The sequence below is a fragment of the Paenibacillus sp. FSL R7-0273 genome (assembly GCF_000758625.1).
Classification (GTDB): Bacteria; Bacillota; Bacilli; order Paenibacillales; family Paenibacillaceae; genus Paenibacillus_AQ.
This window is the reverse complement of record NZ_CP009283.1, coordinates 310,515-425,857: the sequence shown is the minus strand read 5'-3', so window position 1 is coordinate 425,857 and position 115,343 is coordinate 310,515. Positions and strand designations below refer to the sequence as shown.

102 protein-coding genes and 3 riboswitches (2 of these 105 cut by a window edge) are annotated in these 115,343 nt (G+C 53.6%); of the genes, 35 read left to right on the top strand and 67 right to left on the bottom strand.

The genetic code is table 11. The features are described 5' to 3' along the window. The 3 genes from cysW to R70723_RS01855 form a co-directional block, all read right to left on the bottom strand. Window positions 1–645 carry the 5' portion of a sulfate ABC transporter permease subunit CysW gene (cysW, locus tag R70723_RS01865; protein ID WP_039869311.1) on the bottom strand. Its footprint begins 222 nt before the window's first position, so the window shows 645 of its 867 coding nt (coding positions 1–645); it begins with the start codon at window positions 643–645; the stop codon falls past the left edge of the window. 18 nt (window positions 646–663) lie between these two features. Further along, window positions 664–1,503, bottom strand: a complete 840-nt coding sequence (gene cysT, locus R70723_RS01860; RefSeq protein WP_039869310.1) for a sulfate ABC transporter permease subunit CysT — start codon at window positions 1,501–1,503, stop codon at window positions 664–666. Window positions 1,504–1,638: 135 nt separating this feature from the next. Continuing rightward, the gene (locus tag R70723_RS01855) at window positions 1,639–2,760 is read right to left on the bottom strand and encodes a sulfate ABC transporter substrate-binding protein (RefSeq protein WP_039869308.1); all 1,122 of its coding nucleotides are present in this window, start codon (window positions 2,758–2,760) and stop codon (window positions 1,639–1,641) included. 379 nt (window positions 2,761–3,139) lie between these two features. On the opposite strand from R70723_RS01855, the gene R70723_RS01850 reads away from it, so the two are divergent. Continuing rightward, window positions 3,140–5,443 carry an alpha/beta hydrolase gene (locus tag R70723_RS01850; protein WP_052421153.1) on the top strand — a complete coding sequence of 768 codons (2,304 nt, stop codon included), beginning with the start codon at window positions 3,140–3,142 and terminating at the stop codon, window positions 5,441–5,443. Between the two features lie 70 nt (window positions 5,444–5,513). Here the strand turns inward: R70723_RS01850 and R70723_RS01845 are convergent, their stop codons facing one another. Next, window positions 5,514–6,569 (bottom strand): lactonase family protein, encoded by a 1,056-nt coding sequence (locus R70723_RS01845; RefSeq protein WP_039869306.1) that lies wholly within the window; start codon window positions 6,567–6,569, stop codon window positions 5,514–5,516. Between the two features lie 278 nt (window positions 6,570–6,847). Here R70723_RS01845 and R70723_RS01840 point away from each other — a divergent pair, with 278 nt between their 5' ends. The 3 genes from R70723_RS01840 to R70723_RS01830 all read left to right on the top strand — a co-directional run bounded on the left by R70723_RS01840 (window position 6,848) and on the right by R70723_RS01830 (window position 9,092). Then, on the top strand, window positions 6,848–7,108 hold the full coding sequence (locus tag R70723_RS01840; protein ID WP_039869305.1) for a GlsB/YeaQ/YmgE family stress response membrane protein: 261 nt from the start codon (window positions 6,848–6,850) through the stop codon (window positions 7,106–7,108). A gap of 206 nt (window positions 7,109–7,314) precedes the next feature. After that, the gene (locus R70723_RS01835; RefSeq protein WP_039869304.1) at window positions 7,315–7,821 is read left to right on the top strand and encodes a CcdC family protein; all 507 of its coding nucleotides are present in this window, start codon (window positions 7,315–7,317) and stop codon (window positions 7,819–7,821) included. A 308-nt stretch (window positions 7,822–8,129) separates the two neighbouring features. Then, window positions 8,130–9,092, top strand: a complete 963-nt coding sequence (locus tag R70723_RS01830; RefSeq protein WP_039869302.1) for an L-lactate dehydrogenase — start codon at window positions 8,130–8,132, stop codon at window positions 9,090–9,092. Between the two features lie 84 nt (window positions 9,093–9,176). Here R70723_RS01830 and R70723_RS01825 read toward each other — a convergent pair whose 3' ends face one another. Beyond that, a complete protein-coding gene (locus R70723_RS01825; RefSeq protein ID WP_231574811.1) occupies window positions 9,177–11,195 on the bottom strand; it encodes a methyl-accepting chemotaxis protein in 2,019 nt (672 codons plus the stop codon). Between the two features lie 310 nt (window positions 11,196–11,505). On the opposite strand from R70723_RS01825, the gene R70723_RS01820 reads away from it, so the two are divergent. Further along, on the top strand, window positions 11,506–12,525 hold the full coding sequence (locus tag R70723_RS01820; protein ID WP_076418376.1) for a cation diffusion facilitator family transporter: 1,020 nt from the start codon (window positions 11,506–11,508) through the stop codon (window positions 12,523–12,525). A gap of 70 nt (window positions 12,526–12,595) precedes the next feature. Here R70723_RS01820 and R70723_RS01815 read toward each other — a convergent pair whose 3' ends face one another. The 8 genes from R70723_RS01815 to R70723_RS01780 all read right to left on the bottom strand — a co-directional run bounded on the left by R70723_RS01815 (window position 12,596) and on the right by R70723_RS01780 (window position 19,446). Further along, window positions 12,596–12,961 (bottom strand): ArsR/SmtB family transcription factor, encoded by a 366-nt coding sequence (locus R70723_RS01815; protein ID WP_039869300.1) that lies wholly within the window; start codon window positions 12,959–12,961, stop codon window positions 12,596–12,598. Between the two features lie 172 nt (window positions 12,962–13,133). Beyond that, the gene (locus tag R70723_RS01810) at window positions 13,134–13,874 is read right to left on the bottom strand and encodes an ABC transporter permease (protein ID WP_039869299.1); all 741 of its coding nucleotides are present in this window, start codon (window positions 13,872–13,874) and stop codon (window positions 13,134–13,136) included. A 2-nt stretch (window positions 13,875–13,876) separates the two neighbouring features. Beyond that, window positions 13,877–14,593, bottom strand: a complete 717-nt coding sequence (locus R70723_RS01805; protein ID WP_039869297.1) for an ABC transporter permease — start codon at window positions 14,591–14,593, stop codon at window positions 13,877–13,879. Beyond that, window positions 14,590–15,501: an ABC transporter ATP-binding protein gene (locus tag R70723_RS01800; RefSeq protein ID WP_039869295.1), complete on the bottom strand. Its 912-nt coding sequence runs from the start codon at window positions 15,499–15,501 to the stop codon at window positions 14,590–14,592. The genes R70723_RS01805 and R70723_RS01800 overlap by 4 nt, the downstream gene beginning before the upstream one ends. Window positions 15,502–15,562: 61 nt before the next feature. Beyond that, the gene (locus R70723_RS01795; RefSeq protein ID WP_039869293.1) at window positions 15,563–17,008 is read right to left on the bottom strand and encodes a sensor histidine kinase; all 1,446 of its coding nucleotides are present in this window, start codon (window positions 17,006–17,008) and stop codon (window positions 15,563–15,565) included. Beyond that, on the bottom strand, window positions 17,005–17,679 hold the full coding sequence (locus R70723_RS01790) for a response regulator transcription factor (RefSeq protein WP_039869291.1): 675 nt from the start codon (window positions 17,677–17,679) through the stop codon (window positions 17,005–17,007). The genes R70723_RS01795 and R70723_RS01790 overlap by 4 nt, the downstream gene beginning before the upstream one ends. 103 nt (window positions 17,680–17,782) lie before the next feature. Next, window positions 17,783–18,820 (bottom strand): EAL domain-containing protein, encoded by a 1,038-nt coding sequence (locus tag R70723_RS01785; protein ID WP_039869289.1) that lies wholly within the window; start codon window positions 18,818–18,820, stop codon window positions 17,783–17,785. A 188-nt stretch (window positions 18,821–19,008) separates the two neighbouring features. Then, window positions 19,009–19,446 carry a pyridoxamine 5'-phosphate oxidase family protein gene (locus R70723_RS01780; protein ID WP_039869287.1) on the bottom strand — a complete coding sequence of 146 codons (438 nt, stop codon included), beginning with the start codon at window positions 19,444–19,446 and terminating at the stop codon, window positions 19,009–19,011. 237 nt (window positions 19,447–19,683) lie between these two features. Here R70723_RS01780 and R70723_RS01775 point away from each other — a divergent pair, with 237 nt between their 5' ends. From R70723_RS01775 to R70723_RS01745, 7 genes are all read left to right on the top strand, one after another. Next, window positions 19,684–21,141, top strand: a complete 1,458-nt coding sequence (locus R70723_RS01775; RefSeq protein ID WP_047171000.1) for a hypothetical protein — start codon at window positions 19,684–19,686, stop codon at window positions 21,139–21,141. Between the two features lie 71 nt (window positions 21,142–21,212). After that, window positions 21,213–21,323: riboswitch (TPP riboswitch) on the top strand. Between the two features lie 127 nt (window positions 21,324–21,450). After that, a complete protein-coding gene (locus tag R70723_RS01770) occupies window positions 21,451–22,515 on the top strand; it encodes an ABC transporter substrate-binding protein (RefSeq protein WP_039869286.1) in 1,065 nt (354 codons plus the stop codon). 57 nt (window positions 22,516–22,572) lie between these two features. Then, complete coding sequence (locus R70723_RS01765) at window positions 22,573–22,863, top strand: thiamine-binding protein (RefSeq protein ID WP_039869285.1); 291 nt, start codon at window positions 22,573–22,575, stop codon at window positions 22,861–22,863. Further along, a complete protein-coding gene (locus R70723_RS01760; protein ID WP_039869284.1) occupies window positions 22,860–23,621 on the top strand; it encodes an ABC transporter permease in 762 nt (253 codons plus the stop codon). Before R70723_RS01765 ends, R70723_RS01760 begins: the two co-directional genes overlap by 4 nt. A gap of 350 nt (window positions 23,622–23,971) precedes the next feature. Then, a complete protein-coding gene (locus R70723_RS01755) occupies window positions 23,972–24,982 on the top strand; it encodes an ABC transporter ATP-binding protein (protein ID WP_305954255.1) in 1,011 nt (336 codons plus the stop codon). A gap of 205 nt (window positions 24,983–25,187) precedes the next feature. Continuing rightward, window positions 25,188–26,069 carry a helix-turn-helix transcriptional regulator gene (locus tag R70723_RS01750; protein ID WP_039869283.1) on the top strand — a complete coding sequence of 294 codons (882 nt, stop codon included), beginning with the start codon at window positions 25,188–25,190 and terminating at the stop codon, window positions 26,067–26,069. 5 nt (window positions 26,070–26,074) lie between these two features. Then, window positions 26,075–26,641: a DUF5823 family protein gene (locus R70723_RS01745; RefSeq protein ID WP_039869281.1), complete on the top strand. Its 567-nt coding sequence runs from the start codon at window positions 26,075–26,077 to the stop codon at window positions 26,639–26,641. A gap of 57 nt (window positions 26,642–26,698) precedes the next feature. On the opposite strand, the gene nfsA is transcribed toward R70723_RS01745, so the two are convergent. The 4 genes from nfsA to R70723_RS01725 form a co-directional block, all read right to left on the bottom strand. Then, a complete protein-coding gene (nfsA, locus tag R70723_RS01740) occupies window positions 26,699–27,478 on the bottom strand; it encodes an oxygen-insensitive NADPH nitroreductase (protein ID WP_047170999.1) in 780 nt (259 codons plus the stop codon). A gap of 28 nt (window positions 27,479–27,506) precedes the next feature. Then, window positions 27,507–29,960, bottom strand: a complete 2,454-nt coding sequence (locus R70723_RS01735; RefSeq protein WP_039869280.1) for a heavy metal translocating P-type ATPase — start codon at window positions 29,958–29,960, stop codon at window positions 27,507–27,509. Between the two features lie 117 nt (window positions 29,961–30,077). After that, window positions 30,078–30,278: a copper chaperone CopZ gene (gene copZ, locus R70723_RS01730; protein ID WP_039869278.1), complete on the bottom strand. Its 201-nt coding sequence runs from the start codon at window positions 30,276–30,278 to the stop codon at window positions 30,078–30,080. A 48-nt stretch (window positions 30,279–30,326) separates the two neighbouring features. Further along, window positions 30,327–30,668, bottom strand: a complete 342-nt coding sequence (locus R70723_RS01725; RefSeq protein ID WP_039869277.1) for a metal-sensitive transcriptional regulator — start codon at window positions 30,666–30,668, stop codon at window positions 30,327–30,329. 173 nt (window positions 30,669–30,841) lie between these two features. Here R70723_RS01725 and R70723_RS01720 point away from each other — a divergent pair, with 173 nt between their 5' ends. From R70723_RS01720 to R70723_RS01695, 6 genes are all read left to right on the top strand, one after another. Beyond that, window positions 30,842–31,429, top strand: coding sequence for a DUF5317 domain-containing protein (locus R70723_RS01720; RefSeq protein WP_047170998.1), 588 nt, complete (start codon window positions 30,842–30,844; stop codon window positions 31,427–31,429). A 267-nt stretch (window positions 31,430–31,696) separates the two neighbouring features. Further along, window positions 31,697–33,535, top strand: a complete 1,839-nt coding sequence (locus R70723_RS01715) for a bifunctional diguanylate cyclase/phosphohydrolase (RefSeq protein ID WP_047170997.1) — start codon at window positions 31,697–31,699, stop codon at window positions 33,533–33,535. Window positions 33,536–33,722: 187 nt separating this feature from the next. Beyond that, the gene (locus R70723_RS01710) at window positions 33,723–35,243 is read left to right on the top strand and encodes an MDR family MFS transporter (RefSeq protein ID WP_039869276.1); all 1,521 of its coding nucleotides are present in this window, start codon (window positions 33,723–33,725) and stop codon (window positions 35,241–35,243) included. 6 nt (window positions 35,244–35,249) lie between these two features. Then, a complete protein-coding gene (locus tag R70723_RS01705) occupies window positions 35,250–35,810 on the top strand; it encodes a PadR family transcriptional regulator (RefSeq protein ID WP_039869275.1) in 561 nt (186 codons plus the stop codon). Between the two features lie 100 nt (window positions 35,811–35,910). Next, complete coding sequence (locus R70723_RS01700; protein WP_039869274.1) at window positions 35,911–36,147, top strand: hypothetical protein; 237 nt, start codon at window positions 35,911–35,913, stop codon at window positions 36,145–36,147. Between the two features lie 52 nt (window positions 36,148–36,199). Beyond that, window positions 36,200–37,177, top strand: coding sequence for an aldo/keto reductase (locus tag R70723_RS01695; protein ID WP_039869272.1), 978 nt, complete (start codon window positions 36,200–36,202; stop codon window positions 37,175–37,177). A 92-nt stretch (window positions 37,178–37,269) separates the two neighbouring features. On the opposite strand, the gene R70723_RS01690 is transcribed toward R70723_RS01695, so the two are convergent. From R70723_RS01690 to R70723_RS33685, 4 genes are all read right to left on the bottom strand, one after another. Then, entirely contained in the window at window positions 37,270–38,097 is an 828-nt protein-coding gene (locus R70723_RS01690) for a TasA family protein (RefSeq protein WP_039869270.1), read from the bottom strand. 90 nt (window positions 38,098–38,187) lie between these two features. Further along, window positions 38,188–38,697, bottom strand: coding sequence for a TasA family protein (locus tag R70723_RS31800; protein WP_052421152.1), 510 nt, complete (start codon window positions 38,695–38,697; stop codon window positions 38,188–38,190). Window positions 38,698–38,791: 94 nt separating this feature from the next. Further along, window positions 38,792–39,391, bottom strand: a complete 600-nt coding sequence (locus tag R70723_RS01680) for a signal peptidase I (protein WP_052421151.1) — start codon at window positions 39,389–39,391, stop codon at window positions 38,792–38,794. 13 nt (window positions 39,392–39,404) lie between these two features. Next, window positions 39,405–40,445 carry a cell envelope integrity TolA family protein gene (locus R70723_RS33685; protein WP_052421150.1) on the bottom strand — a complete coding sequence of 347 codons (1,041 nt, stop codon included), beginning with the start codon at window positions 40,443–40,445 and terminating at the stop codon, window positions 39,405–39,407. 416 nt (window positions 40,446–40,861) lie between these two features. Here R70723_RS33685 and R70723_RS01670 point away from each other — a divergent pair, with 416 nt between their 5' ends. Continuing rightward, complete coding sequence (locus tag R70723_RS01670) at window positions 40,862–41,203, top strand: helix-turn-helix domain-containing protein (protein WP_039878121.1); 342 nt, start codon at window positions 40,862–40,864, stop codon at window positions 41,201–41,203. 96 nt (window positions 41,204–41,299) lie between these two features. Here the strand turns inward: R70723_RS01670 and R70723_RS32685 are convergent, their stop codons facing one another. Next, the gene (locus tag R70723_RS32685) at window positions 41,300–41,452 is read right to left on the bottom strand and encodes an anti-repressor SinI family protein (protein WP_081947430.1); all 153 of its coding nucleotides are present in this window, start codon (window positions 41,450–41,452) and stop codon (window positions 41,300–41,302) included. Between the two features lie 27 nt (window positions 41,453–41,479). Continuing rightward, window positions 41,480–41,565: riboswitch (cyclic di-GMP riboswitch) on the bottom strand. Window positions 41,566–42,036: 471 nt separating this feature from the next. Between R70723_RS32685 and R70723_RS01665 the strand changes: the two genes are divergently transcribed. Continuing rightward, a complete protein-coding gene (locus tag R70723_RS01665; protein WP_039869269.1) occupies window positions 42,037–44,904 on the top strand; it encodes a 2-oxoglutarate dehydrogenase E1 component in 2,868 nt (955 codons plus the stop codon). Between the two features lie 55 nt (window positions 44,905–44,959). Next, complete coding sequence (gene odhB, locus R70723_RS01660; protein ID WP_039869267.1) at window positions 44,960–46,303, top strand: 2-oxoglutarate dehydrogenase complex dihydrolipoyllysine-residue succinyltransferase; 1,344 nt, start codon at window positions 44,960–44,962, stop codon at window positions 46,301–46,303. Between the two features lie 1,010 nt (window positions 46,304–47,313). Here odhB and R70723_RS01655 read toward each other — a convergent pair. The 5 genes from R70723_RS01655 to R70723_RS01635 all read right to left on the bottom strand — a co-directional run bounded on the left by R70723_RS01655 (window position 47,314) and on the right by R70723_RS01635 (window position 52,943). Beyond that, a complete protein-coding gene (locus tag R70723_RS01655; protein WP_039869266.1) occupies window positions 47,314–48,303 on the bottom strand; it encodes a hypothetical protein in 990 nt (329 codons plus the stop codon). Continuing rightward, complete coding sequence (locus tag R70723_RS01650) at window positions 48,264–48,875, bottom strand: RNA polymerase sigma factor (RefSeq protein ID WP_047170995.1); 612 nt, start codon at window positions 48,873–48,875, stop codon at window positions 48,264–48,266. Before R70723_RS01650 ends, R70723_RS01655 begins: the two co-directional genes overlap by 40 nt. 299 nt (window positions 48,876–49,174) lie before the next feature. Beyond that, on the bottom strand, window positions 49,175–50,434 hold the full coding sequence (locus R70723_RS01645) for an L-lactate MFS transporter (RefSeq protein ID WP_144027060.1): 1,260 nt from the start codon (window positions 50,432–50,434) through the stop codon (window positions 49,175–49,177). A gap of 122 nt (window positions 50,435–50,556) precedes the next feature. Next, window positions 50,557–51,285: a LytR/AlgR family response regulator transcription factor gene (locus R70723_RS01640; RefSeq protein ID WP_039869262.1), complete on the bottom strand. Its 729-nt coding sequence runs from the start codon at window positions 51,283–51,285 to the stop codon at window positions 50,557–50,559. Continuing rightward, window positions 51,282–52,943, bottom strand: coding sequence for a sensor histidine kinase (locus R70723_RS01635; RefSeq protein ID WP_269322686.1), 1,662 nt, complete (start codon window positions 52,941–52,943; stop codon window positions 51,282–51,284). The genes R70723_RS01640 and R70723_RS01635 overlap by 4 nt, the downstream gene beginning before the upstream one ends. A gap of 181 nt (window positions 52,944–53,124) precedes the next feature. On the opposite strand from R70723_RS01635, the gene R70723_RS01630 reads away from it, so the two are divergent. Further along, on the top strand, window positions 53,125–53,703 hold the full coding sequence (locus tag R70723_RS01630; RefSeq protein WP_039869260.1) for a nucleotidyltransferase family protein: 579 nt from the start codon (window positions 53,125–53,127) through the stop codon (window positions 53,701–53,703). A 135-nt stretch (window positions 53,704–53,838) separates the two neighbouring features. On the opposite strand, the gene R70723_RS01625 is transcribed toward R70723_RS01630, so the two are convergent. Together R70723_RS01625 and R70723_RS01620 are read right to left on the bottom strand one after the other, a co-directional pair. Continuing rightward, window positions 53,839–55,356 carry a methyl-accepting chemotaxis protein gene (locus R70723_RS01625; RefSeq protein ID WP_039869259.1) on the bottom strand — a complete coding sequence of 506 codons (1,518 nt, stop codon included), beginning with the start codon at window positions 55,354–55,356 and terminating at the stop codon, window positions 53,839–53,841. Window positions 55,357–55,512: 156 nt separating this feature from the next. After that, window positions 55,513–56,958: an NAD(P)/FAD-dependent oxidoreductase gene (locus tag R70723_RS01620; protein WP_039869258.1), complete on the bottom strand. Its 1,446-nt coding sequence runs from the start codon at window positions 56,956–56,958 to the stop codon at window positions 55,513–55,515. Between the two features lie 91 nt (window positions 56,959–57,049). After that, window positions 57,050–57,149: riboswitch (purine riboswitch) on the bottom strand. Window positions 57,150–57,363: 214 nt separating this feature from the next. Here R70723_RS01620 and R70723_RS31790 point away from each other — a divergent pair. Further along, the gene (locus tag R70723_RS31790) at window positions 57,364–58,458 is read left to right on the top strand and encodes a GGDEF domain-containing protein (RefSeq protein ID WP_081957136.1); all 1,095 of its coding nucleotides are present in this window, start codon (window positions 57,364–57,366) and stop codon (window positions 58,456–58,458) included. 81 nt (window positions 58,459–58,539) lie between these two features. Here R70723_RS31790 and R70723_RS31785 read toward each other — a convergent pair whose 3' ends face one another. Continuing rightward, window positions 58,540–61,653 (bottom strand): EAL domain-containing protein, encoded by a 3,114-nt coding sequence (locus tag R70723_RS31785; protein WP_052421148.1) that lies wholly within the window; start codon window positions 61,651–61,653, stop codon window positions 58,540–58,542. A 285-nt stretch (window positions 61,654–61,938) separates the two neighbouring features. On the opposite strand from R70723_RS31785, the gene R70723_RS33680 reads away from it, so the two are divergent. Both R70723_RS33680 and R70723_RS01605 read left to right on the top strand, forming a co-directional pair. Next, window positions 61,939–62,082 carry a hypothetical protein gene (locus R70723_RS33680; protein ID WP_167336675.1) on the top strand — a complete coding sequence of 48 codons (144 nt, stop codon included), beginning with the start codon at window positions 61,939–61,941 and terminating at the stop codon, window positions 62,080–62,082. 119 nt (window positions 62,083–62,201) lie between these two features. Continuing rightward, window positions 62,202–64,547, top strand: a complete 2,346-nt coding sequence (locus R70723_RS01605; RefSeq protein WP_039869256.1) for a TPM domain-containing protein — start codon at window positions 62,202–62,204, stop codon at window positions 64,545–64,547. 135 nt (window positions 64,548–64,682) lie between these two features. Here R70723_RS01605 and R70723_RS01600 read toward each other — a convergent pair whose 3' ends face one another. The 19 genes from R70723_RS01600 to R70723_RS01510 form a co-directional block, all read right to left on the bottom strand. Then, window positions 64,683–65,480: a formate/nitrite transporter family protein gene (locus R70723_RS01600; protein WP_039878114.1), complete on the bottom strand. Its 798-nt coding sequence runs from the start codon at window positions 65,478–65,480 to the stop codon at window positions 64,683–64,685. Window positions 65,481–65,815: 335 nt separating this feature from the next. After that, entirely contained in the window at window positions 65,816–66,916 is a 1,101-nt protein-coding gene (locus tag R70723_RS01595; RefSeq protein WP_039869254.1) for a toxic anion resistance protein, read from the bottom strand. 11 nt (window positions 66,917–66,927) lie between these two features. Continuing rightward, on the bottom strand, window positions 66,928–67,653 hold the full coding sequence (locus R70723_RS01590; RefSeq protein WP_039869253.1) for a hypothetical protein: 726 nt from the start codon (window positions 67,651–67,653) through the stop codon (window positions 66,928–66,930). 33 nt (window positions 67,654–67,686) lie between these two features. After that, a complete protein-coding gene (locus R70723_RS01585; RefSeq protein WP_039869252.1) occupies window positions 67,687–68,742 on the bottom strand; it encodes an ATP-grasp domain-containing protein in 1,056 nt (351 codons plus the stop codon). Further along, window positions 68,739–69,572: an HAD family hydrolase gene (locus tag R70723_RS01580; RefSeq protein WP_039869251.1), complete on the bottom strand. Its 834-nt coding sequence runs from the start codon at window positions 69,570–69,572 to the stop codon at window positions 68,739–68,741. The genes R70723_RS01585 and R70723_RS01580 overlap by 4 nt, the downstream gene beginning before the upstream one ends. Further along, window positions 69,569–70,729, bottom strand: a complete 1,161-nt coding sequence (locus tag R70723_RS01575) for a cysteine protease StiP family protein (protein WP_047170994.1) — start codon at window positions 70,727–70,729, stop codon at window positions 69,569–69,571. Before R70723_RS01575 ends, R70723_RS01580 begins: the two co-directional genes overlap by 4 nt. After that, on the bottom strand, window positions 70,713–72,011 hold the full coding sequence (locus tag R70723_RS01570; protein ID WP_039878110.1) for a phosphoribosyltransferase family protein: 1,299 nt from the start codon (window positions 72,009–72,011) through the stop codon (window positions 70,713–70,715). The genes R70723_RS01575 and R70723_RS01570 overlap by 17 nt, the downstream gene beginning before the upstream one ends. A gap of 76 nt (window positions 72,012–72,087) precedes the next feature. Continuing rightward, on the bottom strand, window positions 72,088–73,284 hold the full coding sequence (locus R70723_RS01565) for an HpcH/HpaI aldolase/citrate lyase family protein (protein ID WP_047170993.1): 1,197 nt from the start codon (window positions 73,282–73,284) through the stop codon (window positions 72,088–72,090). Window positions 73,285–73,500: 216 nt separating this feature from the next. After that, window positions 73,501–74,244 carry a TerC family protein gene (locus R70723_RS01560; protein ID WP_039869249.1) on the bottom strand — a complete coding sequence of 248 codons (744 nt, stop codon included), beginning with the start codon at window positions 74,242–74,244 and terminating at the stop codon, window positions 73,501–73,503. A gap of 29 nt (window positions 74,245–74,273) precedes the next feature. Continuing rightward, on the bottom strand, window positions 74,274–75,521 hold the full coding sequence (locus R70723_RS01555; protein WP_039869247.1) for a TerD family protein: 1,248 nt from the start codon (window positions 75,519–75,521) through the stop codon (window positions 74,274–74,276). Window positions 75,522–75,644: 123 nt separating this feature from the next. Further along, entirely contained in the window at window positions 75,645–76,226 is a 582-nt protein-coding gene (locus R70723_RS01550) for a TerD family protein (RefSeq protein WP_039869245.1), read from the bottom strand. A 22-nt stretch (window positions 76,227–76,248) separates the two neighbouring features. After that, complete coding sequence (locus R70723_RS01545) at window positions 76,249–76,824, bottom strand: TerD family protein (RefSeq protein WP_039869242.1); 576 nt, start codon at window positions 76,822–76,824, stop codon at window positions 76,249–76,251. A gap of 44 nt (window positions 76,825–76,868) precedes the next feature. After that, on the bottom strand, window positions 76,869–77,465 hold the full coding sequence (locus R70723_RS01540; protein WP_039869239.1) for a TerD family protein: 597 nt from the start codon (window positions 77,463–77,465) through the stop codon (window positions 76,869–76,871). Window positions 77,466–77,587: 122 nt separating this feature from the next. Then, window positions 77,588–78,034: a tellurite resistance TerB family protein gene (locus R70723_RS01535; protein WP_039869236.1), complete on the bottom strand. Its 447-nt coding sequence runs from the start codon at window positions 78,032–78,034 to the stop codon at window positions 77,588–77,590. Window positions 78,035–78,189: 155 nt separating this feature from the next. After that, window positions 78,190–78,912, bottom strand: coding sequence for an amino acid ABC transporter ATP-binding protein (locus R70723_RS01530; protein WP_039878104.1), 723 nt, complete (start codon window positions 78,910–78,912; stop codon window positions 78,190–78,192). 16 nt (window positions 78,913–78,928) lie between these two features. Then, window positions 78,929–79,576 carry an amino acid ABC transporter permease gene (locus R70723_RS01525; protein ID WP_039869233.1) on the bottom strand — a complete coding sequence of 216 codons (648 nt, stop codon included), beginning with the start codon at window positions 79,574–79,576 and terminating at the stop codon, window positions 78,929–78,931. 110 nt (window positions 79,577–79,686) lie between these two features. Then, complete coding sequence (locus R70723_RS01520) at window positions 79,687–80,502, bottom strand: basic amino acid ABC transporter substrate-binding protein (protein ID WP_039869230.1); 816 nt, start codon at window positions 80,500–80,502, stop codon at window positions 79,687–79,689. Between the two features lie 230 nt (window positions 80,503–80,732). Then, window positions 80,733–81,608 carry an N-carbamoylputrescine amidase gene (gene aguB, locus R70723_RS01515; protein ID WP_039869227.1) on the bottom strand — a complete coding sequence of 292 codons (876 nt, stop codon included), beginning with the start codon at window positions 81,606–81,608 and terminating at the stop codon, window positions 80,733–80,735. 26 nt (window positions 81,609–81,634) lie between these two features. Beyond that, complete coding sequence (locus tag R70723_RS01510; RefSeq protein ID WP_039869224.1) at window positions 81,635–82,663, bottom strand: agmatine deiminase family protein; 1,029 nt, start codon at window positions 82,661–82,663, stop codon at window positions 81,635–81,637. Window positions 82,664–82,879: 216 nt separating this feature from the next. On the opposite strand from R70723_RS01510, the gene R70723_RS01505 reads away from it, so the two are divergent. Next, complete coding sequence (locus R70723_RS01505; protein ID WP_039869222.1) at window positions 82,880–84,268, top strand: helix-turn-helix domain-containing protein; 1,389 nt, start codon at window positions 82,880–82,882, stop codon at window positions 84,266–84,268. A gap of 241 nt (window positions 84,269–84,509) precedes the next feature. Here R70723_RS01505 and yfcE read toward each other — a convergent pair whose 3' ends face one another. The 7 genes from yfcE to R70723_RS01470 all read right to left on the bottom strand — a co-directional run bounded on the left by yfcE (window position 84,510) and on the right by R70723_RS01470 (window position 94,626). Next, window positions 84,510–85,052, bottom strand: a complete 543-nt coding sequence (yfcE, locus tag R70723_RS01500; protein ID WP_039869219.1) for a phosphodiesterase — start codon at window positions 85,050–85,052, stop codon at window positions 84,510–84,512. Window positions 85,053–85,165: 113 nt separating this feature from the next. After that, window positions 85,166–86,653, bottom strand: coding sequence for a glutamate synthase subunit beta (locus R70723_RS01495; RefSeq protein WP_039869217.1), 1,488 nt, complete (start codon window positions 86,651–86,653; stop codon window positions 85,166–85,168). A gap of 251 nt (window positions 86,654–86,904) precedes the next feature. Then, on the bottom strand, window positions 86,905–87,879 hold the full coding sequence (locus R70723_RS01490; protein WP_039869215.1) for a permease prefix domain 1-containing protein: 975 nt from the start codon (window positions 87,877–87,879) through the stop codon (window positions 86,905–86,907). A gap of 4 nt (window positions 87,880–87,883) precedes the next feature. Then, window positions 87,884–88,210, bottom strand: a complete 327-nt coding sequence (locus R70723_RS01485; protein ID WP_039869212.1) for a PadR family transcriptional regulator — start codon at window positions 88,208–88,210, stop codon at window positions 87,884–87,886. Window positions 88,211–88,399: 189 nt separating this feature from the next. Beyond that, window positions 88,400–90,352, bottom strand: coding sequence for a type I pullulanase (gene pulA, locus R70723_RS01480; RefSeq protein ID WP_039869210.1), 1,953 nt, complete (start codon window positions 90,350–90,352; stop codon window positions 88,400–88,402). Between the two features lie 126 nt (window positions 90,353–90,478). Further along, window positions 90,479–91,099, bottom strand: a complete 621-nt coding sequence (locus tag R70723_RS31780; RefSeq protein ID WP_052421147.1) for a C39 family peptidase — start codon at window positions 91,097–91,099, stop codon at window positions 90,479–90,481. Continuing rightward, window positions 91,096–94,626, bottom strand: coding sequence for a PAS domain S-box protein (locus R70723_RS01470; RefSeq protein ID WP_039869207.1), 3,531 nt, complete (start codon window positions 94,624–94,626; stop codon window positions 91,096–91,098). The genes R70723_RS31780 and R70723_RS01470 overlap by 4 nt, the downstream gene beginning before the upstream one ends. Before the next feature lie 289 nt (window positions 94,627–94,915). On the opposite strand from R70723_RS01470, the gene R70723_RS01465 reads away from it, so the two are divergent. The 3 genes from R70723_RS01465 to R70723_RS01455 all read left to right on the top strand — a co-directional run bounded on the left by R70723_RS01465 (window position 94,916) and on the right by R70723_RS01455 (window position 97,458). Next, window positions 94,916–95,734 (top strand): hypothetical protein, encoded by an 819-nt coding sequence (locus R70723_RS01465; RefSeq protein ID WP_039869205.1) that lies wholly within the window; start codon window positions 94,916–94,918, stop codon window positions 95,732–95,734. Between the two features lie 86 nt (window positions 95,735–95,820). Further along, window positions 95,821–96,921, top strand: a complete 1,101-nt coding sequence (locus R70723_RS01460; protein ID WP_039869202.1) for a glycosyltransferase family 4 protein — start codon at window positions 95,821–95,823, stop codon at window positions 96,919–96,921. A gap of 210 nt (window positions 96,922–97,131) precedes the next feature. Continuing rightward, window positions 97,132–97,458, top strand: coding sequence for a P-II family nitrogen regulator (locus R70723_RS01455; protein ID WP_039869199.1), 327 nt, complete (start codon window positions 97,132–97,134; stop codon window positions 97,456–97,458). Window positions 97,459–97,567: 109 nt separating this feature from the next. Here R70723_RS01455 and R70723_RS01450 read toward each other — a convergent pair whose 3' ends face one another. Continuing rightward, entirely contained in the window at window positions 97,568–98,809 is a 1,242-nt protein-coding gene (locus R70723_RS01450; protein ID WP_039869196.1) for a DUF445 domain-containing protein, read from the bottom strand. 198 nt (window positions 98,810–99,007) lie between these two features. Between R70723_RS01450 and R70723_RS01445 the strand changes: the two genes are divergently transcribed. From R70723_RS01445 to R70723_RS01435, 3 genes are all read left to right on the top strand, one after another. Next, window positions 99,008–99,871, top strand: a complete 864-nt coding sequence (locus R70723_RS01445; RefSeq protein WP_039869195.1) for a Cof-type HAD-IIB family hydrolase — start codon at window positions 99,008–99,010, stop codon at window positions 99,869–99,871. Between the two features lie 9 nt (window positions 99,872–99,880). Beyond that, a complete protein-coding gene (locus tag R70723_RS01440) occupies window positions 99,881–100,339 on the top strand; it encodes an Imm30 family immunity protein (RefSeq protein ID WP_081957133.1) in 459 nt (152 codons plus the stop codon). Window positions 100,340–100,419: 80 nt separating this feature from the next. Continuing rightward, window positions 100,420–102,759, top strand: a complete 2,340-nt coding sequence (locus R70723_RS01435) for a UvrD-helicase domain-containing protein (RefSeq protein WP_039869191.1) — start codon at window positions 100,420–100,422, stop codon at window positions 102,757–102,759. Window positions 102,760–102,928: 169 nt separating this feature from the next. Here R70723_RS01435 and R70723_RS01430 read toward each other — a convergent pair whose 3' ends face one another. The 6 genes from R70723_RS01430 to R70723_RS01405 form a co-directional block, all read right to left on the bottom strand. Next, window positions 102,929–103,165 (bottom strand): DUF6953 family protein, encoded by a 237-nt coding sequence (locus R70723_RS01430; RefSeq protein ID WP_039869189.1) that lies wholly within the window; start codon window positions 103,163–103,165, stop codon window positions 102,929–102,931. Window positions 103,166–103,254: 89 nt separating this feature from the next. Next, window positions 103,255–104,031 carry an ABC transporter permease gene (locus R70723_RS01425; RefSeq protein WP_039878100.1) on the bottom strand — a complete coding sequence of 259 codons (777 nt, stop codon included), beginning with the start codon at window positions 104,029–104,031 and terminating at the stop codon, window positions 103,255–103,257. 18 nt (window positions 104,032–104,049) lie between these two features. Continuing rightward, the gene (locus tag R70723_RS01420; protein ID WP_039869186.1) at window positions 104,050–104,826 is read right to left on the bottom strand and encodes an ABC transporter ATP-binding protein; all 777 of its coding nucleotides are present in this window, start codon (window positions 104,824–104,826) and stop codon (window positions 104,050–104,052) included. Between the two features lie 60 nt (window positions 104,827–104,886). Further along, window positions 104,887–105,921 carry an ABC transporter substrate-binding protein gene (locus tag R70723_RS01415; RefSeq protein ID WP_039869184.1) on the bottom strand — a complete coding sequence of 345 codons (1,035 nt, stop codon included), beginning with the start codon at window positions 105,919–105,921 and terminating at the stop codon, window positions 104,887–104,889. A 30-nt stretch (window positions 105,922–105,951) separates the two neighbouring features. Then, complete coding sequence (locus R70723_RS01410; protein WP_039869182.1) at window positions 105,952–107,406, bottom strand: aryl-sulfate sulfotransferase; 1,455 nt, start codon at window positions 107,404–107,406, stop codon at window positions 105,952–105,954. Between the two features lie 618 nt (window positions 107,407–108,024). Beyond that, entirely contained in the window at window positions 108,025–108,570 is a 546-nt protein-coding gene (locus R70723_RS01405; protein WP_039869178.1) for a MarR family winged helix-turn-helix transcriptional regulator, read from the bottom strand. Window positions 108,571–108,965: 395 nt separating this feature from the next. On the opposite strand from R70723_RS01405, the gene R70723_RS01400 reads away from it, so the two are divergent. Beyond that, window positions 108,966–109,406 (top strand): DUF6376 family protein, encoded by a 441-nt coding sequence (locus R70723_RS01400; RefSeq protein ID WP_039869176.1) that lies wholly within the window; start codon window positions 108,966–108,968, stop codon window positions 109,404–109,406. A 52-nt stretch (window positions 109,407–109,458) separates the two neighbouring features. On the opposite strand, the gene R70723_RS01395 is transcribed toward R70723_RS01400, so the two are convergent. The 3 genes from R70723_RS01395 to R70723_RS01385 all read right to left on the bottom strand — a co-directional run bounded on the left by R70723_RS01395 (window position 109,459) and on the right by R70723_RS01385 (window position 112,836). Then, window positions 109,459–110,586: a TolB family protein gene (locus R70723_RS01395; RefSeq protein ID WP_039869175.1), complete on the bottom strand. Its 1,128-nt coding sequence runs from the start codon at window positions 110,584–110,586 to the stop codon at window positions 109,459–109,461. A 91-nt stretch (window positions 110,587–110,677) separates the two neighbouring features. After that, window positions 110,678–112,144, bottom strand: coding sequence for a sensor histidine kinase (locus R70723_RS01390; RefSeq protein WP_039869173.1), 1,467 nt, complete (start codon window positions 112,142–112,144; stop codon window positions 110,678–110,680). Beyond that, window positions 112,141–112,836: a response regulator transcription factor gene (locus tag R70723_RS01385; RefSeq protein WP_039869171.1), complete on the bottom strand. Its 696-nt coding sequence runs from the start codon at window positions 112,834–112,836 to the stop codon at window positions 112,141–112,143. Before R70723_RS01385 ends, R70723_RS01390 begins: the two co-directional genes overlap by 4 nt. 266 nt (window positions 112,837–113,102) lie before the next feature. Here R70723_RS01385 and R70723_RS01380 point away from each other — a divergent pair, with 266 nt between their 5' ends. Then, entirely contained in the window at window positions 113,103–113,495 is a 393-nt protein-coding gene (locus tag R70723_RS01380; protein WP_039869170.1) for a hypothetical protein, read from the top strand. Between the two features lie 81 nt (window positions 113,496–113,576). On the opposite strand, the gene R70723_RS01375 is transcribed toward R70723_RS01380, so the two are convergent. Further along, window positions 113,577–114,614 (bottom strand): AI-2E family transporter, encoded by a 1,038-nt coding sequence (locus R70723_RS01375; RefSeq protein ID WP_039869169.1) that lies wholly within the window; start codon window positions 114,612–114,614, stop codon window positions 113,577–113,579. A 192-nt stretch (window positions 114,615–114,806) separates the two neighbouring features. On the opposite strand from R70723_RS01375, the gene R70723_RS01370 reads away from it, so the two are divergent. Next, window positions 114,807–115,343 carry the 5' portion of an SDR family oxidoreductase gene (locus R70723_RS01370; protein WP_039869167.1) on the top strand. The gene runs 303 nt beyond the window's last position, so the window shows 537 of its 840 coding nt (coding positions 1–537); it begins with the start codon at window positions 114,807–114,809; the stop codon falls past the right edge of the window.

The window sequence follows — 115,343 nt, the reverse complement described above, 5'->3', positions numbered from 1 at the left end:
GTAGAGCAGACCCCATTTAATATTGGGCAGGGTAACCCGGAAAAAGATCTGCCAGCCCTTTGCACCCAGTGTAATCGCCGCTTCCTCCTCCTGCGTGCCCTGATCCTCCATCAGCGGAATCAGCTCACGCGCCACAAACGGGAAGGTTACAAAAAGGGTGGCCAGCACAATGCCGGGCAGGGCAAAAACGATCTTGATGTCATTGTCGCTCAGCCAGGAGCCGAACCAGCCGCTGGAGCCGAACACAAGGACAAATATCAGCCCGCCGATGACCGGTGATACGGCAAACGGCAGGTCGATCAGCGTAATCAGAAAGCCCTTGCCGCGGAAACGGAATTTGGTCACGGCCCAGGCGGCCACTACGCCAAAAATAGTATTCAGCGGGACGGTAATTGCCGCTACAAGCAATGTCAGCCTCAGTGCAGAAGCCGCATCCGGGTCGGAGAGCGCAGCCCAGTAGACGTCCCAGCCCCGCTTCAGCGCCTCTGTCAGCACGACAATCAGCGGGAGGGCAATCAGCCAGAGCATTACCAGCCCGGCAGCTGCTATCAGCACCCATTTGACTACAGACGATTCATTCGTTGCTGCGGATGAGGCAGTGCCGGTTTTCTGCTTCGGGGTATGCATGGGCACAGTTCCTGCCATGTTTATTCCTCCTTGTATCTAACGTGAAGTTTTGCGGGCCCAGCGCTGAAGCAGGTTAATAACCAGCAGCATCAGGAAAGAAATAAGCAGCAGAAGCAGCGCCACTGCAGTCGCCCCCGCATAGTCGAACTGCTCCAGCTTGGACATGATCAGCAGCGGAGCAATCTCTGTGCGCATCGGCATATTGCCGGAGATAAAGACGACAGAGCCAAATTCGCCGATCCCCCGGGCAAATGCCAGCGCAAAGCCGGTAAGCAGTGCCGGGAACACCTCGGGCAGAATGACACGCAGAAAAGTCCGGCCGCGCCCAGCGCCCAGCGTAGCTGCAGCCTCCTCCATATCCCGGTCCAGATCCTCAAGCACCGGCTGCACGGTCCGCACGACAAAGGGAATCCCGATGAACATCAGCGCCAGCGTGATTCCAAGCGGTGTGAAGGCGATTTTGAAGCCGTAGGGTTCAAATAAAGAGCCGATCCAGCCATTCTGGGAATAGAGTGCGGTCAAGGAAACACCGGCAACTGCAGTCGGCAGCGCAAACGGGAGGTCGATAAGGGCATCGAAAATTCTTTTGCCCGGAAACTCGTAACGCACCAGCACCCAGGCCATCAGCAGGCCAAAAAAAGCATTCGCCAATGCCGCAGCCGCAGCAGTACCTATGCTGACACGGTAGGAGGCCAGTACCCGAGGATCAGTAGCAATATCCCAGAACTTCGCCCAGCTGAGCCCTGTTGAATTAAAGAGCAGCGCCGATAGCGGCAGCAGCACCACCAGACTCAGATACAGCACGCTGTACCCCATCGTAATGCCGAAGCCCGGAAGCACCTTGCGCCGTCCCGCAGCCGTAGAAATGACATTCATCCTAGTACCCATCCTTTCCTGCCTTCGGCCTGTCCGCCGATCAGCATCCCTGGCGGAGCAGGCTCCCCCGGGCCCGAACATTCACGAATGCCCCAGCTCCATGGCTGAGGCATCCGGCTACCCTGTAATTATTTATCAGCTTCCAGGCACATAAATCTTGTCGAAGATTCCGCCGTCGTTAAAGTGCTTCTCCTGCGTTTCCTTCCAGGTGCCGAACTTCTCAGCCAGGGTGAACAGCTTAATTTCAGGGAACTGGTCCTTGAACTGCTCCTTCACACTTTCCAGGGTCGGACGGTAGTAGTTCTCAGCGGCAATTTTCTGCCCTTCTTCAGTGTAGAGGTAGTTCAGATATGCCTCTGCAACCTCACGCGTCCCCCTCTTATCAACTGTTTTATCCACGATTGCCACCGGCGGTTCAGCCAGAATGCTTACGGACGGGTTCACAATTTCGAACTTATCCGGCCCCAGCTCCTTGATGGACAGATAGGCTTCATTCTCCCAGGCCAGCAGCACATCGCCGATGCCGCGTTCCACAAATGTAGTTGTACTTCCGCGCGCCCCGGTATCCAGCACCGGCACATGCTTGAACAGCTCCTGCACAAATGCCTGCGCCTTGGCTTCGTCGTTATTGTTATGGTCAAGCGCGTAGCCCCAGGCAGCCAGATAGTTCCAGCGGGCACCGCCGGAGGTCTTCGGATTCGGAGTGATAACCTCTACGCCCTCTTTTAACAGATCCGGCCAGTCCTTGATGCCCTTCGGGTTGCCTTTGCGCACCAGGAATACGATGGTTGAGGTGTAAGGCGAGCTGTTGTGATCAAACTTGCTGCCCCAGCCTTCATTGATCAGCCCTTTATCCGCCAGCGCATCAATGTCGTAACCGAGGGCAAGCGTAACCACATCCGCCTCAAGGCCCTCAAGCACCGCCCGGCTCTGTGCCCCTGATCCGCCGTGGGACTGTTTAACCGTTACCTTCTGGCCGGTCTCCTGCTCCCAGTAAGCGGCAAAGGCCTTGTTATAGGTCTCATAGAGCTCGCGGGTAGGGTCATAGGAAACATTCAGCAGCTCTACCGGATCCTTAGCCGGCGCTTTGGTAGCCTCGGCTGTAGCAGCCGCGTTCGTTCCCGCATTAGACGCCTCGGGCGTGCCTGCCGAATTTGCACTGCTGCTGGAATTGCCGCTGTTACCGCAGGCTGTGAGCCCTGCTGTCAGCAGTAATGTAAATCCGGCGAGAAGCCCCTTCTTAATTCCTTTCTTCATTTCCAACCACTCCCCCATATTATTTAATATTAGAAATGCCTCTGAAATTCATGATAGTAGAAAAAAAAGACGCAGGAAGGCCCACATATGGCAGGTCAAACCGGTCCTGTAGACACGTGTCTGCTTGCTTCAAGCGGGCGCTCCTCCGTCTGTACGGTAAGAACATTTATTTAATTATTCCTACCCGTTTAGTAGGTTTAGACACATAATACTGAAAACTCCGCATCCTGTCAAATCTTTTTTTCAAAATGGCTTCAAGCTGTCCTTCTGCTCTTTCTGGGGGAAGCAAATGGCGGACGTTCCTGCAAGACCCGCTTGTTATTAAAGCTGTAAAAGCTGTAAAGTAATATTATTGCTACATCTTATGGGGGATAAAAACATGGGAATGGATTTGGAGTATGCTCCAGAGGTCCAGCAGCCTCAGCGGCCGCGGCTGATCAGACGCATACTCAGGGAGACTGGCAGACGTATCAGGCTAACCTATGAATATGACACGGCCATATGGAGGACCGCACTGGCCGGTCCCTGGATCATATGCACGCTCGCCTTTATTATTGCCGTACTCGGCATTCCGACCGGCATGGGCAAGCCTGCCGATATTATACTCGCGGCCGGAGCCGGAACCCTGGTGCTCGCACTTGCCGGCAATCTGCTGGCCCTGGTGCTGGCGCTGACCGGCCTGCGCTTTCCGAAGCTGTTTGCCGGTACTTTTCTAAGCTCCTTCGGAGCTGTACTGCTCATCCTGTACTTCGGAGGTCTGGCCCTGGAAGCGGCCGCAGTCATTGCTGCCATTGCTGCTCTGATTGGAGCAGCGGCGGGTTTATCGGCAGGCCTGCTGCGCAGCAGGCGGACTGTCCCGGGTATTGTGCTGGCCGCGGCCATTCTGCTGGCTCCGCTTCCGCTGTACGGTGCCGGAGTCAGCGGGCCTGCAGAGGACAGCATCACGGCTGCGGCCGGAGATGTGGCTCCGATTGACGCAGCAGACCCTGCAGCACCGGGCAGCTACAGCTACAGGCACTTTACTTACGGCAGCGGGGAAGACCTGCACAGGGCCGGCTATGGCGCAGAGGTGTCATTACTATCAGGTTCGGCAGACGCCTCGGCCTTCATCAAGAGCTGGCCCAAGCTCCGTACGATCTTCTGGGGATTTGATTACACTGCGCTTCCGCTCAATGCCCAGGTATGGATGCCTGAAGGCGAAGGCCCGTTTCCGCTGGTGCTGATGGTTCACGGCAACCACATGATGGAGGATTATTCAGAGGAAGGCTACGCCTACCTGGGCGGGCTGCTGGCCAGCCGGGGCTTCACGGCGGTATCGCTGGATGAGAATTTTCTGAACTATTCAGCCTGGTCCGGCATCCCGGACAATGACTTCAAGGTGCGGACCTGGATGATTCTGAAGCATCTGGAGCAGATCGGGGATTATGCGGAGCAGCCGGGCAATCCGTTCTACCAGAAGATTGATTACACCAAAACCGCGCTGCTGGGCCATAGCCGCGGCGGCCAGGCGGCTGCCATGGCTGCCGATGCAGCGCGCTGGTTCAAGGATGATCCTGTCCTCTCAGCTGCCGGGAAATTCAAGATAACCTCAGTAATTGCCCTGGCCCCGACCGATAAGGCTATCGATGACCAGCAGGCCCGGCTGAAGGATGTCAATTATTTGACGCTGCAGGGCGCGCGGGACGGGGATGTTCACGACTTCTACGGTGACCGCCAGTATATACGCTCCAGTTATACCAGCGGCTCCAAAGCCTTCAAAAGCTCGCTCTATATCGCCGATGCCAACCACAGCCAGTTCAATACCGACTGGGGCTTGTATGACCAGACACTGCCGGCCGGCCTGTTTTTGAGCAGGGCAGAGATTATGGACGGGGATGAGCAGCGGCAGATTGCCAAGGTATATGTATCAGCATTTCTTGAGACTACACTGCACGGACAGGATCATTATCTGGACCTGTTCCGTGATTACCGCAGCGGCCTCAAGTGGCTGCCGGACACGGCCTATTTCAGCCGCTTCCAGAGCGGAGAATATATTCCGGTAGCGAACTACGACGAGGACCGCAACAAAAATACACTGGCTGGCGGAACAGCTTCAGTAACCGGTTTAAGCTGGACAGAGGAAACTGCCAAGGACCGGGAATCCAAGAGCAAAGCAACCTATGGTGTTGTGCTTACGCATGATGCCGGAGAGAATGAGGCCGGCGCTTACAGCATCACCCTTAAAGACAGCATAATCCGGGAGCTGGCCGGATCGGGGGCAGCCGGATTAACCTTCTCCATGGCAAACCGCAATGCCGACACGCCTGCAGAAGAAAGCACAGAGCCGGTCAGCACGGAAGCTGCTCCTGCGCCAGATGTCGAGGTAGAGCTGACCGACAGCAATGATGTCAGCGCCCGGCTGCCGCTGGATGAAATGATGGATATCCTGCCGCTTCCGCAGACAGAATTCACCATCAGCCCCTGGCTGGAGGGAAGGATCAGTGACAGTAAATATGGTGATCTGTCGGAGGCTGTATTCCAGACCTATGAGCTGCCTTTTGAGAGCTTTCTGGAGGAGGAGCCCGCCCTTAATCCGGATGAATTAACTGAAATTACGTTTTATCTGCAGGAGGAGGGCGACCGGATCATGCTGGATGATATCGGTTTTTATACCGCTGAAGACAGCCCCGGCGGATTACATTAGTCTGCTCTTATTCTGTACAAATAATGCTCAAGGGCCTCACATGCAGCCGGCTGCATGTGAGGCCCTTCTTTTATTGCGGTATTGGAGCTATGCAGACCGGCGAGGCTGCTTCCAGCTCATTACCGGTAGGAATCAGCCTGCCGTTCTCCTTATCAATCCGGAAAGAGACAATATTGCCGCTGTCCTGGTTAGCCGCAAGCAGCATACCGCCGATAATGGCGAAATTGCGCGGTGTACGCCCGCCTGATTTGACCCAGTCTCCAGGCTCCACCAATCCTGTCTCTGCATTAATATAGAACACTCCGATGCTGTCATGACCGCGGTTGGAAGCATACAGGAAGCGCCCGCAAGGCGATACATGAATATCTGCGGCCGTATCATCACTGCCAGCCGGATAATCCTCAGGCAAGGCGCTGATGCTCTGCAGAAGCTTCAGCTCCCCCTGCTGCTCATTATTGGCAAATACCGTGATCGTGCTGTTCAGCTCATTGATCAGATAAATCCACTGGCCGGACGGATGGACAGCCAGGTGGCGCGGTCCAGAGCCCGGGGGCAAATCCACCTCACGGTGAGTAACCAGCTTGCCCTCCTCAAGGCGGTAGATCAGCACCTGGTCAATCCCGAGATCACATACCAGTACGCGCTCCCCGGTGCTGTCAGGAATAATGGAGTGTGTATGCGGTGCATCCTGTCGGTCCTGGCGGATTCCTGAGCCCTCGTGCTTAACCTGGCTGGACATTTCCCCGAGTGAGCCGTCCGCGTGAACCGGGAACACATTCACATTACCGCCTGTATAGTTGGCTACAAAGATGTAGTCATCCTGCGGGGAGACCGAGACATAGCAGGGAGCCCCGCCATCGGTGCCCCTGCCGCCCAGCGGCTGCAGCGCCCCGGTTCCGGCCTCAACAGCAAAGGCATGAACCTCGCCCTCATCCTGCTCGCTTGCCGCATAAAGCACAGTTCCTGAGCTGTTCAGCGCCAGAAAGGACGGATTCTCAATGCCCTTATGTCCTCCCAGCACCCGCATCTCTCCGGTATCCTCATTAACGGCTCCCAGCAGAATTGCCTCTTTTTCTTTTTTATTATAAGTACCAATATAAAACAAGGCTTCATTAGGCTGTTTCATGTCAGCGTCTCCTTTACGGTAAGCAGCAGCTTGTATTTGCATTTATATACTTATTATATACCCTCCGGGGCGGTGTTTGCCCCTGCTTCTATTCTTGTTATATCCGCATAACATGGTTATATACCCGCCGCACAACCAGTGTTAAACAACCATTTTCCGGGGACACTAAGGTGTGGAAGAACCGCGGTGATACAAAATTATCCACATGGTTTAAACGCATTGCTTGAGGTTAATAGTAGACATCGAAGTTAACACAAACTTAAAGGAGCTGAAGCAAAATGAGTTTACTATGGATGCTTATTGTAGGCGGTGTAATCGGTTGGTTGGCAGGACTGATTATGGGTAGAGACATTCCGGGAGGCATTATCGGTAACATTATTGCCGGTATCCTTGGTTCATGGCTTGGCGGCATGCTGCTGGGAAGCTGGGGACCTAGAATCAGTGACTACTATGTATTCCCGTCCCTTATCGGTGCAATTCTCCTGATCTTCATTGTCAGCCTGATCCTTCGTTCGGTCGGCGGACGCAGCCGTTCTTAAGCTGAATAGATAAGCACGGCCCGGTATATGCTAAGACATATGCTTGGACAAAGAGCCCGCCCGGGGTAACCCTGGCGGGCTCTTTGTGTTTTTTGACATTCAGGCAGCTCCAGGAAAACAGTGTCAGCCCGCTCATTCTGTTTATAAAGATTTTTCTGCTATAATGATGGAATAAGTGACACAAATCACAGAGAGGAACGTGTAATATGGGCAATATTAACCCTTCGCTTCTGCATATAGGCTCCACGGTGGGAGCAGTGTTTATGGCGCTGATGGTTATTTTTATCCGCCTGAAGGCAAGTGCACGGCCGGTGACGATCCGCAAAATATGGATTCCGCCGCTGGGCATGTCAACAGGCTTTGCCATGTTCATAGTGCCTGAAGTCCGCTTTCCCTGGTGGTGGGCTGTGCTGGCATTTCTGGTCGGCTGGTTCATATTTGCTTACCCGCTGATCCGCAGCACCAAATTCGAAGAGCGGGACGGCCTGATCTATGCCCAGCGTTCCAAGAGCTTTGCCTTCATTCTGCTCGGCCTGCTGCTTGTGCGCACCTTGCTCCATGAGTTCATTAACCGTTATATATCCGTTCCGCAATCCGGCGGCCTCTTTTTCATCCTGGCGTTCGGAATGATTCTGCACTGGCGGGTGTTCATGTATAAGCACTATACCCGGATATCTCCGCCGCAGGAGCATATTCCTCAGCCGCGGGGATAGTGTATCCCGCCCTGCCGGCTGCTGAAACTGATGTATTAGAAGCATTCCTTGCCCCCGCCGGGTTATGGGATGCTTTTTTTCATGCCGGGCAGCAATCGCTGTGAGAATCCAGTAAAATTGCAGCAGGTTTGTCAACTTATATCCCTTTTGTGCAGAACCCGCATACAATATCAATATATAAAAGCCCGGATTCCCCAATCTGATGTCAGGTAAGTTGCGATAAGATCAGGTAAAATAAACATATACTTAACCTTCGGCTTTCACAGGGAGGGACCGGGTATTACTTTTAGAGAGTGAGGATAAGGCAATTGAAAACAAAATCGAGAAAAGTGGCAATCGTCGGCTCCGGCAATGTCGGCTCCAGCTGTGCCTATTCCATGGTCAACCAGGCGATATGCGATGAGATCATGATGGTTGACCGTACGTATGACCGCGCCCTGGCACAAGCACTTGATCTTTCGCACTGCATGGAATTTACAGGAACCCGGACTAAGGTCTATGCCGGGACTGCCAGCGATTGCGGCAGCATGGATGTGGTTATCCTCACGGCAGGCGCGAATCCCCAGCCCGGACAGACAAGGCTGGATGTGCTTGACGCAGCCGCTGTCATCACCAGAGAGATTACCACCGAGATCATGGCCAGCGGCTTTGACGGTATTTTTGTTATAGCAGCGAATCCGGTTGATATCGTCACATATATGGTATGGAAAATTTCCGGGCTGCCGCGCCATCGTATTATCGGAACCGGCACCTCGATAGACTCCTCCCGCCTGAAGACGCTGCTCTCCGAGGTATTCTCCATTGACCCGCGCAGCGTCAACGGCTATGCGCTCGGCGAGCACGGCGAATCACAGTTCGTCGCCTGGTCACATGTCACGATCGGCGGCAAGCCGCTGCTGCAGATTATGGAGCAGCACCGCGAGCGGTTCAGCGGACTTGATCTTGATGATCTTGCCCGCAAGACCAAGGATGCCGGCTGGGAGATATTCACCCGCAAGGGCTCGACCCATTTCGGGATCGGCAGCGCGCTGGCTTACATCACCCGCTCCATCCTGAATGATGAACACAAGATCATCGCCGTCTCAGCCATCCTCGATGGTGAATACAGCCAGACCGGGGTATGTGCCGGCGTGCCGGCCATCGTTAGCGGGGGCGGCATCCAGGAGCTGCTGGAGCTGAATCTAAGTGCGCAGGAAGCCGCCCGTTTCAATGCCTCCTGCGACATCATCCGCGCAGGAATCGGAAGCCTGCAGCTGGAGGAGACTGTGTAGACTCCTCCGGGTAACAGCAAGAACCCCCTCGGTGCATAGCGCAGCAGCTGCTATGCGGAGGGGGTTCTCTTTTCTATTATCAGCTTAACGGTATCTGCCGACTTCTTCCTTCAGCTCAGCCATCATGGCTGTGAGGGCTTCCGCCTCAGACACCACCTTGCCCATCAGCTCTTTCTGCTCTACCGAGGCTTCAGCAACGAGCTCGGCATTCTCCGCAGAGGCTTTGGCAATGGTCAGCATGTCGGTAACCGATGCCGTAATCTCCTCGGTGCCTGCTGACATTTCTTCGTTAATAGCCGATACATCCTGAATCTGCAGGGCAACCTCGCGCATGGAGGAACGGATATGCTCGAAGGAAGCTCCGACATGGTCCATCTTGTCCATTCCGTCGCCGATTTCGGCAATGCTCTTCTCCATGGATGCTGCGGCGTTTGCCGTTGAGGTCTGAATCTGCCGGATCAGCTCGACAATATGCACGATGGACGTATTCGTACGCTCAGCCAGCTTCTTCACTTCGTTCGCCACAACACCGAAGCCGCGGCCGTGCTCACCCGCTCTGGCAGCCTCGATGGAGGCATTCAGCGACAGCAGTCCGGTCTGGTTGGATATTTCAGAAATGACATCGACAATCTGTCCGATCTGCCCGGACTGCTCAGTCAGGGTTGCAATCAGCTCAGAGGTCTGGCCGGCAGCGGCACTGATTACCTTCATCTGCTCAAGCGTCGACTGAATACCCAGATAACCGTTTTCCACTTCCTTGTTCACAGTCTCCGCCTGATCGGATACATTAACGGAGGACTCAGCAATCCGCTGCAGACCGATTGCCATTTCTTCCGTAGCCCGTGCAGACTGCTCCGAGCCCTTGAACTGCTCCTCCATACCGTGAGCCACTTCCTTGATGACTTCGGCAATCTCCGCCGAGGTATTAGAGGAATCGTTGGCATATCTGAGCAGGCCTTTCGACGAGATTGCCACTTCAGCCACTGCAGCGTCAATCATGCCGACAATGCCGGAAAGAGATTCAATCATTTCATTGATGCCTTTACTCATCTGGCCGATTTCATCGTTTGAGGTGACTTCTACCCTTTCAGTTAAGTGGCCTTCCGCTACCTTTTTCACTACCCGGGAGACGGCTGTCACAGGTTTTACCATCAGCTTGGTCAGGTAGAGCGCCAGTAATACAACAGCCAGGATCACAATAACCAGGAAGATAACAGCAATCGTCTGTGCTGAATTTACCTTTGCGTAGATTTCACTTTCAGGCACGTTAATCATCAGCTTCCAGGTGGTACCCGGAACATTCTGGTAATAAGTGATGATCGTTTTGCCTTCTTCGCCTTTATAGGTTTCGGAGCCGCTCTCACCCGCCAGCATTCTTTCGAGCGCTGCCTTCATGTCTGTTCCGCCGGCGTATTCCGCAATATTTTTTCCGATACGCTGTGAATCATAGTGGGCATAATACGTACCGTCACCAGATACAACATATCCGTAGCCGCTGTCAGCCACCTTGATATCCTTGCTCATCTCAATCATCATCTCGGGTGTAACCGAGAATGCTATAGCACCGGCGAACTGCTTGTCTGCACCGGCAACAGGAACCACTATTGAAATAACATACTTGGCTAAGGGCTCCAGGTAGGTCATATCTGCCACAGCCGGCTGCATAGTCTCTTTTGCCTTCAGAAAATAGTCCGCTGTCCCCATCTCTGCAGTCAGACCGAGCATATTCGTCAGCAGTCCGTCTTTATTAATCACGCTGTAGCCCTCGGACTGTCTGTCACTGTCCTCGAGTACCTTAATGGCCGGGAAGATGGTATCCGGGTTTGAAGTGTTGAATTCGGGATGCTGGGCAGCCAGCTCCTGCACCGCCGAGGTTTTGGACATCAGCCATTCATTAAGACGGGAGGTGTTCATTTCCAGGATCGTCTTTGCGTTTGCTTCGCTGTCCTCTTTGGTCACTCCTCCGAAATAGGTTGTAAAAAAGAGGGTAGAACCGAGCAACGGTATAATCGATATGGCCAAAATAATCAGAGACCATTTACGCTGCATTGAGGCCGTTTTCCGCGTTTTCAATTTCATTTTCATTTTTGTCCAAAGCTTCACTTCATTTTCCACCTTAAGTCCTCCCAGCAGTATTAGTTAACAGCTTCCATTTGCTGTAAAACCCTACTGTTATATCGGCAAGAACAGACAATTTCCATTATATTTAGCGCAAAAAATAAGACCTAAGTCCCACAATTTGGAATGTAAAAAGAATTTTTTTCATGTTTATTCATTTATTTAATGTGCAGATAAAATCAGTTTATAAAAAGAATGGAACTTATAAAAGTGATTTCTTGCATTTCTGCTGTAACAGGAATATTATTAACATATGAGCAGTTATTCATATGTTTTTTCAGAAAGGGGTCTCTTTATGAGTCAGCAACGCCACAGTCACGACGGGTCTGATCAAGGCCATGTACATGAAAAAGGCAGCACCCGTCATACTCAGGGGCACAGCCATACGGGTCACGATCATGCAGGCCATACACACGCTCACGGGCACTCTCACTCGCACTCGCATGCCCCGGCAGACCGTAAGGGCCTGCTGATCGCTCTAATTATTACAGGCGGCATCATGCTGCTTGAATTTTTCGGCGGCCTGGTTACCAACAGCCTTGCGCTGCTGTCTGACTCGGGACATATGCTCAGTGATACCGCCTCGCTGGCCCTAAGCCTGGTTGCGATGATTTTTGCCGTCAGACCGGCCTCTTCCAGGAATACCTACGGCTTCTACAGATTCGAAATTATGGCTGCCCTGTTCAACGGGGTTACGCTGTTCATCATTGCCGGATTTATTATGTGGGAGGCCTTCAAGCGAATCGGCTCCCCTCCGGAGGTGGCCAGCGGGACTATGATGGTAATTGCCGCAGTCGGTCTGCTTGCCAACCTGTTAAGTGCATGGTCACTGATGCGTAAGGGCAGCGGGCATGATAATATCAATATCCGCAGCGCCTACCTACATATTATAAGCGACGCCCTCGGCTCTGTCGGTGCTCTGCTGGCCGGGCTGATCATGTCCCTGTTCTCCTGGTACCTCGCTGACCCGATCATCAGTGTAGTTGTAGCCCTGCTGATTCTGCGGAGTGCCTGGGGCGTGGTGAAGCAGGCTTTTCATATCCTGATGGAGGGAGCCCCGGATTCTGTGGATACAGCGGCAGTCCATAGCGCACTCCTCGGGCTTGACGGGGTCATCGATGTCCATGATCTCCATATCTGGAGCATCACCTCCGGGCTGGATGCGCTCAGCGGCCATGTGCTGATAGAGGAGCACTGCAGCCACCAGGATATTCTGCAGCAGGCTGTCCGGCTGATCGAGCAGCAATTCGGCATCCGGCATATTACTCTGCAGGTGGAGAATTCCGCAATGCAGCACAGGGATTTGCCGGTATAGCCCTTATGTTAATACAAACAACCGTCCCGGGGCCAAGTGACCCAAGGACGGTTGTTTGTGTTCAGCCGATCTATTCGTGCCGGATATGCTCATGCGTCTGCAGAAAAATCTGCTCGACATGCGCGTCGTTCAGCGAATAATATACTGTTTTGCCTTCTTTGCGGCGCTTCACAATCCGCAGGTTGCGCAAATAACGGAGCTGATGGGATACCGCCGATTGCCCCATATCCAGAATGGAGGACAAATCGTGCACGCACAGCTCCCGCTGTGATAAGGCATAGATCAGCCGTACCCGGGTCGGATCACCAAGCGCCTTGAACATCTCGGCCATTTTGTCCGTGGTTCCCCGGTCCGGCAGAGTAAGAGCCTCTGTCTCCAGCCCCAGCTCTGAACCATTGCATGTATTGTCGCATTCTTCAAGTGCTGCCGGCTCCATGCTTCCGCCCTCCCTAGTTAGCTTCCTCCGGTATCACCGGTCCTTAATCAGATTCTCTACGATTAATTATAGAAAAAATGACAGACAATGTCCATTAGCAGGCTTTGGGCGGGCGCTTAACAGGGCGGAGACAGGCATGTCTTACAATGGTCCTGCAGCATATAAAGGCAGATTACACCGCCTTGCGCCGGAAAGCCAGAAGGCCGGCTCCCAGGAACACAATCAGGCTGACGGATACTACCAGCATCAGCGTCTGCGCAGGGAGAGCGAACGCCCCGAAATCCTCGCCCCCGAAGGGGGACATGGCCAGCAGCGGCTGGGCCCAGGGATAGTATGGGCCGTATGTGGCTGAATTGACAATCAGCATGTTAGGCAGTGTCAGGCTTACATTAAGCGCCAGCGGCGCGCCGAAGCTGCTCCAGCCCTGGGATACGCCAAGCTGCAGCGCCGCAAGAGGCAGACAGGCAAACCAGCCGCCGAGCAGGCTGGAGAGCAGCAGCGGCCAGGGCACAGCCCCTTCCGCTTCGCGGTACAGGCCGATGCCCAGCAGGGCAATAAGAAAGGCCAGCTGGACGCAAGCCAGCAGCGTCATAATGATTATAAACTTAGCAAGGTACATGGATGTCCGTGTTACAGGAAGAGACAGCATCAGCTTCCAGCCGCCGTCACTGTGCTCGGCCCGGCAGATGAGCGCCGCAAAGAGCCCTGTGAGTACAGGAAGAAATAATAAGGCATGCATCAGTGACATAACGCTCAGCAGCACCTGCCAGGATGTTGCCCCACCGTCCTGCCGGATATCGGCCAGCGCCCCTACCGGCAGCGCTATCAAGGGGCTGATAATCACCAGCAGCCAGATAAAGGACCCCGACAGCTTCAGCCTTTCTGCTGAGAGGATTCTCATAAAGCTCCGCATCTTCAGTCCACATCCTTTCTGGCAAAATGAACGGCTCCCGGCAGGATCATCAGCAGGCCAAGCACCAGGCCCGATGCGATGAACAGCCATGGCGACTCAGCCTCCCAGGCAAGGGAAGGCCAGTTAAGCGGCATCCATTCTGACAGATACATGGAAAAGAGACTGAGCAGTGACAGTGTAATCCCGACAGCCACCGGAAAGGTCTGATTGCGGCTGGATAAAGAGAGCCATAGCTGCAGTGCAATGATCGGGAGTGCCCCGGCATAGGAGGCGAAGCCCAGCCTCAGGATGTCTGCATAAGGAATCGTCTGGGAGCCGAAGCCGAGCAGCAGACCCAGAGCCAGTGTTCCTGCAGACAGCAGCAGGCAGGAGCAGACCAGCAGCAGCAGGCATAACAGCAGCTTAGCCATATATACGGCGGTCCGCGAGACCGGAAGTGCCAGCAGCTGCTTCCATGAGCTCATCTGATGCTCAACATTCGCTATCAGGGAGCAGACCAGCGTCCCGCCCAGATACAGGGCAATCGGAACGAAGCCAGCTACGTTGCCAAGCAGCCCGGCCCACAAATCCGCCTGATACTGCTCCTTCAGATAGTCATAACGGAGCCCAAAGTTCAGCCCCTGCATCGCCGTAAGCCCCAGCGGGCCCAGAAAAACAAGAAACCATAGACCTTTGCCGCGAATTTTCAGCCAGTCTGCCGACAAAGCCCGCCACATCATGATACGCCTCCCTCAACAACCTGCAGGAAAAACTGCTCCAGTGACTGCCTGTGCTCCTCCACCCGGTATACGGCATGCCCGTTCTCCACCAGCTCTTTAATCAGCAGCGCTACCCTGGCGTCGCTCATCCGGGGCAGAACAACCCGGCTCTCCTCCAGCGTGCCTCCGCAGCCCCGCCGCTTTGCCAGCTCCAGCGCAGCCTCCGGCTCAGAGACGGCCAGCCGCAGATCTCCGGCCGCCTGCTCCTGAAGATGGGCAATCGTGTCCTGGTAGACCATGCTACCCTGGCGGATAATGCCGACGGTGTCAGCCATCTGCTCAATTTCACTGAGCAGATGACTGGAGACAAGCACTGTAATCCCGTACTCGGCAGGAAGGCGCTTGATCAGCGATCTGATCTCCTGTATGCCGGAAGGATCGAGCCCGTTTGTCGGCTCGTCCAGAATCAGCAGCTCCGGACTGCCCAGCAGCGCGGCGGCAATGCCCAGCCGCTGCTTCATGCCGAGCGAGAAGCCCTTGACCGGCCGCTTTTCTTCACCGGTCAGGGAGACAACGTCCAATACCTCGGCTATCCGTGCCTTGGGCACATCCAGGATCCGGCGGATCGCCTCCAGATTGTCTGCAGCACTCAGATGCCCATAGTAAGACGGGGACTCAACCAGCGAGCCTACCTGGCGCAGAATTTGCAGCTTATGCTTCCGCAGCTCCTTGCCGAACACTTCAATCCTGCCGGAGGTCGGCTGGATAAGCCCCAGCAGCATACGGATCGTTGTTGTTTTGCCGGCGCCGTTCGGTCCGAGGAAGCCGTAGATTTCTCCCCGGCCGATGTTCAGATCCAAATGCTCCACGGCGGCCCGGCCGCGGTATACTTTTCTCAAGCCGTTCGTTTTGATTACTGTTGATTTCATTAGTCGTTCACCTCGGTACTCAGCATAACGCCCCGAGGTTAAAGCAGCGGCAGCAGCAAGTTTAAATTTTGTTTAAATTTTGCTCCTGCGGCAGATAGAGTATTACGGAGGTTCCCTGCGGGGAGCTGTCTGTCTTCCAGGCAAGCTCCATCTGCTGCAGCAGCAAACTGACGATGGACAGGCCGAGTCCTGCACCTGCCGATTCTGATGTGCCGCCCATCCCCTTGCCCTTATCCGAAATAATAACAACGGGGCTGCCGTCCCGGATGTCTGTATGAACTCCGACGTAATGCCCGCTGCGCGCATGGCGCACAATATTCTGGAAGAGATTATCGAGAATCCGCCGGAACCAGACCTCATCAATAACCCGGTACAGCGGCTCACTCTCCAGCTCAATGTCAACTTCAAAGCCTTCCTTCTCCCATAGGGGATACCAGGCGGCGGCACTTTCCCGCACAATCCGCAGCACATCCTTACGTTCAGCCTTAAAAGTCAGCCGGCCGCTGGTAAGCAGGTTATACGACAGCAGGTTATCAATCAGTCCGCTGAGGCTCTCCATCCGCTCATCCATCAGCGCAACGGATTCCTGCCCGCGCTGCGACAGAGCCTCCTTGCCCAGGACATGGAGATGGCTGCGGATCACGGTCAGCGGGGTGCGCAGATCATGCGACAGGTTGGCCACCAGCTGCTTGCGCAACCCTTCTTCCTCGGCCTCACGGCGGCGGCTGACTGAAAGCTCCGCTACCATGTAATTGAAGGCCTCCTCCAGCCGGCCGATTTCATCCGCTTTGCCGGGTTCGATCGGCTCGGGGATTCCGGCTCCTCCTGTAAAGCTCATCGCTGTCTGCAGACGCAGCAGGCGTTTGCGGATTCCGGTGAAGAACAGCCAGGAGCTGGCGATGAACAGGGCAAAAAAGATCAGCAAAAACAGGATATACCATGAGCCCAGGCTCTGGAACCGGTAAGCTTCCGTAATCTTAGCCGGAATCTGCATCACCATGAAGCCTTCACCGGCATCCGCACGGTCACCTACAAAGGCGACAATGGCCAGCGGCCGCTGCAGCGCAGCCTCCTTCATAAAGGCTATCGCTTCAGGTGCACTCCACTGCGCAGGTATCCTGTCTGTACCCAGCTGCTCCTTAAGCTGCGGATCCTTCGGCGAATGAATCATCCGGGTCTGCCCCTGCCTGTCCACCCAGAATACTGCAGCCAGCGGATAGCTGCCGCTCAGCTCCTTGAGCCGGCGGTCGACCGCTTCCACAGTCTGCCCGGCCAGCTCCAGCGCCTCCTGATGCCATTGCCTCTCCAGCGCATTGATATTGGAGTACTGCTCATATTCCTCCGGCGGCTTGTCGGCTGTCGCCATATTGAACAGATTATAGCCCGCAAAGGTAAGCGGAATCCCGACAGGGATGAACAGCAGTGCAGCCATAATAATCAGCAGATAACGGGACTGCAGGGATTGCAGCGATTGCTTCCGCCCTTTCAGGCTCTTCCGCCTGCTCATGCCCTTACCCGGTAGCCGATGCCGCGGATCGTCTCAATAATCTCCGGTGCAGCCGGGTCAAGCTCCAGCTTCTCGCGCAAATAGCGGATATGCACCATCAGTGTCTTGTCCCCTTCAATATAGGCCTCGCCCCAGACAGCCTCATAGATCTGCTCCTTGGTCAGGATCTGCCCGAGATGGCGCAGCATAAAGGTAAAGATCTGAAACTGCTTGCCGGTGAGCAGAATTTCACGGCCCGTGGCAGCCTCGTGAATGACATTGTTCCCCTCATACACGATAAGATGCTTCAGAACAAGCGCTGCCGGCTCGGCAGCACCGGTGCGCCGCAAAAGCACCTCAATTCTGGCAGCCAGCTCATCGGGATGAAACGGCTTTGTCAAATAATCATCCGCGAACTCCAGCCCCTGCAGCTTGTCGTCTATAGAGGTGCGGGCGGATAACATCAGCACCGGCAAGTTGGGATAGGCCCGCTTCAGCCGCTGACCGACGGTGAAGCCGTCAAGCCCGGGCAGCATGACATCCAGAACAGCCAGCTGGCAGCCTGCTGCCGCCTCTACGGCGCCTTCGCCGCTCTCCAGCCAGCGGACCGCATACTTTCTTTCCCGTAAATCTGCTGATACCGCATTACCGATATCCCGGTCATCTTCCACATACAGCAGTGTAATGCTCATAGTACCTCCGTTTCTTTTATCCGGAATTGTCCGATTTCGCAAATAATCCCCGGGCAGGCGGATAAATCTGCGCCAGCTCCGGGGAATATGTACATCCTGCTTATTATGCGCTGAACCCGAAATGTGCCGGCGGCTTGTCCTGCGGTTTGCCGAAGAGATAGCCCTGGGCCAGCTCAATGCCGATATCCCGGCAATACTGGAATTCTTCGCGCCGTTCAATGCCTTCGGCCAGCACACTGGCCCCGAAGGATCCGGCACGGCTGACGATATCGTGAATCGTCTTTTGCTTGCGTGCATCCTGATCACAGTAGCTGATCAGATTACGGTCAATCTTTACATAATCCGGCTGGAGGCTGGACATGACCTCAACGGTCGAGTATCCGGCGCCGACATCATCCAGCGCGACCCGCATTCCCTGTCTCCGGTATTCGGCGAAAATCGCCTGCAGATGCCCCATGTTACTGATCTTCTCTGTCTCCACCACCTCGAACACAAAATCCTCCGGGTCCTGATCCAGCCGGGCAATCGTCTCAAAGGTGTGGGTCAGACAAAAATTAGGATTATAAATGGAAGACGGCAAAAAATTAACGAAACGCTTGATGCCTCTCGGCAGCAGTCTCGCACTGGTCTCAATCGCTGAAATCCGTGCAGCACGGTCCAGGAAGGAATGAAAGCCGGTCTGACGGGCAATTTCAAACAGCTCGTAGGGCTGAAAGGCGCTCCCTTCAGGAAGCGGACGCAGCAGCAGCTCAAAGCCGACAATCTCTTCAGAAAAATCTACAATAGGCTGCAGGTGGCTGGTAAAATCATGATTGGAAATGATGGAGATAAGATTGTCATTGGCAAATCTTATTTCTAACTGCTCCAGGGAAACCCAGCGCTCTGCCGTCAGGCTGCCTGACTTGCCGCTTATACAAAGCTTCAGCGATGTATCCGTCTGCTTCTGCAGGATATCCAGCAGCTTCAGCAGCTCAAAAAGCGCCTCTCTCGAAGCATAGGGAATCGTTCCCGTATTCTTCACCCCTGTGAACTCTACTCCTGAAGATCTTAAAGCGGAGGCAAGCACAAAGGTACACGGCATAAACCGGATTTGTCCCTCATCCTCCACCGGCTCTATCGCAGAGCAGTCCCTACAGTTCATAGACATCCTCCCTCGCATCAAATGTCGAACCTTTAGTGTAGCCATTATATCATGATTTGCCAATTTTCAACTATGCGCCGGCGTAAAATGACAGCCTTATCCTATCCCTGCAAAAAGCCACCTGCAGAGCCGGGTGGCTGCAGGTGGCTGGTGGTCGTAGCTGCTAAATCCGCCTGTGCCGGAAGCTGTTATCTCCCTGCCGAAACGGATGGCTGCCATACGCCATGCTCTTTATTTTTGCCCATATACTCAATCCGTGTCGGCTTCAGCTCAAGCACCACATAATCCGGATCCTCCGGTCCCTTGAACCATTCCTCCAGTGACTTGCTCCAGACCTTTGTGCGCAGGCTGTCGTCTTTGCTGACATCTACCGTGGCTTCAATCTCAAGCACATCCTTGCCGCCGCCCTGCTCATATCCAAGCAGCAGAAAAGCATTCGGGTTGTCCTTCAGCTCCTCCACCTTGTGTGTTTTGCGATTGGTAGCCAGATAAATATTCAGTCCGTCATGAAATACCGCCATATAACGCACCTTAGGTTTGTTGCCGGCTTCGATCGTGCCGAAGGACCCGAACTTGTTGTCATCCAGCGCCTTGATGATAGTCTGCTCCAGCTCATTGTTATTCATTGACGAAATAGCTCCTTTCAGAAATCACGCAGATATATATTTATATATCCGCATTCACAGTTTGGATTTATCATACAATTAATTGTGCTTACTATAGTGTACCCCCTTCAATCACATTGAATCCGGGACAAAACGATGAACGGACACCGCTGTGCCGGCTCCGCTTAGCGTGGCTGTCTGCAGGTTAGGGTAATACTACACATACTGATATTCTGAAAAATAAGGTGGTACCTGCTTATGACTAAGGTTTTCGCTGAATCTCCCGAACCGGCGCTACATACTGCACTGCTGCAGTTTATTTTTCCCTTCTCCATTAAAAACGGTGAGGATGACAAGCTGATCCGGCAGCTTAAGCAGGACGGCTTCACACGCTTTTTTCTGGATAACAAGGAGCTTGAGGATGCTTATTACGGAGAGGGATACTGCGTGTCACATGAAAAAATGGAGCGCAGCTACCTCCCCTTTGCAGCCCATGTGCTGTTTCCCCGGGAAAAGGATAAGGACTCCTTCCGGCGCTTCTCCAAGGCCAATGACCTTTCCTGCAGTCTGGAAATGCCCGGCCGCTCCATCGCCTTCAAGGTGCTGTCGACCGATATGTTCCTCTGCCCGTTTCAGCTGGGCTTTGTGACCATAAGGGTCCGCATTGAGGAGGATACGCTGCCGTTCAGTGTAGCTCTGGAATTCGCAGACCGGTTCCGTACACTGGAGGATGCCAACCTGCAGGATAAGGGAACCTCCGTTCAGTACGGCGATAAATCCTATGATCAGGTCGAGGATTTTGTGTTCGATTACCTCGTGCCCAGCCTGAAGCCGTTTCTGGACCAGTCAGAGCTGGACGGCGCTTACTTTGAAACCCTGCCCTTCTTTGTCGATGAGCGGATGATGGTTCAGGGATTCTACGGTTTGGAGCACGGGGATGAGGAAGAAATCGGAATAGATTTGAAGTTCCGTGCCGCCCAGCTGGACGGGCTGGACGGAAACGGCCAGCCTTATATGAGTGCCAGCAATCCGGACTATATAGCCGATTATTGCAGGGAGCACTCCTATAGCCGCTGGGGCCCTGATACCTTTTACATGACCAATGAGCAGACCTTTTGCTGTCTGAGCAAGGCTAAGCCGGAGATCGCTGTCCAGCTGGCTAACCAGATGTACGGGGAGTATTACTACGGGCTGCTGCTGAGCCTTTTTCACAAAATCGTGCTGCTGAAGCTGTCCAACCTGCATTCCCGCCTGCGCATTGACCGCGACTATGATGAGATTGAGAATCTGATCTTTCTGATCAATAAATTTTCGGCCAAATTCTATTTTATCGAGCTGATTTCGCAGTCGCAGGGCCGGGAGATTTTTTTCCAGCTGCGGAAGGTTTACGGCAATGACGCCTTGTTCGGTGAAGTGAAGATGACCCTTGACGACCTGTTCCAGTATCAGGATAAATTCCAGGCTAAACGCCGGGATACGCTGCTGATGATTCTTACTATATTTACGGTGGTCAGCGGGATTTACGGGATGAACCAGGTCATTGAGGACCTGAAGGCTCCGATTGACTGGAGCAAGCTGCTGGAATACTCACCTTTTGAGTATCTCGCGCTGTTCGTCACGTTTACAGGGATTTCAGTCAGCATTTTCATGACACTGAAGGAGCTGAGAACCAGCATCCGCAGCCGCCGCAGGAAGCGGTATTACTCCAAGGAGTAGGGAGATTGCTACTGGACAACCCCAGGCCGTGCGTCTATAATACAGCGTAGAATAAGCAATACCCGATAACTTCATAGAACCAGGGGTGCTGGAATTGGCCGGCTGAGATTGTATCCCATAAGATACTGACCCTTATACCTGATCTGGATAATGCCAGCGTAGGAATCTTTAATTGCTTCCCGGCCCCTGAGGCCGGAGCCTGCAGCCTTGCGCAACTGACTGGCGTCCCGATGAATCGGGGCGCTTTTTTGCATATCAGATTTAGAAAAGAGAAGACTAGGGATTGCTGGAAGGAGTGAATAAAGGGAAATGGGAGTCAAAAAAAGCTTGATGCTCAGCCTGACCTGCATGCTGGCCCTGGCCATTGCCGGATGCGGCAGCAACGGGGCAAACGGAGGTAACGGGGGGAACACTGCCGGAGGTAACGCTTCTCCGGAAGCTTCTGCAGGAACAGCTGCGGATGCGCCGGCTGAGCTTACCAAGATTAAGGTCGCACTGGATTGGACGCCGAACACGAATCATACCGGCCTGTATGCGGCCAAAGAGCTGGGGTATTACGAAGAGGAAGGCCTTGATGTAGAGATTGTCCAGCCGGGCGCCGCCGGAGCCGATACGATGGTGATTTCGGGCGAGGCCGCCTTCGGGATCAGCGCCCAGGAGGCACTGACGCTGGCCCGCCTGCAGAATGTGCCGCTTGTATCCGTTGCCGCCATCATTCAGCATAATACTTCCGGGTTCGCTGCACCGAAGGACCGTAATATAACATCCCCTAAGGATTTTGAAGGCAAAATCTACGGCGGCTGGGGCTCGCCGGCTGAGGAAGCAGCCATGAAGGCCATCATGGACCCGGAAGGCGGGGACGTGAAGAAGGTCAAGCAGGTGAACATCGGTGAAGCTGATTATTTCACGGCTGTGAAGCGCGATATTGATTTCGCCTGGATCTTCTATGCCTGGACCGGAATTGAGGCCGAGCTGCGCGGTGAGCCGCTGGATATGCTCTACCTCAAGGATTACGCGCCGCAGCTGGATTACTACACGCCGATCCTGACTACCAGCGAGAAGGAAATCGCCGGGCGGCCGGAGCTGGTGAAGGCCTTCCTCAAAGCGACGTCGAAGGGATACCAGTACGCGATTGACCAGCCGGAAGCGGCAGCTGATATTCTGATCAAAGCCGTGCCGGATCTTGATCCTGAGCTTGTCCTGGCCAGCCAGAAATGGCTCAGCCCCAAGTACAAGGATGACGCCGCCCGCTGGGGTGAGCAGAAGGCCGAAATCTGGCAGAATTACGCCGACTGGATGTATGACCTGAAGCTGCTGGACCAGCAGCTTGATGTAGAGGCAACGTTTACTAATGAGTTTTTGCCGGCGGAATAAAGATTATATTGAGAGCCGGCTGATATCCAATACATTATATTGAGAGGATTGATTATTGTGGCAAACACACTGCTTAGCATTCAGGTTATCCCTAAAACACCGAACGGTGAGGACTCCATTCCTTATGTAGATACAGCAATCGAAGTCATTCAGAAATCGGGCGTAAAGCATCAGGTGAACCCGCTTGAAACGACAATGGAAGGTGATATTACCGAGCTGCTCGAGGTGGTCCGCCAGATGCACGAAGCGCTCGTAGCTGCCGGCAGCCCAAGCATCATCTCCCAGATCAAAATCGCCCATAACCCGAATGGCATCAGCATGGACAAGCTGACGGAGAAATACCGGTGAGATCAGCCTTCAGGCAAATATGGCCGCCCTTAGTGGCGGTCATATTGTTTCTGGGGATCTGGCAGGCGGCGGTATCATTATTTACAATCGATCCGTTTTTTCTGCCGGGTCCGGGCGCGGTCGCCCGTGCTTCCGCGGATAATGCCGCCAGCCTCTGGTCGCACACCGCTGCGACGCTGCGCCTGACCCTGATCGGCTTTCCGATCGGCGCAGGCGTCGGGCTGATCGTAGCGCTGCTGCTGCATCTGGTGCCCTGGCTGAAACGGGCCATCTATCCGCTGCTGATCCTCAGCCAGAATGTGCCCTCCATTGCGCTCGCGCCGCTGCTGGTGATCTGGTTCGGCTTTGGCCTGATGCCGAAAATTATGCTGATCATCCTCGTCTGCTTCTTCCCCGTCGCCGTCGCTGCCATGGGCGGCCTTGCGCAGAGTGACCGGACGATGATGAACTATATGAAGATGGCGGGCGCAGGCAAGTGGAAGATCTTTACCAAGCTGGAGCTGCCAGGCTCCCTGCCCGCCCTGTTCTCCGGCCTCAAAATCTCTGCCACCTATGCCGTAATGGGCGTAATCGTCGCGGAATGGATTGGCGCTGACAAGGGACTGGGCTACTACATGCTGCTCCAGAAGTCCGCCTACCGTACAGCTAATCTCTTTGTCGCCATTGCCATCATCGTATTACTGAGTCTGGTGCTGTTCGCAATCATCGCTATAGTCGAGCGGTGGCTGGTGCGCTGGAAGCCGCGGGAATCGGAATGAGGAAGCATTCGGCCGGAGAATGCGGGTATCCGCGGGCAGCTTCGGCCGGGTATCCGCGGGCGGCTTCGGCCGGACGGAATTAGTTTGATTTTTGACAGCTATTTTGCTCCGGCCGGGGCTTAATATGAAATTAAGTTGATTTTCGACAGTTAATAGTTACCTACTGGCTTGAAACTAGCATTTCAGATGAAATTAAGTTACCTTTTTCCACCTATATGCCGAAGTTAAGCGAATTATGCGAATTTAGTTGACCTTTTTCCCACTAAAATGATCCGGGCTCTGATTTCGCATAAATATTAGGCTCAATCCGCCGCAACATACGGACTCCAACGAGAAAGGAGGTACTCTACATGTCTCACCAGTCAAAAGACGAAGAATCTATCGGGGTTACGCCCCCCCGGGGTATCCGGGGCTTGGGGGCTGCCGATGCTGCAGGCGATGCTGCACTGGAAACCGCTGCGGGCTCTGCACACTCTACTTCAGCACCGGTAGCTGCTTCCAGCAACGCTAGTTCTCCTGCTTCGGCAGCTGCTGCTGGCTCTCCAGTTCCGGCAGCTGCTGCGCCGCGCGCGGCCGGACAGGGCCTGCCGCCGGCGCTCGAAGTCAGCGGCGTCTCCAAGACGTTCAGACGCGGCCACAAGGAGACCCGCGTACTGAACGAGGTCTCCCTGACGGTCGAGCCGCAGGAGTTCGTCTCCATCCTTGGCCCGTCCGGCTGCGGCAAAAGCACCCTGTTCCACATCATCGGCGGCCTTGAGACGCCGGATACCGGAACAGTCAGCATGAACGGCCATGCCGTGACCGGGCAGCGCGGCGAGATCAGCTACATGCCGCAGCAGCCCGCGCTCTTCCCCTGGCGCAGCACCCTGGACAACGTCCTGCTCGCCGGGGAGCTGAAGGGCGAGCCGCAGGCCGCCGCACGGGAGAACGCCCGCCGCTGGCTGGCCAAGGTCGGGCTGGGCGGCTTCGAGCGGGCTTACCCGCACATGCTGTCCGGCGGTATGCAGCAGCGGGCCGCCTTCCTGCGCGCCCTGCTGGCGCCGCAGGAGCTGATGCTGCTCGACGAGCCGTTCAGCGCGCTGGATGCGCTGACGCGCAGCGACATGCAGCGCTGGCTGCTGGAGCTGTGGGAGGAGAACCGCCGCTCCGTGCTGTTCATCACCCACAACATCGAGGAGGCCCTGCTGCTGTCCAGCCGGATCTATGTCTTCTCCGGCCGTCCCGGCTCCATCCTCCACACGGTGGAGGTTCCCTTTCCCCGGCCGCGCCGTGATGAAATCACGGACACACCGGAGTTCCTGCACCTCAAACGCCAGCTGTCACAGTGGATGCGCGAGGAGCAGGCTAAAGGCAGGACATAGCAGAAGGACGGCAATCCGGCTGCACTGCCGCAACAACTCACGCTTTGTATACCACAAGCCCCGCTACCTGCTCCAGCAGGACAGCGGGGCTTTTTTGGGGCTTATAAGCCGAGCATACCGTCCTCACTCTAAAAGAAAGAAAGCAATAAATATCAAAAAAGCGCGGCCGGATTCTGATAATCTTTTACACAGAGGAGGTGAGGCATTGAGCTACACTGCTGTGATCCAAAGGACAATCGAATATATCGAGACCAATCTGCACGAAGAACTGTCGCTGGAACGCATCGCGCAATTTATCGGCTTTTCCAAATACCATTATCACCGGATATTTCAGAAGGAAGTAGGCGTGACCTTATCCGAATATATCCGCTACCGGAGAATTGCCAACGCCGCCAATATTCTGCTGTACACCGACGAAAAAATCATCGACATCGCTGTCCATTACCGGTTCGAAACCCAGGAATCGTTCACACGTGCCTTTAAAAAGCATTATCACCTGCCGCCCGGACAATACCGGACAATCATCGGCAGCCTAACCCGGCAAAAGGAGGAAACAAAAATGAAGCAGGAAGAAGCAATCAAGGGGTGGTTTCTCAGCGGAACTCATCCGTTCAATTATGCAATGGAACTGGACCGCAAGACGTTTCATAAGGGAAAGGCCTCCGGGCTTCTGAAATCGGTAACCGTTGAAGGGTTGGATGAATTCGCCACTATGATGCAGCAGTTCAAGGCAGACAAGCATCTTGGCAAGCGGATCAAGCTGTCCGGGTTTCTGAAAACAGCCGGGGTCAGCGGCTTCAGCGGCTTTTGGATGAGAATAGACAATAATCTTGGAGACATTGTGCAGTTTGACAATATGAGCAACCGGCCGGTAACCGGGGACAGCGAATGGAACCACTATGCCATCGTTCTGGACGTGCCGGACAACAGCGCCGTTGTATCCTTCGGGGTCATTCTTTCCGGACGCGGCCGCGTATGGGTGGATGAGCTGAGGTTCGAGGAAGTAGATGACAGCATCGCGGTGACAAACCTGGATTACTCGCAGGATCTGTTAGATGAGCCGGTTAATCTGTCCTTTGAGGAGTAGTATTCATGCTTACAGAGATACTCAGGGTGATCGTTAACTTCCTGATCGAGCTTTTTTCCGGAGAGCTGCCAGCGCTTTATTACACATGGATTGTGCTGCTGACTGCGGGATATGCGTTACAAATGACACTTATCTATCCTTTTTCAAAACAAGATAAAAGTTATATCGGCTATTTGGCTGAGGGTGCGGCAGGTCTTGCTGTGATTCTCCCCGCGGGTATTCTGATTTCCGAATTCTTTGCCAGCATCATTGAGGATGGCTTTATCCAGTCTTCCGGTACGGGGCACTACTTTATCTCACTTATTATCACAACCGCTTTTGTAGTTGTAGACGGCTTCAGACATCCTCTGCAAAAGATAAATCATAAAGACCGGCGCTTTCTGCTGATGCTGGCGGCAGCCCTGGCCGCGAATACCCTGAGTTTCAGCATTCTGCTGCCGTTAACCGGACCGTTCCTTGCCGTTTCCCGCTCCTTCATAGTAACGCTGATTGTTTCCATGTCCATTATTATGATGGTCCTGTATCACTTTGATCAACAAGAGCCCTCCGTTCTTTCTGAAAAAGTAAGCTAAGAAAAAGCATGGCCCCCGGCACCGCCGGTACACCATGCTTATTTAAGACAGCGGCACTTACCGCTTCATGAAGCCCTTCTCCTGCAGAAAATCCTTCAGATGCAGCCGGGCGGGCTCTGCAAGACGTTTGGCCATCATGGCAGACCAAGGCGCGCTGCTCTGCCCTCCGGTCCGTTTATGCATGTAGTCACTGCTCACCTTGTCATAGATTTCAACCTGGGCGGCAGTTTTCTCCTTGTCATAGCCGTTGTAATGCAGCACCGCAGACAGCGGCAGCCGCGGACGCAGGCCGGATTCACCGGCCGGGGTACCGAGGCACATGCCGAACACCGGATAGACCAGCTCCGGCAGGCCGAGCAGCTCGGATACAGCGGCGCTGTTGTTGCGGATTCCGCCGATGTAGACGACCCCGAGCCCCATGGACTCTGCGGCAACCGCCGCATTCTGCGCAGCCAGGGCAACGTCAACGGTGGCGACGATCAGGTTCTCTGTTGTGTCCTCATAGGTCTCTGCATCGCCCAGATGCGGGCGCACTGTCTCCTTCAGCCGGTAGAGATCAGCGCACCATACCAGAAATACCGGGCACTGCTCAATATAAGCCTGATTGCCGGAGTAGGCTGAGAGCTGAGCCTTAATCCCGGCATCGGTTACGGCAATAACGCTGTAAGCCTGCACATTGCTGGAGGTCGAGGCCATCTGCGCCGCACCGATAATGGCGGCAAGCTGCTCATCCGTTACCGGGGTGTCCAGGTACTGGCGTACCGAGGCATGCTTCATTAACAGCGACAAAGTCTCGTTATCCGGAGTGCCTGCCGCATACTGTTGTTCATCACTCATTATTATCGCTCCTTATTCCTGCCGCCGGCTACAGCTTCACCCGCTGCAGCCGCAGCGCATTGAGTACAACCGACACGGAGCTGAAGGCCATCGCTGCTCCTGCGAGCCACGGCGCCAAAAAGCCCAGTGCGGCTACCGGTATCCCAATTGTATTGTAAGCGAGCGCCCAGAACAAATTCTGCTTGATATTGCGCATGGTTCTGCGGCTCATCAGGATGGCATCGGGGATGCTCATCAGATCACCGCGCATAAGCGTAATATCCGCTGCTTCCATGGCAATGTCCGTACCGGTGCCGATTGCCATTCCGGTATCGGCCGTAGCCAGCGCCGGCGCGTCATTGATTCCGTCGCCGACCATGGCCACCTTCACCCCGCCGCTCTGCAGCCTGCGGATTTCATCCGCCTTACCTTCGGGCAGCACCTCTGCCAGCACGGTGCGGATTCCGGCCTGCCGGGCAATAGCCTCGGCAGTCAGCTTGTTGTCACCTGTAATCATGACCACCTCAATGCCCATCTCATGAAGTCTGGCTACCGCTGCCTTTGAGGTCTCCTTGATGGTATCGGCAACAGCCACAATACCGGCAACGTCTCCGTTCACCGACACCAGCATCGCCGTCTTGCCTTCCTGCTCCAGCTTCTTCATCAGCGGAGCCCACGGGCCGGGATCTGCGCCGCTCTCCTCCATCATCCGGCGGGTGCCCACCAGCACCGCAGCGCCGTCAACTACCGCCGAGATACCCCGGCCGGGTACAGCCTGGAACTGCTCTGCCGCCGGGAGCGTAAGCCCGCGCACAGCAGCGCCGGCTACAATAGCCTCGGCAAGCGGATGCTCCGAGAGCTTCTCGGCTGCAGCAGTAACTGCCAGCAGCCGGTTCTCCGCTATCTCCCTGCCGTGTGCCGGAATGCCGGTAGTGGTCAGGATATCCGTCAAAACCGGCTTACCGCTGGTAACCGTCCCCGTCTTATCCAGCACAACAATCCGGATGTCCCGGGCCGCTTCCAGATGCTCTCCGCCCTTGAACAGAATCCCGAATTCGGCAGCCCGGCCCGAGCCGGCCATAATCGAGGTCGGCGTTGCCAGGCCAAGCGCGCAGGGGCAGGCGATGACGAGCACGGCGATGGCTTTTTCCAGCGCGTCGGCAAACTGTCCGGGTGCCCCCCAGAGGTACCAGATGAAGAAGGTTACTACAGCAATACCGACCACGATTGGCACAAAAATACCGGAAATCACATCGGCAATCCGCTGAATCGGCGCCTTCGAGCCCTGCGCCTCCTCGACTACCCGGATAATCTGCGCCAGGGCGGTATCTCTGCCTACCTTGCGGGCTTCAATCTTCAGCATCCCGTTTTTGTTGACCGTAGCTCCGATTACGGTATCTCCCGGTTTCTTCTCCACAGGGATGCTCTCACCAGTCAGCATCGACTCATCCACGGAGGACAAGCCTTCAAGCACCTGGCCGTCAACCGGAATCTTCGTGCCCGGCTTCACCAGCACGATATCTCCGGGGATAACCTCTTCTACAGATATGCTGATTTCATTGCCGCTGCGGATCACCAGCGCAGTCTTGGCCTGCAAGCCCATCAGGCTGCGGATCGCGTCCGAGGAACGGCCCTTAGCCAGCGCCTCAAACCACTTGCCAACCAGAATCAGCGTAATCAGCACAGCGCTCGTTTCATAATACATGTCAACCGCATGGTCCATTCCGCTCATGCCCAGAGATTCTATAGTCAGATACAGACTGTAAAAATACGCCGCCGAGGTACCCAGCACAACCAGTACATCCATATTCGCGCTGCCGTTCTTTAGTGCCTTATAGGCACTAACATAAAACTGCCAGCCGATAATGAACTGCACCGGTGTAGCCAATACCAGCTGGAACCAGGGGTTCATCAGCAGGCCAGGCGCCGGAATCCAGGAGGTAAAGGAGAAGTGGCCCACCATCGCCCACAGCAGCGGAAAGGACAGGACCGCTGAAATAATCCACTTATTCCGCTTGCGTACAATCTCCTCGCCGCGCTGGTCCGCTGTCTCCTTGCGGTCCTGCTTCAAGGCTGCCTTATAACCGATGGCGCTGACCTTCCCCATAATATCAGCCGTGCTGACACTGCCCGGTGTAAATTCTACATGCGCGGTCTCCAGCGCCAGATTCACATTTACCGACGCAATGCCCGGCATGCGGCCGAGCACCTTCTCGATCCGCGCCGAGCAGGCGGCGCAGGTCATGCCTGTAATATCGAAATCCGCCGATTCCTTAAGTGTATCGTAACCGAGCGAACGGATCTTCTCTTCAATCTGCGGCAGCCCGGCAACCGCCGGATCATATCCCACCGTCGCCTGCTCCAGCGCGAGGTTTACATTAGCCCGCGATACCCCTTCCATCCGCGACAGCCCCTTCTCAATCCGGGCTGCACAGGCGGAGCAGGTCATGCCTGTAACCTGCAGCGTAGCCTGCTGCAGGCCCGCTTCTGCACTCTTTTCCATCTGCCAAGCACCTCCTCATACCCCCCAAGGGTATAAATCTGTGAAAAATAAAAGGCATGGATGCCACCGGACCCTCTAACAGGTCCCGGCTCCAGGCCTTTATTGCCGGAATCCGGCTTATACCACGTCGTAGCCCTGATCCTCGATCGCTTCTTTAATCGCATTCAGGCTTACTTTACCCTCATCATACTCTACTGCTACCTTCTTAGCCTGCAGGTCAACCTTGGCAGCAGCCCCCAGGCCGCTTACCGCTTTCTCTACAGCACTGACACAGTGTCCGCAGGACATTCCCTCAACCGTTAAAGTTACGTTAGACATGGTAAACCCTCCTATAAAATGTTGTTGTGGCGATTAACCTGTAATGCCCTATTTCATGAGCTTGTTGACCGTAATCAGCAGCTCGTCGATAACCTCATGCTCTCCAGCCTCAATCCGCTCCACGATGCAGCTGCGCATATGCCCTTCGAGCAGCAGCTTGCCGACTCCGCCGAGCGCAGCCTGAACGGCTGCCAGCTGGTTAAGCACATCATCGCAATACGTATCGCGCTCAATCATGCCTTTAATTCCGCGGATCTGTCCCTCTATCCGGTTAAGCCGGGTAGCCAGTCCGTTCTTAAATTCCTCGGAATGATGGCTCTTGCGCTCACCCGGAGCATGACAGCTGCTGTCGCAGGCTGCAGAAGACTGCTTCTCTTCCTTCGGTGCCATCTACATACCTCCCTGTATCCTGGCTGCAAACCAAGCTTAACATACCCCCCATGGGTATGTCGAGAAAAATATCCATGCAGTAAAAAAGGATTTTGTTCAAATGACAGCGAATACCCATGAAGAAACCAATATTTACATATTTTTTATTCTGAATTAGAGGCAGGTAAGCTTTAATGGTTTACGATGGCATTATTATCGGTTTCATTGCCGGCTTGTTCCGTGGCGGACTTAAGCACGGCCTTGTCCAGTTCAGCAACATCCGGCTTAAGTCAGGCTGGATCTTTCCGCTGCTGCTGGTATTCCAATTTTTGATGTTTTATATGCAGGAGCGGTCGTCCACTGTAGCCGCAGCCAGCGGATATATCTATATCGCTGTGTATGTGGTAGGGCTGATTTTTTTATGGTTGAACCGGCACAACAAAGGATTCTGGCTGATTTTGATAGGCGTATTCCTGAACTTTCTGGTTATGCTTGTCAACGGAGGGAGAATGCCGGTATCCTACGAGGCAGCGTCCGTACTGGACCCTATCTACCTGGAGATGCTGAAGAGCGGCGATGCCGTCTCCAAGCACTACCTGCTGGATGCCTCAACCCGGCTGGCTTTTCTGGGTGACATCATCCCCCTGTCCAGCCCTTATCCGCGTACGCAGGCCATCAGCATTGGTGATGTAGTCATGAATTTCGGAATTTTCCTGTTCATACTTAACATTATGACACCTGCCGCCACAACCAGGACTACACAGCCTGATATGCAGGGATAAGCCGCTAACTGATTCTATGAAGGGAGGATTTATCTGTGAAAAAGAAACTGGAAGGCATCAAATATTCCCGTCTGGCAATCAATGCTATTATCGTAGCTTCTGTTGTTATTGCTCTGACTTCGGGCTACAAAATCGGCGGTCTATAAGATGCTTCAGAACGAAACAGGCGGACATTCCGCCTGTTTCTTTACATTACGGCTATTCAATTATTCCTAAAACCATTATTATGTACAAAGGAATATTTTGATAATGTAAAGAGGGGTCCTCATGTCTAAACTTAAATCTTTTGTTGCAACGCTGGATTCAGGCCACATGTATGCACTGTCCGTATGCCTGGTCGGCATGGGACTCTTTTCATATAGTAACCGCTTTGAGTTCCTCCACTACTCCACCTCCGCCTGGGTCTGGGTTTATGCAATGACCAGCGCCTGCCTTATCCTTAACTTCTTCATGATCCAGCTTCCGCCGGAAGGCAATGAGCAGTCGATGGATTCCTCGGTGTATCTTGCCTGTATATTTATATTCGGACCCGGCTTTACACTGACCGTCCTGCTGCTGAACTGTATATTTTTTGCTGTCATAGACCGCGGTACACGCTGGTGGAAGCACCTGACGAACTTTTTTATCTACTCCATTATGATCACCGTATCAGGCGCTCTGTTCCAGTACCTCGGAGGAAGCTCCGGGCCGCTCATCAACACCCAATTATTCAACTATCTCCTTGTGCTGACGGTTTATTTCGCTACCAATACCCTGCTTGTCGTCTTGTACTATTATATTTTGTACAGAGCTACCCTTTTTGAGACCATCAAAGGTATGATTAAGGACTCCGTATTCGTTTATCTGTGTACTTTAGTGCTTTCCCTCGTCTTGACTGTGCTGGTCTATCATAACCAGATCCTTGGACTGCTGCTCTTTATGGGCCTGGCGGTACTGCTCTGCCAATCCTTCAAGAAGCTGTTTGCCATGTACCGCAGTATTGAGGAAAGAGCCAACACCGATCAGCGGACGGGGCTGTTCAACCACAGCTACTTTGAAGAGGTTCTGGAACAGGAAATTCAGAAGTCACGGTCCGCCGGTACGCCGCTTTCGCTTGCCATGATCGACCTTGACGACTTCAAAAAATATAACGATCATTTCGGTCATCTTCAGGGGGACAAGCTGATCTCCTTTGTCGGGGAGCTGCTGAAGACCGAATCCCGGAAATCCGGTACGATTGCCGCCCGGTACGGCGGTGAGGAATTCACGCTGCTGATGCCAGGCTACGACAGCCTTCAGGCACAGGCCTACATTGACCAGCTGCGCAAAAAGCTCAACAACAGCCGCTTTGACGGCGTCGAGATTTTTCCGCTTGGCTGCCTCGCCTTCTCAGCAGGCGTTGCAGCCAGCAGCAGCGATATCCATGACAAATCCCAGCTTGTAGACCAGGCCGATCAGGCACTCTATTACTCCAAACGCCAGGGCAAAAATACCGTGCATACCTACGGGGCCCATTCCCCGCTGGAGCAGGAGCTGGACTTCAGCCAGGATGTGCGGGATATCGAGCAGCAGCTCAACCTGTTCATGTATAAGGATATGGAGACCTTCCGCCACTCCAAGCGCGTGTTCCGATATGCGATGGATATCAGTGAAATTCTGGACATGGATGCCATCTCCAAAAGGAACTTCACCCTGGGCGCGCTGATCCACGACATCGGCAAGCTGGAGATTCCCTGGAGCATCCTGAACAAAACAGACAAGCTCGCGCCCGAGGAATGGGAAATGGTAAAATGGCATGTTACCTGGGGCAAAAAAATGGCGCTGACGAACGACAAGTTCAAGGAGCTGGCCCCTTACATTGAGCTGCACCACGAACGTTACGACGGCAAAGGTTATCCCTACGGGTTCAAAGGTGAGGAAATCCCCCGCCTGTGCCGGATGCTGACGATTATCGACTCCTTTGACGCCATGACCACCGAACGGCCGTACCAGCCGACCAAATCCTTTGAGGAAGCGGTTATCGAGCTGCGTGCCTGCGCCGGAAGCCAGTTTGACCCTGAGCTGACAGAGCTTTTTATTAGCTATATTGAATCCAGAGAGCCCCGGCATGGACATGCGGTGATATAATCACCGCCGTCCCCGGACGGCTCCTTTTTTTTGCTGCCTGCCCTCTGCTGCGCTCCTTCGTATACAACCCTGCTATTACGTTTATACTTTCAACTGGATAGCGCAAAATTAACTATTGCCACCCTATTCAAATTTGAATATAATAGGTTCTGTTTCTAGAATGAACGTGAAAAGGAGTCTGCGAAGCATGCATACAAAAGAAAGCAATATGAAGCTCGTGGTTGTCGGCCTGCTGCTTGGTATTCTGATGTCCGCAATGGATAATACCATTGTAGCTTCAGCTATGGGCACCATCGTATCCGAGCTTGGCGGGCTCGACAAAATTGTGTGGGTTACCTCCGCATATATGGTTATGGTCATGGCCGGAACGCCGATCTTCGGCAAGCTGTCCGACATGTACGGCCGCAAACGGTTCTTTATCTTCGGCCTTATCGTCTTTTTGGCAGGCTCTGCCCTGTGCGGAACAGCGGCCAGCATCACACAGCTCAGCATCTACCGGGCTATTCAGGGGATTGGCGGCGGTGCGCTGATGCCGATAGCCTTCACCATCGTGTTTGATATTTATCCGCCTGAGAAAAGAGGCAAGCTGACCGGCCTCTTCGGTGCCGTCTTCGGCATCTCCAGCGTTATCGGGCCGCTTCTGGGCGCGTACATTACCGATTATCTGAGCTGGCAGTGGGTCTTCTACATTAACCTGCCGATCGGCATTATCGCCTTTGTACTGATTGCGATGTACTATAAGGAATCCGTTTCTCATGCCAAGCAGCGGATTGACTGGGGCGGCGCCTTTACACTGGTCGGCTCTATCATCTGCCTGATGTTTGCACTCGAGCTTGGCGGCAACCAGTACACCTGGGATTCAGCTACCATTCTCGGCCTGTTTGCCGGCTTCGCCGTGCTGCTGGTTATCTTCATCTTTATTGAACGTTCAGCGGCTGAGCCCGTGATTTCGTTCGCGATGTTCGGCAAGCGCCTGTTCGCGACCAGCAGCCTGATCGGGCTGTTCTACGGTTCTACTTTTATCGTAGCTACTGTCTACATTCCAATCTTCGTGCAGGGGGTTAACGGCGGCTCCGCAACCAACTCGGGTCTGATTCTGATGCCGATGATGATCGGCACCGTGCTCGGGAGCCAGACCGGCGGGCTGCTCACTACCCGGACCAGCTTCCGCAACATTATGCTGCTGTCAGCAGTCTGCTTTCTGGCTGGCGTGTTCTGCCTGAGCACATTGTCACCGGAAACCTCGCGTCTGATGCTGAATGGCTTCATGCTGCTGACCGGGTTCGGTGTCGGCTTCTCCTTCTCCGTGCTCAGCATGTCTTCGATCCATCATTTTGACATCCGCCAGCGCGGCTCTGCGACTTCCACCAGCACCTTCATGCGCTCGCTCGGCATGACGCTCGGGATCACAATCTTCGGGATTATCCAGCGCAACAGCTTCACGGACGGCCTGAGCAGCGCTTTTGGCAACAGTGAACAGGCCGCTGCCTTCGGCAATCCGCAGGCGGCATTGACCCCAGAGGCCCGGGCCAATATTCCTGCTGATGTCCTGGGCAAGATTACCGGGGCCCTGTCCGATTCTATCTCCCACACCTTTATGTGGGCGCTGATTCCTGCGGCACTTGGAGTAGTCTTTGTTATCCTGATGCCTAAGGACCGGCTTACACTCAAGCCGAAGACAGCCCAGCCTTCCGGCGGCCGGGGGTAACCCGCGATGTCGATGAAGATGGTGATTCTCGGTGTGCTGCAGGAGAAAGACATGCACCCTTATGAGATCACACTTATTATGAAGGAGCGCATGTACGACCAGATGATGAAGCTGCAGATGGGCTCCCTCTACTACGCTGTCGACAAGCTTGCGCAGGAGGAGTATATCGAAGCCGTGGAGACGATCCGCAGCAATGACCGGCCGGACAAAACCATTTACCGGATCACCAGCAAAGGCAAAGCCCTGTTCGAGCAGCTGATCCTGCAGCAGATCAAGAAGACAGAGCTGGTCTTTCATCCTCTCTACATGGCTCTGGCGCTTTCGCGTTATATTGACCAGGACAAGGTGGAAAAGGTTCTGGAGGAGCGCATCCGGGAGATCGAGCATCAGGTCAATTATGCCTATCAGGTGTACGAGGAGCATATCTCAGTTGTTCCCCGTTCGGCGCTGCATCTGATGTACGGCCGTTATGAGCATAGCCTTACCGAACTAAAATGGCTGAAACGGCTTTATGCAGATGTTGCGGAACGTAAACTGAACGATTTTGGAACACCGTTGTCACTATAGATACTGTTTGGATAAAGGGGCCCTGAGGGGCCTCTTTGTTGTTTAACAACACCGGAATGCGTGTATTAACGTGCAAACTATTCTTTACGAGAGCGAGGGAATGAAAATGGATAAGGATAAAGAGCAATTAAAGGAGCACAGGCTGCAAGGGGAAAGCCGCGACCATCCTGAGCAGTACCCGACAGACCAGCCCAGCCTGTTCGATCTGCACGAAAGTGAGCAGCATGTAGACCCGATTCCGGTGGAGGATCTGACGCTCGAGAAGCAGGAGGAAAAAGATAAAGAAGGCACCAAGCACCGCTCCTCCAGTGACAAAAAGTACCATACCGGCTTCTAAAAGTGTACAATATCCCTGAGCTGTTATTCCAAATGTGACGGAGGGATAGGTTTTGCTGAAAACGCTGCCACTTAACACACGGGGAATCCCCGCCAGCCGTATCGCCCTGGGCTGTATGGGCCTCGGAGGAGGCTGGGATCATGAGCCGCTGACTGCGGATAATATCCGCCAGGGACACGAGGCGGTCGAGGCTGCACTGGCTATCGGCATCAATTTTTTTGACCATGCCGATATTTATACCCGCGGCAAGGCGGAGAAGGTGTTCGGACAGATCTTCAAGGATCGGCCCGGGCTTCGCGGGGAGCTGATTATCCAGTCCAAATGCGGCATCAGGCTGATTGAGCCTGGGGATACAAGCAACACTTTTGATATCTCCGGGGAGCATATTCTGAGGAGTGTTGACGGCACCTTATCCCGCCTCGGCACAGATTACCTTGATATTCTGCTGCTGCACCGGCCCGACCCGCTGATGGACCCGGAGGAAATAGCCGAAGCCCTGCATCAGCTTAAAAGGTCGGGCAAGGTCCGCCACTTCGGCGTCTCCAATATGAGTGCCGCGCAGATCAGGCTGCTGCAGCATTATTGCGACGAGCCCTTCATTGTCAACCAGCTCCACATGAGCCTGGCCAAAATCAGTTGGCTCGATGCCATGGTCAGCGTGAACCGCGAGCCCTGGAAGGACATTACCTTCCCCGAGGGAACGGTTGAATACTGCCGCATGGAGAATATCCAGCTGCAGGCCTGGGGACCGCTGGCCCAGGGCAGCTTCAGCGGGCGTTCCCTCGAAGGCCAGCCGGAGAGCGTAGTGAATACGGCCGCTATGGTCAGCTCACTCGCTGAACAGAAGAACACTACTCCCGAGGCCATTGTTCTCTCCTGGCTGATGACCCATCCGGCGGCCATCCAGCCGGTCATCGGCACAGTGAATCCTAAGCGGATCGCCGCCTGCGCCGGAGCCGATAAGGTGGAGCTGACCCGCAAGGAATGGTACGAGCTGTATATCAGCTCCCGGGGGGAGAAGCTGCCATAGGCAGCCTTCTTCTATCATGCTGTTCATAATCAAAAGAGCGTCACCTCCGGTTGATCAGGCCGGAGGGACGCTCTTTTTCAGCTTCATAAATGTTAGTTGTTTTTCACCTGCTCAAAGGTGTTCTTGAAGGTGAAGTTTACGACCTTGCCTTGGATGACGTCATTGTCGATGGCTGCACCTCCGACACTGACAGTAGCATCATCAAGGAAAGTAACATTATATACGAGATGCATTGTTTTCTTGGCGGGGAGCACCAGATTTGGCAGAATAGCATCTTTCCCCGCTCCGCTGTTGTACAGATCCTTAAGTGAGCCTACATAAGCATCCTTAATGCTTACATTTACCGGACTGCCGCCACTAAGCACCTGATATGTTGTATTCAATAGCAATTCCCTTGCATCAGCGAATACACTTTGTGCTGTACGGGCAGAGTTCGGCAAATATTTGATAAAGGTTTTGAACGTCTGGTCGACTGCTTCATTGACCTTATTGACATCTTCAGTATTAAGCGTCACTCCGTCCGGCGTAGCCAAGGCGGCTACTGCAACCATCGCCTGCTCACCGAATGCAAGCGCATCTGCCTTTTGTCCCTCTGTTCCTTCAGGAAGCGCAATCAGATCGGTCAGCTTTGCATCCAGCGTTCCGGTATTCTTAATCATCATTGCACGGGTGTGGGAATCCTTCGGTGCCCATAGCCCAGTCCCCATACGGCCTGCATCCGTATCGTTGGTATAGAACATCGGTCCTTCAACCGGTACATCATAACGGTGGGTACTCAGGGTCAGTGTACCGGAGGTAACGGTATTGCCCGTATTCTGGGCAGAGCTGGTGAACAGCGCATAGGTACCGCCGCCAATCGCGGCACATAGCAGAACTACTGAAGAAAGTGCGGTAATGAGTAACTTTTTCTTCTTCATCATAATAATAAGCTCTCCTTAGGAAAAAGGGGGGAAATACCCCCTTTTGTCATTTTGTTTGATTAAAATAAACTATTGCTAAGCTGCCGATTATTAGTTGTTCTTAGTCTGCTCCGCATCCACCTTAATGCTGGCTGTTCCGGATTTGCCCTGATACTCATTGCCGGCATCTTTCGGGAATTCCACTTTGACGTAGATGGTCTCCGAACCGCCTACGGCCAGCACACGGTCCGTTATTGTAAGCGGTATCGTTCCGGCGGCATCAGAATATGCCTTAATGGTTACCGGATGGGTCCCCCCGCCTAAGTCGCCTCCTACAGCCAAGGCAAGATCATACCGCAGCTCCAGCGTGCCTTCATTGCTCACTACAACAGGCTGGATGCTGGAATCGCCGGGAGCCCAGTTGGTCAGATTAAAATATTTTGCGTATGGGGTATCTGTGTCCTCTTTATCCAGACCTACCTTAAGCGTGCCTGCGGCAAAGGTATTGCCTGTGTTTTGTACCGAGCTTGTAAAGATCGCGAAGGACCCTCCGGCAATTAAAGTAGCCCCCAGTGCAGTAGTCGCCATTGCCATTGCCATTGTCTTTTTAAGATTAGCCATTGTAATTTGTCTCCTCCTGGTCTCCATGCATGGAGAATATAATGGAATATTTATTGAATCTTCCCTGACCGCCTCAGCGCTTTAAAAGGAAGCATCAACCGTTCGTCACCGGCGGCAAATCACCGGCTGCTGTCTGCGGCTCTTCAGATTCTTCATCCATCCGCATGATTGCTTTGAAAATGGTTATAATCGACGAGACAACCAGGTAGACACCAGGGGTCAGGATTACAATAATGATGCCTGCAGTCGATTTTACCCAGTTCATCAAAAACCCGATTAAAGGAACCGTGAAGTCCGCGTAGCTGGCAACTACATTGCCTGCGGGAATCGGCGAAGGGTCCTGCGCATCGTTATTGTCACCTTTTGTAATATAGGCAAGCCCGGCGCCAGTGCCGCTAACGCTCACAATCCGGTGAGTGATCAGGCTGCCTGATCCGTCCACAGCTGTGTAGGTAATAACATCCCCCGGCTGAAAGGCTGTCTGCTGCGCTTCATCCTTCACCGGATTAACCGCAATGATAGCCCCGGTCTTAATTCCGGGCTCCATAGAACCGGACAGCACAGTCAGAATTTCCTTGCCCAGAACCTTGGGTGTTCCGCCGTTCATTCTGCTGGTTACCGCTGATATCAGCACGAGCAGAAATATCGCCATCAAGACATACATGAGTACATTACGGGTCCATTTGAGTATCACTTAGGGCAGCTCCTTATTTAAAATCTGATTTGTTTTGTCCTATTTTCACGGTTATACCGTCGGTCACAGGTACATCCGGGTCAGCCGGTGCCGTAGCTCCGGGAGTGGCCGGTTCCTCAGCCTCAGGCTTCGCCTGCTCCTCAGCTTCGGGCTTCGCCTGCTCCTCGGCCTCGGGCTTCGCCTGCTCCTCGGCTTCGAGCTTCGCCTGCTCCTCGGCTTCGAGCTTCGCCTGCTCCTCGGCTTCGAGCTTCGCCTGCTCCTCGGCCTTGAGCTTCGCCTGCTCCTCGGCTTCGAGCTTCGCCTGCTCCTCGGCCTCGAGCTTCGCCTGCTCCTCGGCGGCCTTCAGCTCCTGCAGCACATCTGCTGCCTGAGTGTACAGCTGCGAGGCTTCATCAGCATAAGCTCCGGCTTGAGAGGCGGCTGTCAGCGCCTGCTGATAGGCTGCCTGCACATAGGTATCCACCCGAACGGTAGAGGCAAGCTTACGGACCATCTCCTGGAACTCGATGATGGACAGACTGGCCTGAGCCAGCAGCTGTTCAAATACAGGAGCATCCGTGTGCTGAGCTGCTTCAAGCTGTTCAAGGGTGACGCCAAAGGGTAACAGCCGAACGCTTATGTCCTCCCTCTGCTGTGCAAGCTCCTGCTGCGAGCGCAAAGAGTAGGCTTCGAGCTGAGCCAGTAATTCAGCTGCAGAAGCGGCAGCTCCGCGTGCCTGCTCGGCAGCCTCCTGTATGCCGCTGATCTGTCCCTCTGCGGTTCCGGAAGCTGCGTTTGTATCCGCAATGTCTGCGAACGCCCCTTTCGCTGCCTCACGCTTCAGAACAGCCCGGTTCATCGCTTCGCTGGCCTGATTAGCCAGCTGATCCACTGTTACCGGAAAAACAAAGGCACTTGTAATACCCGATTCTGCCGCTGTGCTGCCGGTAATAAGCGCATACGTCGGGGAGGTAATCTGACCGATGCCATAGGCGGAGATCACCACAATTCCCGCAAGCTGCGGAAGGATTAACCGGCGGTTTTTTTTCTTGCGCGAAGTTCGTGAAAGCCTCACAGGAGCCTCTCCTTTGGTAGTCCGCATATGCCATGCAAACTAGTTCGTCTATCAGTCATTTGATCTTTATGAAGAACATATAATGTTCGTTATAAAGAACCTTGGCATAAGTATATGTCATGTTCCCAGAATATTTAAACCTTCATTTTTAAGCAATATTCGTTATAAAGAACGATTCTAGTTTGTTTTCCTTAATTTATCTGAGGTTTACTCACGTTTTCGTACTTTTTAAAGAACAACATCAAGGAAATTGGATTTTATCAGTTATGCAGATTGAAGCTGCTGCGGGGAGTGAAAATGAGGTGAACGGTAATGAAATGATTCTGAATGGATTCATACACCGCTTCGATAGTGCTTTGTCCGTAGTAGGGTTATTTGCTATACTGTTAACAAAAAGTGCGGAGGGGCGTTTAACTGTGCCGGAACATTTAGGAAATCGCATTCACCAGCTCCGCCTGGAGAAGGGCCTGTCCTTATCCGAACTGGCGGATAAGGCTGATGTGGCGAAATCATACCTTAGCAATGTGGAACGAAATATTCAATCCAATCCCTCTATCCAGTTCATCGAGAAGATGGCCGATGCACTCCAGGTATCTATTCATATCCTGCTGTACGGCGAACCGCTGGAAGCGCAGGAGACTACACTCGACGGTGAATGGTTGCGTCTTGCACAGGAAGCTATGGCTTCCGGAATAAGCAAGCGTGAATTCAAGGAGTTCCTCGATTATCAGAAATGGCGGCTGGAGCAGAAGGAATAGCTGCCAGGAAACATATACATTCCTATTCAGCAAAAAAGGGCACAGCCTCATTCGCTGTGCCCTTCTCTGTATGTAACATCCGGATGACCCTCTGCATTACATCGCCTGTAACGCCCTTTCACTCAGAAACCGGCGGATCTCCTCCGCCTTGAGGCCGGCCTGCCTGGCCGCCATCATTAAATACACCCATTCCAGATCCAGATCACCCGTTTGCAATTCTCTGTCATTCCCCTGGTTGGACTTATCCAAGAAATCTCCTCCTAAGATTATACGTCCCCAGGCAGTCCGGCCATCATAGTATTTCTACATTAGATCCGAGACTTTGTGCCCCTGTCTTTCGTCCAGGTTTACCCTTTACTGGACCCTTTACATGAAAGGATCTGGCTACAACCGGTCATTAAAAGTATGAAACCGCTCTCTGCAATAACATTATATAGCATCCCATTAACAAAGTGTGTCGATTGTTGGAAATATTCTGAGCGAATATCTTCGGAATTTACGATTCATTTTGTAATATTTTGATTAAACTATATGAAAACTGTGCGCTATGACCTATGACTAGCTGGATACCAGGCTATTTTCTCAGAATAAAACATAGACTTATTTACCCTCTTTCCCGCTCTCTAATCAGCCCACAGCATTTATAATGGTTCTGGATGAATAACGGCCTGAATCATACCATTTTGCGAACGGTATAGCACAAAGTATGAATTGATTAGCTGACCCCAAAGTAGCACAATAGAGGTGCAATGAAACCGCAAACATATCAGCCCCACCAGCCGCTGGTGCTTTTCCTGGCGCATGTGGGGTTCATCCGTTAGGAGGATGTATTCATGGCAGCCAAAGGACCTTATAATGAATCCGTTTGGAGCAGTTATCACGGACCGAATCTGGGCTATATTCAAGACAAGTATGAACAGTTTATCAATGACCCCTCTTCAGTAGAACCTAATTACCGCGATCTATTTACTACAAACGGCCCTCCGCCGATGGCACCGGTAACCGAGCAGGCTCCGCTGCCTGCTGTAACAGGGGATGCCGAATGGCTGAAGAAAGCCGTAAGAGCCTCCAAGCTGATCGCTAACATTCGTATACATGGCCACCGCGCCGCCAATATCGACCCGCTTGACCGCGGAGAGAATCCGATGGCCCAGTGGCTGGACTTCCGGACTTATGATTTGACCCGTGAAGATCTTACAGCTATGCCTGCCTCGCTGATCTGGGAGAATGCGCCCGGAGATGTTAAAACCGCCTGGGATGCGGTGCAGCGGATGCTGCAGGCTTACACCCGGACTATTGCTTATGAATTCGGGCATGTGCATGAAGAGAAGGAGCTGCGCTGGCTGAACAGCCAGGCCGAGTCAACGAGCTCACCCGCTCCGCTGAATAATGATGAACGCAAGGAGCTGCTGAACCGGCTGATTCAGGTGGAGCAGTTCGAGACCTTCCTCCATAAAACTTTTGTCGGCCAGAAGCGTTTCAGCATTGAAGGCAACGATGCGCTGGTACCGATGCTGGATGAAATTGTACGCGCAGCCGCACATGATGGTGCCGAGCATATTCTCATGGGCATGGCTCACCGCGGACGGCTTAACGTTCTGGCTCACATTTTGGGCAAGCCATATGATATTATTTTCTCAGAGTTCCATCATTCTCCGAACAAAGAGCTGTTCCCTTCCGAGGGCTCGATGGGCATCAACTACGGCTGGACCGGGGATGTCAAATACCATCTCGGCGCAGACCGTGCCGTACGGCATGGGGAAACGGTTCGCACACGGATTACGCTGGCCAACAACCCGAGCCATCTGGAATTCGTTAACCCGGTAGTCGAGGGCTTCACCCGCGCCGCACAGGAGGACCGGAGCAATCCGGGATTGCCTAAGCTGGATACCAGCAAGGCTATGGCCGTGCTGATGCACGGCGATGCCGCTTTTCCCGGCGAGGGGATTGTCGCGGAAACCCTTAATATCGGCAAACTGAAGGGTTATCAGAACGGCGGTACGGTGCATATTATCGTCAATAACCGCATCGGCTTCACTACGGAGAGTGAAGATTCCCGCTCCACCCATTATGCCAGTGACCTGGCCAAAGGCTATGAAATTCCGATCGTGCATGTCAATGCCGATGATCCGGAGGCCTGCATTTCCGCAGTCCGTCTGGCCAGCGCTTACCGCAATCTGTTCAAGAAGGATTTTGTTATCGATCTGATCGGCTACCGCCGCCACGGCCATAATGAAATGGATGATCCCGAGACAACCCAGCCGGTTGTCTACAGTAAGGTCCGCAATCATCCGACGGTCTACAGGCTGTATGCTGAACGTCTGCAGAGCGAGAGGGTCCTTACAGCAGAAGATGTGAAGCGTATGAGCGCTGAATCAGAAGGCGTCCTGCAGGCGGCCTTTGAATCCATGAAGGAAGGCAAGCATAAAAATGGCGAGTCCAAGACGTCGGTTGTGCTTGAAGCCGAATCCAGAGCTCCGCGGTCTACAGCGGTTCCCCTCGGTACCCTGCAGGAGATCAACCGCGAGCTGCTGACTTCACCTGCCGGCTTCAAGGTATATCCGAAGCTGGAGCGGATTCTCCAGCGCCGCAAGGATGCGCTGAAGGACGGGGAACGGGTTGACTGGGCGCTGGCCGAGACGCTGGCCTTTGGAACGATCCTGAAGGACGGCACGCCTATCCGCCTCAGCGGACAGGATTCGCAGCGCGGTACGTTTGCCCACCGCCATCTGGTGCTGCATGACAGCGAGACGGGAGCCCTTCATTCACCGCTGCATCAGCTCAGCTCCTCCCGCGCTTCCTTCGGGGTGTACAACAGCCCGCTATCGGAAGCCTCGGTGCTTGGTTATGAGTACGGCTATAATGTGTTTGCACCTGATACCTTTGTAATCTGGGAAGCCCAATACGGCGATTTCGCCAATGCCGCCCAGGTTATCATTGACCAGTTCATCTCTGCCGGACGGGCCAAATGGACACAGCGCAGCAACCTCGCGATTCTGCTGCCGCACGGCTACGAGGGCCAGGGGCCTGAGCATTCCAGCGCCCGGCTGGAGCGCTATCTGCAGCTCTCCGCTGAGGAGAACTGGACGGTAGCGAATCTGACCAGTGCCGCGCAGTATTTCCATCTGCTGCGCCGCCAGGCCGCCCTGTGCGGGCAGCCGGATGCCCGGCCGCTGGTCATCATGGCTCCGAAGAGCCTGATCCGCAATACGCGCAGCACATCCCCTGGAGCAGAGCTTGCCTCCGGCGGCTTCCAGGCTGTACTGCCTGAGCCGCTGCTGGGCAGCACGCCGGCTGAGGTCAAGCGTCTGGTTGTCTGCAGCGGCAAGGTGGCAATCGACCTGCAGACCGAGCTGGAAGCGGCAGGCGGCCGCGACTGGTCCTGGCTGCATATTCTCCGGCTGGAGCAGCTTTATCCGTTCCCGCAGGCCGAGCTGGCAGCACATCTGAACAGCCTGACCTCCCTGCAGGAAATTGTATGGGTACAAGAGGAACCCAAAAATATGGGCGGCTGGAGCTATGCCGAGTCCCGGCTGCGTGATATCTCTCCGCAGCAGGTCAGCGTACGGTATATCGGCCGTCCTGAACGGTCCAGCACGGCCAGCGGATATGCGGATGTTCATACCTTCGAGCAGCGCCGCATAGTTACGGAAGCCCTGAAATTGAACTCGCAAGTACAAGCGCCTGTACCGTCCTCCTGACCGGATGACGGTGTCACGATAATGTAAACTATTAAGTTTGGGGAGGTAACGGCCTGTGTCTGAAATTAAAGTACCCGATCTGGGCGAGTCCATTTCCGAAGGAACGATTTACAAGTGGCTGGTTAAGGAAGGAGACACTGTCGGCCAGGGCGATGTGCTGGCCGAGCTTGAGACCGACAAGGTGAACCTCGAGATCAGCGCTGAGGAGGATGGCGTCATCTCCGCCATTCTCCGCCAGGCGGGCGAGAACGTTGCTGTCGGCGAGGCGATCGGCGTGATCGGCGCGGCTGCAGAAGGTGGCACGGCTGCCGGTAGCGGCGCTGGCGGGGAGAGCGGCGCTGGCGGCAGCGCACAGGGAGGCGGCAGCGCACAAGGAGACAGCAGCGCTGCGCCTGCTGCTGCATCTGCGGCAGCGGAGGCACCTGCTGCCGCTGCACCGGCTCCGGCCGCTCCCGAAGGCGCGGCCGGCAGCACTGCGGCCCTGGCTACGCCGGGGGCGCGCAAGCTCGCGCGGGAGCGGGGCATCGACCTCGGCGAGGTCACTGCCCGCGACCCCATCGGCCGGATTGCCCAGGCCGATGTGAACGGCCACGGCGCAGCCGGCCAGGCGGCCGCTGCGCCTGCGGCACCGGCGCCGCAGGCCGTACCGGCTGCGGCGAAGAAGCCAGCTGCGGCTAATGCAGCGCCGCAGGACGGCAAAGCCGTGGAGCGCAAGCGCATGTCGCGCCGGCGGCTGACGATTGCCAGCCGTCTGGTCGAAGCGCAGCAGACGGCGGCCATGCTGACCACCTTCAACGAGGTGGACATGTCGGCAATCCTCGACATCCGCAAGCGGCGGAAGGATGCCTTCAAAGAGAAGCATGATGTCGGACTCGGCTTCATGTCCTTCTTCACCAAGGCCGTGATCGGGGCACTCAAGGCCTATCCTCTGCTGAATGCAGAGATCGACGGCGAAGAGCTGCTGATCAAGAAGTACTATGACATCGGCATCGCCGTTTCAGCGAAGGAAGGACTGGTCGTCCCTGTTGTCCGCGATGCGGACCGGCTCAGCTTCCCGGAAATCGAGCGCCAGATTCTTGGGCTGGCCTCCAAGGCCCGCGCCAACACGCTCAGCCTGCAGGAGCTGCAGGGCGGCACCTTTACAATTACGAACGGCGGCGTGTTCGGCTCCCTGCTATCCACGCCAATCCTGAATACTCCGCAGGTCGGTATTCTCGGCATGCACAAAATCCAGCTGCGCCCGATCGCCCTTGACGAAGAAACCACCGTTAACCGGCCTATGATGTACATCGCCCTATCCTACGATCACCGGATCGTGGACGGCTCAGAGGCAGTAAGCTTCCTCGTCAAGGTCAAGGAACTGCTGGAGGATCCGGAGGCATTGCTGCTGGAAGGGTAACCCTCCAGAAAGAACCGAAGTTCAGCACGGGATGCTTGAATAGTGATAACATAAGATCAACGGCCGGCTAACTTTGTTTGTTGATTATAACTAAACGTCCTCCTAACAAACCGGAGGTTACACACTATACGATAAAGGGAGGCAGGAACATCCAATGTTCCTGCCTCCCTTTTCTACTCATCCTCCCTTTTCCCGCCAACAGCCAACCTAATGGGATTTTTCCCTTTAAACTGCCTCATTCCAACCGCCACGAGCCCACTTAAAGGGATTTTTCCCTTTAATCCGCCTCATTCCTACCGCCACGTGCCCACTTAATGGGATTTCCCCTTTAAACCACCCCATGCCAACCGTTACGTGCCCATTGAAAGGGATTTTTCCCTTTGAGCCACCCTATTCCACCTGACACGAGCCCACTCAAAGGGATTTTTCCCTTTGAGCCACCCTATTCCACCTGACACGAGCCCACTCAAAGGGATTTTTCCCTTTAAACTGCCTCATTCCAACCGCCACGAGCCCACTTAAAGGGATTTTTCCCTTTAAACTGCCCCATTTCAACCGACACGAGCCCACTCAAAGGGATTTTTCCCTTTAAACTACTCCATTCCTACCGCTACGTGCCCACTCAAAGGGATTTTTCCTTTTAATTCGCCTCATTCCAACCCAAACGTGCCCACTTAAAGGGATTTTTCCCTTTAAACCGCCTCATTCCAACCGACACGTGCCCACTTAAAGGGATTTTTCCCTTTAAACCGCCTCATTCCAATCACTCATTTCACCCGTCCATCCCCCTTTCATCAACCGCACCCGCCCCGCCTCGCGTGCCTCCTATATCCTTAGCCTGCAGACACACGGCGCCGCATTCAAATAACCCGGCCCGCTGCAAGCGGAACCGGGTTACCCGTACCATCCTTTTTTTTCACAGCTTTGCAAGCCGTTCAGCTTTTCTTATCACAGCTCTGCAAGCCGTTCAGCTTTTCTTTTCACAACTCTACAAGCCGCTCAACTTCCCTCTACAACCCGCCCTTAATAAGCTCCCCGGCCAGCTCAAGCAGCTGTTCCTTGGTCAGCACCCGGTCGCCCCAGGAATTCAGCTGGACGTAGGCGTCCTTCGGCTCATTGTACCAGGTCAGGTAAAAGAATGAATTCGGCTGGTAATCGATATAATTGTAGATGACCTCCCTGCCCTCTACTTTGATTTTCTCCGCTCTATCCGCAGGCTTCTGAGGGACCGTTATGTTGCCTCCGTTCAACACAAAGGCCGAGAGATTGATGAAGGCCCCACCCTTCATATAATGTGCACTCAGCGCTCCGGTTTCGGTCCAAGGCATCACCTTCATGAATAAGTTGCGCGTCTTATCCTTTTTGGCTTCCCCGATCAATTCGTTCAATGCCTGCTGATAGACCGGGTCGTTATTTGTTACGTCCCCGGCTGGATACAAGGGCTGTACCCCACCATATTTAAAAGCATAACCTCCGGCTGTCTCCGGGAAAATGACCGGCGAGCTCTTAGTCTTCATCTGATCAAGGAATGCCGAATACTCAGTAATCCGCTCCTCCTTATATGCAAACTGCAGCAGTCTTCCTGTACCCTCGGACGTTGGCTCTCCCCTAACAAAATACACAATCTGCTCACCCGGCTTGGCAAAGCTCATCAGCTTCTGCTCATACTTGTGGTAAGAGGATACCCCCTTCGCTAACCGCTCTTCTTCTGTTTCAGTGTTTACAAAATGCTGTACCTTAACCTCTCCCGCCTTGTTGCGGATCTGAATATACTCCGTGGCAGCATAAGCTGATGCTGCAACCAGCAGCGTTACAGCCAGCATCCCTGAGGTTGCCGCGGTTTTGCCGGCAAACCGGATTCCGCCGCGTTTCCGTACCGGCTCCATTTCCCGTATGCGCGTCATGACCTGATCTGTCACATTAATGCCCGGCAGCAGCTCCTCACGGACTGCAGCTCCTTTTATATCTTGGTGCCCGCTATAGATTCCGGCTCGTTCCAAGAGATCCCCTCCTCTGTCTTCATCGCATTCCTGACCTTCCGCTTAATCCGCTCCATCCGCTTGTGCAGCGCATTGGGACTGCTGCCGAGAATCTGCCCCATCTCCTGAAAGGTCAGCTCCTCAAAAACACGCAGCACCAGAATATTCCGTTCCTCCGGTGTCAGTAACCCGAGTGCCGCCCCCAGACCCGGGCTGAATATCCGCACCTCCATCTGCTGTTCCGCGCTTGTGCTCACCGTCTCCGTCTGGAACAGGCGCAGGATACGCTCCTGCATCCGCCGCCGGCGCAGCAGATTCAGACAATGATTGCCCGCAATCCGGTACAGCCAGGCGGAGAAGCTGACCTCCAGCTTGTACCTTCCGATAGACTGGTAGGCCTTGACCAGAATATCCTGCACCGCATCCTCAGCATCCTGCCGGTCACCCAGCATACGGCAGCAATAACGGTACAGCGGCTGCTGGAACTGTCCGACGATCCAGGCATAGATTTCTCGGTTGCCCTGCTGGACCTGCGCGACTACAGCCTCCACCTGCTCCTTATCATGCAAATGCTCCTGTGACGTTGCCAGCACCTCCTTTCCATGTATATCTCTATAACACCTGACCCGTCCAAAAAGTGCCTGTCTCCGGCAAATTATTTTCAGCTATGTAAATGGAATTTAATCATCTGTTTCGTCCTGATCCGTTTGTCTGCCCCTGCTATAGCATTTCGACCGTCTGCGCCCCAGTCCTCCCCCGCAGTGTGAACATGCCAAAAAGAGATACCCGCCGCCGCATAAACGGAGGCAAATATCTCTCTTCCGGCCTGCTTTATAGCCGGCCTTCTCTTTGTCTGTATCTTTCTTAAGCCGACATATGGCTATATATATGGTCAAGCCGTAGGCCGTGAAGGCTTCAGGCTCATTCCCTTTTCTCTTGCCCGCTTTTGTCCAGGCGCCTTCAGGGATACTGCGATGAGGCAGGCCAGGATGCACAGCAGACCGATGATGATAAAGGTAGGCTTGAATCCGCCGAGCAGCGCTGCAATGAATGAGCCGGACAATGCGCCGATTCCAAAGCCCTGATAGACAACACCATAATTCTTGCTGTGGTTCTTCAGTCCGAAGAAATCGCTGACGATGGCCGGGAAGACGGTGATGTTCCCTCCGAAGCAGAAGGCAATGGCAGCTACACAGGTGAAGAACAGGCCGTAGTTCAAGGTAGCATAGCTGAGGGTAAACATTGCTGCAGCTGTCACCGCCAGGGTGATGCTAAGCAGCTTCAGGCGGCTCATCCGGTCGGACAATGCGCCGAGAATCAGGCGTCCGGCCGTATTGAAGATGGCGATCATCGCTACGGCATTGGCAGCTGCGGCCACATCCAGGCCGGCCAGCGTCACGCCGATGTCCTTCACAATGCCGATCAGGTACAGACCGCTCATGCAGGCCGTGAAAAAGATGACGAACAGCAGATAAGCTTCCTTGGTGCGCAGCATTTCTTTTACCGTATAATCTTTGGCTGGTATTGCTGTGCCTCCTGCAGCCGCCGCCCTGCCGGAGACAGCCTGTGCCTCAGCCGGAGCCGGAGCCTCCCTCACCAGCATGGAGCCGATAACGATCATGATCATCACGATGATGCCCCAGTACAGAAAAGCACCGGATACTCCCTGAGACTCAATCAGACTGCCGTTGATATATTTGAAGATCAGACTGCCCGTACCGTAAGCCCCGACGGACACCCCGGAGATCAGCCCTTTATTCTTAGGAAACCACTTAATGAGATTAGACAGCGAGGTTATATACGCGGTTCCGTCCGCATAACCCACCACTACGCCAGCCAGCAGATAAAACATCGGGAGGGAGCTGGCCTGTGAACTTATGATCAGGCCAAGCCCCAGTATAATTCCTGCAGCAGCGGTCAGTCTGCGGAGACCGAACCGGTCCTGCAGCTTCCCCGCGAACAATGTCGCGAAGGCCAGGGCAAAGCTGGTAATGGAAAACGTTATTGAAACAGAGCTGAGCTCCCAGCCAAACTTGCTGACCAGCTGAGCGTTGAACAAGCTCCATGTATAGATGGTACCCAGTCCCATTTGCATGATTACTGTGCCTAGAACGATAAGCCATTTTTTATTGCCTGGCATAGCCGTTGTCATGGATGATTCCTTCTTTCTCTCTGAAGTCGCTTGAGGTCTTCTTTGCCTCCTCATTGTAGCGAAATAACGCTTTCTTGAGAGAAATCCGGAATGAGATGACGGTAACGGGGAATGAACTGCCGCTAGAGGCGCATGATCTGCCTGAACTCCTTCACCCTGCCGCGGCTTACAGGCACTTCAGCATCCAGATCACGCAGCCGCAGCAGATAAGTATTGTTGAACCAGGGGATGATTTCCTTGATCTTGGACAGATTCACCAAATAGGAGCGGTGACAGCGGAAAAAGCGGTCCTGCGGCAGCCGGCTGTGAAATTCGCTAATGCTGAGCGCCATACTGTATTCCTCAACCTTAGTGATTACGCTCGTCGTTTTCTCCTGCGCCGAAGCATAATAGATCTCGTCGGCATCGACAACGATGATCTTTTCATTTTTCCACAGATTCACCTTATCACTGAGCTTGACGCGCTCTTCTTCGCCTTGGCGCCCGCGCGCCGCAAATGCCCCCTCCAGCTTGTGCAGCATCGTCTTGATCCGTGTTTCGCTGTAGGGCTTGAGAATATAGTCAAAGGCCTCAATCTCAAAAGCCTCGGCGGCATGCTCCTTGTAAGCGGTAATAAATACAATATAAGGCTTAACGGAGAACCTGCTGATATTCTGGGCCAGCAGCACGCCATCAATCGAGGGAATGTTAATATCCAGAAAAATCACATCAACCTCTTCCGTCTGCAGATATTTCAGCGCATCCAGCCCGTCCTCAAATTCGGCTGCAACCCTGATGCTGCTATGCGCTCCAATCAGAAAAGCCAGCTCCTGTCTGGCCAGCACCTCATCCTCCACAATTATCGCTCTCATCGCTGCTCCTTTTTGACGTCAAAATAAATGTCCGTCCCTTTATCAAGCCTCTGGATGGTCAGACCCTGGCCATAAATCAGCTTTACCCGCTGGTGTACATTGTACAGACCGATTTTGTTATCCGGCATATTCCCGCTGTAGACCCGCTCGACCGTCTCCTCACTGATTCCGGCACCGGTATCGGTAATGCCGACCCGCACCGCCTCACCCAGGTCTTTTACCGAGATCGTTACTGTACCCTGGCCCTTCGCCTTCAAAATACCGTGTACAATCGCATTCTCCACCAGCGGCTGAATAATCAGGCTCGGAATACGCACCTCAACCTCGTCGATATCATACTCCACCGATAGCCGGCTACCGAACCGCGCCTTCTCGATCTCCACGTACTGCTGAACCTGCTGCAGCTCACGCCGGATGTCAATGAATTCATCGGTCAGCTCGAGATTGTAGCGCATATAGCCGGACAGATTGACGATCAGCTCCCGTGCCTTGCCCGGATCGATACGGATGGAGGAAGCAATCGCATTCAGCGCATTAAACAGAAAGTGCGGGTTGATGCTGGTCTGCAGCGCCTTCAGCTCCGCCTTATTGGCCATCTCCTTGATCCCCTCGACCCGGGATACCTCCATCAGCGTGGAGATCATCTGCGAAAGACCGACAGCCATCGCCTGCAGGGAATAGGTGATTTTGTGGGCTTTGGTGTAATAAATTTTCAGTGCTCCGGTTACTTCACCCTTCTCCTTAAGCGGAATGATGATCAGCGAGCGGATCGCCCGGTTCATATACTCCGTATCATCATCGCGGATTGTAATTTCTCCGCTGCTGATTGTTTTCTTCGTCTCCTCGCTGATAATGTCATCTGTCTCCATGTAGTACTCCTCACCCACGCCGACATAAGCGCGGATATGCCCGGTATCGGTAATGGCGACGGCATCAGCCCCGATATCGTCCTTGATAATTTCACAGATGATCCGCAGCGACCGGGGATTAATGTTACGGAAATACGGCAGCGTTTTATTCGCAATATCCAGCGCCAGCTTGGACTGCTTCGCGGCAATCCGTTCCTTCTCCCCCTCCACACTCTGCACCAGCATAACAATGAACCCGACGCAAATCTGGCCGGCAATCATCGGAAAAGCAATCTTCGATACAATATCCGCACCAAGCGAAGCCGGGTTAGCCATCACAAGGATCAGCACCATCGTCAGCGCTTCACAGGCCATACCGGCCAGAATACCGGCAATCCAGCGTTTGTCCGGTGAAGTGCGCCTGTAGATCACTCCGGAGACCACCCCGGCTGTGATGCTGGTAATCAGACAGGGCACCGAAGTAACACCCCCGATATCTATCAGAAACCGGTGAATGCCCGAGATCAGTCCCGTAATCATCCCTACCCAGGGTCCGAAAAGAATACCTCCGGCTACAATGGCAATGATCCGCACGTTCACGAGCGAGCCTTCCACGTTGATTCCGGTATACGTTCCCAATATGGCAAACAGGCTGAATATCACTGTCACCATAGCCAGCTCCTGCGGAGCATACGCCCCTTTTATAAAAATTTCCTTAAAGCGCGGCAGACGGGTCAGCACGAACAGGCACATCAGCAGCAGCGCCGCCCGCTCGAACAATTGCAGCAGAATCGTCAGGTTATAATGCACAATTACGCCTCCAATGGTCAATCTAAAGGTTCATTATAGAGTCTGCCCCTTTCTGTTAGCAATCTGACATCTCCGCTTCCAGCATATCTCTCTGCCGCATTTAGTCTTATAATAAAAGAATTGCTGTCAGAGCCAGCAGGCTCTATGCGCGGCTGAATCACGTTATGGAGGTGCTTCTCTTTTGCCGGTTACTAATGAACAGGATTTGCTCCAGGCTGTAAAAGAAGACCCGTGGATGATGGATATACTGGCTGCCGTGAACACCCTGGGTCTGCCGGACTGCTGGGTCTGCGCCGGATTTGTCCGCTCCAAGGTATGGGATATCCAGCACGGCTTCAGCAGCAGAACGCCGCTTGCCGATGTGGATGTTATCTATTACGATCCGTCTGATCTGCGGGAGGAGACGGAAAAGCTGCTGGAAGCCCGGCTGCGGGAGATAGACAGTGCCACTCCCTGGTCCGTGAAGAATCAGGCCAGAATGCATACTGTTAACAGCCTGCCGCCATACACTTCCTCTTCAGACGGAATGGCTAATTTTCCCGAGACGGCAACCGCACTGGGACTGGCCCTTACTGCGCAGGGGGATCTGCTTCTGGCAGCACCCCATGGAATCAACGATGTTATCCGTCTTGTAGTCAGGCCTTCTCCCCGGTTCAGCTCCGACCCGTATTTACAGGAGGTCTACACGCAGCGGATATCCCAAAAGAACTGGCAGGCAGTGTGGCAGCAGCTGCAGATTATTCCTGCAACGGGAGGTTAGCCGGTCTTCTCATGGCCTCTGCCAGCTGAAAAACAGCAGCCGCTCCCCTAGAGGAACGGCTGCTGTATCAACGCACATCCATTTATTTCTCCCGCTGCACCGCCACTAAGCTACCGGCCAGCGGCTGCCGCTGCCTTATACCGCAAGGTCAATCCCGATTACACCAACCGTCTCCCCCCGGCTATTCTTAATCGCCCGCGACAAGGTGATGCAGGAGCGCTTGGTAATAGCCGAAACGTACGGCGAGGAGACATATTCGCCTTCGGTCATCGCTCCGCTCCACCACTCCCTGCGCTTCGCGTTCATCAGCCCCGCTGCAGGCTCGGAGAATATGAACGTCCCGTCCGTCCGGTTGGACCAGATCGCCTGCACCTCCGGCACCCGCTTCATGCAGGCAGCGAGCACGCTGCCGTGGCTTGCCGAATCCGGCACATACAGCTCCTGTCTGGCTGCAAGCTCCTGCAGTACTCCTTGCATCTCCTCCAGCCGGCCCGTATTCAGGGTTGCAGCTGCAGTGTTCTCCCCGGCAATCCGGCTTACCGACTGCTGCAGAGCCTGGGACTCACCCAGCAGGCTGGCGCTGATTTCATTAAGCTGGCCGATCTGTGACCGCTGCCGCATCACCTGCTCAAGGGTCAGATCCACGCCGGCAATCGTTTCGTTAACAATACCGACAGCACCCTTTAATTCCCCGGTAGCCGCTTCAATTAGCCCGCCTTGTCTGGAGGCTGCAGCTACCGTGTCAGCTACGGCGGTTCCGACCTCTGCCATTCTTGCCGACACATCGGAGAGCCGGAGCTTCACCGCAGCCACCTCATGCACACCCTGGGATACCGCTGTCTGCTCTTTAGCTGCGGATTCCAGCACCTGTCTTACGCCGTTATTAATGTCCAGCAGCACCTCTGATGAGCGTTCCACCGAGCTCCTGCTCTGATCCGCCAGCTGTCTGATCCGGGCAGCCACCACTTCAAATCCGCGTCCCTGTTCACCGGCCCTCGCCGCTTCAATAGAAGCATTCAGCGCCAGCAGGGAGGTCTCATTCACAATCCCTACAATCAGGGAGTTGATCTCCTCCACCACGGCAATATGCCCGCTGAGTATATTGAATTCATTCAGCATATCACCGCTTCTCCCCTGCAGCTCGGCCATAACCTCATCAGTATTCCTGAGCGAGCCGACCATATCCGTCATTCCCCGGCTGGCATCCTCCATGCTGGCTCCCAGCCGTTCCGTCAGCCCGCTGATCTGTGCAGTCACTTCAGCTACGCCGCCCATCGTCGCAAAGGCTCCCTCAATATTAGCCTTGGCCTCATTACTCCGGACCTGCAGGTCCACTTCATAGGCATGCGAATAATCTGCCGTCTGCTGCAGGCCCTCCGTATGGCGGCTTATTTCCTCAAGCGCCCCGTGAAGCTTGTCCGAAGTGACCACAATCTCATTGCCGAGCCGTTCGATCTGGTCCCGGGCCTCTTCAAGCTGCTTATCCCTGTGTATTCCGCTGCGGTATGTATTCCATGCAAGTCCGCCAAGCCCCGCCATCAGCACCAGGTATACCAGCTTATGCAGCCAACTGATGTCAATCCACAAACCGTATAAACCAACTGACAGTAACAGCAGAACGAACAGGACTTTTGTACTCCGGTGAACCCGCATTTGTACTTCCACTCCACTCTATTATGTTATGTATTCTAACATTATATCAGCGTAGTTAAATAAAGGAAGTATTTTCATCACATAAATAAAAGAGCTGTCCCTTCTGCAATAGCTTTGCATAAAAGGACAGCCTGTTGTTCAGTCTATCTGATTCTATTATCCGACATGTGCCGCTACCCGCTCCAGCATTCCGCGGGCAATCCATACGCCGGCCGCACCGGCCTGGGCCAGTCCGCGGGTAATCCCCGCGCCGTCCCCGCCGCAGAACAGACCGGAAATCTCCGTTTCCAGCTGCTCTGTCAGCTTAGGCCGGGCAGAGTAGAACTTCGCTTCCACGCCGTAGAACAGCGTGTGCTCAGAGGCGATGCCGGGGGTCACCTTTTCCAGCGCCTCTACCATTTCAATCAGGCTCTTCATGGTAATGTAGGGCAGGACCAGACCGAGGTCACCCGGAACCGCCTCCTTCAGCGTCGGCTCAAGGAACCCTTCCTTAATCCGGGTCTCTGTAGAACGGCGTCCGCGAAGGATATCTCCGTACTTCTGGACAATTACACCGCCGTTAGACAGGTCATTGGCCCGCTTGCAGATCTCCCGGGCGTATTCATTCGGCTTGTCAAACGGCTCTGTAAAGGTATGTGACACAAGCAGAGCAAAATTTGTGTTTTTGGAGCCCAGCGCAGGATCTTTATAGGAATGCCCGTTGGCTGCCATTACCCCGCTGTGATTTTCTACGACAACATGGCCTGAAGGATTACTGCAGAAGGTGCGGACACGTGTGCCGACAGAGGTATTGAACACAAATTTGCCTTCGTACAGATGTTCATTAATCTCCCGCATAACCACATCGGAGGTTTCGACCCTAACGCCGACATCGACCTGGTTATTGTACATTTTGAGGCGGCGTTTCTTCAGTACCTCAGTCAGCCAGGCGGAACCGTCACGCCCCGGGGCGATCATAACATGATCCGCCTCATAGGTCTCACCGTTCTTGAGCATAATTCCTGTGATACGGTGGGAGCCGCCCTCCTTGACGGTAACGATGTCCTGCACCTCAGTTTTGAACTGCATATCAATCCGCGTCTTCAGGTATTCATATATGGATTTAAGAATTTCGAGATTCTGCTCGGTGCCAAGATGCCGCACCTGCGCACGCAGCAGCTTGAGTCCGGCGGCATAGCCGCGCTGCTCGATGCTACGGATGCTGTCCGTGGTCGGATCAGTAATGGCCGGGGTTGCCCCATGCTCAAGGTTGATGGCATCAACATACTCAATCAGCTCCAGCACCTTTGAAGGTGCCAGGTAATCGGTCATCCAGCCGCCGAATTCAGTGGTGATATTAAATTTGCCGTCACTGTAGGCGCCTGCACCCCCGAATCCGGCCGTGATGGAGCAGGCCGGCAGACAGCCGGCAAATTCCTTGCGGCCGGCAGCAGGCGGACACAGCTTGATTTTTTCCTCAAGGATCGGGCAGCTGCGGCGGTATATATCATGGCCTTTATCTACAAGCAATATCTTCAGCTCAGGCGCTTTAAGGGTCAGCTCATAGCAGGCAAAAATTCCGGCCGGACCGGCCCCCACAACAATCACATCATATTTACTCATCTGTTCTCTTGTCCTCCCGGGAAGAAACGCCGCATATTCTGCCGCTGTTTCTGTGATTTACACACAAAAAAATCCCGGCTCTTCATAGGTATGCAAAACGCACCCTATTCGTAGCCAGGAATTTACGGTTCCCTGTAGAAACCCCCAAACCTTATCTCCGGGGATATACGAACAGCTTCACTTTATTATAAGAGCCACTAGAAATTTTACAGAAACAAGACGGATGTGTCAAGGTACTTAAGCATATATAATTCGTGTTTTTTAAGATATTTTAATGTTAACCGATTAAATAACGCATTCATATCACCAAAACACGAACATTATAATATTCACAAGATATGGGAGGATCAGCAGTTTTTTTGTCGAATATATAGTGATATTGCCACTGGAAATGAGGAACTGTTTATGCACATCCCACCGCCAACTCCTCGCCAAAGCTACTGGAACCGGGTACTCCTCAATACCTTCTGGATGGTTCTCCTCGTATATTTGGCAAGTCAGCTGTTCATCTCACTATCCATGTGGGGCCATAGACCTGAATTTACGGACAGACAATATTTTGTTACCCATGTACTGATACCCGATTCTATCATCCTTATCCTGCTCCTCATTCTGGAAGCCACCTTTAGATGGAGGCCGGTATTCTCAGAATTCTCGATAGTCGTCGCAAGCCACATTTATGCCATCCTGATCATAACCAATCTCACCAGCGAATATGAGGTTAAGCCGCTCATCATGCTGCTGCCCCTGCTTGTATCTATGATTTATCTCAAGAGCAGCTATATGAAGGCCTCCTCACTGATCTGTCTGCTCTATATCGTCACGCTATTCAGCAATACACCTGTTTACGAATATACCCTGCGGATTCAGCATATTATGATTGCCTTGATTTTTGGCGGCACTGCACTTGCCGGTTTCGGGGTAATCGGGCGCGGCCGGGATCTTATGCAGTCTCTGGAGGATTCCGTGAAGTCGGAGCAGGATCTGCGCATCCAGAATATCATCATGGACCGGTTGTCCAAAATTGATCCGCTGACCGATCTGTATAACCATAAAACCTTTCATGAATATCTCGGCTGGCTGATTGATCACCAGCAGAATAATCCGTTTCCGATGCAGCTTGCCGTCCTTGATATTGATAACTTTAAAAAGGTGAATGACCGGTACGGCCACTGGGTGGGAGATATTGTGCTCAAGCAGGTCGCCGCCGTCGTTCTGCAGCATATCGGTACTGATGACTTTGCCGCCCGGTATGGCGGGGAGGAATTTGTAGTGATTCTGACGGCCAAGCCGCTGAATGAGGCGCACGGTATCATGGAGCGCGTCCGGACAGGCATAGCAGGCCTGCCGGTTGAAGAGATGAATGGAGAGTCTGTCACAGTGAGTATCGGCATGCATGAATTTTCGGTATCCGATACGAAGAGCCATACCTTTCAGCGGGCAGACGATGCCCTGTATGAGGCCAAGAAGACGGGTAAGAACCGGATCGTCCTTCGATAATCCATTCTTATTTACAGCAAAAAACCGGATCCGCATACAGCGCAAATCCGGTTTTTTATGCGGGCAGACGGCTTAGGCCTGTCAGCCAGGCTGCTGCTCCAGAAGCTCCCATACTCCCCGCGGAGGTACAGGCCTGCTGATCAGGTAGCCCTGCACCTTGTCACAGCCCGATTCATTCAGGAACGCCAGCTGGCTGGCATCCTCCACTCCCTCGGCTACTACATCCAGGCCCATTTTATGCCCAAGCACAATGATTGTCTGAACAAAGGATTCGCTGTACGCCTGATCAGCCAGAGAATCAATAAAGATTTTGTCCATTTTGAGCGTGGAGATCGGCAGCTGCTGCAGATAGCTCAGCGAGGAATAACCCGTTCCGAAGTCATCCAGGGCGATCCGTATGCCGCGCGACTTGAGGAATTCCAGCTTGCTGACCGTGCTCTCGAACGATTCCATAAAGATTGATTCCGTAATCTCCAGCTCCAGACAGCTGGGTGAAAGCCCGCTTTCCCGCAGGCTGTCCAGCACCACGTCTACAAAGTCATCCTGCAGGAGCTGAATGATGGAGATATTAACCGAGATTTTGTAGAGCTGTCCTGTACGATCATGTATCCCCTTCATGAAGCTGCAGGCTTCCCGCAGCACCCACTCCCCGATGTAAATAATCAGCCTGGAATCCTCGGCGACCTTAATGAAGGAGAGCGGCGATACAAACCCGAGCACCGGACTGTTCCAGCGGATCAGAGCCTCGAACCCGGTGATCCGGCCGGTCCTGATATCCGCCTGCGGCTGATAATGCAGCTCGAACTCATTATTATTCATGGCGCTGCGCAGGTGCTTTTCAATATGCATCCGTTCATTAAATGCGGTGTGCATCGACTTGTCATAGATAACATAGGTGCCTTTGCCTTCCTCTTTGGCCCGGTACATTGCCACATCGGCATTCTTGAGAATCTCTTCGGTTGTCTCCCCGTCTTCCGGATAGAAGGAGATACCGATGCTGACAGACACATAGAGATTACTCTCGCCGATCAGGAAGGATCTGCGGAATGCGAGCATAATATTCTCCGCCAGACGAAGCACAGCTTCACGATCATCCGCATCCTCAATAAAGACGACAAACTCGTCACCCCCAAGCCTGGACAGCATCCCCTCGCCCTCCACCAGTGACTGCAGCCGTTCACTTGCCTTGCGGATCAGAATATCGCCGGATTTATGGCCCAGTGTATCATTGATATATTTGAAATTATCGGTATCCACGAACAGCAGCGCCGCCTTGCCGCCGGGCCGCCGGAAATAGTTCTCCATTGCCTCCAGCAGGGAGATGCGGTTCGGCAGATTGCTGAGCGAGTCCATATAGGCCAGCCTGTGCATGTGCTTCTGATTTTCCAGCAGCATATCATATTGCTCCACCAGCTCCTGCTGGGTTGCGGTAAGCTGCTCATAGGTCGCCTCCAGCTCCTGATAGCTGTTATTCAGCTTGAATTCAACCTGCTTGCGTCTGCTGATGTCAATCAGCGAGCCGTTGAACAGCTTCAGCTTGTCATCGGGATCCACGATGGCCTTGCCTCTCACTTCGAACCAGATATACCGGTTATCTTTGGTGCGCATGCGGTACTCGGTCTCGTAGATTGGAGTTCTGCCGCTCAGATGCGCCTCTCTTGCTTTATCAGCGGACTCCCGGTCGTCAGGGTGAATAATACTGAGAACTCCTTTATCAAACCCGTTAACCTCATCCTCAGTGTAGCCCATAACCTCGTACCAGCGGTCAGAGAGCCTGTAGAACCCGGTCTCCCAGTCCAGCTCCCACATATAGGCACCAGAGCCTTCAGAGGTCAGGCGCAGGCGCCGTTCATTTACACTGAGCCTGTATACCTGCTCCTGTAATTCCGTCTCTGTCGCTGTTAGCTCTTCATATGTAGATTCCAGTTCCTCGTAGCTAAGCTGCAGCTTCAGTTCATTCTGTTTACAGTCGTCGATATCAAGCCCCACCAGAAGGTAGACATTCTCATCCCGGGTATCCATTCCTTTGATCAGCGTGGTCCGTATTGAAAAAAACCTCGCCTCCGGTGAATGCTCAGGCAGCTTCAGCTCTACATTGTTGACAAAATCCTGATAGACCGCCCGGTTCAGCAGGTCGCGGAGCAGCGAGACCCCGCCATCCAGCTCCGGGAGCTCAGCGAGCTTCTTGCCCAGCACCTCTTCTTCCTTCAGTCCGGTCATCTTCTCTGCAAACCGGTTAAAGCGCATGGTCCGCTTATCTCCGGTTACCGCCCACACAATCATTCCTGTATGCTCGATCACATCTTCAAAAAATTCCTGCTCCTCATGAATCGTGCGTCTCAGCCGCCGGATATACATTCTGATGGATACGACCCCGAAGAGAAGAATGCACAGGCCGATTACAATCCCAAAGATAATCCGGTCATTAATCATGGCATTATAGGCTGCCGAATGAGAAAAGAAGTACTGCTGGTATAATTCCTCGAAGGCTCCGGAACGCTGAAGATGTTCAAGCCTTGCATTAATATAGGGGACGAGCTCAGGAGAAGAAGTGCTTACACCATAAGCCACATCTACAGGATACAGATTACTCAGCTTGCGGATAACATTTCCTGTCAGGCCGCCTTCGACGATCAGGTAGTCGACAACCCCCTGATTTTCAAACAGCAGGTCAATCTCGCCTCTTTCGAGCGCGTTAAGCGCATCCGGTACAGTGGGATATTCTATGTATTGGGGAATTCCTGCCTTACTCTGCAGCATTGCTGCGGAATATTGGCTTTTGCCTACGCCTACTTTGTAGTTTCCCAGCGCGTCCAGCGTCACCTTGTCCTTAAGGGTCTGCCGTGAATATACAGAAATGTAGCTTTTGAATACCGGTGTAGAGAATAGGATATCCTTCTTCCGCTGCTCCGTTACTGCCATAAGTCCGGTCGTATCAATCTCTCCGGCAGTCAGCAGCCCGAGGGTCTGCTCCCAGTCCCCGGTGCTGTAGCGGATCAGATACTCCTGTTTTTCAAAAATCATGCTTGTCAGGTCGATATCAAAGCCGGTCAGATACCCGTTCTGAATATACTTAAACGGCGGATAATCCAGTTCTGCCTGGTACTTAATATCCTGTCTTTCAGCGTGAGCGGCAGCAGACGGTGCCAGCATAAGCAAGATGCTAATCAGAAGCAAAAATGTACACCGCTTCATCGCAAATCTCCTTCTTCCCTAAATCAGCTAAGGGCCTCGTATGCAGAATTTATTCGACAAAATATGGTAGGATTCCTGCTCATTCCCCGCCAATTGTGATAAAATGTGCAATTGCGCTTGCTCTAGGACCGCTTTTAACGGAAATAAAGATAGAACCTTTAAATTTGTATTGCTTTTTAGAGGCAAAGTGTGGATAATAACATTAACCAGTGATAATGATTATCATTATTAAATTTAGACTATTCATTCACTTCACTATATTGAGCTAAAGGAGACTGAACACCCATGAACGCAGCCACTACCCGGACAGCATTACAGGTTGACGATTACCTGGATCTGCTCAATCTTGCCGTAAAAGTCGGAGACCTGAAATGGCAAAAGGAAATTAAGTCCCGACTGCAATATATACTCTGCCTGCAAACCAGATAGCAGTGATACAGCCGCATTCCCGTGGTACGGGGGTGCGGTTTTTTTGATTCAAGGGTGTTATGGGGTATAATCACAATAAGAAACCGGGCCATAGTCCCTTAGAACGGAGTGTGCTCAATTTGAAAAAAATATTTGCTCTATTCCTGATCTTCAGCGTGCTGTGGATGACCGGAGCTCAGGCCTCCGGCTTTCCAGGACAGCAGGGATTAGTTACCGATGATGCCGGAATGCTCTCCACACAGGAGGCAGAGGCAATCGCCAAGGCTGCTGCCGGTGACCGTTACACCTTCCATGTGCTGACTATAGATTCACTGGACGGCGCCAATGCGACCGATTATGCAAGCAATGTCTATGACAGCTGGGGGCTGGCCGCACGCGATATTCTGCTGCTTATCTCTGCAGGCGATCAGCAGGTGGAGCTGAACTTCATCAACACCCCGCTCCAGAATGCCATTAATGCCTGGTCGCAGAGCCAGGGAGGAGGAACGGGGAGCGCCGCTATTACCGGAATTATAGACGCCTATTTCATTCCCTCAGCAAGAGAGGGCGACTTTGCCGGAGGGATCAGCGCGCTGATTACAGAGCTGCAGTCCCTTGGCAGCAGTCCGGGCAGCGGAGGGACAGGAAGTACGGGTGCTGTAGGCGGCGGAGGCACAGGGGCCGGAGGCACCAGCGGCGGGAACTCAGGGGCTGCAGGTTCCGGCGGATTGAGCGGCGGGAGCCCGGGGTCAGCAGCTTCCGGCGGCTCAGGCCTGCCGCTGCTGACCCTCGGGGCAATTGCCGCAGGTGCAGCGCTGCTGGCCCTGGCACTATATGTGCTGGTCACCGGACAGCGCCGCCGCAAACAGCTTAGCGAACTCCAGAGCCAGCTGGCTGGCCTGCTAGTACAGACAAACCGGGCGATTGAGACGCTGCAGCCGTTCCAGGGCATCGTACAGGGCAAGACCGGTGGGATGGTGGACGGGATTTCCAAACGGCTAGATGCCCAGCTGGTGGAAATATCAGCACTGCAGAGTACGGACCGGAGTTCGCAGCCGGCATTCTATCAGCTGTCTGCGCTTAAGACTGCAATTGCTCAGGCGGAGCAGACTGTAAATACCTTCCGCACCCGGCTGGAGGAGGAGGAACGGCAGATTGCAGTCATCAGTGATGCTGACCGCAACGTCAAGCAGCAGATTACCGAGCTGAAGAAGGATGCTCCTGAGCTCGACAGCCAGCTGCAGGATGCCGTTAAAGACACCGGCTATGAGCTGCACGAAATTGCCGAGGATCTGAAGGAGCTGGCCGAAGCAACCGCGAAGGCGGATCAGCTTGAGCTGTTTGATCCGATTGCCGCGCAGGAGATTACGGAAGAGGCCCAGGAGCAGCAGGAGCAGATTGAACAGGATCTGCGCGATGTAGACATCTATGATGATAAGCTGCAGGGCTTCAATGGCGTCCTCTCTGCTGCACGTACGCAGATTGCCGGGATTATTCAGCAGAATTCACTGCACAACATGAAGGTCCGGCCTTACGATAATCTGGAGCAGGCCGCTGCCGCTGCAGAGACACTGCGGGAGCCGCTGCGCAGCGGAGATATGGACCGGGTGCGCAGCATAGCCGCAACGATGGATATGCTCGTTCAGGAGGCGGTTGCCATGACGGAACGGCAGGCGCAGCTCCGCGAGAGCAACCGGCGTGATCTGGAGACCGTACGCAGCAGCTGGAGCGGACTGACCCAGCGGCGTAATGAGCTGCAGAGCCGGCTGGCCGAAGCCCGGACCCGGTTTGCAGAGCAGCATCTCTCATCCATTGCTGAGGTGCTGGATGCCTCGGGCGCCCGCCTGCGTCAAGGTGCAGGTGAGGTGCCGCAGATTGAGACGTGGACCAGCGACGAGCGCGGCGAGTACGACAATGCCCGGAGCGGGCTGGACCGGCTGCTTACGCTGCAGGAGGAGACGGCGAAGCAGTTCAGCAGCGTCTCACAGAGCCTGGAGGAGCTGAACGGACGGCTGGAGGGCGTGAAGCGCCTGTTCCAGGAGGGCCTCAGCCGGGCGGACTCCGCCCAGCGGCTGCTCGAAAGCAGGGGCTTGGCCGGCCGGAGCAGATTCCAGGCCAGCCCGCTTCCGGAGTACGGACAGCTTGAGTCAAGGCTGGCCGCCCGCCCTTATAACCTCGACGAGCTGGAGACGCTCGGGCGGTCCTATGCCGCCCAGATATCCTCCTTCGTCGAAGAGGCGAACCGGCTGGTGCGGCAAAAGGAGGAAGCTGAGCGTCAGGCCCAGCTTGCAATGATGCGGGAGCGCCAGCGCAGAGAGCAGGCCCGCAAGCGGATGTCCTCCGGCCCGCCCTCCTCGGGCGGCTTCGGCGGCGGCGGACGATCCTCCGGCGGCTCCTCCTGGGGAGGGGGCGGACGCTCCTCCGGCGGCTCCTCCTGGGGCGGCGGAGGCAAATCCGGCCGGAATTCCGGCGGGTCCAAGTGGTAGCTCCGTAAGGCAGCTCCGGCCAGGCTGAAGCCCGGTTTGGCTGCAGCTGTTACATGCACGGCAAGTGAACAGCACTAAAAAGACCTTGCTTCGGGATACCCGAGCAAGGTCTTTTTTTAAGTACAGGCTTTAGATTTAGTGCAAATCTCCAGGGTCCTTGTCCAGAAACGGCTTGTTCACATAGTAGTACATGACGCCCATCAGCACACCGCCGCCGATCAGGTTCCCGAGGGTAACCGGCACCAGATTGTGGACAACACCGCCCCAGGAAATGGTTCCGGGATGATCCAGCACCAGTGCGATAGCGAAGGTACACATATTGGCGATACTATGCTCGTACCCCGAAATAAAGAAGCAGAAAACGAACAGCATCATTGCGAACATTTTGGCCCCGTCCCCCTTCATGGACATCGGCACAAAAAACGCCAGACAAACCAGCCAGTTACACAGGATCGCCCGGAAGAACAGCTGTAGCGCCGGTGCCTCCATTTTGTGGGCTACCACATTCAGCAGAAATCCGTTAACGCTGGAGTCATCGAACAAGCCGGTCAAAAAAATCAGCAGCGCAAATGCCGTTGCCCCGAGAATATTCCCGATATAGCTGACCACCCACATCCGGACCACCTTGGTCCACTGCATCTTTTTTCGCAAAGCAGCATAGGAGTAATAAAAGGTATCACCGGTGAATAAGTCACCGCCGCCGTATGAAATCAGAATAATTGCAGCCCCAAAGGTAATCGCAGCCATCGGATAGGTCATCGGGGAATGCTCCATGTAGAAGAAATTCCCTGTCTTAAAGGCTACAATGACACCGAAGCCGATGAACATGCTGGCCAGCATGGCTCTTGCGATATAGCGCCATACACTTTGATTAAAAATCTTCTGTTTCTTGAGTGCCAATTTTTCAACCTGCAGCAGTGCCTCGTTCTCCATATGACCTCCGCTTACGCTCGTATTTTCAGCAGTCCGGGCTGCAGCGCAGCCCCGGGTTATTATACCCAATAAACCGCTGGAAATTACTTGAACCAAGAAAAGCATAAGAAATGTTTCAGCCCCCGAAGGAAGGAAGGCCGCCACGCAGACCTACCCGCTGCTGTCGTCAGAGTGATTCAGACCGGCAACCGATTCCGCCTTGTTGATCCCGGCGACGATAATAAGCACCAGTATCAAGCCTCCCAGTATCATCCCCAGCCCCCCGTTTCTCCGTAAAACCTATGCCGGGAAGCGGGGGATTATGAGTTCTGGTTAATCGGCCAGAGTGCTGGTCTTTAATTCAAAAAGCTGCTGAGCCCGCTGTCATTCGCCGCCTGCTTCAGCGCCTGCGGCTGTGAGCCTTCATTAAGGCCGAGACGGTTGTTAAGCTGGGTATTGATCGTAGTCATCTTGGACGTGTAATCCTGACAGCTCTCGATAATCCGGCGGTTGGACTGCTCGGAGGTATCCAGTGCGCTCAGCAGATCGCCGATTGCCTGATTGACAGCTTCAAGCGACATGGAAGGCTTGGACAACAGCTCCGTGGTTTTCTCAGTCGTTGTGCGCAGAAGCCGCGCGTTCTCCTTGAACTGGTCTTCAATCGTCTTGTTCGTCGCCTCAACCGCAGAAATGACATTCTCCTGGTCCGCCAGCGACATCGCAATCATTGCCGACACGGTAATCAAGTTTGAGGTTTTATCAATGGCGTTGTTAACCGAATCAATCAGCTTATCATTGTTGTCATTAATGATATCTGTAGCGGCAATCGCCTGATTGTAGAGCAGGATCATCTCAGTCATGGACTGGATACGCACCATAACCTTGCGCAGTCCGCGTTCCAGGTAAGCCTTGCGGAACTCGTTCTCGGGCTTGGCAATTTCAACCTCAAACAGCTCCTTCAGTCTGTTACCGAAGGCAATCTTAGTCTGCAGATTGTAGATTTCCTCCATTGAGGTGCGCTTGAGCTGGCGCATATTGACGATGCTCTCTTCCAGCGTATCGCGGCCGTCACGCAGGCCGGTAACGATAGCGTCAATATTGGTGCGGACAGACTGGTATTTATAGACGTAATTCTTGAGCGGGCTCTTGCGGAGCATTTTACCGAAAAAGCTGACGTTCTTGCTCTGCTGGAGCGTCTCACACTCGTTGCGCAGCTTCATAATCATATTCGGCACTTCCACACGCTTGCCGGACATAAGGTCATTGACCGGACGGTCCAGCAGCTTCAGTGTCTGCCCGGCCTTCTCCTGCGTCTTAACCCCCAGCTTGCCGATGTCATCCATCAGGGAGTCTAGGGCTACGGTATCTGTCTTGGCTACCTGTTCTATTAACTGCGAGGCTTCTTCGACTACCTTCTGCTCGTCTTCCTTCTTGAGCTGAATTAACTGCGTGGACATGGGTTTCCCTCCTATAATTCGGAACTGCTGTACCGTTGATGAATCAGTTCCGCCTTGGTCTGAAGTTCCATCAGGTCTTTGTGTTCGATCGTCGAGGCGATGTCTGATATTTTGGAATCAACATCCCGCAGACCGTTCAGCAGCATTCTCCGGTTTTTCGTTTTGGCTTCGCCGCCAAGCCGCAGGAACGGATTAATAACACCGTTCAGATCCTTCATTACCAATCTGCGGACGGTATGATTAATCTCTCCGTTACCGAGCTCCTGCAGCAGCGGAAGCACCCGCTGGAGTCTGGCGAAAAGCGCCAGTGACTTCTCGACAATTTCATTGTCCAGCGTATCCTTCTGCCCCTCTGAAATGATCATATCCTCCAGAATGACAAGATACTCGACTACCGCTGCAAACTCCCCTTGAACAGCAGGCTCCGCAGGCGGTTTACCCGGAGCAGCCGCAGGAGCGGCTGCTCCGCCAAATGCGGCTCCGGCAGGCGCAGCGCCGCCGGCAGCAACGCGGGCCGGCTCCGCAGCGGGTGCCGGGGCTGACGGGGCTGGCGCCTGGCTGGCCGGAAGCACCTCCGCTGGCAGATTAACCCGCGTGCGCTTGCCGCCCAGTACAGCGACGCCTGCACCGGCTGCCGGCAGCAGCAGGGAGATCAGCTCAGGCAGAAAGCTGCTGGTCAGCACCGCCACCACATAACCGACGGCAGCATACAGTAACACTTTAGATTTTGTGTTCATTTCATCACCTCTTGCAGGCTTGCTGCATTTCGCCTAATTCACAGCATCAGGAATGGTGGATTCAGCGAAGATTTTCATAATCATCGGCTGTTCAATATGGCTTGCAAGTACATCTTCACCGAACTGGACAGGCTCAACCTTGCCGCCGAGTGCGCTTTTGACAGCCAGGTACGGGAAGTTAATGCCGGACAGGCAGGAGACATGCAGCCCGCCCGACATCCGGGGATTAATCTCCAGCAGCTTGGGAACAGCACCGCCATACTTCATCTGAATATTATAATTGAACGGAATCTTGAACGTCTCAGCCACTCTGCCGGCAATATGCTCGAGCTCCGGTATATGCTCCATCACCCGCAGGCGTCCGGTATCCTTGCGCCGGGGGACAGCGGCCAGCAGCCTGCCGTTCTCATCAGCCAGACAATCAATACTGTATTCGTAGCCTTCAAGCAGCTCCATCACCATGAGATCAGGGAAGGAATCTGTACTGGCCAGAATACGGTAAGCATCGTCAAAAGAAATATGCTGGGTTACATAGCCGAACAGCTCCTCCAGCGGACTACGGCTGTTGTTAATAATCCGGAAGCCCAGGCCGCCCTCCGTCTCCGTCGGTTTGAAGCAGACGCGAAGGCCTTTGGCAGAGAGATCCTCATACGCGGCCTTGAACTGCTCCGCATTGCTGACCACATGGTATTCCGGAATTTCCATAATCCCGGTTTCCTTAACCTTCTCGTAGAACTTGCCCTTATCCAGCATCATTTCCAGCAGATCCAGGTCACGGCATACCAGCACCTTCGTGCCGATTGCCTCAAATTGCGCCGCGTGCAGGGCGATATCCATCATATGCAAACGGGGAATAAATAGATCTATCTCATTGCGGCGGCAGAAATCAACGCAGAACTGCACGTACTCTATGCCAGTAACCGCAGGCTCCGTACCGGCGACATCAGCACCCTGCAGCGACATATGCTTAATATCGGGGTGTGTGGCAAAGATCTGCACAGGTACGCCGTCTTCGTTATTGCGGATAAGATTCATATAATGATAAGCCACGGAAAACCAGCGGTTAAAATAAATATTTACCTTTTTCATTGCGGCCCAACTCCCAATGTCGTTAGATTATGATAAATCCTCTGCACATACAGCATAATTTCATCCCCTGCAAAAACGCCTCTGCACTCCGTAAAGGGATACTTTAATTTTACTTGAGTCACCTGCTGCTCGGCAAATATTTCTCCGTGGCAGGGGGCGATAGCATAATCGGCGCTCTCCAGCAGGCTTTTGTCCAGCAGCGAATCACCGGAGGCCACCATAGGCTCAGAGCGGACCGTACGCCGCACATGGATGATGGCATCGCTCTTGTTGACCGCTTCCGGGACCACATACAGCTTACGGCCCTGCAGTGACACTCTCCAGCCTAACCCGTGCAGACGCTCGGACATATGATTAATCTCATCCAGCGGCAAAAGATCCCGGTACACCATATACGTGAAAAACAGCTCATCACAGTAACGCTCACTGATAATCCATTCTTCGCGGACAACGGACCGGACAATCTGCCTGACCTCTTCCGCCTCAGCTGAACGCTGCAGCACCAGACTGCCGATATGGCTGCGCCATTCCTGATCGACTACCCCATTTACAAGGATATTGCCGCCGTTGCTGGTAACAGCGTAATCCGGGATCAGGGTCTCCTGGAACAGGTTAATCCGCTTGTATTCTGCAATAGTGCGGGTAGTCACCGGCATAAAAATAATATCCGCCGTAAGCTCCTGCAGCAGCTGAAGCGCCCGCCCCGATATATAGGATCTTGTAACTCCATCAATAATCTCCGCAGGCACAAGTCCGGGAGTATCCTCCGGAACACTTAATGCACCAAGGGAATAGATCAGCGTCCGGTCCAAATCACTGGCATAAATCATTCAGACTCCCCTCCCTTCAGCGGTTTAATGATCCCGCAGCAGGAATAGGCCAGCCCCGGATACTCCTCCACCGGAACGCCGCGTTCTTCGGCCAGCAGGAGAATATGGCGCAGATTAGGATTGTCTTTAGTATCGACAATAATTTTCCAGGGTACTCTGCGCAGCAGCACCCGGGTGGTCTCACCTACACCCGGCTTGATCAGATTGATGTTATCTATTCCGAAATGCCCCTGCAGGGTTATAATATCCTGCATTCCCCGCCAGGAAATCTCAGGAGGCGAAGCCCCCATTTCTCCGGCAGCAGCAACGGCTGCTTCTCTTACAGACGCGAAATAGGGAGTAATAGCGTCAATAAACACATTGGAGTAGTCATGCTCAAGCCATTCCTTATAGAACTTCGCGCCATGGAAATCCTCCGGGCCGGTCAGATCGTTCCGCTGCACCGTCCGGCTCAGCAGGCCGGACACCGTAGAATTCAGGCAGGCGCTCGGAATCAGATAATCCTCTCTTGTCCCGAAGGTCCCCGAGCAGTAGCCGGGATCAGCTAATACGGCGAGCTCATCACTGAGCTGTATCCCGTACCTGCTGTAGAACTCCTTGCACGACTCCTGCAATACCCGCGTAATTGCCCCTTTGCCAGTCCATCCGTCCACAAATTGCAGTTTGGCCCCTATGCCATGCTGCTGCAGAATGTAGCGGACAGCATTCATATCAAGGCCTTTGCCGCGGATGATGGAGACACTGTAGTGCGGCAGCTCTGCCCCGTACATCTCAGCAATATAGCGCCTGATCAGCACGCCGATCGGGGTACCGGCCCGGGCCAGGGAGACGAGCACCGTCCCCTCCGTTCCCCGCCGGGCGACAATCCGCTCCGAGACAACGGCTACAGCCAGCGCCACCTTAGCTGCAGACTCCCTTAATGTCTCGCGGAACAGCCCGATGTACTGCTCGGTGGGCTGATATTCCACCGGAAGCATCTCCGAGTAGCTCACTCCCGACTGAATCGCCTTCTCCCGCTCCGCTGTTCCCAGCTCAAGCGCCTCGCTGCTGAGATCCTTCAGCAGAAAGGTAACATCAGACGGGGGATAGCTTCCCAGGCGAACAGGCGGGGCTATTTCCGGACCCAGCACCGTATTCCGCTTATCTGTCCCCTTCATCTGCAGCCTCCTCCGCTTCCTGCCGGGCAGCCAGTACAATAAGATGTACCTTATTACCGGCCAGCCCTTTCAGGATATCCGTCATCGGCTTAATCCGCTGAGCCGGTACATCGCGCTCAAGCAGCACAAAAATATCATCGTATTGGCCGTACTCAACATTGTAAATATAGTTAATGATCGACGGATCACCGGCTGACGGATAGCCGGCCGCACTGCGCACCCCGTAATCCGGCCTGTGCTGCGGATGAATCGGGCTGCGGGTGGAGGACTGGTAGGATACGTCTTCTCCCAGCTCTGCAGCAATTCTCATGGGCAGGTACATGAATTCACCGGTACCCATAACCAGAGCGTGCCGCCCTTCTCGCAGTGCCATAAGCCGCGCCGCTACCCGATGAACCTCCTGGTCGATCAGCCTGTTGTCGGCCGATTCAAGGCCAAAACGCCCGCTCAGCTTCAGATATGGAGATGCATTGATCTCTCCGCAGGAATCGGCGGAGCTGACTTTCAGCCTCTCCAGCGTATCCTCTATATAAGTGGTCACCACAGGTACCCCGGTGTCCAGGTCTGCACCGCCTTTGCCGGCTTCCGTCTCCAGCAGCGGTGTTCCTTCAACCTGAATCGTCCCCTGCAGCAGCGATATTGCGCTTATCCGGATTCCAAGCTCCTGCTCCAGATCACGGTATGCCTGGATATTGGCCGCGCTTCTCCAGTCCAGCAGGGAAGCCACCACATATTCCCGGCGCGGGAATTTGGCCTGAATATCCCGGATAATATTAATAGCTGTGTTCCCGGTTGTAATCTCGTCATCGACCAGAATAACCGGCTCTTCGCCGGACAGCATGCCCGGATGCAGCGCATAGCAGAGATGGTCTACCGCATGGGAATGCTCTTCTTCAAAGCTGATGACGGAGGTAAGCTCCGGAATATCCTCACGGGTAGTATGAATATAAGACGCGCCGCCGGCAAAAAGGTTGTACATACTATGACCCAGTGCGGTAGCGGTTTCGGCAAAGCCGATAAAAACAACGGGGCGCGGAAGCGTAAGCTGCGCCGCCAGCAGCTCGCGGTAAGCCTCCTCGGCATACTGCGGATGAAGCAGGCCATGCACCGCCTGATCCAGCAGCTTGTCCATTGCGGCGGTCTCCGCGCTCATTTCACGGTACAGGAGCAGGCCAAGTGCAGCCCCGCTAAGCAGCGGAGTATAGGGGTTAACGGGAATATGCTTGCCGAGCACCTTGCTGACAAAGAGGAAGGAGCGCTTCTTATTAATCCGGGCCGCCATCAAAAATAAGGATTCGGCCGGCATCTGAAAGGGGTTGGAGGTCTCGGTTACCGTAACCTGCAGATTGTCGACAATATTAAACGTGTGAATATTCATTTTCGGGTAGCAGGCAGGCAAAATGCTGTTCTTCATGTAACACCCCGTATACTTGAGATCGTTGTACAATACGCTTCGCCCAGTTCAAATGCGGCTTGATTTCATTCATCTTGTTAAAATATTCACTTTTAAACACGCCGCGGCTGCCGTCATTACTCCCGATAATGCCCAGGGCATCGACATACTCCTCGTGCATAACCGAATATATAGCCTGCACCGGTCTGAGCTGGGAAGGATGAATAATCGTCTTGCCTACAATCCCGTTCTCCTTGTCCAGCTTTACCTCGCGGATCAGGCCGCCGGCTGCGCCGGAGTAGAGGCTCACTTCCCGGGGCTGTCTGCCGAAGGATTCATCGAAAGAGCTGAGCTGCGGACGGAGGCTGCGGCGTGCCCTGTTGCCGAAATATTCCCATACCGGTCCAGATATGACATAGCCGTCCTCTACCCGGCCAAATACATTGATCATATCCGAGATGCAGTCACGGACGGGAGCAAGCTCATAGATACTGATATCCGGGCTGCGGCGCAGCCCGAACAGGCTCGAGAAGTCAGTCGCCCCGATTCTGACATTCAGTACATAATCACGGTAGTCGCCCAGCAGGTCACGGATGGCCAGCAGGCTGTCCAGCCGGCTCTCCCGGTAAATAATCGGAGCACTCTCCAGAATCGGCATGCCGTACAGCACAGGGGCATCATAACCGCGCGAGCTGTTATAGTCAGCAACGGCTTCAAAGAAATCGGCTCCGTTCTCAGCCGTAAATTTAGGAAAGACAAAGCCGGTAAGCATAGTAATCAGCGGTCCCAGCCGGAAAATCAGCTGCTGCAGCTGCTCCGGATTCCGCACACGGATAAAAATCAGCGGAAGACTGTTCACAGGGTCAGGCTCGTTATCCGCATAGGCAGACAAAAAGGACAGATGCCGGATTACTGACTCCTCGGCGAAGCAGACTTCACCGTCACCGATAGCATCCTCCAGATCGATAATTACAGTCACGAGTCCCTCTGCCCTCAGCTTCAGGATATCTTCCGCCACACTCGTACGGGTTGCCGGCATATACAGTGCTGCGCCGACGGCATAGGCCAGCAGCTCTTTAGGGGTATATTGATTAAATGTAACAGGCGGAGAATAGAATAATAACGCTTCTTGTTCCTTAGTCAGGTAATCGAAGTATTTCAAAGGCCGCTCCCCCTAATAGTTGTGCAAAACATGCAAAAAAATAGAACGGCCTCTCCTTATAGAGAGCTGCAGAACCGCTTAAGCCGTCCTGTCGGGGACGGCTGCCGGCTTACTCAAATACAAGCAAAGGCCATGCTACTACATATACGATTACCCGGACAACGGGGCCGGCACCACGACTCTTTGTGAAGGCCCCCCACCTTAAAGCTTTTACTGTTAAGCCTGTCTGTCTATCTCCTTCTTTTTCTTCGCGGAGCTGTACAGCATGGTCCCGACGAAGACCGCAATCAGAACGGTGAAGAACACCACATGCGGCAGCTCATATCCGAAGGCTCCGGCAAGCATCTTGCCGGCAATTATAGCAATCAGCAGGAATGCTGCCTGCTCCAGCTCGGGGAATCTCGCAATTAGCTTGAGGAATACCTGCGCTACTCCGCGCATCATCAGCACGCCGAGAATACCGCCCAGGAACAGCACCCATACTTCACTGCTCAGACCGAAGGCTGCAATAACACTGTCTATACTAAAAGCAATATCCATTAATTCAACAAGGAGAACCGTCTTCCAGAAGGAGGCGCCTTTGTTTTCCTTATGTCCTTCTTCTCCGCTGCCCTTAAATAATCCTTTATATGCGATGTAAAAGAGATACAGGGCTCCCAGAACTTTTACAAGCGTAAACTCAATCAGATAGGTTCCGAGTCCGATTGCCAGGAATCTGAACACATAGGCGCCCAAAATTCCGTAGAAGAGTGCCTTCTTCTGCTGCTCCTTCGGCAGATGCCTGACCATAACCGCAAGCACCAGCGCGTTATCCGCAGAGAGCAGCCCCTCCAGCAGAACCAGACTGCCGATAATCCCCCAGCTGACCGGATCGGACAAGGTTGCCGCTATATCGCCCCAGGAAAAGAAGTGTCCATAATTGTCACTGATGCTTCTGAAAAACTCACTTAGCCATCCCATTCATAATGCGCCTCCGCAAAATATAATCACTATTTACTGCCAGCTACCCAGCGCAGTCCCCAGCTGTAGGCCTGATCCATTTCCTGATGGCCGCTGAAATATTGCACGAGCCGCTCGATACTGAACGTTTCATCGCCGACATTCTGTATAAGCGCAATCGCACACATTCCCTTGCGGTTGTTATGCTCATCCAGGTTCACGATGATATCAGGCCCGTCGCCCTGATGGATCGTAACAACACCGTCCGCTTCAGACCAATGGGTAACTCCCTGATAGATAAAAGAAAAGATCAGAACCCTTTTGATTTCGGCCACCCTGCTGCCGTTAATCCGCAGATTCTCGCCCGACTTCACCGAGCCTGTCCGGTCGTCGCCATCAAGCATAATAAAGGGAGGCTGCTGAAGGCTGCCAAACGCCTTGCCAAGCGCCTGAACAACACCTTTTCTGCCATCTTTTAATTCATACAGGCAGGCGAGATCAAGATCTACTCCGCCTTTACGGCTGAACAGTCCTCCGCTTTGCCTCTGATTCCAATTCAGATTAATCAGCACTTCCCCCAGGCCGGAGGCCGATTTCTTCAGATTAATCGAATCGCCCTTCTTCTTCAGTTCAATCTTTTTGAGATTAAGCTGAGGCGGCGGCGATGGTACCGGAGCAGGGGGCGGGGCAGGTGCTGGAGCCGGGCGCGGAGGCGGATTGTCCGCTTTGGGAGCAGCTGGCTCATCCTCCACCTCAATGCCGTAATTTCCGCATAATGCCTTAAGTCCGCCTTCAAAGCCGGCTACAATCGCGCTAAACTTCCAGTCCGAGTTATATCTATATAATTCTCCTACTACAACGGCCGTTTCCACAGAGAAATGATTTCCAAGATTACATCGCATTAGTTCCTCGCCGGTTGCCCGGTTCAGAATCCGGCAATGAGCATTGCTCATCTGGCCAAAGGTCTGCCTTCGGCTCTCCCCGTTATACAGTGTAACGGCAAATGCGATCCTCATCGTGTCAGAGGGGACCTTGCCCAGTTCAATTTCGAAGTGCTTCAGGCCGCCTGATCCGCCGGCCGGCACATCCTTGTAGCGGATGAACGGTGTAACCGGATTGTTATAAAAGATCAGATCATCGTCACCGCTGACCTTAGCCTGTGCTCCCAGCAGAAACGCCGAAGCATCAATTTCCATATCAGCCGGAGCGTGCCAGCCGATTTCAACAACAAGCGATTGGATTCCCGGATTCCCGCGCGTCAGATCTACCTTCTGACCCTTCACTGCTTCTATGCTCATATGCCTAAGCCACCTTTGAACGAATAGCTGAAAGTTATTAAGCAACCGATAAATTTATAAACTCTATATTATTTAAAAAGGGCAGGATCACTAGGGATCCCGCCTTTGAAACGAATACAGCCGTTATTGCGCATCCAGCCCGTAATTCCGGCACAGTGCACTGAGTCCGCCGGTGAAGCCGCTGCCCACCGCCTGGAACTTCCAATCCGCACCATGGCGGTAAAATTCACAGAATACCACAGCTGTCTCTGTCGAGAAATCCTCGCCGAGATCAAACCGCAGAATTTCCCGTTCACTTACAGCATCGACCACCCGTACAAATGCATTGGAGACCTGCCCGAAATTCTGGGCGCGGCTCTCAGCATCATAGACGGTTACTGTAATGCCGACGCGCTGAATGTTGGCGGGAACCTTGCTGAAATCAACCAGGATCTGCTCATCATCACCGTCGCCTGCACCTGTCCGGTTATCGCCGGTATGCGTTACGGAGCCCGCACCGCCGCTCGGATTATTGTAGAATACAAAATCATCCTCGCCTTTGGCCTTACCGTCTTCATGAAGCAGAAACGCAGAGGCATCCAGGTCAAAATCCTTGCCTCCGCTGTATCTGTTCGTATCCCAGCCCAGCCCTACTACCACCTTCGTCAGACCCGGATTCGTCTTGGTCAGATCAATCCGCTGTCCTTTGGAAAGACTGATTGTCACTGGCTAAACCCTCTTTCCTGTTTTATTGCAGACCGTAGTCACGGGTAAGGCCGGCCAGACCGTCCTTGTAGCCGCTGCCGATCGCACTGAATTTCCATTCGCCGGCATTACGGTACAGCTCACCTACAACAACTCCGGTTTCAACGGAGAAATCCTCGCCGAGGTCAAAACGGATCAGCTCTACATTGCTTTCTTCGTTCACGATACGCACGTAAGAACGGGAAACCTGTCCGAAATTCTGGCTTCTCTGCTCAGCTTCATAGATTGTAATCGTGAAAGCTACCTTCTCCACATCCGCAGGGATGCTCTTCAGGTCGATATCAATCACTTCATCGTCTCCGTCGCCTTCGCCTGTACGGTTGTCACCGGCATGAACAACAGAGCCGTTCTCGTTCTGCTTGTTATTAAAGAAGATGAAGTTGGTTTCCTTATCCACTTTACCGTTTGCATTGGTCAGGAACACGGAAACGTCAAGGTCAAAATCTTTACCGCCGTCATATTTGTTGGTATCCCAGCCGAGACCCACTTTAATCTTGGACAGGCCCGGATTTGTTTTGGTCAGATCGATTTTTTGCCCTTTGGATAAGTTAATTGCCATTATAAATAACCTCTCTTCTATTAGGATTAGTTAGCTTTCATTGATTAAATGTAGCGTTCAGCCAGCTGGTTAATATGTGCTGCATGGGCTCCTTCGCCGATCGCCGCGAATTTCCATTCGTCACCGTGGCGGTAGAGCTCCCCGCAAATAAGCGCCGTAAAGCCTGTGTAATTATCAGTCAGATTAAACCGTACAAGCTCACTGCCGCCGGCTCCGTTGATAATCCGGATATACGCGGATTTGATCATTCCGAAATCCTGCTTGCGGTTAACCGCATCATAAATGTTAACCACCACGAGCACCCGGTGCACATCCGCAGGAACCGCCTTCAGATTAACCTTGATCTGCTCGTCATCACCGTCGCCGTCGCCGGTCAGGTTATCTCCTGAATGAACAACCGAATTATTGGGATTCTGTTTGTTGTGGAAGCATACCAGGTTCGTCTTGTTCAGCAGCTTGCCGCCCTCGCTGAGCAGGATGGCCGAAGCATCACAGTCCACATTGGCCTGTTTCTTCACACCGAAGAAGCCGCGGGCAGGCTCAGCCGGGTCCCAGCCCAGACCTACAACAACATTAGTCAGTCCGGCATTTCCTTTAGTCAGATCAATCTTCTGTCCTTTTACGAGATTAATTCCAGCCAACTTAAAATACCTCCGTTCCCAATAAAAATTACAGCCTGCAAGTCTAGCATGAGGATGTTCTATCAGTGATACGGGCTAAACCCCGTTTCGTTTCACCATTCTTCAGTAAATATCTGCAACTCTTAAAGGCTGAATTCACCCGGGTTAAGCCCCAGCACACCGCAGATATGACGGACAATTGCCTTCTCATGCTCGTCAAAATCACCGTCAGCCGCACCGATCGCAGAGCAGACGCCGACAATAACACGGCCGACCTCAGGCTTGCCGCTGAATTTGGCTATGGCCTTCAGCGCTTCCTGCTTTCCGATTTCCGGAGAGAAATCAAAATTGCTGACATAGAAGTTAAATTGGGTGATGACCTCTCTCATGTCAAACACCTTAAGCTCATTGCTGAGGTTCATATAACCGGCCATCTTGTTCTTCTCGGCTTCCTCAATCTTGCCGTCAGCTGCAGCTACCAGGGCGCAGCCTGCAACCACCGCATTCATAAAGTCTTTATTTTTAAATTTTTTAACCTGCTCGGTCAATCCGCTTTTAGTCGTGTTCAGCCAATTTTTGAATGTGCTCATCGTATTCTCCTTCTATCATGTTAAATGATGATAAACAAAAGATAGCAGAGAGCCTCCTCTCCGTCATTCCGACAGATATTTGCTGTATTCCTCGGCATTCAGCCTACCATTCTAATATAACCGATTGAATAGCAATATTCTAGTTTGCCAGATTTTCACAGCACCTTGGAGAGGAATTCACGGGTACGCTCATGGGAAGGACTGCCAAACAGCTGCTCCGGCACGCCTTCTTCCACGACAACCCCCTGCTCCATGAACAGGACCCGGTCTCCCACTTCACGGGCAAAGCCCATCTCATGCGTAACCACAACCATGGTCATTCCCTCACGGGCCAGATCCTTCATAACGGCCAGCACCTCGCCGACCATTTCCGGGTCCAGCGCCGAGGTGGGCTCATCAAAGAGCATAATCTTCGGTTCCATGGCCAGCGCCCGGGCAATCGCCACCCGCTGTGACTGTCCCCCTGACAGCGAAGCCGGGTACACCTCAGCCTTTTCACTAAGTCCGACTTTCTGCAGCAGCTCCAGCGCCTTCTCGCGCGCTTTATCCTCAGGCCATTTACGGACCTGCACCGGAGCAAGCATAATATTCTCGATCACGGTTTTGTGCGGGAACAGATTGAACTGCTGGAACACCATCCCGACCTCCGTACGGATATCGTTAATCCTTGTGTTTTTGTTCATCAAGGAAGTGCCTTCAATGATAATCTCGCCGCTTTGCGGCTGCTCCAGCAGATTAAGGCAGCGCAGTAAGGTCGATTTTCCCGAGCCGGACGGTCCGATAACGACCACAACCTCCTGGCTGTGAATATCAACGTTAATATCTGTCAGCACCTGATGATCCCCAAAAAATTTGTTTAAATGTCGTACATTGATGATCGGCTCCATACTTAGGTTACACCTTCCGTTCAATATAATTGAGCAGCTTGCTGAGGGAATAGGTAAGGACGAAGTAGATAAGCGCAGCAGTCAGATACGGCTCCCAAATCCGCAAATACTGGCCTTTCATGGTGTTGCTCCAGAACATAATTTCAGGTGCCGCCACCAGGGCCAGCAGGGAGGAATCCTTAACCAGAACGATAAACTCATTCCCGAAGGCCGGAACCATTCGCTTAATGGCCTGCGGCAGAATAATGAAACGCATAGCCTGCCACTTGCTCATGCCAAGTGATAACGCCGCTTCACGCTGTCCGGGGTCGATCGACTGGATGCCTGCACGGAAAATCTCCGCAGAATACGCGGCAGAATTCAGTGACAGCGCAATGAACGAGGTCATTAAAACATTGGTTGTCCCGTAAAAAGCCGGAATCAGTCCGAAATGTACAATCAGAATCTGCACATACAGCGGTGTTCCCCGGAAAAAGTTGATATACAAATGAAACGGCCAGCGGTAAATGGCTCTTGGCGCCATTTTGCCGAATCCGATACCCAGACCCAGAACAGAGCCGATCAGGATGGAAACAATAGATACCCCGATCGTAAACAGCGTCCCTCTTAAAAAGACCGGTAAATAATGAACAATGAGGTCAAATCTGAAATCCATAGAACTCTTCCCTTCTCTTCTGCTGCTTTCTTCTCTATATAATCCTTTTCAAAAAAAGAAGCATGCGCAATAGCAATCATTACGCATGCTTTGATGTTTACCAGAGCTTCCTATTCCGCACTCAGCAGTGCAGCTGTATCCGGCTCTTCACCGAACCATTCCTTGTAGATCTCTGCATATTTGCCGTTCTCGATAACGGTCTTGATAGCCGGGTCCAGCTTTGCTTTCCACTCGCTGCCCTTCGGATACAGTACGCCGTAGTACTCGGAGCCGAAGTTCTCTTTGTCCAGAATTCCTGTCAGCTTCTCGTTCGGATTGTTCTTGATATATTCATTTACAATTGCAATATCCGCAACAACTGCATCTGCACCGCCGGCATTCAGCTCCATCAGGGCCACCGCGTTGCTGTCAAAACGCTTGAGGTTAGTGTTGTCGACACCCATAATATCGCTCATCAGAGTATCAGCAGTCGTCGCACCCTGTACGGCCACAACCTTATCCTTCAGGTCGAGCGCGCTCTTGATGTCACTGCCTTCCTTAACCATGATCATATTGGTGGATTCAAAATAAGGAATGGAATAATCGTAGGTTTCCTTACGTTCATCTGTAATGGATACTGAGGATACGCCGGCCTGATATTCCGTTCCCTGCTGTACGCTTGTGAGCATGGTATCCCAGCCGGTATTGGTAATGGTGTATTTCACTCCCGCTTCTTCCATTACCGCTTTGATGAAATCAATATCAAATCCCTTGATCTTATCCGTATCCATATACTCCATCGGCGCGTAGCTTGCATCTGTGGCAATTTTGATACTCTCTCCCGCAGCCGCATTGCCGCCTGCAGCATTATTCGAGCCGCAGCCCGCCATCGTTAACATAAAACATGCAGCTAAAGCTGACATCGCCCACTTCTTCCCGATCCCCATACTCCAATCCCCCTACTTTTTTGTAAAAATACTTAAAGAGATTTTATCAGATTAAAGCAGTGGTGACAATTAACTTTTCCCATATACGTTAGGTTACATGACATGTTATCGAAAATTTGTAACATTTACTCCCGTTGAAAACAATTCTCTTCCTATTAAAATCTTGAAAACACAAAAAAGGCTACCTCCGGAGAGATAGCCTCATAGCCTCACAATATATTTTGTTTCTGTTAAAAAGTCAGATCCCCGTCATAGGAAGCAATCAGCCGGTAAAGCTCAGGACGGCGGTCACGGAAGATGCCCCACTCAATCCGGCCGACCTCCAGCGCATCCAGATCAAATTCACTGACCAGCACCGCCTGCTCATCGCGCCCGGCCTCAACAATCTTGTTGCCCTGCGGTCCCGCAATGAACGACGAGCCGTAGAAGTTGATGCTGGACTCCTCATCGCTCTCCTCGCCGATCCGGTTGGAGGCAATGACAGGAATCAGGTTAGCCGCAGCATGCCCCAGCATGCACGTCTGCCAGTGATCCTTCGAATCAATCGAGCCGTCCTGCGGCTCAGAACCGATGGCTGTCGGGTAGAACAGAATTTCAGCGCCCATCAGGCTCATTACGCGGGCCGCTTCCGGGTACCATTGATCCCAGCAGACGCCTACGCCGATTTTGGCATAGCGGGTATTCCATACCTTAAAGCCGGTGTCACCGGGATTAAAGTAGAATTTCTCCTCATATCCAGGCCCGTCCGGAATATGGCTCTTGCGGTATTTGCCCAGCACTGTACCGTCAGCATCGATAACGGCCAGTGAGTTGTAGCGTGCGTAGTTCTTTTTCTCATAAAAGCTGATCGGCAGCACCACCTGCAGCTCTTTGGCAACGGCTTTAAAGTGATTCACTGCCTTGTTGCTCTCAAGCTCAGTGGCATACGCGTAATAGTCGGATTTCTCCTTCTGGCAGAAATACGGGGTCTCGAACAGCTCCTGCAGCAGAATGATCTGGGCTCCCTGCGCTGCCGCTTCCCTCACCAGAACCTCTGCCTTGCGGATATTCTCATCAATGTCACCGGAACAGCTCATTTGCGTTGCGGCTACTTTTACTTTTCTCACTATTCAGTCCTCCTTGCAAAATTCAGTTATTTCCGTGCAGGCATCTGCTGCGTGGTGCAGTGTACATTTCCGCCTTCGCCGATTACGGCCATACCGTTTACTGTACGGATTCTTCGGTCAGGGAAAAGGGCCGAAAGCTGCTGCTCGGCAAGCTTATCCGTCTCTGCTGCTGTCCCCCCGAACACCGGCAGAATAATGCCGCCGTTGACGAAGTAGAAGTTCAGATAGCTTAGCGTCAGCCGGCTGTCTTCATAGTCCACACGCGGAGGCTGCTGAATCGGAATAATCTCCAGCTTCCGCCCCTTGGCGTCTACCGCTTGCTCCAGAATGCGCAGATTCTCCCGGGTAATCTCATAATTCTCGTCCTGCGGATCATCACAGACCTGGATAATAACCTTACCCGGTGCTGCGAAGCAGGCAATATTGTCAACATGGCCGTCGGTTTCATCACCGCTGAGACCGCGCTTCAGCCAGATAATAGACTCTGTCCCGGTGAACTGGCGCACATACTCCTCGATTTCCGGGCGGCTCAGCTCGGGGTTGCGGTTCGTATTCAGCAGGCACTCCTCAGTAGTAATCAGTGTTCCTTCGCCATCGGTGTGGATCGATCCGCCCTCCATAACAAGCGGCGCATCAAAGCGCTCCACCTGCAGGGATTCAAGAATCTGCGGCGCTACCTCATCATCAAGATCCCAAGGCATATATTTGCCGCCCCAGGCGTTAAACTTCCAGTTCACACCGGCGAGCTTACCGTCTTCAGCTGCTACAAAGGTCGGACCGTTATCGCGCAGCCAGGCATCATTATGGCGGACCGGAAGAAGCGTAACGTTCGCACCAAGCCCCAGAGCCTCTACCGCTTCCAGTTCTTCGGGATTTACAATTACTGTAACTGGCTCAAACTCGGCAATAGCCTTTATAATTTCAGCATAGCCTTCGCTTACGGATCTGTAGTTGTCCGGAAATACCATGGATGCCTGCACCGGCCAGGAGATGAAGGTCCGTTCATGCTGCTCCCATTCTGCCGGCATTGTATAGTTCATATCTTTTGGATACATTCGTTAGATACCTCTGTCAGTTAAATTTGAAGCAGCTTGACCCTGCAAAAAGCTCCTTACCCATCATACAATAATATAAGGACACGCTCAATTGGCAGAAATCTGCATGATTTCACATATCCGTCTTAACTCTAATATTGACCAATGTTACATTTTGCATAATACTGGAAGATGTATATTTATTACCGGTTCCACAGCGTGAAAGGTGGTCATCATTTGGAAGCTGCATCCACGATCCTAGCAGAGCTTGAAGATTATATGAAGCGTGAAGCTCTAACCATATCTAAATTTGCCGCGCGCTCAGGAATGAATTCCGGCACATTAAGCAACGTTATTCAAGGCCACCGTCCAATTGCCATGCAGCAGCTGGACCGGATTACCCTGGCTATGGATCTGCCTGAAGGGTATTTTTATGAACTGTATGTTGATAATTATATAATTAATGGTGCACCGGACTGGCGGAGGATCGGCCCTCTGCTTCAGCGCTGCGCAGAGCTTAACAAGCTGGACTCCATTAACCGGGTCGTGCAGCATATTATGGACAAGCTAATTTATGCCCCTATGCTGTTCGATACGGCAGAGGAGCTTTTCTCCCAGGGCCGTTCAGCCGCCGCCGCCCTGATGTACGAGAGCGTCGCCGAAGGAGAACGGTTCCAGCACTCTGAACGACTGGCTCTCTGCCGGTACAGATTGTTTGTCATCGGACTCGGCGACAGCCAGGATGCCAATCTGCACGCCGCCAACCAATTTGAGCCTTACGTCGAGCGTCTGGACGAAGCCGACCAGCTCGATGCGCTCAAGCATCTGGCTGATGTCTTTGCCTCCATGCACCGCTGGGAAAAGGTTAATGAGCTGGCCGAGCTCCTCGGGCAGAAGGCCACTCTGCAATATAAGCATCTCAAAAAGGAATCAAGGCAGAAGCAGCCGAGCCGTCCGCTTATTTACTATATTTTATATGCTAATCTATCCAAAGCCGGAGTCTGCGATGAGCGCGGTGAATACCAGAGGGCTCTATATTATACTTCGTTATATAGTGATGTTAGCTGGATGAAATCCCCTTTGAGCAAGGAAGAACAGCAGGTTGTCGAGCAGTTCCAGGAATGGGCCCACGCTAACACCTATCTATATCGGCTAATGTCCGGAGAGATTGAGGTACTGCCCGAATACATCAGCTATATCGAGAACAAGGAGAATGAAATCCCATCGGCCCTGTACAAAATTATTCAGGCTGCCAACCGTTACGAATTCGAAATCGATGAGATTCTGGAGCGTTTTAGAAATCACAGAGACTATCGGAAACAGCAGAGCCGTCTTGGAAAGTTCACCCAGCAGTTAACCGGTGACAGGCATACACGGTTCATGACAGAGCTGGCTTTGTATCATTTAAAACATAAAAATTTTGCTGCTGGCTTTCATTATCTATTAGAGGGTTTGGAATCATCTGTTATTATAAAGAGTGACTCCAACATCGTCCGATGTGTCGGAATCTTCGAAAAATACCGGCCGTCCGCCTTGCCGGAGCACATTCTGAGATATACAAATTCAATGAGCGAGGTGTACAGAATTAATGAAAAGAAAGATGGCCTTATTGATGTCATTAACTAGTATGGCAATTGTACTGTTCTCCACCAGCAATGCAGTTGAGGTAATATTCCAGACGCTTACACACGGCTGGGGAGGTTAATTATACTTAAACTCTATTGATGCACTATCCGGCCATCGGCTGGATGATGCAGAATTGCTTTAAAATGAACACAAGAGGGAGCCGCGTTATGATGCGGCTCCCTCTTTGTGTCTGGCATGCACGGCTCAGCTTCCCTCACCGTTGCTGGCAGCGGACTGACTTTTACAGCCTGATCTGCTTCACAGTCCCCCCGTCAAAGTCCCTGATCGTAAATACCCCGTCTGCGAGAACGCCGTAGGAATGTGGATTACCCTCTTTAGGCAATGAGATAGAGCCCGGATTCAGCACATAAATGCCTTCCTTAAGGTCAGCTACCGGAAGATGTGTATGCCCCTGGATAAAAACATCGCCCGGCGCCAGCGGCGGCAGCTGTTCGATGCTGAAGCCGTGTCCGTGGGTGGCATAAATCTTCCGGCCTTCATGCAGGATCAGCACATAATCACCCATCATCGGGAACTGCAGCAGCATCTGGTCGACCTCGGCATCGCAGTTGCCGCGTACAGCAGCCAGTGATTTGCCGTAGGCGTTGAGCCGGGCGGCAACCCCCTGCGGGTCATATCCCTCCGGCAGCGGATTGCGGGGACCGTGATACAAGAAATCACCCAGAATAACAAGCGTATGCGGCTGCTCCTCTTCGGCCTTGGACAGAGCCTTCTCCAGCCAGTACAGCGAGCCGTGGATATCAGAGATAAACATCAATTTCATTGTGCAGACTTCCTTTCGGTTGGTTCCTTATCCTTATTATCTTATCGCTCCCGGCAGGAGCATGCAAAACAGGACGCCGCGGGCGTCCTGCACTTAACTTATCAATAGCTGCGTTACTTGGGCAGATCGGAGGCTCCCATTAAATAACGGTCAACCTCCCGGGCTGTCTGCCGGCCCTCCTGAATCGCCCAGACCACCAGACTCTGTCCGCGGCGCATATCACCGGCTGCAAATACACCCTCAACATTGGTGGCCTGCACTCCGAATTCAGCCTTGGCATTGGAACGCTCATCCCGCTCGATGCCGAGCTGATCCAGCAGCGTATTCTCCGGCCCGGTGAAGCCCAGCGCCAGCAGTACAAGCTGTGTCTTAATTACTTCTTCACTACCCGGCACTTCCTGCGGCACGATCCGTCCCTGCTCATTCCGCAACCATTCAATTTTGACCGTATGCAGCTCCTGCACATATCCGCCGTCATCGCCAACGAACCGCTTAGAAGAAACGAGATAGCGGCGCGGGTCCTCCTTATACAGGGCTGCCGCCTCATGCTGGCCGTAATCCACCTTCAGCACCTTCGGCCATTCCGGCCAAGGGTTGCCCGGCTGGCGGGTCAGCGGAGACTGCGGCATAATCTCCAGCTGGATGACGCTGCGGCAGCCGTGGCGGATCGAAGTCGCCACACAGTCTGTACCTGTGTCACCACCGCCGATGACAACGACATCCTTGCCAGCCGCAGACAGGTATTCTCCGTCGGCCAGGCCGGAGTCCAGCAGACTCTTCGTGTTCAGCGTCAGGAACTCCATCGCCTGATGGATGCCGCGCAGCTCACGCCCTTCAATCGGCAGGTCACGCGCCTGCGTAGAGCCTCCGCACAGGACAACAGCATCATTCTCCTCCTGCAGCTGCGAAGCGGCAATATCCTTGCCGATTTCAGTACGTGTCACAAAGGTAATACCCTCAGCGGCCAGCAGATCCACCCGGCGCTGAACGGTTTGCTTATCCAGCTTCATGTTCGGAATTCCGTAGGTCAGCAGGCCGCCGATGCGGTCAGCACGTTCGTATACGGTCACCGTATGTCCGGCTTTGTTGAGCTGGGCGGCGCAAGCGAGCCCTGCCGGACCTGAGCCGACAACAGCTACCCGCTTCCCGGTCCGCACCAGCGGCGGCTCAGGAAGGATCCAGCCCTCGGCAAAGCCGCGGTCTACGATCGAGCGTTCAATCGTCTTAATGGTTACCGGGCTGCCGTTCATTCCCACAGTGCAGGCACCTTCGCACGGGGAAGGACAGACGCGTCCCGTAAATTCAGGAAAGTTATTCGTTTTATGCAGCCGCTTCAGGGCAACCTGCCAGTTGCCGCGGTATACCAGGTCATTCCATTCAGGGATCAGATTATGCAGCGGACAGCCGGAGGCCATCCCCGACAGCAGGCGTCCTACATGGCAGAACGGCGTTCCGCAGTCCATGCAGCGCGCCCCCTGCTCCTTCAGCTTATCCTCATCCATCGGCAGCAAAAATTCATCCCAGTTCTTAATGCGCTCCAGCGGCTCGCACTCTGCGGCGGTCTGCCGCTGATATTCGATAAATCCGGTTGCTTTACCCATTCCTAGTCATCCTCCGAGTTTCTCTGATTGGCCGCCGGTTTATAGCATTAGCGGCATTCTTGCCCATTCGGCGCCAAAAAGATAGTTACTCTTTGTCACCGGCTGATCATTTGATACTGTAAAGCAGCAAAGTAGTGCCTATATATTATCATCGATTCTTTGCCGCCTAAATGAGCAATGTCACTTTTTTAATTAAAATTACGGGGATGGGTAAAGCTGCTCAGGAAAGCCTTAACGGGCCTTAACGGGCCTTAACGGGCTTTTACCAGATTATATACCGAGCCGAATATGCCGAGCAGAATGCCGGTTACCGGAAATACGATCCAGTTAATGTCCCAGCGCTGGAAAACAAAGCCGCTAATCAGAAAAATGCAGGTAGCGAGCGGCCAGACAATAGCAGCGATTGAGCCCATGATGCGCTTCTCTTCTTTTTTTTCAGGAGGGAGCTCGGTATATTCCCCTTCCTTGAGCAGAAAGCTGAAGCTCTCCTTGATTGTTCCGTAGTAGATGAACAGAAAGACTGCAAGTGCGATGAGCAAGAGCATGATAGCCGCACCATAACCCGTAGTGTCCTCACTAACGGCAGCCCAGATAATAACCAGAACCGGTGATACTACACAAAGACAAATGCCAAGCGTCAGCGACAGGGTATAGGTGGGAGTATATGCACGTCTGCGCTGCTCAAGCTCTGTCCGCAAAAAGTAAGGCAGATTAAAGCCCTTTTCCAGATATTTAAATCTGTCCGTAATAGAGCTGCTGTAAATGAACATGCCTACCGCAAGAGCTATCAGCACCAGCAATATACTTACACCGATTATTCCAGCGGTATCCTCCGAGAGTACCCCGCGCAGAAAGCCGAATTCAGCAAGGGTAACAAGAACGATCAGCAGCGCAGGACCGATCATGCACAGCATGACACCGATCCCGACCATGAAGCCGGCCTTCTTCTTAGCCATTGTATAGCTCCAGGTATCCTCAGGCGCAAGCAGCGGAAGCAGCGTATCCTCCCCGCCCTTGACCAGTTCAAGCTCTTCAATCAGCTCATCAATGTTGCCGAATTCGGAAATAACGATGCCTACCGCTTCGTTTTCCGATTTGCCTTCTTGTTTGAGCTCATGATATTTCTCCTCCATGTTGGCAAGCAGATCCTGCTTCAGATTGTACGTCTGCTCTGTCCTGGGCAGAGAAGCGAACATATTATTCAAATATGCGGCTATTGTATCCATGTCACTACAGCTCCTTTATAAATTTATTAACAACCTCTTGCGTGACCTTCCATTCTGCACATTTCTCCCGGTAGTAAGCCAGACCCAGCGGTGTAATGCGGTAATAGGTGCGTCTCTTCCCAAACGTCTCATCCAGAAAAAAAGAGTCGATATATCCGTTCTTCTCAAGCCGGGTGAATGCGGAGTAAAGAGTGGTCTCCTTCATGACATACTTCTCGTCTGACAGCTTCCTGATGTTCTTGGATATTTCATATCCGTAAGATTCGCCATCAAGCAGCATGTAGAGAATAAGGGTATCGTTATAGCCCCGGATAACATCACTGCTGATCAAGAGTGGTCCTCCTTAACATGTTTATTACTTCATCTGTCGTAGTAATTGAATTGTAGCACAGTTACTACGACAGGTGAAGTACTTTTCCATAAAATAGGCTTGTTCAGGCAAAAAAATACGGATGCCCTCCCTATTCAGGAGCAGCATCCGTTATTTGTCTATCAAAGCTGTTAAAATGTATAGCTATGGCTATACAGCGAGTACAACCATACCTGTTCCGGTAACGTTCAGCACACCGCCCGCAAGCTTGGAGACCAGCTCGCCGCCGAACAGAATGCCCCATTCGCCAAGGGCCGGCAGCTTGAGGGTAGTGCCTGCCGGATTGGCATTATAGAGCACATACAGATGCTCTGCGGCATCCCCTCCGGCATGGTCCCGCAGTGTATAAGCCACTGCACCGGCCGGCGACTGCTCAAACATCAGCTGTGTGCGGATTTCCTCCGCAGTGCGCAGCCGGAAGGCCGGATGGGCCCTCCGCAGCGCAATCAGGCGCTTCATGTAATCAACATCGCCGGCATGGGCGGCGCAGCGCTCCCAGTCCATCCAGTTGACCTCTACCGGCGACTTATAGCTGTTCTCTACGCCATCCTTGGTGCGCATGAATTCCTGTCCGGCATGCAGGAACGGAATCCCCTGGCTGGTCAGCACCATTGCGGAGGCCAGGCGGTGCATGGCTGCACGGTCCGTATCACGCTCTCCCGGGGTGGACAGCACGATTTTGTCCCAGAGTGTATGATTATCATGGCATTCCACAAAGTTCACACACTGCCGGGGCTCATCGGCAAACTGTCCGGAAGCCTGCTCGTGCACGATGCCCCCGGTAATCCCCGTCTTTACCTCCTGCTCCAGTCCATGCTTACCGCTGATAAACCCCCGCTCCCCGTAGCGGAAGATATTACCCTTCACCGCATCACGGAAGCCGTCGTTGAAATGGCCGATACCCGGCAGACTAGCCGCATTGCTCTGATCGGCCAGCTTCCCGGGCGCAAGCTCCGTATCCATAATCCAGCCCTCACCGATCGTCATAATCGAAGGGTCAAGCTGATCCAGACGGCGGCGGATCTCCTGCATGGTCTCAATATCCAGCAGGCCCATCAGATCAAAGCGGAAGCCGTCGATATGATATTCCTCCGCCCAGTACAGGACCGACTCGACAATAAAGCGGGATACCATCAGCCGCTCGCTGGCAACATCATTCCCGCAGCCCGAGCCGTTCGACAGACTGCCGTCCTGCTTGTAGCGGAGATAATAACCGGGAACCAGCTTCGTAAAGTTGACGCGGAAGCCGTCATATACATGGTTGTAGACGACATCCATAATGACACGCAGCCCGCGGTCATGCAGCGCCTGTATCATTGTCTTCAGCTCACGGATTCTTACAGCCGGAGCATAGGGATTGGTGGCATAGGAGCCTTCCGGCGCGTTGAAATTCTTCGGGTCATACCCCCAGTTATAATGGGGCTGATCCAGCTTTGTTTCATCGACGCTCTCTGTAGCATAATCATAAAACGGCAGCAGCTGCACATGTGTCACGCCAAGACCGGCGATATGATCCAGTCCTGTCGCAATCCCCTCAGGGCCGCGTGTCCCATCCTCTGTCAGGCCCAGGTACTGGCTTTTGTGGACGATACCGCTGTCAGGATGAACAGATAAGTCACGCAGATGCAGCTCGTAGATGACAGCATCGACCGGGTCGGCCAGCAGCGGCTTCTCATCCGTCCAGCGCTCCGGGTTAGTCTTGGACATATCCAGGATGGCACTCCGGTCACCGTTAACCCCGACAGCCCTGGCATAAGGGTCCGCCGCTTCGTTCCACTGCTCTCCGACACGCACCCGGTAGGTGTAGAATTTACCCTCCAGGTCACCGCTAATCTTAAGCCTCCATGTGCCCCGCACCTCACGGGTCATAGGCAGGTGCTCCCCTGCGGCATCCTCCCAGGAATGATACAGCACAACCTCTGCTTCAAACGCAGTAGGCGCCCACAGGCAGAATGAGGAGGACTGGGGAGTATAGCTTAAGCCCAGATCATCGCCGTCATAGCTGAAAAGCTGGTCAAACTCCTGATCAAACACAGATATTCCGCCGGTGGCCGCCGGATCGCCATAGTGAATCGGTTCTTTCATTTCTTTTTGTACGGACAAGGCAACCTGTCTCCTTTACCTTTTATTAACTGGAATTATAGCGTCATTATCCCAGTTGCGCAAACGTTTGTACAGGATTATTTGGCCAGATCGCCGTTTCGTACAGATCCTGTATCGGAGGCCGGATTAGAAACCGGGAATATTGAGGCTTACCATAGATATAACAGCCCGATTAGGTTTGTAGTGAATGCGCCGCTCCTGCCCCGGAAGAAAGCCCCCGCTTCTAAGCCGAACCCCGTTATCGTGTACAATCAGCACAGGCCCCGGGCCGTCAGCCGGCTCCTCATAACCGGTCCCCAGCACCCAATGATAATCATAGGCAAACTCCCCCTGCCAGCGGAGGCTGAACCACTTATCGAATTTGACTGCCACCGGACGCCCGGCGTTAATTTCCGCTTTATACCGCTCTATATCGTTAAATACTGCTACTTCATGCCCGCCGCTCTTAATCTCATCCTTCCCGGAAGCAGAGCTGATATACCCGTGAACAGCCCGGACGAAGCTGCGTACACTCATGCCCCAGGCTCTCCCGCTGTGATGGCTGTATATGTAATTTATATGGGCCGCTTTGGTGGCAAAATGCCTGCTGCCGGGAATAAAAGCCGCTCCCCTGCGCGTATGCCAGAATTCCATCATCGCGGCCAGAGTGGCGGGCCCGCACGCAGAGCCGGGCGAATGAACGCCCGGCTCCCATTGTGTATAAGGCTCTGCTGCAAGGACGCGGCGGCTCTGCGATGTCCCGCTCATAAAGCGATCCGCTCCTGCCGCTTCTGCAGAACACGCTCAATATCCGATGCCTGAAACGGCTTGCTGATGAAATCCTCCATTCCTACAGCCAGGCACCGTTCCCTGTCCTCGGGCCGCGTGAAGGCTGTTACAGCCACCAGATACGGACGGTTATCCGGCGCAAGCTGGTCACGGATTCTGGCTGCGGCGGTAAGCCCGCTCATCACCGGCATCTGCACATCCATAAACACAAGATCATACGGCTGCTGCAGCACATTCTGCAGCGCCTGCCGGCCGTCCTCTGCCAGGTCCGCGGCGTATCCCCGTTTCTGCAGCATGGTCAGCAGAAGCTTCTGGTTGACCGGATGATCTTCGGCCACCAGAATCCGCAGCGGGCCGAATTTGGGCTCCACCCCGGGAATATCCCCGGGAAGGTGCAGTCCTGGCTCTCCCGGCTCCGGCAATGCGTAGGAGGCGGTGCCCGCTTTTAGAGTATTACTAAGCCCTGTACCTGCAGTATCATCCTCCACGGGAGCCTTATCCGGTTCATAATCGAGATGCATCGGCAGGGTGAAATAAAAGTTGGCGCCTTCGCCCTCCCTGCTGTCTACCGCAATAGCTCCTCCCATAAGCTCCACAAGCCGCTTGCAGATAGACAGGCCCAGTCCGGTACCGCCATATTTGCGGTTAATCGCCGGATGCAGCTGCGAGAAGGATTGGAATAACAGGGACTGCTTCTCCGGCGGAATCCCGATTCCGGTATCCTGCACGCTGAACTTAAGGGTCATTTGGTGCTTGTTAGGGCAGAATTCCGTCTCCACGGCAATATCCACCGCTCCCTGCTCGGTAAATTTGACCGCATTGCTGGCCAGATTAACCAGTACCTGGCGCAGCCGGTCTGCATCTCCGGTAATCATCTCGGGTACATCCGGGGCGATCCTGCAGGTCAGCTCGATATTTTTCTCCTTTGCCTTGGGCAGGAACAGCTCCGTGACACTTTCCATCACCCACTCCAAATTGACCGGCTCCTGGGCAAGCGTCATTTTCCCGGCTTCAATTTTACTCAAATCGAGGATTTCATTCAGAATATACAGCAGCGAGGCACTGCTCTCACTGATAATCGCAGCATACCCGCGCTGCTCCTCATTCAGCTCCGTGTCCACAAGAAGGTCGGTCATGCCCATAATGCCATTCATCGGGGTTCTCAGCTCATGACTCATAATGGCGAGGAATTCCGATTTGGCCTGGTCAGCCTTTTCGGCAGATTCCTTGGCGCGGATGATCTCCTGCTCGTTGGTAATATCGCGGAAGACAACAACCGCTCCGATACGCTCGCCTTTATCAAACAAAGGGGTTACCTGATATTCGGCCAAAAAGCTTGATCCGTCCTTCCGCCACAATACCGCATTATTGCTCTGAAGCGACTCTCCCGCCCGTACAGCCTGCATCAGCGGAGACTCCTCAGGCCGCGAATAGATACCGTCCAGCTCCGTCTGCTGAATATAACCGAGATAAGGCTGCCCCATAATTTCACCGTAGGCGAAGCCCAGCATCTGCGCTCCCGCCGGATTAATAAAGGTCACTCTGCCTTCCGTATCAAGCCCAAAAATCCCCTCGGACACCGCATTAAGAATCAGGGTGTAGTCATTGCTGAGCTTCTCGATCTGCTCGGTATAGCGGGTACGTTCGGTTATATCGCGGGATATGCCGAAGACCCCGACCACCTCGTCATCAATAATGATCGGGATATTGGTTGTATTGATCTCTACCAGATGTCCTGATTTATGAATCAGAGTCAGATCATAATTTTGCGGCACACCCCGGACAGCCATGTCAAAATGGCACTTCGTCTTTTGAACATCCTTTTCATGCACAAGCGGTCCGTAATAATTGCCGATCAGCTCCTCCATGGAGTAGCCGGACAGTTCCTCAAGAATAGTATTCGCCGTTAAATAGTCCCCTTGCAGATTCATGGAATAAACCGCTGACGGGTTATATTCAAACAGCGATTTATAGTGCTGCTCGCTCTCCTGCAGCCTGGCCTCAAACTGCTTGCGCTCGGTGATATCCCGTCCGACGGCAATGATCTCGGCAATCTGCCCGTGTTCATCAAAAATATAGCGGCTGTTCGTCTCAAACCAGACGTAGCTGCCGTTTTTGTGACGGTACCGGTAGGATATCGGCGGAATAAATCTGTCCGCCTCGCTTTGCGCCATCATCTGCTGCATCATCAGCAGATCGTCCGGATGAAGGTAGTCATAGGCGCTGGTGCCGACCATTTCCTCAGGCTCATAGCCCAGCAGCGAGCTGCTGGCGGGAGAGCAGTACAAGAAGATGCTGTCCTTAACCGCATGGCGCGAGATCAGGTCCAGGGAATTCTCCGACATCAGGCGGAAATTGCGCTCGCTCTCCCTGAGCTGGCGCTCCATCTGCTGCCGCTCGGTGATATCCTGCATCATCCCGATCAGCTGGATCGGCTCTCCATCCGGATTCAGAATGACATCCCATTGGATATTGATCGTGAGCTCACTATGATCCTGGAGAATCAGCCGGTAAGCAGCCTCTCCGGAGGCTCCCCGGGCCAGTGCCCGCTCAACATTCTTATAGAGATAATCAAGATCATCAGGATGAACCAGGTCAACAAGAGTCTGATAATCCATCCCGTCTTTCCCTGCCTGGATATGGAGCATCCGCTGCAGCTCTTCCGAGAAAGACAGCTTGCCCTTAGCCAGATCCCAGCTCCAGGAGCCGATCCGGGCAACTCTCTGCGCGGCAGCCAGAGCCTCTTCATTCTGTTTGCGGCTGTTCACGTTCCGGCCGATGCCCATAATTCTGGTAATTTCATTATTCTCATTCCGCAGCGCATGAAAGGAGGTTTCAAACCAGATATAGTGACCGTCCTTATGGCGCAGACGGCGGATATAAGTATCATTCCCGAGCAGCCCGTCCGCCAGGTTCATGCTCCTGCTATCATCGGGATGGTAGAATTCCAGCCGGTTCCTGCCGATCATCTCCTCCGGCGTGTAGCCTATAAGCTTCAGCGAAGAGGGGGAAATGAAGCTCAGAATACCGTCGGGCTGGGTAAAGGAAATCATGCTCTGATCATCTTTTATAAATAAATCGTATAAATCACGGCTGTCTACAGTAAGCTGATCCGCGATTTTACGGTCTGTTATATCCGCTGCATATACGATAATGTGCGGGGAGTCCTGTCCGGCCTCAGGACGCACTAAGGTAAGGGACAGCCACAAGGGGCGGCCTGCACGGCTGTAGAATTTCAGTTCCTTCACGGAGGTTGCCCCAGGTGCAAGTGAGCGCGGGTCTATCGTTTCTGTCAATGACAGCCCCTCCTGCTCAGCCGGCGGTGCAATCAGGCTGCCGCAAACGGTGTTCTGGAGAAAGTCAGCTTCATTGCAGCCCAAGATATCGCATAATGTGGAATTGACCTTAATCCACTTATGCGCCTCTATGGCCCACACTGCCATTCCTACCGGGGACATCATGAATGCCTGATCCAGAATACTATGATTCTCTGCCAAGTAATCCATTTATTTAGGGCCTCCTTCATCACGAGCCGGCTCCTATGCAGACTCTCTGTTTAAACTCTTTCTACAGTATACGACAAGTGGACAACGGAAGAAATGTATGACACACGCATAGGGTATAAATACCGAATTTTAAATATTGACGCTGCCCCGCAATTCCACTAAAGTTTAGACCAATAATATATTAAACTGACTTGTTACGCCGGAAGCACCCGTAATAAAGGCTTATTTGCCTTTACTGCGGGTGTTTTTTGCTTTACCGGCTAACAGGGCTATCAGGAGGAGGAATCTTGTGAACAAACGTATGCAAATCTATCTTGCAGTACTCGTTCTAGTGATGCCCTTATTCGCTTCAGCAGGCAAGGCGGCGGCGGCAGCCGTTGTGCTGACCCCGTCCATTCAGGCAGCCTTTGATCTGACCGCCGCAGCCGCCAATGCGCAGGACCGGGCCAGGCTGAAGAGCCAATACAGCGAGCTGGACAGCCTGGCTGCGCAGTATGACAGCAGGGAAGAACAGATCCGTGTCCTGCATGAACGAAACGCCCAGAGCCTGATCACAGTCCGTAAGCAGATTACGGAGATTGACCAGGCGGCTGTAGCCAAGCTCACGGCAACTGTTGCGAGCACCAAGGCGCGTTACCAGCCTCTTTTCGACCAGTACAGCGCGCTGAACAGCCGGATCACACTCGTTAAGAAGCTCAAGGACAAGACATTGAACGCTATTCTCAAGACCCAGGCGGAGGCTATGAAAATCACGGTCCAGATCGCCCGCCAGGATATCAGGGACAAGGAAGCCGTGCTGAAAGCGGCCAAGGAGGCCCGGACCCGGAAGATTGCCGCCGCCCGTAAAACCTTATCGGGTATCGAAAGCCCCCAGGCATCCATCAAAACCCAGAAAAGCGCTGCCTCAGCTCTAAATAAGCGGATCACAGCCGACTTCAGCAGCTTCAAGACTGCCATCCGCAAGCAGAACCCTGCTCTTGCCGGACAATCCCTGGCCTCGCTGGTTTCGGGCTACAGGCAGATTGCGGTCAGCAAACAGAAGATTATCGAGCTGGAACAGAAGGTGGCTGCGGTGATCGCCGAAGCGTTAAAGCAAACCGGCTCCTGATTGGCTCCAAGGGTATCCACAGCCCGACAATGTGCATATGGTGATAGAGAGATCTTATGAAAGCCGGCCGGGAGGAGGCCCGAACTATGCATATCTGTATCATCGCACCGGAGCAGTTCCCGCTGCCGGGGGACGGCTCTGTAGAAATCTGCATCTGGGCGATAGCCAGACGCCTGGCCGGAAGACATAAAGTAACTGTAGTCAGCCGGGCAACCGCCCTGCTTCCGGACTCTGCCGAGCTGGAGCAGGTGCGGATTATCCGCCTGGCTTCGGGTACTCCGCGCCGTTACCAGGCTTCCGTGCTCCAGTTCCTGCAGCAAGAGTCCTTTGATATTATCCAGGTCGATAACCGCCCGCTGCTTATGGCTGCCGTCAAAGAGCGGCATCCCGGCACCCCGGTGCTGCTGTATCTTCACTCCCTGACCTTTGTTCCGGCCGGGCGCAGAATAGCACGCTCCCTGGCCCGCGCCGACGGGATTGCCGTCAACAGCCGGTCGCTGCTGGATAAGCTGTCCGGGCGCTTCCCCGGGATACACAGGAGGCTCAGCGTTGTCCCGCTGGGCGCAGAGCTCTCCCGGTTCACACCCGCGGAGCTGCCGGAGCGCCAGCGTCTGCGCAGGCAATACCGGCTGCCTCAGGCCTTTACAGTGCTCTTTGCAGGCAGAATCATCCCCCGCAAAGGGGTACCCGTGCTCATCAGGGCAATGTATCACGTGAACAAACGGCTGCCTGCCCATCTGGTTGTTGCCGGACAGGGCAAGCCCGCGTATATCCGCCAGCTGAAGCTTCTGGCCAGAAGGCTGGGCGTGTCCGTCTCCTTCCCCGGGAAGATTGCCCATGAGCAGATTCACAGCCTGTATCAGGCCGCGGACTGCTTCGTCTGTCCCTCCCAGAGACATGAAGCGTTCGGGCTGGTCAATGTGGAGGCGATGGCCTCCGGGCTGCCGGTCATCGCTTCAGACAACGGGGGAATCCGGGAGATTATCCGCTCCGGCCACAACGGCTATCTTACCGGAAGATACCGGCAGGCTCTGCCTTTTGCCAGGCTGCTGCTGAAGGTCGGCAAAAGCCCGGGGCTGGCCGCAAGAATCGGCTTGCAGGGCCGCAGCGATGCCCTGCGCACCTTCGACTGGAATCATACCGCCTCCCGCCTGGAGGAGCTGTATCAGTCATTTCTTCATGCCTGACAGAGGGGAGCCGGCCTGAACAGCGCTCCTCTGACTTGCGACAATATGTATAAAGAACTTTGTGACCATTCTCGCAGGATATGATCTGCGGCGGCCATTATACTGTTATTGTAAGCGTTGCCAATAACAAACGATGTTAACTTGTACCGCCACCCAGATGCTGGCAACCCCCTACAACACATTATTCCGCTGTAGAAAGGGTGCATCCTTATGTTAATGATCAAAGCTATTATTAGACCGGAGAAGGCAGATGAGGTTATGGCTGAGCTAATGCTTGCCGGCTTCCCCTCCATCAGCAAGATGGATCTGCTTGGGCGCGGTAAACAAAAGGGAATCCAGGTCGGAACCAACCACTACAATCAGATTTCCAAAAAGCTGCTGATGATCGTCATCAATGACGACGAGAAGAATGATGTCATCAGCATTATTATGAGAACGGCAAGAACCGGGGAGCATGGCTCCTTCGGCGACGGTAAGATTTTTGTGATGCCCGTGATGGAGGCCTTCACCATCAGCAACGGCAAAAATCTGCTGTAGCCTCCCCGTCTAAGCCAGCCTCCATGACAAAAGGGACAGCGCTATGCCTGCCGGCGGATAAACCCGCCACTGCGGCACATGCTGTCCCTTTCCTTACCGTTTATTTGTATCAGATCAGCTGAATAACGGTCAGCACCAGCCCTACCACAAAGCCGCAGACCGCACCGTTGACCCGGATCCACTGCAGATCCTTCCCGACCTTCTCCTCCAGCATATTCACCAAGCTGTCATCATCCATCTGATCCAGATTTTCCTTGACCAGAACACCGATACGGTAATGATTAGCCTCTACCAGAGCAATCAGTGAAGCACGAATGCGCTCCTCCCAGCCCTGGATGAGCTCCGTCTCCTTACTGACACGGCGGGCCAGCAGGCCATACAGGCTGAACAGCTTCCGGCCGCCGCTTACCCGGTCCTCCTCCAGCATGGCAATAGCCTTGCTGCGGACAACCTCAAGCTGCTTCTGCAGGAAAGCAGTAGCCTCTTCACCCTGCACTCCGTTTACGGCCCACTCCTTAAGCGAAGATATCTTCGTTTCGTCATTTACAAGCTGGAACAGGGCGACGCGGATCTCCCGGATAATCTGCTCGCGGTACGGATTATCTTCTTCACGGAAATCGCGGATACCGGACTGCAGCATGCCCTGCAGCATCTCCCCCAGCATATCGGCATCCATAAACCCGACAAAGGCCTGGAAGGCCATTCCCTTCAGTCCGCCAAGCTTCACTTCGGCCAGCTTTTCACTGGCCAGCTTGCCCAGCATGGCCCGTGTCTCCGGACGTGCGGTCCAGCCGGATACGCCTTCGAGCGCATAATCCAGAGCAGCTACATCCTTGCCGTCATTCATCAGCCTTGTGGCGATGGTGTCTGCGGCCCCGCCCAGCTCCGCTTCACGGATATACTCGGCGGCGGTCTTCTGCAGATAAGGCACCGCCTGCTCTACAGGCAGACGCAGCACGAAGGTGCTTACCTGCTCCAGAATTTCCGCCCTTACCTTCTTTCTGGACATAAACCTGGTCAGCAGGCCGCCGGCAAGCCGGATGATCCGGATGCCGCGCAGCTTATTTTCAATGCTGGCCTTGTTCAGCAGCTCGTTCTCCATGGCGGAGATCAGTGACTGGACAATTTTGTCACGGCTTTTGAGCAGCAGCGAGGTATGCGGAATCTTCAGGCCCAGCGGATGGCGGAACAGCGCCGTCACGGCGAACCAGTCGGCAATCCCGCCGACAAGGCCGGCCTCAAAGCCGCCCCGCAGCAGCTCAAAGGGTATATTATCCGGCAAGAACAGCGTGATCAAAAAGCCGCATGCCATTACAACAAGTGAGATTGTTGCTAAATTTCTGGATTTCATTCATACTCCCCCATTTTCCGGCGGTTTCATCAATAGTCTGCCTTATATTGTAGCACGTCCGGGTGGTTTTCCGGAAATTCCGGCAAGCCCATGAAAAGGAATTTTTAATTTACAGAGAATTAATGATAAAATACAGGAAATGATTTTCAAAGTCCCAGAGGTGCGGATTAGAACGTACAGAAAAAGGAGAACAACAATATGCTGATTGCACTTGATATGGACGGAACACTGTTGAACGAAAATGGAAACATCAGTCCGGAGAACCGCGAAGCGATTATTCATGCCCAGAGTCTGGGCCATATTGTGGCGATTGCAACCGGACGTTCTTATATGGATGCTGAGCGTCAGCTTCGGCTGTCCGACCTGAATTGTCCTGTTGTAGCTATGAACGGGGCGCTGCTGATCCTGCCGGACGGCTCCGAGGCGGTGAGCCGGCCGCTGGACAAAGAGGATATTATTCCGGTGCTGCGCTGGATGAACGAGGTTCCTGAGCTGTATTACGAGGTGTATACTGAGGACAATGTATATGTAGAGCTGGACAAGCGTGTCCGTCTGGAAAAGCTGGCAGAGCTTAAGGATGAGGAAATTCCAGAGGGCTTCGGCTGGCTGCTGAAGGCGATGATCGCCAAGCAGTTCCGCCAGGCTGCCGTAACGTATGTGGAGAGCATGGAGGAGATCTGGGGCAAGGAGGAGCAGCATATTTATAAGGCGCTTGCTTTCTCACTGAACCGCGAGGTCCTTAAGGAAGCCTCCACCCGCTTTGCTGCTATTCCCGGCCTGATTATTACAGCTTCCCATGAGAGCAATATTGAAATCAATCACAAGGATGCCAACAAAGGTACAGGGGTCATGAAGCTTGCTGCACACTACGGTATTCCTGAAGAGCAGGTGGCCGTAATGGGCGACAGCTATAATGATCTGCCGATGTTTGAGCGGGCCGGCTACAAGATTGCCATGGGCAATGCCGCTGAGCTGCTGAAGGAAACTGCAGATTTCATTACATTCACCAATGCCGAGCATGGTGTCGCTGAAGGAATCCGGCATCTTCTGGATAAGAAATAGGGGGTGCCCATGATGAACATGCATCCGGGGATTGCCCAGCTCTATAACAACCGGCTGCTGCGGACAGAGCTGGAATGCGAGCTGTTTGACCTTGCGCTGGAGGGGCTGGCCGGTGACACGGAGGATGCCGTAATCCAGCAGATTTTCAAGGTGTTTGACGATGAGACCGGGCATGAGGAAGTGATGTTCGGGCTTGTTCATTTTGTGGAGAGCTGCCACATGGAAATGTACCTGACCCAGCTGCTGGAGTCGCTGCCGGACATGCTTGAGCCTGCCCGGGGCTGGGCGATTGTGCTTAACGAGCGGATTTTGGAGGATAACCTGTTCAGGAGGGAATACACCGCCATTGCAAAGGGTATGTCTCCCCGCGTGAAGCAGGCGCTTGTATTTCTGCTTGAGGAAATCCGCGAGAATAAGCCCCGTCAATATGAACGTAAAGTGAACACCCTGCTTGGCAAAATAAAGTAAACAGGGGAACCGCTTTTCTATATAGAAGTGCAGTGTTATATTGAAGATTGGCTAATGGACTTATATTGAAGGTGAATCTGATGAACAAGCTTTTATTTCATAATATCCCGCTCGGTGCAAGCGGTGAACGTATTCCCCAGGCGGCAATTGCCTCAGCCCGGACCAGCCGTGAGACGGTGAAGCCGGGGGAAGGTGATGCCGCTTATTTCCGCCGGCTTGAGGAGGGCGGAATCCTGCTGAACCCGCCGCAGATTGCAGCGGTGCGGCATCACGAGGGACCGCTGCTGACGCTGGCCGGTGCAGGCTCGGGTAAAACCTCGGTGCTGATCTGCAGAACAGGCTACCTGCTGTCCGTGCGGGGAATTTCCCCTGCGCGGATGCTGCTGCTTACCTTCTCCAGCAAGGCGGCGGCGGAGATGCGCGAGCGCATCGCTGTGCTGCCCGGCGTCGCCGAAGGCGATGCCGCGCGCCTGCAAGCCCGTACCTTCCACTCTTTCTTTCTTTATTTTCTGAGGCGTCAGGGGCTGCGGCAGGATATCTTTCATGAGACACGCCGCCAGCACATCCTGCTGAAGCAGATTATGCGGGAGCTGGGGCTGCCAAAGGATGCTTATCCGCCGGAAACGCTGCTTGCCCTGCTGTCTTCCTGCAAGATGAATATGAGGGATGCAGATACGCTCCCTGAAACAAACACCGCCGAGCAGGAAATGAAGGCGATTCTGAAACTCTACGAGCAGTGGAAGCAGGATCATAATAAGATGGACTTCGATGATGTGCTGCTGATTGCCTATAAAATGCTGCTTGAGCAGCCCCAGCTCCTGCAGGAGCTGCAGCAGAAATTCCAGTATGTCATGGTAGATGAGTTCCAGGATACGAATGAGCTGCAGTATGAGCTGGTCAAAATGATTGCTTATCCGCAGAACAACCTGATGGTCGTCGGCGATGATGACCAGACGATCTACTCCTTTAACGGAGCGCGCAGTGAATTCATTCTGGAATTTGAAAAGCTCTATCCCGGGGCAAGAGTCGTTACCCTGGATATCAATTACCGTTCCGGTCCGGCCATTATCGGCCTCGGCAACGGCATCATCCGCCACAACCTGCGCCGCCGCTCCAAAACGCTGCAGGCGGCCAGAAGCGGAGGCGCACAGCCCCGGTATCTGCGCCCGCAGACGGCGGATGAGGAAGCCGAGCAGATTGTCGACCATATCGTAAGCGAGGTTGGCGGCGGCAGCCGGGAATACCGTGATTTTGCCCTGCTGTACCGGGCCTCCAGCAGCAACCGGGCCGTACTGGAGCTGCTGCTGCTGCGGGATATCCCCTACATCGATTACGGTGAAGGGCAGCTGCTCTACGAGCACTGGCTGATCCTGCCGGTGCTGGACCATTTGCGGCTGTCACTGAACCGGCGCAACTTTGCCGCGATGGAGAGCATTATGCCGACCCTGTATATGAACCGCGAAACCGGCATGGAGCATATCCGCCGGATGGAGGCTGTCCAGCCCAAGCAGGGACCGCTGATTCATCTGCTTTCTCTGCCCGGCATGGAGGATTTCAAGGGCACCAAGCTGCGGGAGCGGCTGGAGCTGATCCGCGGCCTGGCTGCATTGACGCCGCTGCAGGCGATCCGCCGTATCCGGACAAGCTTCTATGACTACTTCATAGAGGCTAATGAGCGGCATCAGGCTACTCTGCACCGTGAGACGCTGAAGGAAATGCTCGACGAGCTGGAAACCTCGGCTGAGCGGTTCGACAGCCTCCCTGTCTTCCTCGACTTTATTGCCAGCATTACCGAACGCAATGAGCTGAGCCGCCAGAGCGGACTGAAGGAGCAGGGCAACCGTGTTGCCCTGATGACCATCCATAAATCCAAAGGGCTGGAATTCCCCGTTGTTTTCCTGCTCGGGGCCTCGGAGGGCATTCTGCCCCACAGCTCGGCGCTCGAGGGCGACCGGCTGAAGGACCGCAAGGCCGGTCAGCTCCCGCCCGCCGGCAGCTTCAGGGCAGGCAGCGATTCCGGCATCGCTGCACTGGAGGAAGAGCGGCGGCTCGCTTACGTCGCCGTCACCCGGGCCCGGGAGGAGCTGTTCATCAGCTCCCCGGCCAGACACCGGGGCAAGAAGGCGGAGGTCTCCCGCTTCATGCTCTCCGCCTTCCGCTCTGCTGCTGCCCCGTCCAGACCTGCCGCTACCACGACTTCCAGCGTGTCCGTGAGCAGAATCGGCGTGTCCAGGGTGCACACCTCCGGCACAAACGGAAAGGCACGGACCCACACCGTTCCAGTATGGAACTGTACCGGCGCCCGCTGCCCAGGCTGGACCCGGATGAAGGCCGGCGGGGCGGAGGACCATCTGGCCTCCAAGCCCTGCCCGCTGTGCAGCTCCCCGATGGAGAAAAGCACCCGCGAGGTTCCTGTGTAAGCAGGGCAGGGACAGCTTGGGCTATCAGCGTCATTCCCATAGTGTCCTGCCCGTGTTGCAGAGGGCTTGCCTGACTTCCTCTTTACGCTGCTCTGCCGCCAAAGGCAGGCCGCCTATGCAGCAAAAAGGACCATCGCCCGCACCGGGCAATGGTCCCTTTTTGCTATTGCTATGTCCAGGCCCACAGAAAAGCATCGCGGTCCCAGGCGATCCGTCCGCCGTGCAGCTTGCGGAACGCTTTTTTCACATCCTTGGCCAGTGAGGCATTTCCGTTCTCGTTCACAAACACAAACTGCTCGCCAAAGTTGGCCTTAACATATTCAATCGCGGCGGTCTGGTGCAGGGTCCCGGTGAACCGGATCTCCTTGACCATCCACTCTGCTACTTCCTGTGCGGTAACTTCCATCAGGCTGCCGCCCCTTTCACATCCTGTCTGCTGTTGCCCTTACATTATAGCATGGAGGAGTGAAGGCCGCTCCGGTGCAGCCAGCAAGACTAACGCTTCCGTGCAGCCACACTCACGACACCGTAGCGGTACAGCACCTTGCGGCCGAACCAGTTGAACAGCCGGTCGGTAAAGAAGCCCATGAAGCCGAGGCAGAACAGCCCGACAAAAATCCAGTCCGTCCGGAAAAACAGCCGCGAGTTCCAGATCAGATAGCCTATACCTTCGTTTGAAGCAATCATTTCCGCGCCGATAATCGCCATGTATGAGGTGCCCATTGCCAGCCGGATCCCCGTGAAAATATACGGTGTGGTCGCCGGAACGATGACATGCAGCAGAATCTGCCATTCACTGGCCCCCATGCTGCGGGCGGAGCGGATTTTGTCCTCCTCCACCGACATCACACCGGTCAGCGTATTCAGCACCACGATGAAAAAGGTGGCGTACATGATCAGCGCAATTTTGGACTGCTCCCCGATCCCGAACCATACCAGAAACAGCGTGATAAAGGCGATAGGCGGAATAAAGCGGATAAAATTCAGAAACGGCTCGGCAAAAATCCGGATGATGTTTACTTTGCCGATAATGAGCCCGATTGGAACAGCCAGCAGGCTGCCGAGCACCCAGCCCACCAGCACCCGGTAAAAGCTGATCCCGATGTACTGCATCAGGGTACCGTCGCTGACCAGCTCCCGGCCGCCCTGGAGTGTGGCCCACGGTCCCGGAATAACGTCAGGGCCGTATATCAGCGCACCCAGCTGCCAGATGCATAAGGCGGCCAGCCACAGCAGCGTGACGGAAACCCATTTTTTCTCCACCCATTTCATCATCTGTCACACCCTTATCTATTCTTCAAAATGACCCTGAATCTTGTTGTACAGCGAGTAGAACTCAGGGGAGGCCACATCCCGCGGAAAAGGCAGCGTATTATCGTAAATATCGGTGATGTTGGAGGAGGGACCGACCGACATAATGCCGATCCGCTCCCCGAGCAGCAGCGCCTCCTGAATATCATGCGTGACGAAAATAACCGTCTTGTGCGTCTCCCGCCAGATATTGACCAGCTCCTTCTGCATCGTCCGCCGGGTCATCGCATCCAGAGCGCCGAACGGTTCATCCATCAGCAGAATGGCCGGATCGTTCGCCAGCACCCGGGCCAGCTGCACACGCTGCTTCATGCCGCCCGACAGCTCCTTAGGAAACTTCTTCTCATGCCCCGACAAGCCGACAAGCTGAATGAAGCGGTCTGAAATCTGCTTACGCTCAGCCTTCGGCGTCTTCTTCATCCGCAGCCCGAACTCCACATTTTCCCGCACCGTCAGCCAGGGGAACAGGGAGGAATCGGCCTGCTGGAAGACAACCGCACGGTCTCTGCCCGGCCGGTCAATCTCGACATTGTCCACCTTCAGGTTGCCTCCCGATTTCGAGACAAACCCGGCGATCATATTCAGCAGCGTCGATTTGCCGCAGCCGCTCGGTCCGAGCAGAACGAAGAATTCCCCGCCTTTGATCACCAGATTGACGTCTTTAATGATGTAATGAACGTCTCCTGTAGTCAGGGCGCTGTAGCTTTTGCGCAGCTGCTCAATCTGAATGGCATGACTGTTAGATAGTGAGGACATCCAAGGCACCTCCTGAACATTTTGAATGGGTGGTTAAAATTTCTCGTTAAACTGATCTCTTTACTCTCCGTAAGTCACGGTATCCGGCAGCACTTTTTTAAGAGGCTCCAGATTGATTACTGCCTTCAGGTCGAAATCCTTCTCGATGATTCCCGCACCGAGCATATAGGCCTTCTGTCCGGCCAGGCTGTCATAGGCAGCCGGTGTAAAGCCGATAATCCACGGATTGAGCGGCAGATCCTTTAATGTATTTTCCTTAGGCTGCTTCACTTCGTCATACATAAGGTCCGCCACCTCTTCCGGATGCTCCTGGGCATACGCCGAGGCTTCATCGACCGCAGCCAGGAAATTGCCGATTCCATCCGGATTGGCTGCGATGAAATCATCACTGCTCACAATGCCCATGCCGAGCCGCACCGGCGTTTTGGACATATCGCTCAGCTCATGCACATTCTCCAGGGCAGCCAGCTTATCAACAAGCGCCGAGCCGATGACCCAGGCCGCATCGATATCCCCCTGCTTCAAGGCTATAAAAGCTTCGTCAAAGCCTCCCTGTCCGGTCAACGTCACATCGCTCAGCGCAATGCCCTGCTCCTTCAGGTATTCATCCCACAGGTACGGAATAAAGGTGCCGCGGATGAAGCTCAGATTCTTGCCCTTCAGATCAGCCGCTGACTGGATATCATCTCTTACGTACAGCTTCCAGGCTGCTGCCGCCTGATCCGTGGCCTGCCCCGCAGAAGCTATGATGGAATAGCCCCCCTTGGATACCGCATTCAGCACCGGAAAGTCTGCACCGTAGGCTACATCGACCTGCTTAATGAACAGGGCGTTTACCCCCTCGGCCGGTGAGGCAAAGGTGACGATTTCTGCGTCAACATTATGATTTTTGAAAAAGCCCATGTCCGCCGCCACCCGGAACACCGGATTGGTGTTGGTGTCGGCGATTTTGATCTTTAGGGCTGCGGGCTTGCTGCCGCCTGCCTCTCCGGACGCGGCCGCATCACCTTTGGAGCTGCAGCCGGAAAGGATAGTAACAAGGGAAAGGGATAAGAGCAGAATAACCGGTCCGTACCAGGTTCCTCTTTTTTTCATGACAATCCACCTCTTCGTTATATTAATGGGCTAACCCTTGCGCTGCAGCACACCCTCATCTGCCGTAGCCACACAAGCGGCCCCCTCTACGAACGGCAGCGTTGTTGCGACACTAACCACGGAATCTGAGCCTTTTGGCGCTGCACCCGGTACTCTGAAGGTCGTTACATCAATCGGCTCAATCTCGGTTTCCTGCGGCTTCGCAAGCTGCGGAACCCAGGCGTAAGGCACCCGGTAAGAGCGGTACACCATATTGGTATTGCGGCGGTCTGTGTACGGCGAGACGTACTCCCACACAATTTCATGCTCCGCGGTTACCTCGAACAGGCGGCCGTTGGACCCTTCGGTAATCAATGTATTGCCGTTCGGCAAGCGCTGGGCGGAACTGATATACGGGCTGTAGAATTTGTAAGAATCCGTAGGGACGGAGAAGCCGGCCTCTGCCGAGGTGTATTGCCACTCAATTTCAAAAGTAACCGGGTTAATCTCGAGAATCCGTGAATGATCGCGTACGGCGTTTTTCTGGCCAAAAGGGGATGCCGGATTCGGCAGGCCGTAGCCACCCCACCCGCCGTTATCAAATACAAGCAGGTTGCCTTCACCCGGCAGGCCCTGCGGAATAATGTGGGCATGATGCTGGCCGATAATCCAGCCGATATGCTTCACCTCAGGCAGGGAATAGTCCGGTCCGAGCCGCCAGACAATTGCACCTGTCGCTCTGTCGGTAATGGCGATAATGTTCGCTTCACGGGCATCCCAGATAATGTTGTCCGGGTGGAAGCGTTCGTCCCCGTTATCATAGAATTTGTTCGGACCTACGTAGGAGGCAGAGTTGATATGCAGCCAGTCGCCGATGCCGCCGCCCAGATGGCCGAAGGAGCGGGTATTGGGATCACGGAACAGCACATTGCGCGCCGCCTCATCAAAGCCCAGCTCAGCAAAATGATCGCTGGCCTTCCACTCCCAGACGATGTTGCCTTCCCAGTCCACCTCAAGGATGGTGTCGTCCAAAAGCTCTTTGTTGGAAATGTCATGGTTGTGCAGGTTTTTGTGAGCCAGGATCAGCGTCTTGCCGCTATGCACCTGCGGGTCAAGCTCTGGAGCATAATAGCCTACCGGATTGCCTTCCCGCTGATAATCATGATGCTGGCGGGCATACCACAGCGGCTCATAGCCGGGGTCCTCGATGTGCTCATAGCCGTTGAACTTCCAGACTATGTTGCCGTCCCAGTCCACCTGCACCAGATCAACATTGTCCTGGATGCCGAACTTCGGGTCTCTTCTGCCTGTGCTGCCCAGCACATAGCCGCCCGGGAGAATCTTGGCCGGAAAGCCCAGCAGCCCCTGCCACAGATGGACCTCCTTGCCGTTCATGTCAATCAGCACGACCCCTTCCTCGCCCGCCTGATAGACGGTATAGCCGCTCCATGCCTTGGCCGGGTTGTATAAGGTAGCTCCTGTCGGGTAAATGGTTGAGTGTCCCATGATTATCTCTCCTTAAAAGTTTTGTTAGCATAAGCTCCCTGAATCTGCTTCGTACAAAAACTCGCTTCGGGAGCATACGCTTAGTTTTGTTTGATATACTTCACTGAATGGACTTCTGACAAAACTCACTTCGGAAGCATGTGCTTAGTTTTTGTGAGCGTACGCTCGCTGTCGGCTTAGGAAGCAGCATTTAGTTCGATTTTCGTCACCTAATTCCACCGGTTCTTAGCTTTTGTAAGGACTAGGTGGAAAATTGACACTTAATTGGGCCATAAACCTGCTACAAGCCCAAAATCAGCACATTAGTTAGCCTTTTTCCACCTAATATCCTTGTTTCAGCGTTTGCCCCAGAATTAGATGAACATTTTCCACCTAATCGGGCCAGCAGCAGCCTGTGCAGCAAATTCTCATACGACAGCAATCAGTCACGTTCGATAGCAATCAGTCTCGTTAAATAAAACGTATGTCCATCGTTGTTATATGCATATTTAATATTAGTTTCTGGTTCAGCTCTGAGTAACTTAGTGCGTTATTCCCAGCCCAATTATCGGTATCGCAGTCACTTATCAATACGGCGCAGATAACGGCACCTTAGCCATGTATCACCCGTCCCGCTTATCAGTAGCTTAGATACTTATTATCCGGTAAAGCTCTTCGCGGCTTCTGCTCAGGAGGCGGGGGCGGGGGAGCTTCGGCATTCTGTTTGGCCAGCTCCAGCAGTGTATCCGAGAATCCCTCCAGGTTCCGGGTGATCCGCTCAAAAAAGCGGCTCTGCTGGGCAAGCTCCTCCTCCGTAAAGCCCTCGAACAGAAGCGTGATACATCGTTCACCGATGCTGCTGTTGCGCTGAACCAGCTCCCGGCCCTTTGCTGTAATATCCAGCAGTACTGTCCTGCGGTCATCCTCCTTCCGCCTGCGGACTGTAAATCCGCCTGCCTCCAGCTTATCGCTTAGTGCCGTAATCGCACCGGAGGTGAAGTCGAGCTCTCCGGCCAGATCACCCAGCCGCTGCTCACCCTCCCGGATAATCTTGTTCAGGATCAGCATGCCCGGCAAGGTAATGCCCTCGACGTTCACGCGGTCACGCTCCTTCACGAATCTGCGCACCATTCTGCGGAACAGATAGTCTGCTTCCTCCAGCTGCTCCCATTGCTCGTCTGTCATAACATCCCTGCTTTCCTCTATCAGCCAATAACATAAATCCACAAAGTGCCGCTTGTACATGGAAGCTAACTCAGGTACTTTGCGGGGACCCCGGGTATACAAAAAAGGCTCCCGGCAGACTCCCTCCATAGGGTAGTACTGCGGGAGCCTTTGGCGGTCCAATCGGCTCAAGTCATTATTTCACTGTTCATTTAATTACTGATGAAGTATTGGTGCTATCATATAACCCTTTAATCACACCTGTCAAGTAAGAATTAAAAATTCCTATTATTCTTAACTTTAATTCATAGTGTTTTCATCGTAATTTCATGATGATTTCCCGTAACCCTCTTCACCCGCCTGACGTATGAACTAGAGTAAACCGGCACATACGATATTCAAGAGGAGTGAAGCACATGAAGAAATACGGACTAAGTCTGCTGCTGTTCATCCTGCTGATAGTCCCGGGCTGCGGGTTTGCCGAGAAGGTGGAGAACAGTGTCACCTTTGCGTCCGATACAGCCTCATACATGCAGACCTTAACAGCATTCGGGCAAGAGATGGAAACCTTGGCTACTGATGCAGCCACAGACACCCAGGCAAGAGAGGCCTTAACAGAACGGCTGAATTCCCTGAAGGAGCAAATTTCCGATTATGCCAATCTTCAGGTTCCGGAATATGCTACTGAGCTTCACCAGTCTATCGTCAGCTATAACGATAAGCTCCAGCAGGGCCTGGATCAGGCCGCGAATAACCTGGAGGATGGTAAGGCCGCCTTTGAATCGACAGGAATCCCCGAGACGATCAGCCAGATCAATGGTCTGCTGAACCAGATCAGCCAGCTGATTCCGCAATAACATACAAATCGCCTGCAGTATGAGCGAAAGCCATACCGCAGGCGATTTTGTATTATGGCTGGGACAGCCTGATCACATAAGTCGTAGATTCATACTTGTTATCCTTCACCGCGACCGCCGAAGCCAGCAGCTTCCTGCCCGAAGGGCTCCAGCGCAGCTGGTCGGCAATTTCAATGTCACTCAGCAGCTGAGTCTGTTCCCCGCTCTCCAGCTCGGTAATAAAGACCCCGTTCTGGTCGTCCGACGGATTCTCGGCAGTTAACGAGTAAGACAGCTTGCTGCCGTCCGGAGACCAGCTGGTTCCGAATACCTGCTGGCCGGAGGCAAGCTCCGCCAGCTCATTGCCCTCGCTGTCGCAGAGCATCAGCACCATTTCTCCCGGCCGGGTCCGCTTCACGATTGCCAGCCTGCTGCCGTCCGGAGAAGGTGCTACCCACACCACGCTTTGCTTCAGCACCTTGGACTGCTTTGAATCTGTATCATAAGCGGTCAGCCCCATATCTTCACCTGTCACATAGTAGAGAATGCCGCCAGACTGCACTACCTCATGCACATAGGATTCACCGGACTCCACGACAGCCTCTTTTGCCCCCTGTACATCGGTTCTGTAGACCACTCCATCCATGCCGGGAAACACGAAACGCCCGTCGTCCGCCCATTCTCCTTCCTCCACCCGGAACGGCGCTTCATCCACCTTGACGGCAGAGCCGGACTCCAGATCCCGGATATAGCCAAGGCCCACCATTTCATTGGTTTCTTTATACGCAACATACCTTTTGTCGGGAGACACCTGAGCCGCTCCGTAATTCTGGTCCCCTTCCTGCAGCGGCGTATCCTCCCCGGTAGAGAGGTTATGCAGATAGAGGTTATGCGGGTACTGCTCTAAGCCTTCAATCAGCTGCGGAGACAGACTGCGGTTTTCCTTGTCCACCACAATGATGTCCTCACTTACCCAATCCATGCTGCGCATGTCCGCCACCTTGTCGATGCCCTCCAGCTGCAGCCTGGTATATACAGATTCACTGGTGTTATCCATGACCGTAATCCTGGTGCCTGCCTGCTCAATGACCTGCCGCGCCTCCGTCTCTCCTGAGCTGCATGCCGTCATAGACAGCATAACCGCTGCGCCCAGCAATGCCAGCCCGGCCTTACCCGTCCTGCCGCCCGCTTGTCTGCTCATGATCGCTTCCCCCTACAATGTTGTTGCACCAAGAATAAACGAAAGTTATTTCCAAACCGCCGCAGGATGTTTCCAACTTGTAAACTTTAATTTACTGCACCAGCGGAAAAGAAAGCCGGAATGCCGTTCCCGCGCCCTCTGTCTCCAGCAAAACGATGGTACCGCCCTGCTTCTCCATCAGATTGCGCACGAGTGACAGCCCTAGTCCGGTACCGCCCGAAGCGCGGGCACGGTCACGGTTGACTGTATAGAACGGCTCAAAAATTTTCCCCCGCGCCTCCGCCGGAATCCCGATGCCGGTATCGCTGACCGTAATCTCCACCCGGTCCTCCCGGACCTCACTGCGCAGAGAGACCGCTCCGCCAGGAACATTATATTTAATCGCATTATCAATCAGATTGATGAAGATATGCATAAAGCTCTCTTTATCAATCCAGATATGGGCAGGCTCTGCATCAAGCGTAAGGGTCAGCCCGAAACGCTCTGCCTTACCGTTCATCCGCCCGCATATATCGCGCAGCCCTTCAGCCGTCTCAAACCGTTCTGCCTGTGACTCAAAATCATATTTCTCCAGCGCCGTCAGCTGCAGCACCTTATCCACCATTTCATAGAGCCGGTCCGTCTCCTTGGCAATGCTGGTCTTGGCCTCCAGCAGCAGCTGGGGGTCATCATCATACATGTTAAGGAGATCCACATAAGCCTTAATGGAGGTCAGCGGCGTCTTGAATTCATGGCTGATGTTACCGATATACTGCTTCTGCTGCTGCTCCAGCGCCTGAAGCTTGGTTACAGCGAGCTGCAGCTTGCGCTGTTCTTCATCCTTGGCCGCAATGCTCGACTCAATCTCTCTGCTCATGTAATAAATCCCCTCCCCCAGCTCGCCCAGCTCATCCCTGCGCTTAAGCGGCGGGGCGGAGATATATTCGGCGCGGCGGATCGACTCTGCCGCCCGCTTCAGCCGGCTGATAGCTACGGCAGCCCGGTTGAAATACAGATACCCGGTAATGAAGCTGAGCAGCAGCACGGCGGCACCGGTTGTCAGAAAAAGATTGCGGAGCGTCTGCTGGAACGCCTGTGCATTCTTCAGCGAATACTGCAGCTGCACCACGCCCATCTGTGCTTCAGGGCCTTGAAGCGGAGCCAGATACAGCAGCTTGTCTCCGTTGCTCTGGTAAGCGATTTTGTTCTGCAGTGCGTAGGCCAGCGCTTCGGCTGTACCCGGGATTGCCGGCACAGGCACACCTTGCACCGAGGTCCCCGCCTGCTCACCCTCCGCATCGTACAGCGTGACTTCCAGACCGGTAAAGCCGGCCAGCTCAGTCGCCAGCTCGCGGCCGCGCCGCTGCAGAAACTGCTGCGGCTCAAGACGGACCCCGGTATAATAAGCCTGCTTTACACGCAGGTTGACGGTTTTGACATGCTGGGCGAGGGAAGCCTCCGCCTGTGTCTGCTCATTGCGCTCTACCCCGCGCAGCACAAAATAGCTCAGCACGCTGACCGCCAGAATAAGCAGCAGCCCCAGGAACAGGCTGAATTTCAGCTTGATGCTGAATCTCATGGGTAGCCCCCGGCCGGCACCGCTTTATAGCCAACCCCGTATACAGTCTGCAGCATATTCTGATACGGGTCGCCGAGCTTTTTACGCAGCCGCTGAATGTGAATATCCACCGTGCGGGTACCTCCCGCATAGTCCATCTCCCAGACCTGCTCCAGCAGCTCCTCGCGCATGTATACACGCTGCGGGTGGGAGAGCAGGAGCAGCAGCAGGTCGAACTCCTTCGGCGTCAGCTCCAGCTCCCCATTCTTAAGCTCGGCGGAACGCCGCTCCGGATAGACGCGCAGCTCCCCGTATTCCAGCACCTCGCCTATGGTATCGCCCGTCTTCTTCTCCAGCCTGCGCAGCAAGGCCTTCACCCGTGCCAGCAGCTCACGGATTTCAAACGGCTTCGTCATATAATCATCTGCACCGAGCTCCAGGCCGACGATTTTATCAACAATATCATTTTTGACTGTGAGCAGAATAATGCCGATATCATCACGGTCCTCCAGCCGCCGGCACACATCATAGCCGTTCAGCTTCGGCATCATCACATCCAGCACCAGCACATTCGGCCGGAAGGTCTGTACCTTGGAGAGCGCCTCCTCCCCGTCGCCTGCCGTATCCACTTCATAGCCCTCCCGCCGGAGTGCGTAGGCAATAGCACCGGAAATGCTCTGTTCGTCATCGACGACCAGCACTTTTTTATTCACGGGCGGTTCACCCCTTACCCTTATGGTTTATTTACTATCTGGCACTGCTTCCCGCAGTAACCTGTCTGCTTCTGCTGATAGTATAACTTGAATTGTCTGTGCGGCCAAAGGCGCCGGTCGTCCGCATTCAACTTTAGGTAATCTTTAACCGGACTTAAGCTTAGCCTCAGCTTTCCCGTTTATAATGCACTTAAGCATACTTATCCTAGCCGACCTAGCCTATAACCCTTTACCGATATAATTAATGATGAAAAGAGGATATTTACATGAATATACAACGAGTGATGATTGTCGGGACCATGGTTGTTGCCATGTCTTTTGGAGGAACAACCTGGGGCAGAACCGCCGCCCTTGCCTATCCGGTAGCCAAATGGTCCGCCTCGGCCCCTGTGGCTGATAAGGATGAGCTGCTGGTCGCGCTGAACCAGTCCTCTGATGAGGAGCTGTACGAGTCGCTGTATGAAGGCAAATCCCTGAAGGATATCGCAGCAGAGAACGGCGGCGATGTGGACAGCGTCATTGATCTTCAGGTCGCACAGCTGACCGAGCAGCTGGATCTGCGTCTGGCCGGCGGCAGCATTACGGCTGAGCAGTACATAGCCCAAAAGGCCGAGCTGAGAGAACTCGTAACTGAAAGCATCTCCACTACATTCGGCTGATCCAGGATTTAGCCAACCCCAATATATCTTTATGAAAAAAGGCAGCCGTTCAGCAATTATCTGCTGGCGGGCTGCCTTTTATTATTTTAAGGATTTTACCGGCTCGTCACGGGTAATTTCGAGAATGTCCAGGAAGAACACAAAGATCGGAATCCCGAGAATCAGCCCCCATATGCCAATGTAATGCTCGGAGAAGAGCAGCACGATAAAAGTATAGAACATCGGCAGGTTCATCTTCGAGGACATCAGCTTCGGATTAAGGAAATACCCCTCCATAAAGTGGAGCACGGCGATCATGACAAGCACATAGATAACCATTTCCAGCCCGCCGATGTTATAGCCGATAATACAAAGCGGAACCAGTGAGATAACAAAGCCGACCACCGGAATCAGGCTGAGCATGAAAATCATAATGGAAAGTGCAAACAGATACGGGAACGGGGAGAAGAACATACCCAGCACCCAAAGGCCGACAACGGTGAAAACAGTATTGAACAGCGCAATCAGAATCTGCGCCTCAATAACCTTACCGAAGGAGGAGATGAATTTTTTGCCGAAATATTCAAGCTCGACGTAGAACCAGGAAATCTTGCTCTCTCTCAGGCGGGAAGTAAAGCTGACAATGCGGCCTTTTTCCAGGATGAAAACAAAGCTCAGAATGGTGGATAATACGAAGGTGGTACCCCAGTTGCTGATTTTGAACACATAATCGATTCCGCCCTTGAGGTAGGACTGGTAATTGAGGTCCTTGAGCATATCGAAAAGATACAGGGTGATCTGGTTTTGCGGGATATCGTCAGCAGTGAGGTTACTAAGATAGTTGGTTAATTGCTTGACTTGCTCGAACACTTTGGGCAAATATTTAACCAGGGCAAGCACAATCATCGCGATCAGCGCCATGTACAGAATAACAATAATGACTTTGCTGTTCACTTTGACAAACTTGCTGATCCGCTTTGTCAGCAGAACCTGAAAGCTGTTCATCACATAAGCAATCAAAAATGTCAGGAGCACTAAATTAAGCATATCTCTGATACTGTAGAGCAGCAGACCGATCAGCACCAGAATCCCAAAGCGCCGGACCGTCAAATTTGCATAATAACGCTTAAACACTTCCATCGTTCCTCTCCATTCGCTTGCAGCTATAGACTCCATTACAGTCTACCGTAATGAAAACGATCCTACAATATAAGGTGTCCGCAAAAATACGCGAAAATGCAGTCTTTATGTAAACTTAAGAAAGCTGCGCGCGCTTTATGCTGCAATGTGTATAAATTTGTTCCTGACTATCAATAAGGAGGCAAAATTATTATGGGTAAAATCATCTGCATTACCGGCGCATCCTCGGGAATCGGCCTGGCAACGGCTCTGCGCTTTGCAAGGGAGGGCTGGACTGTATATGCCGGGACACGGAATCAGGAACGCGATCAGGAGCTGTACCGTGAAAAAAGCAATCTGCACTTTGTGCAGCTGGAGGTTACCGATCCGGCCAGTATCCAGGCGGTTATCGGGCGGATCGCGCATGAGCACGGTTCATTGGATGTGCTGTTCGCAAATGCCGGCTACGGTTATCTGCGCGCTCTTGGCCAGGCGCCGATGGATGAGATTCACCGCGTGTTTGAAACTAATGTCTACGGGGTGATGCAGACGATTCAGGCTGCACTGCCGCTTTTGCAGAAGAGCGGGTATGCTCACATTGTTGCAACCTCAAGCGTAGGCGGACTAGTCGGCCAGCCGATGAATGAAATATACTGTGCCAGCAAGTTTGCGGTAGAGGGACTGCTCGAAAGCCTGGCTACCTATTACAAGCCGCAGTTCAATATTGATGTAACCCTGCTGGAACCCGGA

Coding starts and splice junctions, on each gene's coding strand:
- R70723_RS01585 (WP_039869252.1), bottom strand. CDS start 68,742: ATGAAAAAGGTAAATATTTATTTTAACCGCTGGTTTTCCGTGGCTTAT.
- R70723_RS31790 (WP_081957136.1), top strand. CDS start 57,364: ATGCACATCCCACCGCCAACTCCTCGCCAAAGCTACTGGAACCGGGTA.
- R70723_RS31780 (WP_052421147.1), bottom strand. CDS start 91,099: ATGAGCGGGACATCGCAGAGCCGCCGCGTCCTTGCAGCAGAGCCTTAT.
- R70723_RS01835 (WP_039869304.1), top strand. CDS start 7,315: ATGGGCAATATTAACCCTTCGCTTCTGCATATAGGCTCCACGGTGGGA.
- R70723_RS01535 (WP_039869236.1), bottom strand. CDS start 78,034: ATGAGCACATTCAAAAATTGGCTGAACACGACTAAAAGCGGATTGACC.
- R70723_RS01510 (WP_039869224.1), bottom strand. CDS start 82,663: ATGTATCCAAAAGATATGAACTATACAATGCCGGCAGAATGGGAGCAG.
- R70723_RS01595 (WP_039869254.1), bottom strand. CDS start 66,916: ATGTCCACGCAGTTAATTCAGCTCAAGAAGGAAGACGAGCAGAAGGTA.
- R70723_RS01705 (WP_039869275.1), top strand. CDS start 35,250: ATGTCGATGAAGATGGTGATTCTCGGTGTGCTGCAGGAGAAAGACATG.
- R70723_RS01715 (WP_047170997.1), top strand. CDS start 31,697: ATGTCTAAACTTAAATCTTTTGTTGCAACGCTGGATTCAGGCCACATG.
- nfsA (WP_047170999.1), bottom strand. CDS start 27,478: ATGAGTGATGAACAACAGTATGCGGCAGGCACTCCGGATAACGAGACT.
- cysT (WP_039869310.1), bottom strand. CDS start 1,503: ATGAATGTCATTTCTACGGCTGCGGGACGGCGCAAGGTGCTTCCGGGC.
- R70723_RS01640 (WP_039869262.1), bottom strand. CDS start 51,285: ATGAGAGCGATAATTGTGGAGGATGAGGTGCTGGCCAGACAGGAGCTG.
- R70723_RS01805 (WP_039869297.1), bottom strand. CDS start 14,593: ATGATGTGGCGGGCTTTGTCGGCAGACTGGCTGAAAATTCGCGGCAAA.
- R70723_RS01435 (WP_039869191.1), top strand. CDS start 100,420: ATGAACAAGCTTTTATTTCATAATATCCCGCTCGGTGCAAGCGGTGAA.
- R70723_RS01665 (WP_039869269.1), top strand. CDS start 42,037: ATGGCAGCCAAAGGACCTTATAATGAATCCGTTTGGAGCAGTTATCAC.
- R70723_RS01755 (WP_305954255.1), top strand. CDS start 23,972: ATGTCTCACCAGTCAAAAGACGAAGAATCTATCGGGGTTACGCCCCCC.
- R70723_RS01495 (WP_039869217.1), bottom strand. CDS start 86,653: ATGGGTAAAGCAACCGGATTTATCGAATATCAGCGGCAGACCGCCGCA.
- R70723_RS01425 (WP_039878100.1), bottom strand. CDS start 104,031: ATGAAATGGGTGGAGAAAAAATGGGTTTCCGTCACGCTGCTGTGGCTG.
- R70723_RS01410 (WP_039869182.1), bottom strand. CDS start 107,406: ATGGGACACTCAACCATTTACCCGACAGGAGCTACCTTATACAACCCG.
- R70723_RS01810 (WP_039869299.1), bottom strand. CDS start 13,874: ATGCGGAGCTTTATGAGAATCCTCTCAGCAGAAAGGCTGAAGCTGTCG.
- R70723_RS01390 (WP_039869173.1), bottom strand. CDS start 112,144: ATGAGATTCAGCATCAAGCTGAAATTCAGCCTGTTCCTGGGGCTGCTG.
- R70723_RS01795 (WP_039869293.1), bottom strand. CDS start 17,008: ATGAGCAGGCGGAAGAGCCTGAAAGGGCGGAAGCAATCGCTGCAATCC.
- R70723_RS01820 (WP_076418376.1), top strand. CDS start 11,506: ATGAGTCAGCAACGCCACAGTCACGACGGGTCTGATCAAGGCCATGTA.
- yfcE (WP_039869219.1), bottom strand. CDS start 85,052: ATGAAATTGATGTTTATCTCTGATATCCACGGCTCGCTGTACTGGCTG.
- R70723_RS01845 (WP_039869306.1), bottom strand. CDS start 6,569: ATGAAACAGCCTAATGAAGCCTTGTTTTATATTGGTACTTATAATAAA.
- R70723_RS01575 (WP_047170994.1), bottom strand. CDS start 70,729: ATGAAGGGGACAGATAAGCGGAATACGGTGCTGGGTCCGGAAATAGCC.
- R70723_RS01445 (WP_039869195.1), top strand. CDS start 99,008: ATGCTGATTGCACTTGATATGGACGGAACACTGTTGAACGAAAATGGA.
- R70723_RS01545 (WP_039869242.1), bottom strand. CDS start 76,824: ATGGCAATTAACTTATCCAAAGGGCAAAAAATCGATCTGACCAAAACA.
- R70723_RS01710 (WP_039869276.1), top strand. CDS start 33,723: ATGCATACAAAAGAAAGCAATATGAAGCTCGTGGTTGTCGGCCTGCTG.
- R70723_RS01850 (WP_052421153.1), top strand. CDS start 3,140: ATGGGAATGGATTTGGAGTATGCTCCAGAGGTCCAGCAGCCTCAGCGG.
- R70723_RS01460 (WP_039869202.1), top strand. CDS start 95,821: ATGCATATCTGTATCATCGCACCGGAGCAGTTCCCGCTGCCGGGGGAC.
- R70723_RS01560 (WP_039869249.1), bottom strand. CDS start 74,244: ATGGGATGGCTAAGTGAGTTTTTCAGAAGCATCAGTGACAATTATGGA.
- R70723_RS01620 (WP_039869258.1), bottom strand. CDS start 56,958: ATGAGTAAATATGATGTGATTGTTGTGGGGGCCGGTCCGGCCGGAATT.
- R70723_RS01400 (WP_039869176.1), top strand. CDS start 108,966: ATGAAGAAATACGGACTAAGTCTGCTGCTGTTCATCCTGCTGATAGTC.
- R70723_RS01720 (WP_047170998.1), top strand. CDS start 30,842: ATGGTTTACGATGGCATTATTATCGGTTTCATTGCCGGCTTGTTCCGT.
- R70723_RS01470 (WP_039869207.1), bottom strand. CDS start 94,626: ATGGATTACTTGGCAGAGAATCATAGTATTCTGGATCAGGCATTCATG.
- R70723_RS01580 (WP_039869251.1), bottom strand. CDS start 69,572: ATGATTTATGCCAGTGATTTGGACCGGACGCTGATCTATTCCCTTGGT.
- R70723_RS01855 (WP_039869308.1), bottom strand. CDS start 2,760: ATGAAGAAAGGAATTAAGAAGGGGCTTCTCGCCGGATTTACATTACTG.
- R70723_RS31800 (WP_052421152.1), bottom strand. CDS start 38,697: ATGGCTAATCTTAAAAAGACAATGGCAATGGCAATGGCGACTACTGCA.
- R70723_RS01430 (WP_039869189.1), bottom strand. CDS start 103,165: ATGGAAGTTACCGCACAGGAAGTAGCAGAGTGGATGGTCAAGGAGATC.
- R70723_RS33680 (WP_167336675.1), top strand. CDS start 61,939: ATGAACGCAGCCACTACCCGGACAGCATTACAGGTTGACGATTACCTG.
- R70723_RS01590 (WP_039869253.1), bottom strand. CDS start 67,653: ATGAACACAAAATCTAAAGTGTTACTGTATGCTGCCGTCGGTTATGTG.
- R70723_RS01690 (WP_039869270.1), bottom strand. CDS start 38,097: ATGATGAAGAAGAAAAAGTTACTCATTACCGCACTTTCTTCAGTAGTT.
- R70723_RS01840 (WP_039869305.1), top strand. CDS start 6,848: ATGAGTTTACTATGGATGCTTATTGTAGGCGGTGTAATCGGTTGGTTG.
- R70723_RS01785 (WP_039869289.1), bottom strand. CDS start 18,820: ATGAACTGTAGGGACTGCTCTGCGATAGAGCCGGTGGAGGATGAGGGA.
- R70723_RS01405 (WP_039869178.1), bottom strand. CDS start 108,570: ATGACAGACGAGCAATGGGAGCAGCTGGAGGAAGCAGACTATCTGTTC.
- R70723_RS01725 (WP_039869277.1), bottom strand. CDS start 30,668: ATGGCACCGAAGGAAGAGAAGCAGTCTTCTGCAGCCTGCGACAGCAGC.
- R70723_RS01520 (WP_039869230.1), bottom strand. CDS start 80,502: ATGGGGATCGGGAAGAAGTGGGCGATGTCAGCTTTAGCTGCATGTTTT.
- R70723_RS01625 (WP_039869259.1), bottom strand. CDS start 55,356: ATGCGGGTTCACCGGAGTACAAAAGTCCTGTTCGTTCTGCTGTTACTG.
- R70723_RS01525 (WP_039869233.1), bottom strand. CDS start 79,576: ATGGATTTCAGATTTGACCTCATTGTTCATTATTTACCGGTCTTTTTA.
- R70723_RS01440 (WP_081957133.1), top strand. CDS start 99,881: ATGATGAACATGCATCCGGGGATTGCCCAGCTCTATAACAACCGGCTG.
- R70723_RS01570 (WP_039878110.1), bottom strand. CDS start 72,011: ATGGCGGCCCGGATTAATAAGAAGCGCTCCTTCCTCTTTGTCAGCAAG.
- R70723_RS01815 (WP_039869300.1), bottom strand. CDS start 12,961: ATGGAGCCGGCAGCACTTGAAGAATGCGACAATACATGCAATGGTTCA.
- R70723_RS01455 (WP_039869199.1), top strand. CDS start 97,132: ATGTTAATGATCAAAGCTATTATTAGACCGGAGAAGGCAGATGAGGTT.
- R70723_RS01645 (WP_144027060.1), bottom strand. CDS start 50,434: ATGACAACGGCTATGCCAGGCAATAAAAAATGGCTTATCGTTCTAGGC.
- copZ (WP_039869278.1), bottom strand. CDS start 30,278: ATGTCTAACGTAACTTTAACGGTTGAGGGAATGTCCTGCGGACACTGT.
- R70723_RS31785 (WP_052421148.1), bottom strand. CDS start 61,653: ATGAAGCGGTGTACATTTTTGCTTCTGATTAGCATCTTGCTTATGCTG.
- R70723_RS01600 (WP_039878114.1), bottom strand. CDS start 65,480: ATGGAGAACGAGGCACTGCTGCAGGTTGAAAAATTGGCACTCAAGAAA.
- R70723_RS01775 (WP_047171000.1), top strand. CDS start 19,684: ATGACTAAGGTTTTCGCTGAATCTCCCGAACCGGCGCTACATACTGCA.
- R70723_RS01735 (WP_039869280.1), bottom strand. CDS start 29,960: ATGGAAAAGAGTGCAGAAGCGGGCCTGCAGCAGGCTACGCTGCAGGTT.
- R70723_RS01490 (WP_039869215.1), bottom strand. CDS start 87,879: ATGGATACAATAGCCGCATATTTGAATAATATGTTCGCTTCTCTGCCC.
- R70723_RS01380 (WP_039869170.1), top strand. CDS start 113,103: ATGAATATACAACGAGTGATGATTGTCGGGACCATGGTTGTTGCCATG.
- R70723_RS01700 (WP_039869274.1), top strand. CDS start 35,911: ATGAAAATGGATAAGGATAAAGAGCAATTAAAGGAGCACAGGCTGCAA.
- R70723_RS01395 (WP_039869175.1), bottom strand. CDS start 110,586: ATGAGCAGACAAGCGGGCGGCAGGACGGGTAAGGCCGGGCTGGCATTG.
- R70723_RS01555 (WP_039869247.1), bottom strand. CDS start 75,521: ATGAGCATAGAAGCAGTGAAGGGTCAGAAGGTAGATCTGACGCGCGGG.
- R70723_RS01450 (WP_039869196.1), bottom strand. CDS start 98,809: ATGAAATCCAGAAATTTAGCAACAATCTCACTTGTTGTAATGGCATGC.
- R70723_RS01745 (WP_039869281.1), top strand. CDS start 26,075: ATGCTTACAGAGATACTCAGGGTGATCGTTAACTTCCTGATCGAGCTT.
- R70723_RS01420 (WP_039869186.1), bottom strand. CDS start 104,826: ATGTCCTCACTATCTAACAGTCATGCCATTCAGATTGAGCAGCTGCGC.
- R70723_RS01770 (WP_039869286.1), top strand. CDS start 21,451: ATGGGAGTCAAAAAAAGCTTGATGCTCAGCCTGACCTGCATGCTGGCC.
- R70723_RS01790 (WP_039869291.1), bottom strand. CDS start 17,679: ATGAGCATTACACTGCTGTATGTGGAAGATGACCGGGATATCGGTAAT.
- R70723_RS01800 (WP_039869295.1), bottom strand. CDS start 15,501: ATGAAATCAACAGTAATCAAAACGAACGGCTTGAGAAAAGTATACCGC.
- R70723_RS01375 (WP_039869169.1), bottom strand. CDS start 114,614: ATGGAAGTGTTTAAGCGTTATTATGCAAATTTGACGGTCCGGCGCTTT.
- R70723_RS01415 (WP_039869184.1), bottom strand. CDS start 105,921: ATGAAAAAAAGAGGAACCTGGTACGGACCGGTTATTCTGCTCTTATCC.
- R70723_RS01780 (WP_039869287.1), bottom strand. CDS start 19,446: ATGAATAACAATGAGCTGGAGCAGACTATCATCAAGGCGCTGGATGAC.